This is a genomic window from Sediminicola luteus (assembly GCF_002514735.1).
GTDB lineage: Bacteria > Bacteroidota > Bacteroidia > Flavobacteriales > Flavobacteriaceae > HQA918.
This window is the reverse complement of record NZ_KZ300477.1, coordinates 117,222-232,564: the sequence shown is the minus strand read 5'-3', so window position 1 is coordinate 232,564 and position 115,343 is coordinate 117,222. Positions and strand designations below refer to the sequence as shown.

Genomic DNA, 115,343 nt, shown 5'->3' with positions numbered 1-115,343 from the left:
AGTTAATTGAGGTATATGTCAGTTTCTGAGTTAAGGAAAAGTGTAATTGATTATTTGGTTGATGCAGATGAGGCCTTTCTAAAGCTTGTAAAGGCTTTGGCAGAGGAATATGGCTCTGACACACATCAGTTTGAATTGACGGATGAGGTGAAGGTGTTGTTGGACAAACGATTGGCCAACCATCAATTAGACAAACAGGCTGGCGTGGAATGGGATACTTTTAAAAATACCTTGTTAAAAAAGTATGGCACATAAGGTCATAGTAAAACCTGAAGCCCAAGCTGATATTGAAAATGCCATTTCTTGGTATGAAAATGCTTTGTCTGGTTTGGGACTCGATTTTGTGGATGCCCTAGATGCATGTTTTAACTTTATCTCTGATAATCCCTATTTATTCCAAAAGCGATATCGCGACGTTATGATCGTTTTTACCAAACGTTTTCCGTATGGTGTTCATTATACCGTAGAAGGTCAGATTGTATATATACATGCTGTGCTGCATACCAAAAGACGACCTTTATCTTAATTATTGGTGCCTGTTTACTATGGAGTAAAAGTAAATACCCTACTTTTGCTATGCACGCATAATAAAAATAGCTGTATCATGTATGTAAAGGAGTTTGAAGTTCGATGGAGTGATCTTGATGCCAATAGACATTTGGCCAATTCGGCCTATACCAATTTTATGAGTCATGCCCGATTAAGTTTTCTATTGGAAATGGGTTTTTCTCAAAATGTAATGTCCGAATACAATATAGGCCCTGTTGCCTTTTACGAGCATACTTATTATTTTAAGGAAGTTTTTCCCGGAAAACCGATTCGGGTCTCCGTAGAGGTCAAAGGCCTTAGTGAAGACTGTATGTTCTTTGAATTCCACCACAATTTTTACGATTACAAAGGGCGTAACCTAGCCCATTGCGAGATGATGGGCGCCTGGATCGACCTTAAAGCCCGTGAACTTACAGGCTTACCAGAACCTTTGTTAAAATCTTTTATGGATTTGGAGAAAAGTGAAGACTTTCGCATACTGACCAAGGCCGATACACGTAAGCACTTTAAGAAGCCCCAAAACCTAGAAGGGTAAACTCGGTTTGCCCGCTCTTTTTAGCTGCTCTTTTTTGATCTTAAAATGGGTTACCGGTTAAACCAAAAGGAATGGTGTTCTTTAGGTAAAACCCGCCAATGATTTGCGAAGGGGTTAAATCCAACGGATGGTCAAATGCGATTTCTTCGGTATTCATTCTTAGGCTGGCTTCGCCAAATGTCAAGGTCATGCGGTTCGGGTATTGCTTGGCCGTTTGAATAACGCTGTTGTCGTTTCCGCCCGAATTTCCGACCACTACGATCTTACCGTTTCTAATCTGTAACGATTTTAGTTTTTGAAGGTCGATCAGTGCTTGTTTCGCATCACTATCTATGACATAATTTTCGGTGTCTATGCGCATATCCATGGTACCGCCCAACTGATTCAAAGCTTCTCCTCTATATATTGGATCTTCCCTATAAAAATCAATTTCACCCATGGTTTTAGGCAATCCCAATCCAAGAATACCCGCCCACATAGAGTGTTCGTCGGTTACCGGCATATAAACACAATGAAAAAATTCTTCCCCTTGGTACTCCACCAGTATCGATAGGGCATTTTCTTTGTATGGCGAAGCTCCGTAATCCAATTTGTAGAAATCGTTGAAAAAGGCAAAAACCACCATGCGGCTGGGCATGTTAAAGGCGTCGGGGATCAAACTTCGGTAAACGGCTTCATTTTCGGTCTCATAATACATAAATATGCCGTCGTTCTCAAGATAACGGTAGGGTACATAACTGTTTTCCGTAATGCTATCTATGGTAATTTCTATGGTTTTCGTATCGGTTTGTGTTCCGTTCGAAGCGACCAGGGTAATGGTATAGGCTCCGTTTTCTATATAAGTGGCGGTCGGATTCTCTTCGTTTAGGCCGTCTGAGGTGCCATTTGGGAAAGACCATGAATAGGAGGTAGCGTTGCGAGATAGATTTTTTAGGCTGACTATGGCTTGGTTCTCACCTAAAAGTATTTCTGTTTCAAAATCGGCCACTACCGATAGGGTTTCGGTAGTATCTTCATTACTGCACGAGGTCATAAAAATACTTATAAGTAGGAAGGTTAAGATAGATTTGTTCATGGTTAAAGTCTTTTGTAGAGGTATAGACTTTAAAGTCTAGGAATGGTTTAATCAAACCTTATAGGTGAGCGGCATAAACGGGAATTTTTGAGAATTGGCTTACTGTTTAGGAATGAAGGGATTGGTTTTGGCCTATCGTATTTGCTTACTGCTCAGATATACCCCAAGAAACACCAGGCAGGCGGCGACTATTTTTACCGTGGTCAGCGCATCTTTACCCGAGAACAGGGCGAAAAGGATGCCGATCAAAGGTTGTACATAGATAAAGGCGCTTACCGTAGAGGCTTTAAGCTGGGTGAGGGCATAGACATTGAACAAATAGGTTAAACAGGTGGTGCCTATGATCACATAGGCGATGACCCAGTAGACATGGGTGGGCATAGTGGCCCATTGGATTAACGAAAATTCGGGATAGGTGATGGGTAGGTTAATAATGACCGCTATGGTAAAGAGCCAACGCATTACGGTAAAGGGGTGGTATTTTTCCATCAGTTTTTTAACCAAGATCAAATAGGTGCCATACACCGTAGCGTTTAACACGAAGAGACTATTCCCCAACGGAATGTTTGGGGCATCGCTGCGTATTTCGGCCCCGAAAAGGATTAAGGCCAATGCCCCGATCAAGCCCAAGAAAATACCGATGGCTTTGATCCAGGTCACTTTTTCCTTGATCAAAAAGGCCGAAAGTACCAAAGTGATTATAGGGGTTATGGTTACCAAGACCGAACTGTTGATTGGGGTAGAGAGCTGTAATCCCTTAAAAAAAGCCAGCATATTTACCACCATGCCCAAAAGGGAGCAGATCAAAATACGTCCCCAGTCCTTTCTTTCAATCTTTTCCTTTGGTGAAAAAGGGAACAATAGCCAGAAAAGTAGAGCCGCCCCACATACCCTAAGCAATATAAAAGCGAACGGACCTACATAATCGGGCATTACCCCTTTGGCAATGGTGTGGTTAATGCCATAGATTACCGAAGCTCCGAAAGCTGCCCCTAGGGCCAAGGTTCGTTTGCTAAGCAACATAGGGGTTTCGGTTGAGGTTATTGGGCCAAGGCTTCGGCCACGGCAGCCACTTCTTTTTTGCCATTACCTATAAAAAGCTGGTTTCCCAAAATGGTAACGGGGCGCTTTAAGAAGGTATAATGTTCCAACAGCAAGGCTTTGGCCTGGTCTTCGTCTATGGTTTTGGCGGTAAGTCCTTTTTCCTTGAATAGTCGGGCCCTTCCATTGATCAATGCCTTATAGCTGCCACTCATTTCGAAAAGTTCTTCCAGTTGATCGGGGGTCAAGGGTTCTTTTTTTATGTCTTGGAGGATGTGGTCTTCCGAAAGGGGCCAAGAGTTTAAAATCCTTTTACAGGTATCGCAACTACTAAGGTGATAGGTTTTCTTCATTATCGGGAAATCAGTTGACGCTTTGGTCGTTGGTTTTCAGTTTTCTTATCAGATAGGTTTGGACTTCGTCCCAAGGAATGGTCAAGGAAATACTGCCATCGGCATAGGAGGCGATCTCGTAGGGGTTGTATAAAAGTAAGAGCCCTTTTTTGGTAAGGCCTATATTCTCCGGAAGGTGGAAGTGGTCGTCTTCGAACATAAAACCCGTGGTGTTAATGTTGCCGTTGGGCGGAATGTGCTCCTGTATCCTGAATTTTTTCTCAGCCAAACGTTCAAAGCCTTCCATATCGTCAAAAAACTCCCAATTCTCCAAGGGTTCCCCGGTAAGTTTATCAAAGTTCAAAAATTCTACCGTACCTAGACCATGGGCGCCTCCGGTGTACATATAGGTTTCTAGTCGAATAGATATTAGGTTTTTATTGGTAAAATTCACTTGGGCCTCCATTTCAGCCTCCCATTCGGCCGACAGGCTGGGATGATCGCCCCTAAAGTCATTGTACACTTTTTGAAATGATAGAATGGCATCGGCAATGGAATCGGTTTGGGTCTCTTCCTCAAAATCCAAGGTAGCGATAAGGGTTTCCCTGAGGGCGGTATTTATATTTTGGGCCAAAGGTTCCAATCCTTTTGCTATGGGGATTTTTACGGATACATTCGGGGCTTTTGAATTATGTTCCCAACTCTCGAACGTAAGGCTTGGGTCTTCTTTACAACCAATAAGGCACAACAAGAGTACCCAGGGTAAAATGTTTCGGACAGATAAGGTCATAACTTGGGAATTACCACCCAAAAATAAGGCTAATTGTTTTCTTGGGTAGAGTAGGGTATTTTTGTTTGCAACTATACGCCCGAACTTGGGTATGATTCTATAAAGATATGGACGATAAAAATTTGAAATTCAATAGTAAGGCCATTCATGGTGGTCAATCTCCCGATAAGGCCTACGGGGCCGTAATGCCGCCGATCTACCAAACCTCTACCTATGCGCAAAGCACGCCGGGCGGACACCAAGGGTTTGAGTATTCGCGATCGGGCAACCCAACACGGGCGGCTTTAGAGAGTGCCCTGGCCAGTATTGAAAATGGTAGTTACGGGCTAGGTTTCGCCAGTGGATTGGCCGCCATGGATGCGGTAATGAAGTTGTTGCAACCTGGCGATGAAGTGATTTCTACCAACGATTTATATGGAGGGAGCTATCGTTTATTCAAACAAGTATTTGAAAAATTCGGCATTACCTTTCACTTTACCGCCATGCAAGATACCCAAGCCATTGCCGATCTGGTAAACGAAAACACCAAACTCATTTGGGTAGAGACCCCTACCAATCCCATGATGAATATTATCGACATTAAAGCGGTGAGTGCGGTGGCCCAAAAACATAAGGTGCTATTGGCAGTAGACAATACCTTTGCCACGCCTTATTTACAAAGGCCTTTGGATCTGGGGGCCGATATCGTAATGCATTCGGCCACTAAATATTTGGGCGGACATAGCGATGTGGTCGCTGGGGCTTTGGTGGTAAAAGATAAAGCCTTGGCCGATAAATTGCTCTTTATACAGAATGCCTCAGGTGCCGTGTGCGGTCCCATGGATAGCTTTTTGTTGTTGCGGGGTATTAAGACCTTGCATGTGCGTATGGAGCGACACTGCCAAAACGGAGCTGGCATCGCCAATTATTTGAAAACACACCCTAAAATCGAAAGCGTGTATTGGCCCGGATTTGAAGATCACCCGAACCATAACGTGGCCAAAGCTCAAATGGATGGGTTTGGTGGTATGATTTCCTTTGTGCCTAAAGGGGCCAGTTTTGAAGATGCCATTAGCATTGTAGAAAACTTAAAACTATTCACTTTGGCCGAGTCTTTGGGCGGGGTAGAAAGTTTGGCCGGACACCCTGCGAGTATGACCCATGCCAGTATCCCTAAAACCGAAAGGGAAAAGAGCGGTGTAGTAGATGCTTTGATTCGTTTAAGTGTTGGAATTGAGGACGTAGAAGACCTCAAAGCCGATCTCGATGCTGCCCTTAGCGCAATTTAGAATGTAAAATTTTCAGAAAAAGGGCGTTTGGATTATATAAATACCATAATTTTGGCGTTAAATTTTCAATTTAGCAATATCACTATCTTATAAAAGATGCATATGGAAGCAAAAATCAACGCTTTTATGGAAGAGGTAAAGGCCCGTAATGGTCACGAGCCCGAGTTTCTTCAAGCCGTACAAGAAGTTGCCGAAACGGTAATTCCGTACATTGCCAAACATGAAATATATAACGGAAAGAACATCTTGCTCCGCATGGTAGAGCCAGAACGTTTGATCTCTTTCCGTGTTTCTTGGGTAGATGATCAGGGCGAGATCCATGTAAACCGTGGCTATAGGGTTCAGATGAACTCGGCTATTGGCCCGTATAAAGGTGGTCTACGTTTTCACCCTACCGTAAATGCCAGTATCCTTAAATTCCTAGCCTTTGAGCAGGTGTTTAAAAACAGTTTGACTACCCTGCCTATGGGTGGAGGTAAGGGAGGTTCCGATTTTGACCCTAAAGGAAAATCGGATGACGAAATCATGCGTTTCTGCCACGCTTTTATGGCCGAGTTATGCCGTCATATTGGCCCTAATACCGATGTGCCTGCTGGGGATATAGGTGTTGGTGCCCGTGAGATTGGATTCTTATTCGGTATGTACAAAAAGATCCGTAACGAGTTTACCGGGGTACTTACCGGAAAAGGCTTGTCTTGGGGTGGATCAAAAATCCGTCCAGAAGCGACCGGTTATGGTACCGTATATTTTGCCGATAGTATGCTGAAAAGCAAAGGCGATAGTTTTGAAGGGAAGACCGTGGTGGTATCTGGTTCGGGTAATGTGGCCCAATTCGCCGTAGAAAAAGCGACCCAGTTGGGGGGCAAGGTAGTTACCTTGTCCGATTCCGGTGGTTATATACACGATGCCGACGGTATCGATGCCGATAAGCTGGCCTTCGTGATGGATTTAAAGAATAACCGTCGCGGCCGTATTTCTGAATATGTAGCCAAATATCCTAACGCCACCTTCCATGCCGGTGAACGCCCTTGGTCGGTAGCCTGCGATGTGGCCCTGCCATGTGCCACCCAAAACGAATTGAACGGCGAAGAGGCCAAAATGCTTTTGGACAATGGCTGTATCTGTGTGGCCGAAGGCGCCAATATGCCTTCTACCCCAGAGGCCATGCACGCTTTCCAAGATGCCAAGATCTTGTTTGCGCCAGGTAAGGCGTCCAATGCTGGAGGTGTGGCTACCTCGGGTCTTGAGATGAGCCAAAACTCTTTGCGTATTAGCTGGACACGCCAAGAAGTAGACGAGCGTTTAAAGCAAATCATGAGCGATATACACGATTCTTGCTTGGAATACGGTAAGGAAGAAGATGGTTTCTGTAACTATGTTCGTGGTGCCAATATCGCTGGCTTCGTAAAAGTGGCCGATGCCATGTTGGCCCAAGGGGTTATCTAACCGCTTTAGATTAGGCTATTAGTCGCAAAAACCTGCCAAGGGGTAGGTTTAGCGAGTCAACTTGAATAATTCGAAAAGTCCGTAGGGAAACCAGCGGGCTTTTTTTGTATACGATTCCAGAGCTTTAGATCCACTATCTTTACCCGGTGCAACTCACTACCAAAGCCATAGTACTTACTTCGCTGAAGTATTCCGATACCAGTTTGATCGTTAGGGCTTATACGGCTTCCGACGGACTTAAATCCTATATGCTTAAAGGGGTATTGGCGTCTAAGAAAGGAAAAGTGCGGGCGGCGCATTTTCAGCCCCTGACCCAATTAGAGCTGGTGGCCGTACATCGCAATTCGGGAAATTTGGAGCGTATCAAAGAGGCGAAGGTGCTGTATCCGTACCAAAGTCTGCATACCGATTTTGTAAAGAGCAGTATGGCCCTGTTTTTAGCCGAGGTGCTGGCCAATTCGTTGTTAGAGGAAACGGCGGACTCGGCCATGTTCGATTTTTTGGAAACCGTCCTGCTTTGGCTCGACACCCATGATTCTATTTCCAATTTTCATCTGGGTTTTTTGTTGGAGCTGACCAAGTACCTGGGCTTTTATCCGGATGATTCCGAGGCTCATCTCGATTATTTTGATCTGCTTTCGGGTGGTTTCGTGGCCAAGCCAAGCCTAAACCCAATGTTAGATGGGGAGATTTTAGGGGTGTTCAAAGCGCTATTGGGCACGAATTTTGATGTAGTACACCAAGTCAAACTGCGAAAAGAGCAAAGGCAAGAACTACTTCGCCGCTTACTGCTGTATTTTGAATTACATTTGCACGGTTTTAGAAAACCCAAATCGCTTGAAGTGTTACAGGATGTCTTTGAACATTACATATAAATTTTTCCTTTTGGTGTTTTCCTTGTTTTTGGGAGTTACCCAAGCACAGGAAATTCAGGTGCTGGATCAAGAAAGCGGGCAACCCATTTTCAATGTGGCCGTCTTCAATGCCGATAAGTCAAAGGCCACGGTTACTGACTTTGATGGAAAATGCGACATTTCGGCCTTTGAAAGGCAAGAACGCATCACCTTTAAACATTTGGGTTATATCACCTATAAAGTCACCAAGAACCATTTGCGTAAAATTGGGAGTAAGGCCCTATTGGCTCCCAATGCCCAACAATTGGAAGAGGTGGTGATGTCGGTATCGCGCTGGGAACAGCAAAAAAAGGATGTGCCCCAAAAAATTACGACGGTCAGTGCGGCTGCGGTTTCCTTTACCAACCCCCAGACCTCGGCCGATCTGTTGCAATCTACCGGACAGGTTTTTGTACAAAAAAGCCAATTGGGCGGAGGCAGTCCCATGATTCGGGGTTTTGCCACCAATCGGTTATTGATAGCCGTTGATGGGGTACGTATGAACAATGCCATTTTTAGGGGAGGTAACCTACAGAACGTTATCTCCATAGACCCCTTTAGTATTAAAAATACCGAAGTGGTCTTTGGGCCGGGTTCGGTTATCTATGGTAGTGATGCCATAGGCGGGGTCATGAATTTCTATACCAAAGGACCGGAAGTTTCCAGCCTGGATAGTTTGAAGGTAAAAGGTGCCGCGGGCTATCGTTTTGCTTCGGCCAATATGGAACATACCGGCCATGGCGAGATTAGCTTGTCCAAAGGAAAATGGGGGGCTTTTAGCAGTGTCAGTTTTTCCGATTTCGACGATTTGACCATGGGCACCAGGGGGCCGGATTCCTATTTACGTGAACAATATGCCGCAAGGGTGAATGGGGAAGATGTTTTGCTGGTGAATGATACGCCCGAAAAACAGCTGCCTACGGGTTACGACCAATTGAACCTGATGCAAAAAATCGCTTTCCACCCTTCTAACCGTTGGCAATTTGATCTTGGGGCCTATTATTCCGAAACTTCCGACTATGCGCGTTACGATCGCTTGATCCGACCCAATACCACAGGCGATGGGCTACGTAATGCCGAATGGTATTATGGTCCGCAGCAATGGTTTATGGGAAACCTACAGGCTTATAACAAGGCCAGGGGGCGCTTTTACGATGCTTTTAAGCTAACGGCGGCCTACCAGAATTTTCAAGAAAGTAGGCATAGTCGCAGGTTCGGTAATGATGAACGGCATAACAACTTTGAAAATGTAGATGCTTTGTCCATCAATCTCGATTTTGAGAACAAACGGATGAAGAATTTCCGCTGGTATTATGGTGGGGAGTTTTTGTATAATAAGATCAGCTCAAATGGTTATGCCGAAAATATAGAAACCGGCGCTGCCCAAGGCATTGCCTCCCGTTACCCGGATGGATCACGTTGGGAATCGTCGGCCCTGTATTTTAATTCGGAGTATAAGGCACAGCCCAACCTAAGTCTGTTAGGTGGGGTGCGTTATAGCCATGTTTGGATCAATACCCGTTTCGATACCACCTACTATCCATTTCCGTTTACCGAAGAGAAACTGTCTACCGGGGCACTTACCGGTAGTTTGGGCTTGAGTTGGTTTCCCAAGGCAGATTTGCAGTTTACCCTCAACGGATCAACCGGATTTAGGGCACCCAATATAGATGATATGGGCAAGGTGTTCGATTCGGAACCCGGTGCCGTTGTGGTGCCCAACCCAGCACTGAAACCGGAATATGCCTACAATGTAGAATTTGGGGTACGTAAAAATTTTGGCGATGTGTTGACCCTGCGTGGGGCGGCCTATTACACCTATTTGGTAGATGCCTTGGTACGACGCGATTATACCTTTAATGGCGAAGACGAAATTTGGTACGATGGCGAACTGTCCCAGGTACAGGCCATACAGAATGCGGCCAATGCCTTTGTATATGGTTTTGAATTCGGTTTAGATGCCTACCTGAACGAAAACCTCACTTTAAAAGGCAATCTTACCTTGACCGAAGGAGAGGAAAAGGATAAAGATGGCACCCATGTTCCGGGGCGACATGTGGCCCCAACCTTTGGTGATTTTCATGTGATTTGGCGTAACCAAAGGGTCAAGGCCGATTTATTCGTGAATTATAATGGCGAGATACCCTTTGATGATCTGGCGCCTTCGGAGCGCAGTAAGGCGTATATCTATGCCCAAGATGCCAATGGCAACCCCTACTCACCTTCTTGGACCACCCTAAACCTACGGTCACAGTGGTTGTTCGCTAACCATCTTAAAGTGAGTGCTACCCTAGAAAATATTACCAACGAACGTTACCGAACCTATTCCTCAGGAATCGTGGCCCCTGGCGCCAACCTGATCTTGGGTGTGGACTATGTTTTTTAATGGATCAGTGAATTTATTCGGTATGGAAACTAATCGGATAATCTTTAATGGGAAATCCTTCTTCCGACTTGATGGCGATTCCGGTTAAAATAAAACCATAGGCCTTGTTGGGCTCCAAGGACCAAGTTAAGGTTAATGACTTTTTGTCCGCGGAAAGCGCATGGTCCTTAAAGTTTGGGAAGGCCTCATTGGGCTTTCCTTTGTTTATGGAGACTCCTTTTCTTACCGGTTTGTTAAAATTAATGGTCACTTTTTTTAGTTGGGAAGGCACATTTTGGTCATAATTGGCAAATTCGCTTATAGATAGGATTTTCGGTCGTTGGGCATCTATCTTTTTCGTGTACGCCCCGATTTTTTGGGTGTAGGTTTGAAAGGCCTCTATCAATCGTGGCATATATTCCTCTAATGTGGGGTATGTTGATCTTTGCAGGTCGTATGCTTCAAAGTCCAATAGAAGATCTTCGATCCATAAATAGCCCAAACTCAATTGCTCGTTTATTTCTTTTTGTACCACTTCTTCGGAATAGTGGTGGTCCTTCATATATTTAATGACCGATGCCCTTACCATAGACTCGTACAATAAGGTGGTCCAATGCCCGTAGTTTTGCTGCCGCATGATTTCTTTAACAGGTTGAAAGAGTTTTTCCCCGCTTTCTTGCAGGGCCTTTTTGTTTTTATCGATCAAGTGATTGACGAACGAATGACAAAATTCGTGGATAAGGGTATGTAAATAGATTTCCTTGGGAAAGATCACTATACCTGAATCGTCTGTTTTCCAAGATCCGACAATGGCATAAACCTCTCGCTGCTTGTTGGGTTCCTGAACAGCCGGTCCGTAGTTTTGCCTCCCATTGCCTAAACCTGGGACTATAATGAATTTTTCCTTTGAATCTGAGCCATAAAAAGCTTTGTACCAGTTTAAGTCGATTTGATCATATAGGGCAGAAAACCGAGCCTCTATCGCTGTATACAATGCTTTGTTTTCATTGAAAAAGGTCTCGCAGTCCGCATCAATATAAAAGGCTTTTAATAAGCTTACGAAGGTGTTGGCGTTTTCTTTATCCCAACGTTCATCGGGCAGTTTTTCTGAAAATTCAATCCTAGGATCTAGGTTTTTGTCCAATTGGACCGCCATGGACATTACGGCATCGAACCCTATATGGTTAGTCTTGCGAAGTTCTTTGGCGAAAGTTATAAGTCTATGCCCTTTATGGGGTTCGAAATGTGTTTTGATCTTTTGGGTGTACAGACTGAATTCCTCAGCGTTGTATTCACGTAGTTCGGCAAGGCGGAAAACGATACTTAATAATTCTACCCTATGGTCGACTTTTGGCGCTTGCAAGCTTTGTGCATCGGTGTACCAACTGAAAAGTTGGCATAGAGTTAGCAGTAGGACAGATTTTTTCATTTTTATTGGTTTTTGGTCTTTTTGGATCCAAAAAGGATGGTTTTGGTATTCGGTTTTCGGGTTTGCCATCGGTATACATAAAAAAGACGGTTTTTGTTATTGATTGTTGCAAGGTTTTTGGTCTATACTATTTGCGCTATACTTATAGTTTGAGTTAAGAAGTTGAGGTGAAATATGGGATTATGTATTTCATTTTTTGTTCAGCAATGGATAAAGACACAACCCTAAGTATCCTTTAGTGTTTGCCAACCGCGTTAGGGGGCGCAGCACCCGACCCCGTGCCTTGATCCAGGGAAAACTACTTGTTTTTGACTAAAAAAAGAATTAGATTAGTCTAGTATTTTGAGACAAAAATAAAAGTAATGTTAGACATTGTGTTGGGATATCAAAATCTACTTCATAATATAGATAGTTATATCGATGAAAGTAAATTCAAAAAAGAATACCTGATAGAAAAACTGCAGGTTTCTAGGGCTACGTTTTATAACAAGGCCAAAAACAAAAGCTTTACCGTTGCCGAGATGGTTACCCTGATCAAAATACTCTTCCCGGAGGAGGCCCGGGCTTTTGAAATCAAGCAGGCTTTACTTGAAAGTAGGGAAGACAGCCGGAATGGTAGGCTCAAAACACATGCGGAGGTAATGGCCAACGTACGTAAGAAATTGAACAAATGAAGGTCGTTTGGACCCAAAAGGCGGAAAGTTCGTTTGTTGGTATTGTTGAATATCTAGAGGTTATGTGGGATGTTAATATTGCCGTACGTTTTGTGGATAACGTAGACCAAACCATTGCCTCGATTCGTAAAAACCCGGAAATGTTTAAGATTTCGGACTATGATAGGGTCAGTAGAGCCGCCTTTATTACCAAACATACTACTATGTTCTACAGGGTTCTGGAAGATATAATCGAAATAGAGTTATTCTGGGGCAATTTTGATGATCCGGCCAAAATGGAAAGCTTTTTTAAGTCGTAAATAGGTCTTTTCTTTACTTGCTGGGTTTGTTTCGGCACGAGACGCGAGCCTCGCGTCAGCGGGGGGAGAGCATATTATGGTTCAGGATATTAAAGTGGTTTTATCAAAGAATTTACATTGCGTGCACGTATGGGAGAACGAAGCTTCAAGCTAATCGAGTCTACTATAGAAGATACTTTTTCTAATGCGTTTAAAGAGATTCTTAAAAAGTATGCTGGGTTGAGCATTGAAGAAGACTGGTTTAATGATAATAAAGGAACTACTTGGAAGCTTGCTGCTTTTACTGATTTTACCTCTATGCACAATCTCACAAAAGAATTTAGAGAAAAAGGATGGGGAGTGAAAGTCCCATTTGCAAACGATCCGGGAGGTTGGCACTACTGTTTGAGTTTTGATGAAGATACTTATGGTAAAGTGATTGTCAACCGTTGGACTGACCATGAAGAAAAAGACCAGTTCTTAGTTATAGCAGAAAGCTTTGAAGAATTTATTGATGGTCTGAAAAGAAGACCAGAAGAAAATACTTGATTTTAAAGCTTCCCCCGCTCCCGCACGATTACATCGTGTGGGCTTAGTCCTTTGCTGACGCAACCCCGAAATTTCTGGGCCGTTTCCGGGAATTGTTTTTTTTTTACCCACATGGTTTTATAAAACAATTATCTCGGTAACATGTAGGGGTTACCTACCGCGTTAGGGGGCGCAGCTGGCTACCGTGTAGCGCGTAGCACCCGACCCCGTGCCCTAGGCCGGGGGAACGCCCAAATACAAAACCATAACGGCTTTTATTGCCTCTGTTTCTCAGCGGTTTTTAAAGGAAAAATGATTAAATTCGCAAACTTTAATCGAAGCTTGGAAAGCGGTAGTATATGAAGTTCGCAGCACATAAAGGATTGGATCTGCCCCGAGTGGCCGAGGATGTTTTGGAGTTCTGGAAAAACGAGGGCATCTTCGAAAAGAGTATTTCTAGCAGAGCGGGGAAGGAAAGCTATGTGTTTTACGAAGGTCCGCCTTCTGCCAACGGTATGCCGGGTATACACCACGTAATGGCCCGTACCATCAAAGATATTTTTCCGCGCTATAAGACCATGAAGGGCTTTCAGGTAAAGCGAAAGGCCGGATGGGATACCCACGGACTGCCCATTGAACTTGGGGTAGAAAAAGAATTGGGGATTACCAAAGAAGATATCGGCACCAAAATTTCGGTGGAGGAATACAATGCGGCCTGTAAAAAGGCGGTAATGCGCTATACCGACGTGTGGAACCGCATGACCGAACGTGTAGGTTATTGGGTAGATATGGACGACCCTTATATTACCTACGAAGCCAAATACATGGAAACGGTTTGGTGGTTGCTAAAACAGATCTACGATAAAGATCTGATCTATAAAGGGTATACCATACAGCCCTATTCGCCCAAAGCAGGTACCGGATTAAGTTCGCACGAGCTGAACCAACCGGGCACCTACCAAGATGTGACCGATACCACGGTTGTGGCCCAATTTAAGGCGCTGGCGCCCGAAGGGGGCAAGTCGGTATGGGAGGCTTTTAAGCTGGAGGTGGGTACCGAGGAGGCCTATTTCTTGGCTTGGACGACCACCCCTTGGACCCTGCCCTCGAACACGGCACTTACCGTGGGACCGAAAATAGATTACGTACTGGTAAAGACCTTTAACCAATACACCTTTGAACCCATGTATGTGGTGTTGGCCAAAGGTTTGGTGGGGAAACAGTTTGCCGGTAAATACATACTTGCCGAATCTGACGATGATCTGGCCAGTTACGAAAGTGGGGCCAAGAAAATACCGTATCAGATCGTAGGTGAGGCCAAAGGGGCCGATTTGGTAGATATCCGTTACGAGCAATTGCTCGATTATGCCCTGCCGTACCAAAACCCTGAAAATGCATTCCGTGTTATCGCGGGCGATTTCGTAACTACCGAAGATGGTACCGGTATCGTACATACCGCACCCACTTTTGGGGCAGACGATGCCTTGGTGGCCAAACAGGCCCAGCCCGAAGTACCGCCCATGTTGGTGCTCGATGCGCATGGCAATCCCGTGCCTTTGGTAGATCTGCAAGGTAAATTCAGGCCCGAAATGGGTGAATTGGCCGGAAAGTATGTCAAGAATGAATATTATGACGATGGTACCGCACCCGATAAGTCGGTAGATGTAGAGATCGCCATCAAGCTCAAAATAGAAAACAAGGCCTTTAAGGTCGAAAAATACGTGCACAGTTACCCTAACTGTTGGCGTACCGATAAACCCATACTGTATTATCCGTTGGATTCTTGGTTCATTAAAGTGACCGAGATCAAAGACCGTATGTTCGAACTCAACCAGACCATTAACTGGAAACCTAAAGCCACTGGCGATGGGCGTTTCGGTAACTGGTTGGCCAATGCTAACGATTGGAACCTGTCGCGATCGCGTTATTGGGGTATTCCGTTACCGATCTGGCGTACCGAAGATGGTACCGAGGCCAAGATTATCGGGTCGGTGGCCGAATTAAAGGAAGAAATGGCCAAATCGGTGACCGCCGGTCATTTAAAAGCCGATATTTTCCCTGATTTTGAAGTGGGGAATATGAGCGATGCCAATTACGAAAAGATCGATTTGCACAAAAATTATGTGGATCAGATCGTATTGGTTTCCGATTCGGGCCAACCTATGAGACGCGAAAGCGACCTGATCGATGTATGGTTCGATAGTGGCTCTATGCCCTATGCCCAATGGCATTACCCGTTCGAGAATAAAGAAAAGATTGATGGCGGAGCAACCTTTCCGGCCGATTTTATTGCCGAAGGGGTAGATCAAACCCGAGGCTGGTTCTATACCCTACATGCCATTGCGACCATGGTGTTCGATACCGTGGCCTACAAAAACGTGGTTTCTAACGGATTGGTGTTGGATAAGGACGGCAAAAAAATGTCGAAGCGTTTGGGCAATGCGGTAGATCCGTTCGAGACCATGGATGCCCATGGCCCTGATGCCACCCGTTGGTATATGATCTCGAATGCCAACCCTTGGGACAACCTAAAATTCGATATCGATGGTATCGTAGAGGTAAAGCGTAAGTTCTTCGGAACCCTTTATAATACCTATTCCTTTTTCGGCTTGTATGCCAATATCGATGGCTTCGATTATAAGGAAGCCGATGTGACCTTGGCCGAAAGACCTGAGATCGATCAGTGGATCTTGTCCGAACTGAATACTTTGATCAAAGAAGTAGATGCGGCCTTTGCCGATTACGAACCTACCCGTGCCGCCAGGGCCATATCGCACTATGTTCAAGAGAATTTGAGCAACTGGTATGTACGTTTGTGTAGAAGACGTTTCTGGAAAGGTGATTATGGTACCGATAAAATTTCGGCCTACCAAACTTTGTATACTTGCTTAGAGACCGTGGCCCGACTTTCGGCGCCCATAGCGCCTTTTTATATGGATAGGTTGTATAAAGACCTAACAGTTGGTACGGTTAAAAATGCTGAAGAAAGTGTGCATTTGGTCCAATTCCCGGAGTACGATGCCGGTATGGTAAATACCGACCTTGAACGAAAGATGCAAAAGGCACAAGCGGTTTCTTCTTTGGTGTTGTCTATCCGTCAGAAGGAGAAATTAAAGGTACGCCAGCCCTTACAGCGTATTATGATCCCTATTTTGGATCAGACCGAAAAGAACGATATCGAAGCGGTTTCTGATTTGATCAAGTCGGAGGTAAACGTAAAGGAAATCCAATTGTTGGACGATGCTTCCGGTATTTTGGTAAAGCGTATCAAGCCTAATTTTAAGGTGTTGGGCCCTAAATATGGTAAGGATATGAAGTTGATTGCCCAGCAGGTGGCCGGGTTAAATCAAGATGATATCCAAAAAATTGAGAAAAACGGGGAAATAAGTATTACCTTCCAAGACAAATCCATCGCGTTATTGTTGGAGGAGGTAGAAATCTCTTCCCAGGATATCGAAGGATGGCAAGTGGCCAGTTCAGGAGGCCTCACCGTTGCTCTCGATATTGCGGTAAGTGATGATTTACGTAAAGAAGGTATAGCTAGGGAATTGGTGAACCGCATTCAAAACCTAAGAAAAGATTCAGGTTTGGAGGTTACCGATCGTATCGATATCCGAATTTTGAAAGATGGCTTGGTAGAAGAGGCTGTAAACAGTAATTTGGACTATATTAAAAACGAAACCCTAACCGCCGATTTACATTTTGAAGAAAATATGGAGAATGGCACAGCCATTGCTTTTGATGATATAAATACCAGATTGTTTATCCAAAAACATTAAGACTATGGAAAAGGATATTAAAGTTCGTTATTCCGACGAGGATTTGGAGGAATTCAGAGGCATCATTGATGAGAAGATGGAAAAGGCCCAAAAGCACCTAGAGTTGCTCAAAAGCGCCTATATGAACGATGGAAACAATGGTACCGACGATACCTCGCCTACTTTTAAAGCATTTGAAGAAGGATCGGAAACCATGAGTAAGGAAGCCAATACCCAGTTGGCGATCCGCCAAGAGAAATTTATTAGGGATCTTAAAAACGCTTTGTTGCGTATCGAGAACAAGACCTACGGTATCTGTAGGGTGACCGGTAAGCTGATCAATAAAGAGCGTTTAAAGTTGGTTCCGCATGCCACCTTGAGCATTGAGGCCAAGAACATGCAAAAATAATCGGGCTGCTTCGGCAGCCTTTTTTGTTCGCAAGAGTGCGCTGTTTTGCCTTTTAATTTGGGCAACGATTGGCTATGGACAAAAAGTGGTTCGAAAATCTATTTTAGATGCCGAAATCTCCGAAATCCAAATTGATGCCGAACAGTGTTTTCGGTTGGAGGTGGTTACCCACAAAGGGGATGAATTGGTGCTGACGGCGCAAATGGAGGGCGAATACCAAAACGATTTGGAGCTAACAATGAAGCGTGATGGAAACGTATTGCACTTGGCTACCCGTTTCGATCCTTTCTTTAGGCACCCTAATGACAAACTAAGTGCGCATAAGGTGGTTTCTATCGTATTAAGCGTACTATTGCCCGAACATAAATCGGTAAAAATTAAAGGAAAAGATACCCAGACACAGATTTCAGGTGCCTTCGAAGGGTTGTTTGTTAGATTGGCCGATGGGAATTGTAGTTTGGAAGGGCAGGTGACAACCGGAAAGATCCAAACGGTAACAGGGCATATAGAGCTGGTAGGTCCGCAACCCCTTTCGGCCGTTGAAACGAAATACGGCGAGACCATTGAAGGACCGGTGAAACTTTTGGAACAAGGTTTGGAGCTACGTTCCGTTAGTGGTAATATCGTTTTACAGGACTTCTGAATTCCTATGGACCATTAGCGAAGGCTAATTCAATAATATCATTATTTTTGTGACTCTAATACGACAAGATGGATATTAAAAAGTCCGTATGGCTTATACTTGGTATTTTATTGATTGACCAAGTCTCTAAAATTTACGTAAAGACCCATTTTCAATTGGGCGAATCCATCGAGGTGTTTTCTTGGTTTCAGATTTACTTTGTAGAAAACGAAGGCGCGGCCTGGGGTACCAAATTGAGCGATATTTTCCCGGTTTCTGACAAGAATGGCAAATTGTTCCTTACTATTTTTAGGTTGTTCGCTATAGTGGGAATTGGGTATTGGTTATGGGATACCGTACGCTCTGGTGCCTCAAAGGTGTTATCTATAGCTGTTAGCCTTATTTTTGCAGGTGCCTTGGGTAATATAATCGACTCTGTATTTTATGGGACTATTTTTGATGGTAGCCGTGGGCAATTAGCCACTTGGTTTGCCGAAGAACCCTATGGCAGCTTGTTTCATGGCAAGGTAGTAGATATGTTGTATTTTCCGTTGGTAGATACCATTTTACCGGAGTGGGTGCCGTTTTGGGGCGGGCAACATTTTAGTTTTTTCGACCCTGTATTCAATATTGCCGATTCTGCCATTAGCGTTGGTGTGGTCTTTTTAATAATCGATTTTATTTGGTTGAAGCCTAAAGCTGAAAAGACCGAGTTTAAAACCGATACACCTGTTCAGGAGTAACGCAGTAATCTAGAGGTATATCTTCCTTACGAACATCCCCTATTTTTTTCTCCGGACCAAAAAGCGAGAGTCCGACTTTTAAGGTGTCTGGTTTGCATTTCGCTAAAAGTCCGTCATAGAATCCTTTCCCATATCCCACCCGATTGCCTTGTTCGTCATAGGCCAATAAAGGAATAAAGACTACATCGATCAGCTTTTCCGGTACGCTTAGGCCATCCATGGGTTCCGGTACGCCCCAGCTACTTGTTTTTAGCTTGGTTTGGTCGGTTAATAGGTAATTCTCTAAAGTATTACCAACGACTTTGGGTATGACAACGTTTTTGTCCTTACCGAACAAAATAGTAAGAATGTGGGAGGTATCTATTTCGTTTTTAGAAGGGATGGGAAGGAAAATATGATAATACGAGCCTTGCCATAACGGAAGTTGCAATAAGCGATTGCTTATGGCGATACTTAAACTATCTATTTGGGTAGGACCTAAGGCAGAGCGCAAGGCGGTATAGTGCTTGCGAAGTTCATTTTTATCCATAGTACAAATTCCTGCTCGATCCGAAGTGGGCGAATCAGTCTTTGGCTACCATAGAGAAGTATATCCTGAAGAAAAGCATCAAGATAATATAGGTTCCTAAAACGATTATATATTTATCCATTGGTGTCTAACCTTATTGGGTTAAATGTAAGTAAAATTATTTAGTATATCCTGTAAACGGTAGCCTTTTATCGATGAAATACCACTTTTTTGTGAAAAACTTAAGGAATAGCTTCGTTTTTGTTTACGTTAGCTTAACATTTAAACCTCTAAACCCTTGTCTTTATTGTGGTTGGCTACAACTTACAAATTTATTTACGCAAAAACACAAGTGGTCGGATGTTGATAACTTCTTTTTTTGTGATATTTCTGAAAACTTTATGATTTCCGAATAGGGCTACCCTATGTTAGTTTTGGTAAAAGGTAGTAATTTAACTTCAAGGTTTAGCCAAGCGTAAACATGACGGATACTCCATTACAAGTACAGGTAGGTAGTTTGCCCCAAAATCCGGGGGTGTATCAATATTATGATGCCGATGGAAAGATATTGTATGTGGGTAAGGCCAAAAACCTAAAAAAGAGGGTGGCTTCCTATTTTACCAAAACCCACGATAGTGGCAAGACCCGGGTGTTGGTAAAAAAAATACAGAGCATCAAACATATTGTAGTGCCCACCGAATCCGATGCGCTTTTACTGGAAAACAACCTGATCAAAAAATACCAGCCACGGTATAATGTGCTGCTAAAAGACGATAAGTCGTACCCTTGGATCTGTATTAAAAAGGAAAGGTTTCCCAGGGTGTTTTCGACTCGAAGATTGATCAAGGATGGCTCGGAATATTTTGGGCCTTATACCAATGTAAAAACCGTAAGGACCCTATTAGAGCTTATCAATGGCCTATATCCCATGCGAACCTGTAATTATGATCTGTCGTATGATAAAGTGAACGAAGGTAAGTATAAGGTATGCCTAGAATACCATATTAAGAATTGTAAAGGCCCTTGTGAAGGCCTGCAGACCGAGGAGTCATATAGAAAACAGGTTGAGGCGATCCGGCAAATAATTAAAGGTGACTTTAAAAAAGCCTTAGGGGGTTTTAAGGAGCAGATGATGGAGTTGGCGGCCGCTTTACAGTTCGAGGAGGCCCAAGCCATGAAGGAGAAAATCGATACCCTTGAAAATTATCAGGCACGATCTACGATCGTAAATCCGAAAATAGACAATGTAGACGTTTTTAGTATCCTAAGCGATAGTACCCATGCCTATATTAATTTTCTGCAATTGTCGCATGGGGCCATTATTCGGTCGCATACCATGGAGATTAAAAAGAAACTGGACGAGTCGGATGCCGAGCTCCTACAAATGGCCGTAATAGAAATTCGCCAGCGGTTCGCGTCGCATTGTAAAGAAGTGTATGTGCCATTTGCCCTCGTTTTGCCAGCCGGTATCAAGGTAACCGTACCCAAATTGGGCGACAAGAAAAAAATATTGGAGCTCTCGCAGCGGAATGCCTCTTTTTTTAGGCTCGATAAATTCAAACAAATGAAAATCACCGATCCCGAAAGGCATACTACCCGTCTTATGGATCAAATGAAAAGCGACCTGCGGTTGTCGCAACAGCCCCGGCATATTGAATGTTTCGATAACTCCAATATACAAGGTACGCATCCGGTGGCTGCCTGTGTGGTTTTTAAAGATGGCAAACCCAAAAAGGCCGAATACCGACATTTTAATATCAAGACCGTTGAAGGTCCCGATGATTTCGCATCTATGGAAGAGGTAGTTCATAGACGCTATAGAAGATTAATGCAAGAAGGGGAACCTTTGCCACAGCTTATTGTAATCGACGGGGGCAAGGGGCAATTGTCTTCTGCCGTTAAAAGTTTGGATCTTTTGGGGTTACGGGGCAAGATCGCTATTATCGGAATTGCCAAACGTTTGGAGGAAATCTATTTTCCGGGTGATTCGGTTCCCTTATATTTGGATAAGCGTTCCGAGACCTTGAAAACCATTCAGCAGTTACGGAACGAAGCCCACAGGTTCGGTATTACCTTCCATAGGAATAAGCGAAGTAAGTCGGCCTTGGGATCCAGCTTGGAAAAGATAGAAGGGGTGGGGCCGAAAACGGTAAACCAATTGCTGCGAAAGTTTAAGTCGGTAAAACGCATAAAAGAAGCCACTAAAGAAGAATTGGCGGCTTGTATCGGGGCCCATAAAGCGGCACTGTTACACAAAGCCCTTCATGAATAAGTTATGGGAAAACAGACCCTATTTTTGCTGGTTTTGTGTGTATTGACCCTTCCGGTCGCGGCACAGGAGCAAGTTACTGAAAGGCCTAAGGTAGGCTTGGTCTTAAGTGGTGGCGGAGCCAAGGGTTTGGCCCATATCGGAGCGCTAAAGATTATTGAAGAAAGTGGGGTTCAAATAGACTATATCGGCGGTACCAGTATGGGGGCCATTGTAGGGGCCTTATATGCTTCGGGTTATAAAGCGGCCGAACTCGATTCTATTTTTAGAAGTATCGATTTTGAGAAACTGATCCAAGATGAAGTGCCCAGGGGCGTAAAGACCTTTTACGAAAAAGAAGATACCGAACGCTATGCCCTAACCTTGCCTTTCGATGGGTTTAAAGTGTCTTTTCCACAAGGTATTTCGGGCGGACAAAACATATACAACCTTTTGGCGCGGCTGTTGTACCATGTGAAAGATGTAGACGATTTTAACGCGCTTCCCATTCCTTTTTTGTGTATCGTAACCGATGTGGAAACCGGTGAGGGCCTGGTGGTTGATAAAGGCTATTTACCCGAAGCTATTTTAGCTAGTGGTACCTTTCCCTCACTTTTCGAACCTATAGAGATCGATGGCCGATTGTTGATCGATGGTGGGGTAATCAATAACTACCCCATAGATGAGATACGGGCCAAAGGGGCCGATGTGATCATTGGGGTAGATGTACAACACGGACTATCGACCCGCGAAGATTTGGGGTCTGCACCTGAAATTTTGTTGCAGATCAACAATTTTCGCACGGTTGAAGACATGAAACTGAAGTCGCAGCAAACCGACATTTATATAAAACCGGAAATCGATGATTATACCGTGGTCGATTTCGCCAAAGGGGCCGAGATCATACTTCGGGGAGATGAAGGCGGACAAAAACAAATACCCGCCCTTCAAGCCTTGGCCCAAGCCCAAGGTAACCCGGTATTGCCGCCAAGAGGGGTGCATAATAAAGATAGTCTTCGAATCGACTTTTTGGAGTTGGAGGGCAATGAGAATTACTCTAGGGGTTATGTAAAGGGAAAGCTTCGCTTTAAACTGGGCGATACCATATCGTTCGGCAAATTACATGAAGGGCTGAACCTATTAACCGCAACCGGAAAATTCAAGTCGGTAAAGCATTACATTAAAAGCGAAGGCGATTATGAGGTAATGCGTCTTAAGTTTGTAGAGGAACCCACCAAATTCTTTTTAAAGGTTGGGGTACACTACGACGATCTTTACAAAACCGCAGGTTTGATAAACCTGACCAAAAACAACCTCTTTTTTGCCGATGATGTGTTTTCCTTCGATTTTATCTTGGGCGATAATATTCGGTTTAACCTAGATTATTATGTAGATAAGGGTTCGTATTGGAGCTACGGCTTTAAATCGAAATACACCAGTTTTAGGTCGGATATAGATTATAACGTATTGGCCAAGGTGGCAGAGACCAGCGATAATCCCAATATCAGGACCATCTCTATAGATGCCGAGGATTGGACAAACCAATTCTATTTCCAAACCGCTTTGAAAGAAGAGTTTGCCTTGCGTTTGGGGGCCGAGCATAAGTATTTAAAATACAGCTCCAATACCTTACGGTCTGAGATAGAAAACGGTAATACCGATGGTGAAGACGAAAAAGCTGTGTTTGAGAACAGCCAGTATTTCAGTGCTTTTGGGTCCGTAACCCTCGATACCTACGATGATCGCTATTTTCCGACCCAAGGGTTTTATTTCCATGGCGATTTCCATGCCTATTTGTTCTCTTCCGATTACCGGGATAATTTTGAGAGTCATTCCATTGCCCAAGGGGTTTTTGGGGCTGCTTTTCCGCTGGCTGGCAATTTATATATGAACCTTTCTACCGGTACGGGGCTACGTTTGGGAGGCGGGGAGTTTAGTGCTTTCGATTTTTTGTTAGGGGGGTATGGCAACGATTTTATCAATAATATGCTGCCCTTTTATGGTTACGATTTTTTAAGCCTCACTGGTAATAGTTATATCGGCGCTAATGGCCGCCTCGATTTTGAATTTGCCCCAAAACACCACGCCCTTTTAGTGGGAAATATAGCCAATGTGGGAGACGATATGTTTAAAAGTGGGGAATGGTTCAGTTTTCCTGAGTATTCGGGTTATGGCTTGGGCTATGGCTTTGAATCTATAATTGGACCGATCCAGGTTTTTTATACCACATCGCCTGAAACCAAAGACAGTCAGGTGTTTTTTAGTATCGGTTACTGGTTTTAAAGGGTTTCGGTTAACCTTAGTATGCTAATATTCGGGGTTACATCCGATAGCAATTCTGAATGTATTCAAGCTCCTTTAACTTGTCGAAGGGTAGTCGATTCACGGTACTCAGAGGAACTGTTGCTGTAGTTCTTTTTATTGTTTTGTCAAGTTGTATTTATCTCCATTTGTCTTTGTTATTATCAACGAATTTCCATGTAAATTATAATGCCATTCGCCACCTAAAATTAGGGTCCAATCAAATTCAGCTGTCCATATACAAGCATTCTCAAAGTTGATAACATTTCCTGAGTTTGTAAACGTGCCATTGCATAAAGCGGGAAATTTTACAGTTTCACTTTCTCCAATCCAATTCCCGTTGTTAAAGGTCAACGTAACATTAGATTTATTTCCATCTCGTTCAAAAATTCCAACATATTGACCATTAATTTTAGTCTGAAGGTTGTCGTCATCGTTTTTACAGGAAGGAACTATAACTAAGAGACTAATTAGAACTTTTAGTTTCATAATTTGTTTTTCATTAGATGTTTCTGTTTTTAAAACGTTGCTTTCAAATGCCAAACCACATGGAATAAAGGCTACCCAAATTTTATGGTTATTTTTGTACTATGGAAGTACGTAGAACTGATATTTCGGCCCATGTGAGGGCTATGTGGTAAGAAGTTTCCTGTCTTTGGAAACTACCCGGGGGTTATGTAAAGCAACTGCGTACTGCTTCAACCTCCGATAGAATAATTCGTATCACATTAAAAATAATATCATGTCAAATACCGATTCCACATCACTTAATCTACCTATAGAAAATCCGGAAGCCCAAGACTTTTTGCCTTTGTTGGGTACCGACCACGTAGAACTCTATGTGGGTAATGCCAAGCAGGCCGCTTATTATTATATGTCCGCTTGGGGTTTTCAACCTTTGGCCTATAAAGGATTGGAGACCGGCAGTAAAGACACGGTGTCTTATGTAGTGCAACAAGATAAGATACGTTTGGTGCTTACATCCCCTTTGGGAGCTGGGGGCGAGATCAACAAACATATTAACGACCATGGCGACGGGGTAAAGACCATTGCCCTTTGGGTAGACGATGCCGCCAAAAGTTTTAAGGAGACCACCCAACGTGGGGCCGAACCCTTTATGGCCCCCGAGACCCAAGAAGATGAAAACGGAAAGGTGGTGCTTTCGGGTATTCATACCTATGGCGAAACCGTACATGTTTTTGTAGAAAGAAGTGCTTATAACGGGGTCTTTATGCCGGGTTATATGCCTTGGAACCCCCATTATAAAGCACCGGATACCGGATTGCGTTATATAGACCATATGGTGGGTAACGTAGGTTGGAACGAGATGAACAAATGGTGCGATTTCTACCGGAACGTTATGGGCTTTGCCCAGCTTATTTCCTTTGATGACAAAGATATTTCCACCGAATACACGGCTTTGATGAGTAAGGTGATGAGTAATGGTAACGGACGCATCAAATTCCCCATTAACGAACCGGCCGAAGGCAGGAAGAAATCGCAGATCGAAGAGTATATTCAATTTTATAATGGGGCCGGGGTACAACATATCGCCGTGGCTACCGATAATATCATTGAAACCGTTACCGCACTTCGCGATAGGGGGGTCGAGTTTTTGACCGTACCTGCAACCTATTACGAAGATGTATTGGACCGGGTAGGGGAAATCGATGAAGATCTGGCACCCCTTCGCGACTTGGGGATCTTGATCGATCGGGACGAAGAAGGCTATTTGCTTCAGATATTTACCAAGCCTATTCTCGACAGGCCTACCATGTTCATAGAGATCATTCAGCGTAAAGGCGCTAAATCTTTTGGTAAAGGCAATTTTAAAGCCTTGTTTGAGTCTATTGAACGGGAGCAAGCCAATAGGGGAACCCTATAATTCAATGCCGATTCTTAACGTTTATTTAAAATTGGCCCGTTTCAGATAAATTAGTGTTAACACCCAAGTTAAAATTTCTTAAAGCCTAGGATTAGGGTAATAACCTATCGTACTTTTGTAGCCGTAAGACTGGTTATCTTACAACTTTAAAAAATGGTTTTTCATAATTTTAAAGTTTGGTTGGTTATTTAGAAAAAGCTCGGCGCTCGCCGGGCTTTTTTTATGGGGTTAGGTCTCAGCTGTTATGGGCTTTGTTTATAGGCCCTACAATAGTTTGGAACAAAACTTGTTTAAATAATTGTAAAACCTACCGAGATACTATCGGTTTTACTAATTTTATAGTGATGATCAAGCTATTGAAAAAGGGATGGCCACTGCTGTTGTGGTGTGTTATGGTAACGGCTCAAAAACCACCAAAAGCCTTTAAGGCGGGCGAGTGGTTGAAGTTTAGGATACATTACGGTTTTTTGAACGCCAGTTATGCCACGCTTCAGGTAACCAACGATACCTTGGACGGGGTACCGGTCTATCATGTGGCCGGGCATGGCAAGACCACCGGCTTCGCCTCTATTTTCTTTAAGGTAGATGATCGGTACGAGTCGTATTTCGATCGCAAGGATTATAAACCCTACCGTTTTGTGCGTAAGATCAATGAAGGGGGGTATACCAAGGATGTAGAGATCAACTTCGATTATGAGGCCGAATCTGCCGAACTCAACGATAAAAAACATCAAAAAAAGATGGATTTCGACATCCATCGCGAGGTTCAGGATCTAGTCTCTGCATTTTATTACCTACGCAATAACTTTAGGGCCGAAGATTTGGTGATCGGTGAGAAAATAGACCTCGACATCCTCTTCGACGACGATGGCATCTTTAAGTTTCAATTAAAATATTTGGGTACCGAAGTACTCCGCACTAAATTTGGCAAAGTAGAGTGTTTAAAGTTTAGGCCGTTGGTGCAATCGGGACGGGTTTTCAAGGAAAAAGAGAGTCTTACCCTGTGGGTTTCCAATGATTTGAACAAAATTCCGTTGCGGATCAAGGCCGATTTGGCCGTAGGCTCCATCAAAGCCGATCTCGATGGCTATAACGCCCTGCGGAACCAGTTTAAAATCATAATGGATTAACCCCAAATATGGAACAACAGGAACGCATTAACGAGCAACTTGAAAAATTAGCGGAGAAATACAAAAATTCTGGCCAAGATCTAAGTTCCTATCTAGACGGCCTCCTGTACCAACGTTACCTTACCTATTGGGACTATATCCATCTCGATACCTTATTGAGCCTTCAGGTACCCCGTACCCATTTTCCCGATGAAGAGATCTTCATCATGTACCATCAAATTACCGAACTGTACTTTAAACTAATACTGCATGAGTTTAAACAGGTGGTAGACCACAATGCCAGGGACGTCGATTTTATGATCGAAAAGGTTAACCGTATCAATAGTTATTACAAGGCCCTGATCTCTTCCTTTACCATTATGATCAATGGTATGCAAAAAGAACAGTTCCTGCAATTCCGGATGGCCTTGTTACCTTCCAGCGGATTTCAATCGGCCCAATATCGTATGATCGAACTCTATGCCACCCCTATGGAACATTTGGTGCATATTTCGGATCGCGATAAACTTCCGGATGAGGCCAGTATAGAAGCTTTGTACGAACATATTTATTGGAAAAAGGGGGCTACCGATCGTAAGACCGGTGAAAAGACCCTGACCCTAAAACAGTTCGAATACCGTTACACCCCCCGTTTGATCCGTATTACCAAACAGGTTGAAGGGAAAACCTTGTTCCACAAATTCCAAAATCTGGCGGAAGCCGATAAAAAGAACCCGGTATTGCTCGATGCCCTGAAAAAATTGGATCAAAATGCCAACGTAAACTGGCCCTTGGTGCATATGGGATCGGCACATAGGTATTTGGGTAGAAAAGGCAAGGCCATTGAGGCCACCGGTGGTACCAATTGGAAAGAATACTTGCCACCCGGATTCCAAAAAGTAAGCTTCTTCCCCGATATTTATTCAGAGAAAGAGTTAAATGATTGGGGAAAGCAATGGGTAGATGATATATTTGGGGCCAAATAAGTAGGTATGAGGTACATTTGGGGCTTGTTTTTAGGGGTAGTTTTACTGGCCTCTTGTAAAACGGAATCAAAAAAACCGGGCAACGAAACCTTGTTAGCGGAACCCGAGGTGGTACGCCAAGAACTCTATGGTTTCGATATCGGACAGTTTAACGTGCATTACGATACCATTAGAAATGGGGACAGCTTTGGCGAGATTATGCTCTCAAACCATGTCGATTATCCGGTAATCCATAAAATTGCCGAGGAATTCAAGGATACCTTCGATGTGCGTAGGATCATTCCCGGGAAACCTTATACCATCCTAAAATCAAAGGATACTTTAGAAAAAGCACAGGTATTCATTTACGAAAACGACCGCATCAATTATACGGTACTCGACCTACGCGATTCGGTGGTGGCCTATAAAAAGAAAAAGGATATTACCTATAAAATACGGGAGGTTTCCGGGGTTATAGAATCCAGCTTATCGCAAACCTTGGACGAGGCCGGAATCGATTACAACCTCACCTTTGAATTGGAGAATATCTACGCCTGGACCGTCGATTTCTTCCACTTACAAAAAGGAGATCGGTTTAAGGCCATTTACAAAGAGCGTTATATAAACGATACGATCTATGCCGGAATGGAGCCCATAGAAGCGGCCTATTTTGAGCATAATGGCGAACCTTTTTACGCTTTTGCCTATAAGGTAGATAGTCTGAACAACCTTACCGATTATTACGACGATAAGGCCAAAAACCTACAACGGGCTTTTTTAAAGGCGCCGGTAAAAAAGAGTAGGATTTCGTCGCGATACAATCTAAGACGTCGGATAAAGTATTATGGGTATAAGGTACGCCCACATCGCGGTACCGATTTTGCCGCGCCAATCGGTACGCCCATTCTGGCCACGGCCAATGGTACGGTGGTAGAAAGTACCCGTAGGGGCGGTAATGGTAAATATGTGAAGATCAAGCATAATAGTATGTACAGTACCCAGTACTTGCATATGTCGGTACGTTTGGTCAAAAAAGGCGATTTCGTAAAACAGGGCGATGTTATCGGTAAGATCGGGATGACCGGTAATACCGGGGGCCCCCATGTGTGTTACCGCTTTTGGAAAAACGGGAAACAAGTAGATCCCCTTCGCGAAAAATTGCCAGAGGCCGAACCCATAGCCGATTCGTTACGTACCGATTATTTGGCCCATATCGTACCCTTTAAAGAACAATTAGACTGTATCCTTTTTCAGGAAGAAGCCGAAGAAATGGACGGACTTCTTACCGAAAATAACCCTTAAACCACCCAAAAAACATGTCGCTACCCCATATAAACCCAACGACAACCAAAGCTTGGCAAGCATTAGGTGCCCATTTTGCCGAAACCCAAGCCGATTCTATAAATGACTATTTTGCCCAAGACCCAAAACGTGCCGAAAAGTTTAGTTTGGCATGGGAAGATTTCTTTTTAGATTATTCCAAGAACAAAATCAACGAAACTACCCTTTCCCTTTTGATCGATCTGGCCAAAGAGGTGGGACTCGAAGAAGGTATGAAGGCTTATTTTAAGGGGGATGCCATCAACCAAACCGAAAACAGGGCGGTATTGCATACGGCCCTTCGTGCGCCAAAAACAGCTTCAATATTTGTTGATGGCGAAAATGTGGTACCTGAAGTACATGCGGTAAAGGCATCGGTACGGCAGTTTGTAGAAGCCGTTATATCAGGAACCCACAAAGGGTATACGGGTAAAACCATAACCGATGTCGTGAATATCGGGATCGGCGGATCAGATTTGGGTCCGGCCATGGTGGTTGAGGCCTTAAAGTATTATGAAAACCATCTTAAGGTACATTTTGTAAGCAATGTAGATGGCGACCATACCCAAGAGGTGTTAAAAGGCATTGACCCCGAAACCACTTTGTTCGTGGTGGTTTCCAAGACCTTTACCACTCAAGAGACTATTAGTAATGCTACCACCATAAAAGAGTGGTTTTTACAGTCGGCCCAGCCCGAAGATGTGGCCAAGCATTTTGCGGCGGTTTCGACCAATATACCGGCAGTGACCGAATTTGGGATCCACCCGGCCAATGTGTTTCCTATGTGGGATTGGGTAGGTGGTCGTTTCTCTTTGTGGAGTGCCGTAGGTATCAGTATAGCCTTGGCTATCGGATACGATGGATTTGAGGATTTATTGGCTGGGGCCCATGCCATGGATACCCATTTTAAAGAAGCCCCTATGGCCGAGAATATGCCGGTTTTAATGGGCTTGGTCAGTGTGTGGTACAATAATTTCCATGGGGCCGAGACCGAAGCCCTGATTCCGTACACCCAATACCTGGCGCGTTTTGCGGCCTATTTACAACAAGGGGTTATGGAAAGTAACGGCAAACATGTCGATCGAACGGGCAAGGGTTTAGACTACCAATCCGGAACTATTGTCTGGGGCGAACCGGGTACCAATTCGCAACATGCCTTTTTTCAATTGATACACCAAGGTACTAAACTGATACCAACCGATTTTATCGGGTTTAAAAAGGCTTTGCATGGTAAAACCGACCATCACGATAAACTGATGGCCAATTTCTTTGCCCAGACCGAGGCACTCCTTCAAGGTAAAACTGAAGAAACCGTAAAAAATGAGTTGGAGTGCAAAGGGATGTCGGCCGAAGAAGTGGCCCGATTACTACCCTTCAAAGTATTTCCGGGCGACAAGCCCACCAACACCCTTTTGATAGAAAAATTGAGTCCGAAAACCTTAGGAAGCTTAATCGCTTTATATGAGCATAAGATATTCGTACAGGGCCTTATCTGGAATATTTTCAGTTATGATCAATGGGGGGTAGAACTGGGCAAGCAATTGGCCGGGAATATTCTAAAAGAAATTCAAAATAACGCGATTGGCAATCATGATGCATCTACCGCAAATCTTTTAAAACTTTATAAACAATAATACTTTTTTGTTGTTTATTCACAGCATTTTATCCTTTTTGTTACATTTGCCTAATTTTGGTCTTTGAGGTTATGTTAATTTTAACATAACGATTTAACATTGCCTTAATGTTCAAGATTGATTTAAGCTGCACTTTTGCAGGACTATTTTAAACAAAACACTCAGAGAAATGAAAAAAATGCTGCTTGCATTGGTTGCGGTTTTAACCACTTCCATTGCTTTTTCACAGGGTGTCACCAATTCCTCTTTAGGAGGTAAAGTGACCGATGCCGCTGGGGAGCCTCTTCCCGGTGCTAGTGTTGTAGCCGTACACGTACCTTCTGGTACAAAATATGGAGCTGCTACCGATTTTGATGGTTATTACCGTATTTCAGGTATGCGTAGTGGTGGGCCATATACAGTGACCATCTCCTATGTTGGTTTTGATGAATTCGTTCAAAACAACGTAATGTTGGCCTTAGGGCAGACCCAAAGAATTAATACCGTGCTGGCCGAGAATGCCACTGCATTGGATGAAGTGGTTATAACCGCTACTGCTAATGGGGTATTCAATTCGAATAAAACGGGCTCCGAAACCAATATTTCCCAAAGGGATATAGCCAACGTACCGGCAGCATCAAGATCAATTGCCGATTTCGTTAGGATTACGCCCCAGGCGCAAGTTACCGAGGGTAACGATGGGTTCTCCATTTCCTTGGCAGGTCAGAACAACCGTTATAATGCCGTTTATATTGATGGTGCCGTTAACAATGATGTTTTCGGTTTGGCAGGATCGGGTACCAATGGGGGTCAGACCGGTGTAAATCCATTCTCTGTAGATGCGATTGAATCTTTCCAGGTAAACATTGCTCCTTTCGACGTAAAACAATCTGGTTTCTCCGGTGGATCCATTAACGCCATTACACGTTCTGGTTCCAACGAATTCGAGGGGTCGGTTTATGGTTTCGTACGTAACGAGAGCCTTGTAGGTAAAACACCTCCGGATTTGGTAGGCGATGGTGAGAGCCGTGAAAAGGTGGCGGACTTTAGTGCCAAGACCTATGGTATTAGGGTTGGAGGACCAATCATAAAAGATAAATTGTTCTTCTTCGTAAACTATGAAAGACAGGACGATGAAACACCACAACCGTTTAACTTCAGTAACTACGGTGGTCGTTCTACCCAAGCTGACTTGGATAATCTTTCTAGCTTCCTTCAGAATACCTACGGGTATAATCCTGGAATTTATGACAACAACACACGTACTCTTTTAAGTGATAAATTGACGGCCAAAATCGACTGGAACATCAATGATAATCACAAATTGTCTTTCCGTCATGGTTATGTTAAGGCAGATAATCTTGAAGCCCGTAACTCAGGTAACAGGAATATTGGATTTATCAATGGATCTGAAGCATTTGTTAGTAAGACGAATTCTTCCGCATTGGAATTAAGCTCAAGGTTTGGCAATAAATTCGCTAACAACTTAATTTTGGCCTATACTTCTGTTCGTGATGATAGAGATCCTTCAGGAGACCCATTTCCAACAATTCGTCTTCAAGATGGTGGTGGTACCATAGATTTTGGAGCCGAGCCATTCTCGACTGCCAACTTGTTGAACTCAGATGTATTTACCATTACGAACAACTTTGAGATCTTTTCTGGTAGGCATGCCATTACCTTGGGTACTAACTTGGAATTCGCCGATGTTAAAAACCTATTCTTTGCCTTTAACTATGGGTATTACACCTTTGAAGATCAATTCGACGATTCAGGTGCTTTAACCTCAAGTGGTATGAACCAGTTTATGACTGGTCAAAATGCAGATGTTTACCAGCATGGATATTCCCTTCTCGGAGATGGTACCGTTGGTGACGAATCTGCAGGTTCTGCAGATTTTAAAACCTTCCAAGCTGGTTTTTATGCCCAGGATGACGTTGATATGTCTGATAACTTGAAAGTTAGCTTTGGTGTTCGTGTAGATATTCCTTATTGGGATGATGGAAAAGTAAATGACGACTTCAATAATAGGACCATTCCTTTATTAGAGGCAAATGGTAAAGACCTTCAAGGTGCACGTGTTGGTCAAACTATTGACCCAAGTATTCATTTAGCCCCAAGACTTGGATTTAACTGGGATGTAAATGGTAACCGTTCTACCCAAGTTCGTGGTGGTTTAGGTGTATTCACCTCTAGATTACCATTAGTATGGCCAGGTGGAACTTATAACAACAACGGGGTAACCGGTGGATTCATGTTCAGGTTCAACCAACCTTTCGAATCTGATATCCAGAATCAGTTCACTGATCCTGCTCCAGGTAGTGGTGGTGTAGGTGGTAATATTGATCTGCTTGCCAAAGACTTTAAATTACCCCAAGTGGTCAAGTATAATATTGCCATAGATCAAAAATTACCTTGGTGGGGTCTTATTGCTACCGCAGATTTCATTTATACTGATGTTATTACCGATGTTTATTACCAAAACCTGAACCTTAAGGGCCCTGTAGGTAGATTGAACGGTACCGATAGTAGGCCTTATTACGACAGAAGGGATGAAATTGACGACACCTATGGTAGGATCATGTTGGCATCTAATACAGGTGGAGGTTATGCACACAACACTTCCTTTACCCTAAGAAAGCCATTCGATAATGGATTCTCTGGTTCGGTATCATATACTTTTGGGGATTCTTACAAGGTATTTGATGGTACCTCTTCCCAAAACAGTTCGCAGTGGAGAAATATTCAAAGTGTGAATGGTAAAAACTCTAATTTGCCTGTAACCCGATCCGATTTCTCTTTGGGTAATAGGGTGAATGCCAATGTTTCCTACGAGCTTAAATGGAATGATAATGTTAAAACAACCTTTGGTTTATTCTATGAAGGGGTTGAAGGTAGTCCATTTAGTTTTACCTATAGGGAAGGACGTGATTTGTTAAATGATGACTCAAGGGATAATGCCTTAATGTATATTCCACGAAATGCCAACGAAATCACCTTCTCAGGTGACGAAGCAAGTCAAGCTGAGCAATGGCAACGTTTGGATACCTTTATTGAAAGCAATGATTACCTAAGGGAAAACAGGGGTAAATATGCTGAAAGAAATGGTGACCGAGGTCGTTGGAGCCATATCGTCGATTTCAAGTTGCTTCAAGATTTCGCCGTGAACATGGGTAACAAAAAGCATACTTTCCAGTTGTCGGCAGATATTTTTAACTTCACCAACTTCTTGAATAAAGATTGGGGTAAAAAGTATTTTGTTAGGAGTAATGTAAGTCCATTGACCACGGTTTCAGGGGCACCGGATCCAGTATTCTCTATCAATGATGGCGTTGTAAACCAAGATGGTACGCCTAATTATGAAGAATTGGATGATTTCGGGATTCAGTCCTCAAGATGGCAAATGCAAATTGGTCTACGTTATATCTTTAACTAATGATATAAAGAATAGAAGAAACCCCTCTGCCCGGCAGAGGGGTTTTTTTATGCCCAAAATTCACTAATTTAGTTCACTAATTTTCCAAGCATGTACGAAGTAATCTTAAACCTCCACTCTTATTTGGCCTATATCGTATTGGCCTTGTTGTTTTTAACCGTAGCCAACGCCATCTTGGGCCTAGTAGGTAACAAACCCTTTACGCTCACCAAAGACTTCCGTATGGGGCTTTTTACCTTGATACTTTCCCATATGCAGTTGTTGATCGGTATCGTATTGTACTTTGTTTCCCCACGTTTTCAACTTTGGGGCGAAATGGGGGGCAAGGTCATGGGCGATAGTATGGCCCGGCTGTATTTGGTAGAACATCCGTTCATCAATATTTTGGCCTTGGTGTTCATTACCATAGGTTGGTCAAAACATAAAAAATTGATGGAAGCCAACCGTAAGTTTAAAACTTTTGCCATTTTCTATGGTATCGGCCTAGTATTGCTACTGAGCCGTATCCCATGGTCGCAATGGCTATAGATTAAAATCAAAACCAAACTAGACATATGACTTTAAAACAAACATGCGCTGTGTTGGCCATTTTAATGGGTTTCATGGCTTGGGGACAATCTTCCTTGTTCAATGGCAAAGACCTTGACGGTTGGACTATCTACGGTACCGAAAAATGGTACGTAGAGGAGGGACTTTTAATCTGTGAAAGCGGACCTGATGGCGAATATGGGTATTTGGCCACCGATAAACACTATAAAGATTTTGAGTTGGAGCTATCCTTTAAACAAGAGGCCGATGGGAATAGTGGCGTGTTTATACGGTCTACCATCGAAGGCACAAAGATTTCGGGTTGGCAAGTAGAAGTAGCCCCACCCAATAAACATACCGGGGGCGTATACGAGTCTTATGGTAGGGGCTGGTTGATCAAACCCGACCCCAAAAAGGACAAAGCCTTAAAATATGGCGATTGGAACCGAATGAAAATCCGGGTCAAAGGAGGTAAACTTACTTCTTGGCTTAATGGTAAGAAAATGGTAAGCCTAGAAGATGAAAAAATCGGTGCCGCCAAAGGTAGTGTCGCCCTGCAAATCCATAGTGGGGGTGGTGTAAAGTTGTATTGGAAAGATATAGTGCTTACCGAACTTTAGCCAATAGATAGAGGTAAATAGGAAAATGGTCGCTGTAGCCTCCTTGGTATTGGTTGCCAGCGTAGGTACGAAAAGGGTAACCCTTATACCGGCCGCTATCGTTTTTCAAGAATTGGGGCCTATACACTTGGGCCTTCCAAAAAAACAAACCTTCTTTAGATAATAGGTTTGTCGTAAAATAAAATTGATCGAATAGGCTCCAACGGTCTCTATAGGCTAAGGAGCCTATTCCTTTTTTATATAAACGTTCCATAGGGTTATACAATCCAAAGGAATCGATGGGTGTCGTACTACTTTGTGTTTTTAAAACCTTTTTGAAACTGTGGTCCAATGGGTCATCGTTAAAGTCGCCCATGGCTACGATTCGGGCTTCCCGATCTTCACGACGCAGCGAATCAATGATTCGCTTATTAAGTTTGGCCGCCGCTAAGCGATAAGGTTCCGATCGGCTTTGTCCGCCCCTTCGTGAGGGCCAATGGTTGACTAGAAAGTGTATGGGATGTGTATCCAGTATGCCGGATACAACCAACTGATCTCGGGTGTAGTCCCGAAACCCCTTTTCATTCTCGAGCAATAACCGATGGCTTTTAAAGGCTGTAGGTATAAATTTTTCCTTTTTGTAGAGCAAGGCTACGTCAATGCCCCGCTCATCCGGTGAATCGAAATGTACATAGCCGTAATCTAGTGCTGCCATGGTAGGTTTCGTTATTAAATCTTCAAGTACATCGGCGTTTTCTACTTCACAAACCCCAATAATCTCGGGGCCATCCAAATCGTATGGTGCTCCAATGCCTCGAATGACGGTGGCCAGCTTTAGCAACTTATCTTGATAACGTTCCTTTGTCCAGTGGTAGGATCCATGCGGAGTGCGTTCATCGTCCCGAACCAAACTGTCGTTGACCGTATCGAATAGATTTTCCAGATTGTAAAAGGCTACCGTATATATGTTGTACTCGGTCTTTTGTGCTTGGATAACGGTCGGAAATAACCAAAGCATTACCAGCAACTCAACTGTTTTTATACGGGGAATGTCTAAAAGCTTTATTGCGAACATACGACTTGTAGTCTTTTTCTGTAGTTTATTTTACGCTTTTTGAAGCATAAATTCAAAATAGACAGACATGAGGATGGTTTTAATCGTTTTCCTTGGGGCTGTTTATCAATGTTTTGCATACGACCAACAACCCACCCCCATTAGCGGTCAGTTATTAGATGTTGATTCGGGGGCTCCTTTGGTTGGTGTTACAATTTCTGTAGTTGGGTCGGGTTTGCAAACCAAGTCCGATGCCGAGGGTAAGTTTACCTTCAGGATTTCATTGGCTACGGATGCCGAAATCCTATTCGAAAAAACGGGCTATGCCCAATACCGCCATATTTGGCAACTGGAAAATAGTTCTGACCTAGGGGTGATTTATCTGCATCCTTCCCTTCGGAACGAATCCACTACTACTTTGTCACTTTCCCAGGAGGATCTTTTGGAAGGCGATGATCAAGATGTAGCAGTCGGTTTTCTCCAGGCTGAAAGAGAGGTGTTTTACCGTAGGGCGGCCTTCGATTTCGGCCAGGCGTTTTTTAGGGTCCGTGGCTATGATGCCGCTTGGGGTAATGTGCATATCAATGGCATCCGGATGAATTCGATGTTCAACGGACGACCGCAGTGGAGCCATTGGGGCGGACTTAACGATGTGGTTCGTAACCAAACCGGGGTGTTGACCTTGGATCGGGATCAACATGGGTTCGGGAATTTGTTGGGTTCAACTTATATAGATACCGCACCATCTGGGTTGCGCCCTGGCTTGCGTTTAACCACTTCGGTGGCAAACCGTAGCTATACCAATAGGCTCATGGCCACCTATACGCATCCGGTTTCTGCCAAAGGGTTTGCCTATACACTTTCGGCATCGCGTCGTTGGGCCAGTCAAGGCTATATGCCAGGCACTTTTTACGATGCCTATGGGGTTTATTTAGGAACGGAGTTTAGCTGGAACCCCAAGCATAAGCTATTGTTTACTGGCTTTTGGGCTTCGCAAAAGCGAGGTCGAAGTAGTGCCTTAACCCAAGAGGTTTATGACCTGTTGGGTAATCGTTATAATCCGTATTGGGGTAATTTAAATGGGGAAACAACCAATTCTAGACAGCGGGAAATACAAGAACCTTTTGCAATATTTCAGTATCGGTTTACAGGAGATGTGTTCAAAGTCTCTGCCAGTGCCATGTACCAAACGGGAATACAAAAGAATGCGAGGGTCGGTTATTTTAATGCGCCCAATCCTGATCCTACCTACTACCGTTACTTGCCTTCGTTTTATATCAATAGCCCGATCGGGGCCAACTTTGAGAATGCCGATTTGGCCCGGCAGGCCTTTCTAAGTGACCCACAATGGCAATGGGCAGCCTTGTTCGAAGCCCATCAAAACCAAACGGAGGCGCATTATGTTTGGTACGACGATGTGGTGGCGACCAATCGTTTCAGTGGGGCCTTGCAATTCAATTATACTCCTAAACCCCAATGGCAAATAGATGGTGGCATACAATTTAATGGGGCCAAAAGTGAAAACTATGCCCAGATCCGCGATTTATTGGGGGCGGAATACCATAACGATATAGACCCCTTTTCGGAAACGGCCAATGATATGGATGGCCCCTTGAAGAAATATAAAGGTGACCGTTTTTCCTATGATTTTGATACTAAATCGACACAATGGGAAGCCTTTTTACAGTCGCATTACCAATGGAAAAAATGGGAAGGGTTTATTAGTGGGAAAGTGTGGGGTAACACCTATAAAAAAATCGGGAATTTTAGAAACGGACGCTACCCCGATACATCTTTAGGTACTGGGGAAACCATTGGTTTTTCCGGATACGGATTAAAATCGGGGCTACGTTACCAGTTTAATGGAAGGCATCGATTAGGAGTTAACGTACTGCACGAAGAAAGGCCCCCATTTCAAAAAAACACCTACATAAATCCACGGGAAAACCAACAATTGATTCCAAATATCTCCCCGATGACCATACAGGCTTGGGAAGCCCAGTATTGGATGCGCTTGCCCCAATGGAATGGCCGCTTTACGGTATACAATACCCATTTCCAAAACCTGACCGAAGTGGGGTATTTCTTTACCGATGCCGGGGTTGGATCTGACTTTGTACAGCAAGTGACAACGGAAATGGATACCCGGCATTTGGGTGGGGAAATTGGTGTGACCTATAAGGCTTCTTCCGCTGTAGATCTTTCCATGGTGGCCTCGGTGGGTAAATTCACCTATGCGAATAACTCCGAACTCACCATTAACTTCGATACCGCTGGTAGTGACGAGGATTTTATCAATCCCGAGGGCGTTTTAAATTTAGGTACGGCCTCCCTTAAAGGATTACGGTTGCCACAAGGGCCCCAAACCGCCCTGTCCGTTGGTTGCCATTACCGTGACCCGAAATATTGGTGGCTAGGGGTAACGGCGAATTATCTAGGAAAGAGTTATATCGCTTTGTCGCGCTTGGCCCATACCCAGAGTTTCACCTTAGATCCAGAAACTGGGCAGCCGTTTACTGGGGTAACGCAAAACGATTATGAGAGGGCACTTCGACAATCGGCTCTACCTGAAATGTATTTTTTGAACCTTACCGGAGGTAAATCGTGGCGGCTAGGGGGTAATTATCTGAGTCTGTTCGTTAGTGTCAATAATCTTTTCGATGGCATTTTTAGAACCGGTGGCTATGAACAGAACCGTAACGGTAACTATGGCCAATGGTATCAAGATAACCTTTCGGGACAACCATCTTTTGGACCAAAATATTGGTTTGGTTATGGCCGAACTTATTTTGTGAACCTGGCCTACAGCCTTTCCCTGAAAAAGAACCCTAAAACGGAATAAGATGAAATATGGTCGCTGTATTTTGATGGTTTATCTTATGTTGGTCGCTTGTGATGGATCACAAGATTTGGCCCTTTCTGAAGTGGCCTGTGATCGATGGGAAGTGAACACCACAATGGCCGACATTAAAGCCCAATTTGTGGGTGAAACCCTTAAACTGACCGATAGTCTGGTGTTTGAAGGCTATGTGTCTTCTTCCGATAGGGCCGGGAATTTTTTTAGTGTGCTCCACCTTCAAGATACACCCCAAAATCCTACCCATGGCATTGCTTTAGAGGTCGATTTGCGTGAATCACATCTGTTTTATCCGGAAGGGACCAAGGTGTTGGTAAATGCGCGTGGCATGTATTTGGGTCAAAGCAAGGGGCTGTATAGTTTGGGAGGTACATTTCAGGCTTTTGGGAACCTGTTCGTAGGGCGATTGCCTTTTCATGCCATAGATGACCATATTCAAAAAGCCTGTGAACCTATAAATCAATTGACTCCAACAGTAGTAAAATTATCGCAATTGGAAGATGCTGTTTCCCATAGTTTGGTACGATTCGAAGGATTGGAAATCGTTGCCGAGGAGCGGGATAGCCTCTATGCATTTCCCAGGGAAGAGACTTTACGGCATTTGTTGGATTGTGAAGGCAAAGAATTGGTGCTGGTCAATAGTGGGTATGCCGAATTCCAAGCCGATTCACTTCCTAGGGGTAATGGTAGTATCACCGGTGTGTTTTTGATGGAAAAGAACCAACCCCAATTAATCATTCGCGATGTAGCAGATGTGGCTATGGATGGCCTTTTATGCAGTCCCAAGGAAATAAGTTCTGTGCAAGTCTTTATTTCCGAACTGGCCGACCCTAATAACGACACCGGGGCACGTTTTGTGGAATTGTACAATGCATCGGATATGCCGATTGCCTTAGATGGCTGGCAATTGCAGCGCTATACCAATGCCAATACCGAGGTCAGCTCCACACTTGATCTAACTGGGTATGTTATCGCTGCCCAGGCAACCTTGGTAATTTCGCCAAACCCTATGGTTTTTGAAGCTATTTATGGCTTTGCTCCCGATATGGCTGCAGGGAAAAACAGTCCGGCCGATTCCAATGGCGACGACAATCTATTTTTGATCGACCCTTTTGGTGTTGTTATCGATGCTTTCGGACGTATTGGTGAAGATGGTACGGGTACCGACCATGAGTTTGAAGATGGCCGAGCCTTTCGCAAGATTGACATAGTAGCTGGTAATGCGGAGTTTGACCCTAGTGAATGGATAATTCATAACGATTCAGGAGGTAATGGTACGGTAAATGAACCTAAAAATGCGCCTGCTGATTTTTCGCCTGGTAGTAGGGAATAGCGTTAGAAAACTGTCATTCCGAACGAGCTACGCGGAGGAATCCCATACCAATGGATTTAGCTTTGCCCAAACTTTCGGTCTCTCGTCTTACACTATTCAAGCTGTCGAAAAAACAAACCTCTGTTATATAAGAAGGTTATCATTTGAACTTAATACACCTTCCCGTTTTGGTCGTAAATCCAAATGGGTAGTTAGGTTTCCCTATCTTTGAACAAAGCCCTATCACATGCAGTTAAAAGTAGCCTTGATGCAAATTTCTTTGGTTTGGGAGTCGCCAGAAGATAATTATGCCAGAATAGAAAATGAACTGGCAAAACTTGAGGCTGTGGATCTAGTAGTATTGCCTGAAACCTTTACCACAGGGTTTTCGATGCATCCTGAACGTTTTCCAGACGATTTAGGAACCAACACCTTAAACTGGATGAAAAATTTGGCCCAACACTATGGGTTTGCCATAGCAGGTAGTACTATTTTTAAAGAAGGCGATCAATATTTCAACAGGTTTTTGTTCGTTCACCCCCATGGGGAATATGAAGTATATGATAAGCGCCATACGTTTACCTTGGCTGGAGAGGACAAGTCATATACCCGTGGAGAAAAGAATGTATTGATCCAATACAAAGGTTTCCGAATCCGACCTCTGGTCTGTTATGACCTTCGTTTTCCCGTTTGGGCCCGGAATATAGATGATTATGATCTTTTGTTGTTCGTGGCCAACTGGCCCAAGGCACGCGTAACGGCCTGGGATGCCTTATTAAAAGCACGCGCCATAGAGAATATGGCCTATGTGATTGGCGTGAACCGTATCGGGGAAGATGGCAATGGCTATGAATTTGTGGGGCATTCGGCCGTGTACGATGCCTTAGGGCAGCAAGTGGCTTTCACGGAAGAAGAATCGGTGTTGTATGCTCAATTAGAAAAAAGTACAGTATTGGAAACCCGCGAAAAGTTAAGGTTTTTGGATGATCGCGATAAGTTCGAGTTACGGCCTTAGGAACGGTTTTGACATGTTTCGAAAAAGCCTCTTAGTACAAGGTATAGGTTTCCTCTAGGTCCCAATTGGCCCTGATTTCAAGGGTTTTTGGGTAATAAAGTACGCTTTCGGGCTGTCTTTTTTCCAAAAAGCTTCCGGTATCCCATTTTTGGTTCCCATTGGCATCTTGTATCAAACGGATTTTATAGTTGCCCGGTTTAATTAGGTTGAACTCAAAGGTATACCCTTCCGAAGCGAACAATTCCCGTTGGGTTTCCCCTTTTTCATTGGTCAATTGCAAAATGAGCGGATAGTTTACATTGCCGGTCAAGTTTAAGCGAAGATTTCCAAAATCGGCTAAACTGGCTGTAGACAATCGATAGTCTATGGTATCGTTCGCCTGCCCAAAGAAATCGGTAAGGGTACCCGGTAGCAAGGTTAGCCCATAGGCCATATTGGGTTCTTTGCCCAAGGCCACATCTAATCTATTGTTTAAGGTGTCGAGCGAGACCTTAACATCCATTTGGGTAGAATCGTTTAGGTTCATCAATTGAATACTGTCCGTCTCTAAGGCAACTATAGGGGTGTTGGCTTGAATAAAAAAGGGGGCCATCATGTCTAACGAACTACTTTGGTTAGGCCGAAGGTTCAATGAATCGGAATCGAGTTTTCGGGTTTTTATAATAAAGGTATCCAATACTTGCTCTACCGTATTGTTCAGGGTAAATACCAAGGAGTCCGCTTCTAGTGCACTAAACCAAAAGTTCAAGGTGTCTTTTTCCACATCCTTGTTAACGGTGGTTTTTACAGAATCGGGTAAGGCGCTTAACAGGTTTAGCTCCAGTTCGGAAGCTTTGGCCCCGGTATATCCAAAAATTATCCGATTGCCAGAGGCCATAGAAGGTACGGCCGCTGAATAATCCGGGACTTCGCGGAACAAATTCAACCCATATACCGAATCCGTGGGTAACACTATAGTATCGGTAACAAAACCGATCTTATCTGTGTTTTGGTCGAACATATTGTTTTTTCCTTCGTCTTTAAGGGCCATAAGGGCATAACGCCCGGCCTTTAGATTGTTTAATTGGAAAAAGGTGGTGCTGTCCAAGGTATTCGTCATATAGCTCGGAGGCTGTAGGTATATAGTAGAATCGGTATAGGTGCTATCCATTTCGTACAGCATAACACTGATAAAGGTGTCTGCCTTTTCGTTAAAGGCATCGGTTACCACCCCCGATAGAGAAAGTGAATCGAGATAATCGCCCGTAGAGAACACATAGGTAAGGAAACGGTTTGGGTTCCCTTCATTGTTATCTTCTATACTTTGCCCGAAATTAAAGGTATAGGTGGTATTGGGGCGTAAGGTATCCTTGATTTTTACTTCTACAAATTTATTGGCGTTCCCCTGTGGGGTAATAATGGGTTGGTATTTTAATGGAGGGGAAACGATCAATTGGTTTTGAATGTCTTTTAGCTTTACGAATTCATCGAATTCCAATCGGAAACTTGTAGCTGTAAAGTTAATGGACCTATTCGGGGGGTCGGCATTTATCAAGACAGGTGGGGTAACATCTTTTGGTCCTCCCGAGGGTGAGCCCATACGGCCACATTGTACCAAGGCCAAAGCCATTAAAATAAAGAAAAGTACCCCTAATGCACGTATAACCATAATAGCCCTGCTTAATGCAACAAATTAACGACTAAAATAAGGAATGTAATAGCAAGAATCCTATTTTATGAAAGCATTGGGATTGCGTGTTTTTTGAATTAACCGAAACTGGGAACTACGGCAATCGTAGCTATCGAAACTTCTTTTGCGCCTCCGGCGAATAGGGTTTGGGCACAGGCTTCGAGTGTGGCCCCAGTGGTTATAACATCGTCGATCAATAATATTCGCTTGTCACGAACGCTATCCGACCCATTTAGTTGGTATAAATCTTGAACCCCCTTCCAGCGCCACCAACGATTTTTTCGTGTCTGTGTCCGCGTGTTCTGGGTTTTTACAAGGACTTTGTTTTCATACCTACAGTGGAAATTTTCGGAAAATGATTTTCCTACTAAATCTAACTGATTGTACCCTCTTTTTCGAATTTTGTTTTTATGCAATGGCACCGAAACGATAAGGTCAGGTTTTTCAAAACCAGGGTCTGCTTCTAAAATGGGTGTATAAAGTGCCGCCAGAAAGCTACCTATCTGTTCCTGTTTATTGTATTTCCAGTGATGGATTATGCGTTGGATCCTGCCATTTTCATGGTAAAAAAAGAGTGAACTTGCTTTTTTAACAGGAATTTTACCATAGAAAATCCGGTCGATTGGATTTTCATCGATAAAATTGTACTCGGTAAACGGTAGCTGATCCCGACAAACGGTGCATAAAGATCGTTCACCTTTACCCAAGTTTGCAGTACATCCAAAACACCCCCTAGGAAGTAGGATGCTATGTATATCATTGGCTATATTTGAAATCGCTGAAAGCAACACTTAACCTATTTAATCGAGCTTTAATTTCCTAACGGTTGTATGGAAGATAAACAAACCAAATTAAACCACCGGATAGTCTATGCCATATTGGCTGCTATTATCGTTATTATACTTATCGTGTTCTATTTCAACGCGGCGAGTTCAGCGAATGAAATCGATTATCTTACCCAGCAAGAAAAAATCTTCCAAAAAGATATTACCCTTCTCAATGCCGAAGTAGATCGTTTATCGGCTTTGAACGAGGTGAATGAAATTGAAATTCAAGACTCTAGGTACAAGGTTCAGCAATTGTACGATTCAGTAGGGAAATTGAACTTTACCATCTCCAAACTCAGACAATTCAAAAAGGAACTAAGAATACTACAGGTAAGGCACGATAGTTTAATGGCCAAAACCCGCTACCTGCAAAACAATAATAGTTTGTTGGCCAAGCAATATGGCGATACCAAACAACAAATAGAAGAATTGCGTGATAGAAGCTCCTCCTTATCCGAGACCGAGGCTCTATTGCGTGAGAAAAACAAAGAATTAAGTGAAGAGCTAAAGGTTAAGAATTATTTGAACCTTTCCTATTCCTTAGGTTCTGCCTACCGTTTGCGCACCAATGGTAAGCCTTTAAAAACCTCTAAGGCCAATATGGTCGAAAAAGTTAGGGGTTGTTTTACCATAAAGGCCAATCCGTCGGTAAAAAAAGTACAGCAAAAGGTGGTATATTTCCAGATATTGAGCCCCAATATGCAAATCATTGAAGACGAATACACTACGGTTAACGTAAATGGGAATACCTATAGTAAAAAGGTAGAAATCGTTTACGATGGCGGTGAGCTTGAGGTTTGTGATTTTATTACTGTAGAAAAAGGCAGCCTAACACCGGGTACCTACACCTTGAACGTTTTTGAGGATGAGCGTTTACTGTCTTCGCATGAGTTTGTCTTAAAATAAACCTTTTTCGAATTCCTACTTCCATTCCTATCTTTTTAAGGGTTTGGTAATTTGGTATATTATTTGGCCAATTACAGCCCAATTTTATTATCTAATTTCTCCCGTTTGGCTATTTTTGCCGCATGGCAAAACAAGAGGATATTTTCAAAAAAGTAGTGGCCCATGCCAAAGAGTATGGGTATGTATTCCAATCTTCGGAAATCTATGACGGACTAAGCGCTGTTTACGATTACGGACAGAACGGGGCCGAGTTAAAAAAGAACATTCGCGACTATTGGTGGAAAGCCATGGTACAGTTGCACGAAAATATCGTGGGTATAGACGCGGCCATTTTTATGCATCCCACCACTTGGAAGGCCTCGGGGCACGTAGATGCCTTTAACGATCCTTTGATCGACAACAAAGACTCTAAAAAACGTTACCGGGCCGATGTCTTGGTAGAAGATCACTGCGCCAAGATCGAAGGTAAAATCGAAAAGGAAGTGAAAAAAGCCGCCAAACGCTTTGGTGATGCTTTTGATAAAGATCAATTTTTGGCCACCAATCCTCGGGTAGTTAAATACCAAGAACAAATAGATGGTATTCTAAAACGTTTGGGGAAATCTTTGGAAAACGAAGATTTGGCCGATGTTAAGGCGTTGATAGAGGAATTGGGTATCGTTTGTCCTATATCCGGTTCTAAGAACTGGACCGATGTAAAGCAATTCAACCTTATGTTCGGTACCAAATTGGGTGCCTCGGCAGATTCGGCCATGGATCTTTACCTACGCCCGGAAACCGCCCAAGGTATTTTCGTGAACTTCTTGAACGTTCAGAAAACGGGTCGTATGAAAATACCGTTCGGGATTGCCCAAACGGGTAAGGCCTTTAGAAACGAGATCGTAGCCCGACAGTTTGTTTTCCGAATGCGTGAATTCGAACAAATGGAAATGCAATTCTTCGTGCGTCCCGGCAGTCAGAAAGAATGGTACGAAAAATGGAAAGAGACCCGTTTAAAGTGGCATTTGTCCCTTGGGTTCGGCGCCGACAACTACCGTTTCCATGATCACGAGAAATTGGCCCATTATGCCGATGCTGCAGCCGATATCGAGTTTAAGTTCCCATTCGGTTTCAAAGAATTGGAAGGCATCCATTCCCGTACCGACTTCGATTTAAGTAGCCATGAAAAATTTTCGGGTAAAAAACTACAGTATTTCGATCCCGAACTTAATGAGAGTTATGTGCCCTATGTGGTAGAGACCTCCATAGGTTTAGACCGTATGTTCTTGGCCATTTTCTCTAAGGCGCTACAGGAAGAGGAATTGGAGAACGGTAGTACACGTACCGTACTTAAACTACCTGCCGTTTTGGCCCCGACCAAGGCAGCGGTACTCCCCTTGGTGAAAAAAGACGGATTGCCCGATTTGGCACATAAGATCATAGAAGATCTTCGTTGGGACTTTAACGTAATCTACGATGAAAAAGACGCTGTAGGCCGTCGTTATCGTAGGCAAGACGCCAATGGTACCCCATTCTGTATTACCGTAGATCACCAAAGTTTGGAAGATAATACCGTTACCATCCGTCATCGCGATACCATGGCACAGGAACGTGTGGCCATAGATGCCGTTCGTGCTATGATCAAAGAAGCGGTCGATATCCGGAATTGGTTACAAAAGATCCAATAAGGACTAAAATCAAATAACTATAAAATGGCCCTATTTTAGGGTTGTTTTTTTTGTTTAAACTTATACCCCAATTGAAGGCCTATATAATAATTTCTGCCGTTGCCGGGATAATAGTAGCGGGGTGCCCTACCGCCAAAACCAACGGCATTGATCAGTACCGATTGGGCATACAAAGTGTCGAAGAGGTTGTTCAATCCGGCATTGAACCCCAGTTGCCAACCGGAACTCCAGGTGTTATGATACCCGGCCCTCAAGTGAAAGAGATGGAAAGCATCGCTGTACAAGGTATTGGCATCGGTAAGCGGAATGGCATCTACGAATTGATGGGTAAGCCCGAAATTGAAACCTGATTCATGCTTTAAATCGAGGGTATTAAAAATACGGTGTTTTGGTACTCCAGTTAACGGATTTCCAGAATAATCGTTGCCATCATCAATAAAACGAACAAAACTATGGTCGCTAAAAGAGTAAGAAGACCTGAAAATCATGTCGATGTCCGTATTTATGGCTTGTTGGTACGATAGATCCAATTCCAAACCCTGATGTTTGGTTTTACCGGCATTTTTTCCAATATACTGATCTTCGCCAACCCTTTGGGCCACCAAGAGATCCTTGATGTCCATTCGGTATAGGGCCCATTGCAGCCTTAGTTTTCGCTGCCACGCATGTTGAGTTCCGCCAAGCTCATAATTTACCCCTTTTTCTTGGGCGATATCCGGATTTATGAGTCCGTCCGGGGTTAGGGTCTCTTCCAAATTGGGGTTGGAAAACCCCCTACCGATATGGGCATACATACTCCCATTGGACATTTGATAAGAAAGGGTGGTGCTTGGTAATAGAATGGGGTCAAAATCGCGTTGGGCCGTAGCATTGTTTTCCTGCGAAAAATCGTCGCGATAATCGTAAAAAGTATGGTTAAGTCCGAGGCCAAGTTGTAGGTCCCATTTCGAGGAAATGGGTAGCGCATATTCCCCAAAAACATGGGACTGTCTTCTGAACTCCCGATTTTTACTTAGCTGCTCACCTTGTAAGCTTCCTTGCCCTTCATTTTCGCGATATAGGTTTTCGTAAGTGCGCCAATGGTATTCGTCTTTATAGATCTCCAAGCCTAAAAGGGCTTTGCCCTTTCCTAAGTTCCCTTTTAAGGTAGAACGTAGACCAAAGCCATTGGTAAACTCATCCAAAATATTGAACGGACGGGCTTCATAATGATCCAGATAATTGTAAAACACATGAGTAGCATGGGTAATCTTTTGACTTAATAGATAGGTGTAGCCAAGCCCGGCCATGGTATGGGCATTATCTTCATAACCTTGTGCGGCCAACCAGTTTGCGGCAGCTTGGGTAGGGTCATCCTCAAAATCGGTTAGGTTTAAACTACTCGGTATTTCCGCACGGTAATCGATATGGTTCAAGAGCACATCGAAATAGGCCGATTTCCCTGATTTTATCGAAGTTGTAAGTAAGAGTCCGTTACGGGTAAAAGAGCTATTCTTCCTATAGCCATCGGTCTTTAAATGGTTGTAATTCAGGTGCAGGTTCATTTTGTCGGTATCGTGGCTTACCGATAGATTGTCTTTTATCATGCTATAAGAACCAAAACTAAAGCGATTGTTTACCGTGGTCATGCCCGCTTGCGCGGGTTGGGTATTTAAGAGAAGCGTACCGCCAAGCGTGGCGCCGTACCCCGTGGCTTTCGGACCTTTAACCACTTCGAGGCTACCCAAATTCTCTAGATCAAAGGCTTCTAGTGTTGAAGTACCGGCCCCATTGGTGACGGGTATTCCATTGAAATACATTCGCAATTTGTCTGTGCCGAACGGGGTACGGGCCCCTACGCCTCGAATGGTAATTCGATTGGTGTTTAAGGCTCCCGAAAGCATATATACCCCCGATACTTGGTTTAAAGCATCGTTTATAGCCAATGGACCCGAAAGAGTAAGTTGATCTTGTTCTAATTGGGTAGAAGGGGTTTCCCCAAATACCCTTTTTTTCAATAGGTTTTCTGAGAGTATTATTTCGTCTAGGTTGGTTACCGAATCTTTTTGGGTTTGCCCATAGCTTATTACCGAAATCAATACCCATGGCAAGAGAAAATGTTTAAAGCCCATACGTTTTGGTTCTTCGGCAAATCTAGGGAAATCCATCAAGTATAATTTTTTCCGGTAGGTTTCGAAACACCTAAAAAATACCCAGTATTGGGTATTGACGGGCGGGTTAAGATTTGCTAGCTTGCTAACTCTAAAATAGCTATGAAAACCAACCCAAATATATCTTCCTTACTCTCCCGTCTTAGTTTTTTAAACGTGGCCATGGTATTACATTTGGCGGTTTGTTTTTGGTTTCTAATCTCGTTTTGGTTGCCCTTGGAGAACGCAAAAGGCTGGGGTTTTATAAAAATCCAACTTTTGATTGCCTTGGGGTTTTTGGGGCTGTGGTTAGATTGTAAACTTCGGGAATCAATTACAGATAGGGCCATTTGTAATGTTTCAGGCGCCCTGATTACCATATTAATCTTGGTTTGGTCTACTCTTTTGTTCCATCTATGATTGACCGGATTTGTCTATTTTTAGACAAAAATTCATCATGAACATCATTTCCTATAATGTTAACGGCATTCGAGCGGCCATCAACAAAGGGTTTATCGACTGGCTTACCGCTGCCAACCCAGATGTAATCTGTCTTCAAGAAATAAAGGCCCTAAAAGAACAGTTGGATCTTTCCGTATTCGAAGCCGCCGGATATGCCCATAACTATTGGTTTTCTGCCCAAAAAAAAGGGTATAGCGGGGTGGCCATCCTCTGTAAACAAAAACCCGATAATGTGGTATATGGGACGGGAATCGAGTATATGGATTTTGAAGGGCGTAACCTAAGGGTAGATTTTCCGGGTGTGTCCATAATGAGTATGTACCTGCCTTCGGGGACCAATATGGATCGGCTCGACTTTAAACTGAAATACATGGCCGATTTTCAGGAATATGCCAATGACCTACGCAAAGAGTGCCCGAATTTGGTGGTGCTTGGCGATTATAATATTTGTCACGAGGCCATTGATATCCATGACCCGGTGCGGAATAAGAATGTATCCGGATTCCTTCCGGTAGAAAGGGAGTGGATCGGGAATTTTATCGAAAGCGGGTTTATAGATAGTTTTAGGCATTTTAATAAAGAACCGCATAACTATTCGTGGTGGAGTTATAGGGCCAATGCCAGAAACAACAACAAGGGTTGGCGTCTCGATTATGCCATGGTGGCCGAACCTTTAGGTGCGAAGATGTCGCGTGCGGCTATTCTGTCGGAGGCCCGACATTCCGATCATTGCCCTATTTTATTGGAACTGGATCTTTAAATGAAGAAACCGGAAATAGTAGACTTAAGTCAAGAGATTTTCGATGGAATGCCCGTATACAAGGGCTTACCGCCTGTAAATATTAAATTGCATGCCACACACGAACAGTGGGATGGTATTGAAGACAGCGATCAGGTGTCGCCAAGTGTCTATGCGATGCAAATGGGAGAACATACCGGCACCCATGTAGATGCACTGAACCATATGTCCCGCGAAAATTTCGGCGAAACCATCGATAGTATGCCCTTGCATATGTTCTATACGCGTGGCCTCTGTTTAGATCTTTCGGAAAAAGGCCTAAAGCAGTTGATAGATGTAAGGGATCTTGAAAAGGCACTACAAAAAACGGGCTTAACCATTGAAAAGGGAGACACCGTGCTACTCTATACCGACCATTATCGCAAAACATTCGGCACTGACGATTGGTGGCATGGCCCCGGTTTAAGTGTGGCGGCCACGGAATGGTTGGGAGAAAAAGGTATAGCCGCTTTTGGTGTAGAGACCATGTCGCCCGGCATACCCAAACTAACGAACAAAGAAGTGCATCGGGTTTGTGGTCGCATGGGTTTTACGCATTACGAAAATATGGCGAACTTGCATAGGGTAATAGGCAGGGGCATTTTCCGCTTTATCGGATTGCCATTAAAAATAAAAGGAGGAACAGGCTCACCGGTACGCGCGGTAGCTGTTTTTGAATAAAAAGATAAATAACGACCATGGAGTACACTAACTTATCAAGAACCGATATTAAAGTCAGTAAAATTTGTTTGGGAACCATGACCTGGGGCCGGCAAAACTCGGAGGCCGAAGGGCACGGGCAAATGGATTATGCCGTAGAACAAGGAGTTAATTTCTTTGATACGGCCGAGCTGTATCCGGTACCCGCACAGGCAGAAACCTATGCTGATACCGAACGTATCATAGGCAATTGGTTCAAGGCCCGTGGCAACCGAGATCAGATCGTTTTGGCCACCAAAATAGCTGGGGTTGGGGAATACACCAAGCATATACGAACCACAGGTTTTAGCCGCGATGCCATAATAGAAGCTGTGGAAGGCAGTCTGCAACGCCTTCAAACCGATTATATAGATTTGTACCAGCTACACTGGCCAGAGCGTAAGACCAATTTTTTCGGACAACGCGTGTTTCCGACCCATAGCCCCGACCATTGGCAGGATAATATCCACGAGGTTTTAGAGACGTTGCAAGATTTGGTAAAACAAGGTAAAGTACGCCACGTAGGCCTTTCGAACGAAACCCCTTGGGGTATTATGCGGTATTTAGAAGAGGCCAAGGTACATGGGTTGCCCCGTATGGTCTCCGTTCAAAACCCCTATAGTTTGTTGAACCGTTCGTACGAGGTAGGTTCGGCCGAGGTTTCCATGCGTGAAGATATCGGTCTATTACCCTATAGCCCTTTGGCCTTTGGGGTGTTGAGCGGTAAATATTTGGGTGGTTTGAAACCTGCCAACGGACGGGTTACCCTTTTCCCGCAAATGGCACGCTATAGTGGTGAGAATTCGACCAAGGCAACGCAACGCTATTTTGATTTGGCCCAAAAACACGGACTTTCACTAACCCAAATGGCATTGGCCTTTGTAAATACGAGACCATTCGTGACCTCGAATATCATTGGGGCTACGACCATGGATCAGTTAAAGGAGAATATTGGTAGTATAGATGTGAATCTTTCTAAGGAATTGCTATTGGAAATTGAGGCCATTCATAACGATATTCCGGATCCGGCACCATAAATACAGATGCATCACGAGTTTGAAGCCATAGCCGCACATTACCATAGGCCCGGTTTGTTGGAGCAGATCCAATCACAACTGTTGGCCCAGGGGAAGGATATGGAGCAGCTAAAACGCAGCGATCTTTCAGCAGTAGATGAGTTTCATGTGCGTGGTGCAAAAGTATCGGAAGAATTGGCCCGTACAGTTGATCTTCAAATGGCCAAAGTGTTGGATGTGGGCTGCGGTTTGGGCGGTCCCGCTCGCTATTTGGCCGATGTTTTCCAATGCGATGTTACCGGAATCGATTTAAGTGCCGAATTCATACGTACCGCCCAAGGACTTTCGAAATGGGTAGGTTTGGATCATAACACCCATTTTCTTCAGGCCAATGCGACCCAATTGCCCTTCGATGCCCAAGTTTTTGATGCCGTTTGGACCCAACATGTACAAATGAACGTGGCGGATAAGGCCCAGTTTTATGGCGAGATTATTCGGGTGCTAAAACCTGGCGGGCATTTTTTGTATTACGATATTTTTGAATCGGACCGGGGACAAATCGAATACCCCATGCCTTGGGCTACCGATGCCAATCTGAGTCATTTGATTAAAAAGGAAGTTTTGCATAAACTTTTGGAATCCAAGGGGTGTATTAAAATACATCAAAATGATGAAACAGAGGCCGGAATCACGTTCTTTACCCAAATGCTGGCCCGTTTAGAAAAACATGGTCCACCCCAATTAGGGTTACACTTGGTTATGGGTGCCGATATTAAAATCAAGGTAACCCATTTATTACAAGCCTTGGAGAATGGGCAATTGGTTTTGGAAAGTGGGGTATACCAAAGTGTGAATGATTAGTTTATTTATCCTGCTGGAGGTTGCTTTTGTTTTACGTAAATCAGAGTGGTCAGAATAAGAAAGGGGAGAAAAACGCAGATAATTACGGAAGCCTGTGTATAGTTTAACCCAATAGAATTAAACCAATTCAAAAAGGCTACGGATTTCTCAAACAAATAGGTTGAAAAGCGTTCAAAATCTGGGATTAACAAGATAGTGGTCAACTGGGTAATACCTGTAATGTAAAGAACTTTTCTCTTTTTTAATACGTTACCAATGAGGGCGGAAAAAAGTAAAGGTATAAGAAAGAAATAGAGAATAATGTTTACCTCGTGATATATGAAGCCTGTAATCGAGGCTATCTATTTTAGTAATTTATAGACCGATTGAAAAATTGTTTCCAAGTTTTATGCTGTTTGAAACTAGGTTATAGTTTTTACCCAAACAAAAACTCGGCCAAATCTTCTACCTTGCCCAAGGTTACTACCTCAATTTGTGGGTTCTTTAAGGTAATCTTGTTGTTTTTGGAGACAAAAATGCGTTTAAAACCTAATTTTTCGGCCTCCGATATACGCTGGTCTATTTTTTGAACCGGTCTGATCTCCCCGGCCAAACCTACTTCGGCCGCAAAACAACAATCGGTTACAACGGCGATGTCGATATTGCTGGAAAGGATGGCCGCCACCACGGCTAAGTCTATGGCGGGATCGTCTACCGATATGCCACCGGTAATATTCAAAAACACATCTTTGGCACCCAATTTAAACCCGGCCCGTTTTTCAAGTACGGCCAAAATCATGTTCAGGCGTTTTAGGTTGTAGCCCGTGGCCGAACGTTGCGGGGTACCATACACGGCCGTACTTACCAAAGCCTGTATTTCAATTAGTAAGGGGCGCATACCCTCTAAGGTTGCTGAAATGGCCGTTCCGCTGAGGTCTTCGTCTTTTTGTGAGATCAATATTTCGGCTGGGTTGCTTACTTCCCGTAGGCCGGCACCCAACATTTCGTATATGCCCAATTCTGCCGTAGAGCCAAATCGGTTTTTTAAGGCCCGTAAGATACGATAGACATGGTTACGGTCACCCTCGAACTGCAATACAGTATCTACCATATGTTCCAAGATCTTGGGCCCGGCAATGGTGCCCTCCTTGGTAATATGACCAATAAGCAGCACTGGGGTATTGCTTTCTTTGGCGAATTTGATCAGTTCGGCTGTACACTCCCGAATTTGGGAAACACTTCCGGCCGCAGATTCTATGTAATCGGAATGTAGGGTTTGAATGGAATCGATAACCACTACATCGGGTTGTATCTCGCCAATTTGCCTAAAGATATTCTGGGTTTTGGTTTCGGTTAGGATAAAACAGTTTTTGTAAGCTTGGCTCAGTCGATCGGCCCGCATCTTGATCTGTTTCTGACTTTCTTCCCCAGAAACATATAAGGTGGTAAAGGGTAAGTGTAAGGCAATCTGAAGCAATAAGGTACTTTTACCAATGCCGGGTTCACCACCCAAAAGGGTTAGGGAACCTGGTACCAGTCCGCCACCCAGAACACGACTGAATTCTTTATCGGGTATGGGTAGACGGTATTCTTGTCCGGTCTCAATTTCGTTTATCCGTAGGGCTGTGGCCGTTCGTTTGGCCGAAGTGGGTTGCTCGGCTTTCCAGTCGGGTTTTTTGGCAGTTTCTACAACTTCTTCAACTATGGTGTTCCACTGTTTGCAAGAACTGCATTGCCCGGCCCATTTGGCGTGTTGTGCCCCGCAATGCTGACAAAAAAAAGTGGTTTTGGTCTTGGCCATGGGTTCGCTTTCTGCGAAGATAGGGGTTTTCAGTTTTGGGGTAAGCCGGATTTGACTGCATCAAAAGGCGGGCAGATAAATGTCCTAACCCACCTCTTAAATACCTTATTTGGGATGGTATACCTATCTCTTGTAGACCGTTTTTCCTTCCTTTAGGGTTTCCATTACTTGTAGGTTTCGAATGGCATCCAATTCTATGGCCAACGGATTTTTATCCAAAATCACCAAATCGGCCAGTTTGCCTACTTCCAAGGTGCCTTTTCGATCTTCTTCGTGGTATTGGTAGGCTACATTTTTGGTAATGGCCTCTAAGGCTTGGTACACGGTAATACGTTGATTTTCGCCAATAATGGTTCCGGATCTGGCCTCTCTAACACAGGCGGTCCAGATTCCGAAAAAGGGGTCTAGCGGGGTTACGGAATAATCGGAATGGTTCGTGGGGGTGAGCCCGGCTTCTATGGCAGCCTTAAATGGATCGATAAAATGGGTCATTTCGGGTCCAAAATTCTCCAAATGTGTATCGGCAAAGAAAAAAGTATGGTTGCTAAAAAAGGAAGGAATTATCTGATGTTTGGCAAAGCGGGGTAAATAGTCGGGATGCATAAACTGGGCATGTATGGCCACCCATCGTAAATCTTTTTGACTATTGTACCCAATGCTGTCCATGCCGTCGAGCATCATTTTAATGGCACAATCGGCATTGACATGCGTATTCAGCTGAATCCCGTTATCGTAACAAACCTTCATAATTTCGGCATATTCCTCGGCCGTAATCGTAGATTCGCCGCGCCAATCGGCTTCCCCGTTAGGTCCCCCGGTTAAATAGGGCGTACATTTTAAGGCGGTTTTGGCCTGGGGAGAACCATCTAATAATACTTTAATGCCACCTATTTTCAGGCGTTTGTCATAAGCGCCAAAGGTTTCCTTACCTACCACCTTGTCCATTTCGGTAAACAGGGGATAGGCGATAACATCCAAGAACAAAAGGTCTTGTTCGTTGGCTTTTTTGATGATTTGTAGGTCTTTATAGGGGGTAGCCCCTTCGTGAACCGTGGTAAAGCCCCATTTGGCATATTCGATCTGTGCGGGTTTAAAGTTGGCCAAATGTTCGGCCTCAGGGGGTTTTGGCATCCCTTTGAACACTGGTATAAATGCCGTTTCCATAATGAGTCCGGCCGGTTCGTTACCACCGGGTTCCCTTAAAATAATTCCGGAGGGTGGTGTTTCTGTCTCAGCGGTAATATCTACATCGATAAAGGCGGCGGAATTTAAAACGGCCCCATGGTTAGAGACATGAATAAGCATGATCGGGTTATCCGGAAAATGGGGGTCGAGGTCTTTTTTGGTCAATTCACGCCCTTCTTTCAGCATATTGCCATCGTAACCGTAACCGATGATCCATTCGCCTTTGGCCGGCTTTTTATCGGTAACATGGGCCTTAATGGCATTTACGATATCGTCAATAGTTTTGATGTTACCGACCGGAGGGGCCGATACGTTTACCCAGTTTACAATCTGTGGGGCATTGTTAAAATGACTATGCGGGTCTAAAAACCCAGGGAGTAGGGTTTTGCCTTCTAAATTGACCAATTTGGTACTATCGCCCTGCATTTTTAGGGCTTCGGATTTACTGCCGGTAAAAACGATTTTGCCATCAGTGACTACGAGTGCCTCAGGTGCCGGTTGTTCTGGGGAAACCATGGTTATGATGTCGCCACCATAAAAAATGGTGTGGGCTTCATTTTTTTCGGTTTTTTGACAACTGAATAGACTTAGGCACAGTAGTATGCCAATAAAGGTGAAGGTTTTCATGTTGGTTGTGGATTACATCATCATAAAGATAACCTAATCGCATAAGAATGCCAATACGGAAAACCCTTACGTTTCCGACACTTAGGATGTCAGTGTGTGCTAGGTTGGTCTTAAATTAATATCCGAAATCGGCTTTAATGGCGTCGATTTTATCCAAGGCCATGTCTTTGGTCAAAAAGTCGATTTCATCTAGGGCGAAGGCTTTTTCAAAGGTACGCATGGCCTTTTTGGGTTCGCCCATCAGTTCTAAGTATTCCCCTTCAAAATAATAGCCCATCATGGTCTCCGGGAACTGCTTTTTACAGAGGTCCGATAATGGTTTTAACGACTCTACATCCTCCTTCTTTTTACAAGCGGCATATACGGCCATGATGTCGTTGAGGTCTACGGGCTTTCTAAATCCGAACAGATCTTCGATCATTTGGTATTTGTTCTCCAAATATTGGTATACGGGCTCTTCGGAAGTAAGCATTTTTTCCTTGTATTCCTTTGGGGTAATAGGTTTGAAAATTTGGAAAATATTGTCAAAGGCCTTGCCGATTCCATATGAGGGTACGGCTATTTTATCTGTATTGGGGAATTCATCGAAAGTGTAATGGATGTTTTCCTTATCGATTTCTTTAATGTTCTTGTCCATTTCCAAAATGCGGTTCCTGTTTTTACTTTTTTCACCCTCCACCATTAAATGGTAGAAAATGGTTTTGTCAAAAGCGGCCAATCGTGAGGCTACGCGGGTTTCCATCTCCGGGGCCAATTCTGGAGAAATACTGATATAAGCATCGAATAAAGAGCGTTCTTTGAAAAGGTAGAAATTGCCGAAATTGGCAGTGATGCCGTAACCCACCATAATCTTAAAAGGAGCAATGCTGTATTTTGTGCCCAAAAAGGGCATTAATTCCATACCTACGAATTCGAAGAACTTTTTCCCTTTTTCCGAAGGGAGACCGTTGTCTTCTTCAAAGGCACAGTCTTCGTAGCGCAAATCGTCTTTTTCTTGATGGATTCCCACAATAATGGCCTCAGGCGCACCGTGAAAACGGCTATAGTACTTTGAAGTTGCCAAAACCTGATCGAACAAGCGGTCGGCATCTAAAACCATAATCAGGGGGTAGCGTTTGTCTTCGTCGTAACCTTCAGGGAAGTAGTAACTGACGTCGCGACGTTCTTGAAGTTTGAACGATTCAAAGATTTCTTGCTGTACCTGGGCCTGTGTTAGGGCACCTATAAAAAGGCAAAATAGGAATAGATGTTTTCGCATACCTGTAGTGTTATGGTTGTGCCGTGCATCTATGTAACGGATTCCCTTGGGCTTTATTTGATGATCGCACTTAATTTTTCCCAAAGATCATCGTGGAAATCGGTAGGCACTAAGGTGTCGTCTGGGGCCATGCCCATGCGTACCACCACAAGGCCTTTACTAGGCACTACATCTATAAACTGGCCATTTTTTCCCATGGCCGCATAGAGATCGGACGGGGCATTCGGACTTAATGGGCCAGGAAATGCAATAGAAAAACCTGGGATTCTAATGGTGTTTTGGCCATTAAGCCAGGTAAGGTATCCGTATGATGGGTTTAGGGATTGGGAGGGTTGGCTTAAGGCCTCCATGTAATCTGTGTCGGAAAGCACGGTTTTGTCGTCCCATTGGCCTTCGGCCTGCAACAAAAGGCCAAACCTTGCTGCTTCGCGTGCGGTACTCCAATATACATCGTGGTCGCCGGAAGACCTCCAATTACCATAAATACCAATAGTATTTCCAACGGTATTTTGAGTGTATTCGTTTAGACTGCCTTCGCTCACTTCTGCCAAAACATGGCCTAGTAAAGTGTAGGGTGCATTGTGATAGTACCATTGTGTGTCTGGGGCAGCTTTAAATTGTAAACAAGAAGGTTCAATACAATCTGGGTTCGCCACCTCGTAATCCAATCCGGTGGTCATGGTCAGTTGGTGCTTTATGGTTATTTTGACTTCATCGGCCTGTGGTAGGCTTGTCCAACCTGTTCCTAGGTAATCCGAAGTGGGGTTGTCTATGTTTAGTAGATTATCTTCCTGTGCGGTACCCACCATAAAGGCTATTAAAGTTTTGCCGGCCGAAGCCCAATACCACTGGCTTTCTCGGGAAAAGGGTTCAGAACCTATGATTTGGTTGCCCCAATAGTTTTCAAATACTATTCTTCCGTCTTTTAGAACGATAAAGGCCCGGGTGCCATTCGTTTCCAAAAACGAATACAAGGCATCGAGTTGTGTGGTGTCCCAATCTAAATTTTCGGGAGATTCGGTTTCCCACGAATTACCCGTTATGGGCGGAAAATACAGGGAGGTCTCATTTTCAGGGCCTGAAGTTTCTGGGTTATCGTCAGATTTGTTGCAGGCTATGAGGCAGGTAAAGCTTAGGCATAGGTAAATTAGTTGGCGCATGTTGTACAATTTGGGTTGCTGAACCTTAGATGGTTAGCAAGACAAAAGGTTTAATGTAGTTTACCCTTTAGTGTCTTTGTTGTATAACGGTAACAGGAAGAACGATATTGCCCCAAAAAGCACCACCATAAGGGTTTGCGAGATCCACATGATCCAGCCGAAGGCATCGCCCGAGACTTTTGAAATACCAAAGGCAACCAAAATAGCGCTTACCGCTACCGGAAAAATACCCAACCCTCCATTCGAAGCCGTCATGGCAAATGCCCCGGCCACAAAAGCAACGAGTATGGGTCCAAAACCAAGGGAAACGGTCTCGGGTACCGTGAATTTAATCACCCAGAACATGCCTACATAACAGGCCCAGATAAAAAAGGTATGGAAAAGGAACCAGCCTTTTTGTTTCATTTTAAAAACACTGAGTACCCCTTCGAGAAGACCAGTAATGAAGTTTTTGATTTTTAGGGCAAGGGCATGGTTTGAACGTTTTATGACCAAAACAAAAAATAAAAGCCCTGCAAGTCCGGCCAGCGCAAGTAAACCAATTTTCCAAGGGTCTATTTTTTTTTGCATCAAAATATCCATGATGCTCTCGGTCTGCAAGATCAAAGCCAAGCCGATAACTGACAAAAGCATGATAGGGTCAATGATCCGCTCGGTAACTATGGTACCAAAACCTTTTTCAAAAGGTACTTTTTCATAAGTATCCAAGCCGGTAGCCCTAAGGATCTCGCCAGCCCTAGGAATACCCAAATTGGCAAAGTAGGCCACAAATACTAGTAAGGTCCTATTTAGCAAAGATGGCCTATATCCTAAAGGCTCCAAGAGAAAATTCCATCGTATGGCACGCGACAAATGGCTTAAGAAGCCCAATAAAACTGAAATGCCAACCCAGAAAAGATCGGCATTGGTGATATAGGTAACGATTTGTTCCCGTTCTTCGGGGGTGGTTACGGCATAGGAATAGGCAATCAGTCCTAGGCCAAAACCAATAGGTAGAACGGTCTTAAGTATTTTCTTAAGTGATTTTGACACTTATTTGAGCAGATTGTTTTCTTCGTTCGGGAAAACCAATGCGGGCGAAAAGGTCTTAGCTTCCTCAAATTCCATACGGGCATAGGTAATCAAGATCAAAACATCGCCTACGGCTACTTTACGCGCGGCGGCTCCGTTCAGGGTAATTTCGCCACTGTTACGCGGACCCGGAATGGCATAGGTTTCCAGTCGTTCACCATTATTGTTGTTCACGATCTGTACCTTTTCGCCTTGAATAATGTTGGCGGCATCCATCAAGTCTTCATCAATGGTGATACTGCCTATATAATTTAGATCGGCCCCGGTAACTTTTACCCGGTGGATCTTAGATTTTACTACTTCGACTAACATGCTGCAAAATTAATCAATTCAATGCTATATTGTCTATCAAGCGTACGCCTTCAACATATACGGCTATAAAAATCCGATACTTTCTTTCGGGCTTGATATCCTCTACTTCAAGCAAGTTCTCTGTATCAACAATGGTGACATATTCCAAATCGAAACCTGCTTTTGGATCGAACTGGGACTTAACCCATTCCGTAATTGATAAGACATTTTTCGTGCCAAACTCCTTTTTGGCAGTTTGAAGGGTGTTGTAGATATGGGAGGCTTCTTGCCGCATTTCTTTAGAAAGCCTACTGTTTCTAGAGCTCATGGCCAACCCATTGGCTTCCCTGACAATTGGGCAGCCGATAATTTCAATGGGTAGTTCTTGCTGGCTTACCAGCTTTTTTATGATCTGTAATTGTTGAAAATCCTTCTCCCCGAAATAGGCTTTGTCCGGCATTACCAAACGAAGTAAATGCTCGACTATGGTACCCACCCCATCGAAATGCCCGTCGCGATGTGCCCCTTCCATAACTTGATCCAAACCGTCGAAATCATAGACTTTGGCTTCGGTCTTATCGGGGTACATCTCCGTAACGCTTGGCGCGAATATGACAATGTCTTCAGATACACCTCGTAATAGATTCTTGTCCGCTTCGAGTGTATTGGGGTATTTTTTAAGATCTTCTAGGTTATCGAATTGGGTAGGATTCACAAAAATGCTGACCACTACTTGGTCGTTTTCGGTCAAGGCTTTCTTTACAAGGGCCAAATGACCTTGGTGCAGTGCGCCCATGGTAGGTACCAAACCTATACTTTTAGAATCTCGAAGGGGATCCAAGAATATTTTTAGATCCTTTTGGGTTTCGATGGTATGCATTTTGTATCGATAAACGTGCAAACTTACTATAATTAAAGCTAATGTCTTTTATTTTTGTAATTTTGCAAGCTAGTTGGCGCTTTAAACAAAACTCACACTTTATGAACGGGAAAAAGATATTGTTCGTATCTTCTGAACTTGTACCCTATTTACCAGAAAACCCAGTATCCTTAATGTCTTACGAAACTCCGCGTATGGTTAACAGCAATGGTGGCCAAATACGGATTTTCATGCCCCGCTTCGGGAACATTAACGAAAGAAGGCACCAACTACACGAAGTAATTCGTTTATCTGGAATGAATTTGGTGATCAATGATATGGATATGCCCTTGATAATTAAGGTAGCATCTATTCCTAGGGAGCGCATTCAGGTATACTTTATAGATAATGAGGAGTACTTTAAGCGTAAAGCAACTTTTACCGATGAGGAAGGGACGCTTTTCCCGGATAATGACGAAAGGGCGATTTTCTTTGCCAAAGGTGTTGTAGAGACCGTGAAGAAACTGAATTGGTCTCCTGATATTATCCATGTACACGGATGGATGGCTTCTTTGCTACCCTTGTATCTTAGAAAGTATTATGCCGATGAGCCTATCTTTCAAGACAGTAAGATTGTTACCTCGGTTTACGGTCAAGGTTTCGATGGCACCCTAGATACAGGAATGATGGATAAGGTGTTGTTCGATGGTGTTGATAAAGAAGCAGTTGCTCCGCTTTCAGAGCCCAGCTATAATAATTTGTTAAAAGTAGCCGTAGATTTTTCCGATGCGGTTATTTTAGCCTCCGAGAACCTCCCCGAGGAATTGAGCAGCCATATTGCTGGTCTTGAAAAACCTGTTTTAGACTACGTTCCTGTACAGGGTTTTGAAGAAGCATATGGTAAGTTCTACACCGAGGAAGTGTTAAACTGATAGATAGTTAATGGAGTTTATTAAGATCAATGGGCTAAAGTTAGCCTGTGCCCTGGCTGTGGTTACCCTATTTGTTTCCTGTGATGATGAAATCATAACCCCGGGCGATGGTGTAATCGGCGAAAATCCTTTTGTTACCGGGCAGGCAGAGTACGATGTTTTTGCCTTTAACCGCAATATGAAAGCTGTACATGCCAATCAGTTACCTTTGTACCAATTAGGGCAGTTTAAAGATGGTATTTTCGGTAATACTAAGGGTGAGGTAAACTCCCAGCTACGTTTGTCAGTGGCAAATCCGACTTTTGGCGATTATTCTCAGTCGGTAGAAGATAGTGCCGATTCTGACGATAATAATAGTACCATACCGGAGAACGAAACCGTAAAAGAGGTTTATTTTTATATACCTTATGTTATTGCGCCCGTTACCCAAAGGGATTTGGATAATGATGGGGTAGATAACGAATTCGATGCAGACCCCAATGATCCTAACAGTGATTCGGATGCTGGAGCTAATGGTTCTTCCGATGGGTTAACCGATTTAGAGGAAAGAAGTAGGGGTACCGATCCCTTGAACCAAGATACCGACGGGGATGGAATTCTAGATGGAGAAGACACCGATACTCCCAGTGGTTCTTTTGCGAAACAGGTGCAGATAGATAGTATTTATGGTGATAGGTCAAAACCGTTTAACTTAAGAATACGTAGGAGCACTTATTTTTTAAGGGATTTAGATCCTAGTACCGATTTTTTGGAAGCCCAGGAGTATTTTTCCAATCAACAGTTCGATCCTAATTTCGTTGGTGAAACCCTTTTCAATGGCGAAGTGCTTATTGATGATAAGGAAATACTTTTCTTCAAAGAAGACGACCCTGAGACGGAGGATGTTGATGAATCTACCGAAGTCGATACCCGACTAAATCCGGGTATACGGGTTAAACTCGACAGCCAATTCTTCCAAGACAATATTTTAGACAAAGAAGGGGAGTCTGTATTATTGAGTCAATCGAATTTCACCGAATTTATCAGGGGATTACATTTCGAAGTTACCCAAGCCGATGAAAATCTTATGATGTTATTGGATTTTAGTGCGGCCAATATTACCATGACCTATGAATACGACGATTGGGTGGCCAATACAGATACGGAAGACACGGGTGATGGCAGTATTGAAAAGAAAGAGCGTGAGTTTAGTTTTCGCTTAATAACAACGGGCCAAAATGGAGCCTTTTCCGGTAATGCGGTAAACACCTTTATTCAAGGCGATTATCCAGGAGAAATCCAAAGTAGCTTGGACAATAACATGAATGCCGAAAAGATTTATTTAAAAGGTGGATCGGGCATTTTTTCTGAGATTAGCCTTTTCGATGAAATGGGGGGTACGGAGCAAATTAGTCAAATACAAGAAAGGAACTGGATAATCAACGAAGCTAAACTTGAGCTTTATGTTGATCGGGCAGCCTTAGATGCCGATATGGATCACGTTGAGCCACCACGTTTGTTTTTATACAATTTGGAAACGGGTAATGCCTTGTTTAATGGGGCCAATGAGATAAGTGATAGTAATACGCCATTGGGGGCTTTTAAGAATTTCGGGGGGCTGCTCGAAGAAGAAAATGATAAAGGGGTAAAATATACCTTTAAAATAACCGACCACATCAATAATCTGGTGGTTCGTGATTCTGCCAATGCCAAGTTGGCGCTAATGGTTACCGCAGATATGCGGGTGGCACTGCGTTCAAAAGTGGTTTTAACCGATTCGGAGGGTGCCATGGAACAAAAAGACTTGCACCGTATGAATAATGTTACCCCGCTTGGTACGGTACTTTTTGGCAGCAATGTGGCCCAAGAAAATCTAGATAAAAAACTAAAATTGGTAATAACCTATACTGAAGTAGATTGATTTAACGTTAAGGTGCTGCCGTTTATCATAAATAATTCGTTGTTTAGGGTGTAAAACGGTATGTTTACCGAAAATTAACGTCAATAATCATTCTATGTGTGGAATCGTAGGGTATTTAGGTCATAGGGAGGCCTATCCCATTATCATTAAAGGATTGCAACGTTTAGAGTACCGCGGTTATGACAGTGCTGGAGTGGCCTTGTATCACGATGGACAAATTCAGCTGAGTAAGACCAAAGGGAAAGTAGACGACCTTCAAAAAAAATCAAAAGCAGAAATTTCGACCCAGGGTACATTGGGTATTGGGCATACACGATGGGCTACCCATGGGGTACCCAATGATGTGAATTCGCACCCGCATTATTCAAATTCAGGAAATCTTGTCATTATCCATAATGGAATCATAGAGAATTATGAGGCCATTAAACAAGAGCTTAAAAACCGAGGCTATGTTTTCCATTCCGATACCGATACCGAAGTGTTGGTCAATTTGATTGAAGAGGTCAAAAAACAGGAAGATGTAAAATTGGGTAAGGCTGTTCAGATTGCCTTAAATCAAGTCGTAGGTGCCTATGCCATAGCTGTATTCGATAAAGAAAAGCCAGATGAGGTGGTTGTCGCCAAACTGGGTAGCCCGTTGGCCATTGGGATAGGGGAGGATGAGTATTTTATCGCTTCCGATGCTTCCCCCTTTATAGAGTTCACTAAAAATGCCGTGTATCTCGAAGACGAGGAAATGGCTATCATCCGTAGGGGTAAAGAGATTAAATTACGCAAAATCAAAGGGGATCATATTGCTTATCCGAATATCCAAGAGTTGCAGTTAAACCTCGAGGAAATCGAAAAGGGGGGCTATGATCATTTCATGCTCAAAGAGATCTATGAGCAACCCAAAGCGATACAAGATACGTATAGAGGTAGGTTATTGGCCGATGAGGGTCTGATAAAAATGGCGGGAATCGATCAAAACCTCGAACGTTTCCTTAATGCCGATCGAATCATTATTGTGGCCTGTGGTACCTCTTGGCATGCTGGTTTGGTTGCCGAGTACATTTTCGAAGATCTTACCCGTATACCGGTAGAGGTAGAGTATGCCTCAGAATTCCGTTACAGGAACCCGGTAATCACCGAGAAAGATGTGCTCATAGCTATTTCACAATCCGGGGAAACTGCCGATACTTTGGCCGCGATAAAACTGGCCAAAGAAAAAGGGGCCTTCGTGTTTGGGGTGTGTAATGTAGTAGGTTCGTCTATTGCAAGAGAGACCCATGCTGGTGCCTATACCCATGCCGGACCCGAAATCGGAGTGGCTTCAACCAAAGCCTTTACCACTCAAATTACGGTACTGACCTTAATGGCGCTTAAGTTGGCCCAAGAAAAAGGGACGATTAATAAAACCCAACTCCACGAATTTTTAGTTGAGATGGAAGCTATACCTAAGAAGGTTGAGAAATCCTTAGAGTATAATGCCTTGGTTGAGCAAATATCCGACGTGTATAAAGATTCATCTAATTGTCTTTATTTAGGTAGGGGGTATAATTTTCCTGTTGCATTAGAGGGGGCGCTGAAACTTAAAGAGATTAGTTATATCCATGCAGAAGGGTATCCGGCTGCCGAGATGAAACATGGTCCCATTGCCCTTATCGATGAACAAATGCCTGTTATCGTAATCGCAACCAGAAAGGGCCATTATGAAAAGGTGGTGAGTAACATTCAAGAGATTAAATCGCGTAAAGCAAGAATTATCGCCATAGTGACCGAAGGGGACGAGGTGGTGAAGAACTTGGCTGATCATGTGATCGAGGTGCCTGAGGTTATGGAGGCGCTTACACCATTGTTAACGACTATACCATTACAGTTACTATCGTACCATATTGCCGTAATGCGTGGTTGTAATGTAGATCAACCTCGAAATCTGGCTAAATCGGTTACCGTGGAGTAACATAAAAAGCATTCGAATTTTCAAAAACCGCGCTATTACTGGCGCGGTTTTTTGTTTCTCTGTGGAAACATCATTTTTAAAACCTTTTTTTAACGAAAACTTATTATGCGTGCATTGTTTTTTTCATATTAGTAGAAAAGGTGTATCTTGTCTGGTGAAACTAATTTAACTACTAACGATAATGAGAGCATTGTTATGCATGGCATTACTGTTGTTTGGCACGTTTGCATATGCCCAAACAACGGTAAAAGGAACGGTCGTTGACCAGAATAATGAGCCTATCCCCGGGGCTAATGTGGTAATCGTGGGAAAATCGGTTGGTGCTGTAACCGATTTCGATGGTAACTTTACTTTAAGTACCAGTGAAACCCCGCCTTTTACCTTAAGGGGTTCTAGTATTGGTTATTCCGAGGCAACGGTAGAGGTGACTTCGAACAACCAGAACCTAACCATTAGCTTGAATGAAGAACAGACACTTTTAGATGAAATCGTTATCTCGGCCTCTAGGACCCCGGAACGTATTTTCGAATCTCCGGTTTCTGTTGAGCGTTTTGGACTAAAAGAGATAGAAAATACTACTTCGGCCTCTTTCTATGACGGGCTACAGAACCTTAAAGGTGTAGATATAAATACGAATAGTTTAACTTTTCAATCGATTAATACCAGGGGGTTTGCAACTTTCTCCAATAACAGGTTTGTACAGTTGGTAGACGGTATGGACAATACTTCGCCTGCACTTAACTTTGTGCTGGGTAACTTAGTCGGTATGAGTGAGTTGGATGTTCAAAGCGTTGAGATTTTACCGGGTGCCTCTTCGGCATTGTATGGAGCGAATGCCTTTAATGGTATCTTGTTCATGACCAGTAAAAACCCTTTCGATTTCCAAGGAATTAGTGCTTACGTTAAAACAGGACTTACTTCGCAAGAAGCCGCTGGTGATAATGCTTTTTATGATGTTGGCATACGTGCGGCCAAAGCCTTTAACGACTACGTAGCGGTAAAAGCTAGTTTCTCATATTTAGATGGTACCGATTGGTGGGCCGTACGTGAAGATGATTTAAACAACCCGGGGTGGACCCGCGAAAATCCGGCCTATAACGGGCTTAATGTTTATGGTGATGAAGTTGCGGCTACCATTAATTTTGACGACGCTGCCGGATTCCCTTCAGGTACTTTGGGTACCCATACTGTTTCGCGTACCGGGTATCGCGAGCGTGAACTTTCCGATTATAAAGCCCAAAGTGTAAAGTTTGATGGAGCCTTACATGTTAGGCCTTTTGCCGATGATTTTGAGGTGATCTTAAATTCTAGGATTGGTCGTGGTTCAACTATTTACCAAGGGACCAACCGTTACTACCTTCAAGATTTTACCTTGCAACAGCATAAATTAGAGATCAAGAACAATAATTTCTTTGTTAGGGGTTATGTAACGCTTGAGAATTCTGGAAAATCACACGATTTAGTATTTACGGGTATTAACATTAACCGTAAGTGGAAGGCTGATCAGCAATGGTTTGCCGATTATATCGCCGGATTTGCCGGGGCTAAATTGGGTGTAGGTACCGGTATACCGGCCTCAGATGACGATGCTCATGCCGCAGGTAGGGCGAATGCCGATAACGGACGTTTAGTGCCTGGCACAGCGGAATTTGATGCTGCCAAAGCTGCCGTTACCTCCGATGGTAACCTTTCTACGGGTTCTAAATTTATAGACGAGACCAAAATGCGCCATGTAGATGCGAACTATAACTTTAGCCATTTGACCGGTGATTTTGCCGATATTCAAGTAGGTGGGTCTTTCCGTGAGTATGTATTGAATTCCAACGGTACCATCTTTACCGATGAAGACGGACCTATTCCTTATTCCGAATTTGGTTTGTATACCCAGATTCAAAAGAAATTGATGGACGACCGTTTAAAATTAACGGGTTCGGTACGCTACGATAAAAATAAATTGTTCGATGGCTTTTTCTCGCCAAGGGCTTCAATTACCTATACTGCTGGTGAGCGTAGAAACCACAATTTCCGTGGGTCTTTCCAAACCGGTTTCCGTAACCCCACTACCCAAGATCTTTATATTGGTCTAGATGCCGGTCGTGCCCTTTTGGTGGGTTCTGCACCCGATAACCTAGACCGTTTTTCGCAAGAAGTGGCTTGGAACTCCGATCCTTCTATGTCTACGGTCGTAACGGGTCGTGATGCCTATGAAAACTCCTTTAGCTTGGCTTCCGTTCAGGCCGGGGCTCCAGAGGCTTCTAATGTTCAATTGGTTAAACCAGAACAGATTACTGCCTTTGAATTGGGGTATAGGGGTCAGTTAGGAAAATTCATAGTAGATGTTAGTGGTTACTATAACGACTATACCGATTTTATGTCGGGTAGAAATGTTGTGGCCCCACTTTATGGTGAAGTAGGAGATAACTCTTTGTCACTTTTGGCTTTGCAGCGTGGCGATATCCAAGTATTCCAAGCGTATACCAATTCTGAGGCCGATATTTCTTCTTATGGTGCCAACATTGGAGTAGATACCAAGGTTTTCGGAAACTTTGATTTCGGAATCAACTATACCTTCTCTGAATTTGATTTTGATCGTAGTACCGATCCCGATTTCATGCCTAGTTTCAATACCCCAAGACATAAGGTTAAAGTATCTTTCGGAAATACCGAGTTATTCGAAAACTTCGGATTCGGTCTTAATTACCGTTGGTCAGATACCTATTACTGGGAGGCTACCTTTGGTAGTGACTGGGTGCCTTCCTTCAACGTAGTAGATATGCAGATCAACTACAAGGTGCCTAGTATCAAGTCTACCTTTAAAGTGGGTGGTTCCAATATTTTGGCCGATGAATATTACAGTGCCATTGGTACGGGTAACGTAGGTGCCCAATACTATGTTTCTTGGATAATCAACAACTAATTCGAGTTATACAATCCATTCTAAAAAGGCGCCATTCCGGCGCCTTTTTTCGTGGGTAAAAAAACAAGGGGTACAAGTTTCTATTTAAGAAGGAATAACATATCTTTGCAGCCGGAAAAAGAAAGGCTCTGTTACAGGGCTTTATGAAGAACAAGTACAAGAGTATTCAATAAAAATTCAAGTAATGTCTAAGGTTACAGGTAAAATTTCCCAGATTATCGGCCCGGTTATCGATGTGGAGTTCCAATCCGGATCAACCCTTCCAAAAATTTATGATTCTTTGGAAGTTGTACGTCCCGATGGTTCCAAAGTTATTTTGGAGGTACAATCACATATCGGTGAAAATACCGTAAGATCTATCTCTATGGACTCTACCGATGGTCTAAGTAGGGGTGTTGATGTAGTTGCCACTGGTGCCGCTATCCAAATGCCTATCGGAGACGATGTATATGGCCGTCTTTTCAATGTTATTGGAGATGCCATCGACGGAATGGGTGATTTGCCTAAAGAAGGAGACAATGGTTTGCCTATCCACAGAGAGGCACCAAAATTTGAAGATCTTTCAACTTCGACCGAGGTACTTTTTACAGGTATCAAGGTAATCGACCTTATCGAGCCTTATGCCAAAGGTGGTAAGATCGGTCTTTTCGGTGGTGCCGGTGTAGGTAAAACCGTATTGATCCAGGAGTTGATCAACAATATCGCCAAAGGACACGGTGGACTTTCAGTTTTTGCCGGTGTAGGAGAGCGTACCCGTGAAGGAAACGATTTGCTTCGCGAAATGTTGGAATCTGGTATTATCAAATACGGTGACGACTTTATCCACTCTATGGAAGAAGGCGGATGGGACCTTACCAAAGTTGATAAGGAAGCCATGAAAGAGTCTAAAGCTACTTTCGTATTCGGACAGATGAACGAACCTCCTGGGGCCCGTGCCCGTGTGGCCCTTTCTGGGTTGACTATCGCTGAGTATTTCCGTGATGGTGCCGGAGACGGACAAGGAAAAGACGTACTTTTCTTCGTAGATAACATTTTCCGTTTTACCCAAGCAGGTTCAGAGGTGTCGGCACTTTTAGGTCGTATGCCTTCTGCGGTAGGTTACCAGCCCACCTTGGCCACTGAAATGGGTGCTATGCAAGAGCGTATTACCTCTACCAAAAAAGGTTCTATTACCTCGGTACAGGCGGTATACGTACCTGCGGATGACCTTACCGATCCCGCTCCTGCAACTACCTTTGCCCACTTAGATGCTACAACCGTACTTTCTCGTAAGATTGCCGAGCTTGGTATTTACCCAGCGGTAGATCCTTTAGATTCTACCTCAAGGATCCTTACCGCCGATATCTTGGGTAACGATCATTACGATTGTGCCCAGCGTGTAAAAGAGTTGTTGCAACGTTATAAAGAACTTCAAGACATTATCGCCATCTTGGGTATGGAAGAATTGTCCGAGGAAGATAAATTGGCCGTAGGTAGGGCGCGTCGTGTACAGCGTTTCCTTTCGCAGCCTTTCCACGTAGCTGAGCAGTTTACCGGTATCCCAGGGGTATTGGTAGATATCAAGGAAACTATTAAAGGGTTTAACATGATTATGGACGGTGAATTGGATCACTTGCCGGAATCAGCCTTCAACCTTAAAGGTACCATTGAGGAAGCTATCGAAGCCGGTGAGAAAATGTTGGCCGAGGCCTAATTAAGTTAGGAGTTAAGAATGTAGGGTTCAGAGTTCTTCTCTTCACTCATAACTCATCACTCATAACTAAAAAATATGTATTTAGAAATCGTATCTCCAGAGGCTACTTTGTTCAGCGGCAACGTTGAGGCGGTAACCGTACCAGGTGTAAACGGAGAGTTTCAAATGTTGGAAAATCACGCCCCCGTGGTTTCCATTTTGCAGCAGGGAACCGTTAAGATCAAAGGTAACCTTACTATAGATGAGGCCTATGCCGAGCGTTTTACCAAAGCCGGTAATGGCGATACTCTTTTGGCCATCAATAGCGGTACCTTAGAGATGAACGATAATAAAATAATCGTTTTAGCAGATTAAATGTCTGGTATTTCGAAATAATAGAAGCCAATCCGAAAGGGTTGGCTTTTTTTGTGCAATTATTTGGCTTTAAAATGAAGAAAAGAGTGTGGGTGAAAAGAACCCGTAAATGGCACCGCTATCTGGGTTTTGTATTGGGGATCCAATTTTTATTGTGGACTATTGGGGGGCTGTATTTTAGTTGGACGAATATCGAAACTATCCGGGGTTCCGATCTGCGTAATCCGGAGGCTGTGGTCGCCATAAAAGACAGTATGTTATCACCATCGATTGTGGCTGAAAGTATAGGGGTCGATAGTGTTCGTTCTATAGAATTGCGTTCCGTACTTGGAGAACCGTTTTACGAGCTTTCTTTTAGTGAAAAGGGTATTGAGTCCGTAGCATTGGTTCATGCGCTTACAGGCCAAAAGAGGAAGCCCTTGAGTAAATCTGAGGCAGAGCAAATGGCCATGCGTAGCCTGAATGTAAAAGCGCCTATTTTAAAAACCGAATTGATCCAGGAATCGGGCAAACATCATGAATACCGCAATAAACCTTTGCCCGCCTTTGCCGTATCCTTTGGGGCTCCTGCACAGACTACAATTTATATCTCACAGAACGATGCTCGGGTGCGCAACTTCCGGAACGATCAATGGCGTGCTTTCGATTTTCTTTGGATGCTGCATACCATGGACTATGCCGGTCGCGACGATTTTAACAATTTCGTCTTACGCCTGTTTTCCATTTTTGGGCTAATTACCTTGGGTAGTGGGTTTTTGTTATATGGCCTAACCTCTAAACAGTTGCAAAAGAAGCCCAGGGGTAAGAAGAAATAGTTTTCTAATTACTCATTTATAGGTTCGTGTTTTTTTAGTTGTTGATTACCACTCAAAATCACTTTGGATTGGATCAATAAAAACAAGGCCATCATCAGGAGAAAAAAATTGGGAATCACTTGCTCTGGTAGGTTTTTAAGGGCAAGATCACTCCCTACATTCACTGCATAAAGAATGCTGGCTGAAAAATTTAGAAGTGCGAAAACAACAATCGCTTTCCCGGTTGATTTGAATCGAAGACCGTTCTTGAGATTAAAGAACGATTTTTCATCAAATTTGTTCACGGTTCTACTGAATAGAAAAAAATGGTAGATTAAATAAATGGCTAGGCCTATTTTAAACAAATGAAAGGCTATTTCAGTAATATCAAATACCGCGATCCCGGAAAATGTATCGAGTAAAACCTTAATGGTTTTGTAAATCTTGATAAGGCCACTGACAATATAAAGCCAGATGATAATGTAGAGTATGGTGGTTAGGTTTTTCATAGTGTTGGTATTTGTTCCCAACAATATAAAACTAAATAATGGGATAAAAGTTCTAGACCGAATCCGTTCAATTGTCTTTAACTTCTACTCAAAGGCATCCGAAATTTGATGGCTTCAGACAAAAGTGTTAAGTACAAATAAAAAAGACTGCTGAAAATAAGTCGTTTACATTTTCGTCGTAACCCAACTTAACCGATTCCGAAAAATTTATCTTTAAAGGCTTATTCAGATGTTTTACAAAAAACGAAATCATAAATAACTGCGAATCAAAAGTCTATTTTCTATATTCTAGAAGTGAAGCGGTCTTTTATCTAGCTTTTTAACTTCTACTGAAAATATTAAGGCCTAGGCAATAGAATTAACCATGACCTACGTATTTTTGTGATGCTTCAAAATCTTAAGAATATGGGTAAATTTTCAACTGTAATGCTTGCCTTGTTGGCCGTTTTGGTAATGGCTTGTAAAGGGGAAGAAAAAAAAGAAGAGGTATTGGCCAAAGGTCAGGCCGAAATGGAATTGGTAATGGCCATTCACGACGAGGTGATGCCCAAAATGTCTACCATAGGTAAATTGGTAGAAAGCCTAAAGCCATTGGCCGCCGATACCACAGCTACGGGGCAACCCTATCAAAAGGCTATGGTAGATCTTCAAGATGCCCATACGGCCATGATGGATTGGATGAAAAATTTTGGTGCCCGTTTCGATTCCGATGAGATTTTGAACGGTAAGGCCCTCAGTGAGGAAAAAATGGGCTGGATCGCCGAAGAGGAAACCAAGGTAAAGGCCCTTAAGGAACAAATCAATTCAAGTATAGCCAATGCGGAAGCATTGATAAAGTAACCATATGGCATCTATTTTTGATCTAACTATAAAATCGCGCCAGTTCCTTTTGACCTTGGTCGAAGGAGTAGCGCACGAAGACTTGTTTAAAATCCCGTCGGGGTTTAACAATAATATTTGGTGGAATTTAGCCCATTTGGTAGCTACCGAACAGCTGCTGTGTTACAAACTGGGGGGTGAGGCCATGCTATTGGAAGATGATTTTATCAATGCTTTCCGAAAAGATACCAAACCCGATGGTACCCAAGTGAGCCCGGAAGAGGTGGCCCAGGTAAAAAAATGGCTGATCGAGACCATTGCCCAGACCGAGACCGATCACAAAGCTGGAAAGTTTAAGAACTACAACGCCTATACCACTAGTGCCGGGGTAACCCTTTCGAATATAGATGAGGCCTTGGCCTATAGTTTTTACCACGATGGTATACATACCGGAAGTATTTTGGCGCTGAAAAGGGCCTTGGGCTTGGTGGGTTAGCCTTTAGGTTTTGGATTTGCCGATAACCTTCGCCTAATGGAAATCAGGTTGTTTGATTAGGCTTTTTAGAGGTGTGTTGCTTTGTTTTGTTTTTCTATGTCGTTTAAAATGAGTATTTTATATAGAAATTTTAAATGGCTGGCAAATGGAGACAATTAAACATCTGAACAAATGGGCCAATGCCCATACCTATTATTCCCTCGACCTTTTCCGTATAGGTCTAGGTGCTTTTCTCTTTTATAAAGGATTCGATTTCGTGACCCATAGCGAGGTTTTGGTCGAATTGATGCGTCCCTTCCAAGGTTGGGTGGGCGATATGTTCATTATGCATTATGTGGCCCCTGCGCATTTTATAGGAGGGATACTCATTGCCTTTGGACTCTTGACCCGTTGGGCCATTTTGGCGCAATTACCCATATTGATAGGCGCCATCGGCATCAATTTTATGGGGGAGATGAATAGTACCAATCTCATACTGGCCACCATGACCTTATTGATCTGTTTGTTCTTTTTGGTCTATGGCTCAGGTAAACATTCTGCGGATTACTACCTAAAAATGGAAAGCTGATCAAGGCAGTAGTTTCGAAACTTCAATGACTTGACCGGGTTGCATATCCGCTAGGTTTAGTATACCTATACTATGGCGTACCAACCGTAGTGTGGGGTGACCGACGGCAGCCGTCATTTTACGTATTTGCCTGAACTTTCCTTCGGTCAGTGTTATGTTGATCCAGCTACTTGGTCCGTGTCGGTCTGAGCGTACTGGTTTTGATCTTGGGGGTAGTATCGGAGGGGTGTCCAGTTTTTCAACCCTACATTTTTGTGTGGTATAGTATTGCCCATGAATATTGATTTCTATGCCATTTCGAAGTTTCTCGATAGCCGCCGTTTGTATGTTCCCATCTACTTGTACCCAATATTGTTTTGGGAAGCTGCCCTGTCGAATACGTTCGCTTTCCATACCATCGGTGCTGAGCAATAAAAGCCCTTCCGAGGCTTCGTCCAAGCGACCAATGGCCATGGTACCCTCGGCAAAGTCAAATAATTCGCCTAGTAGCTTTTTACGCCGCTTTTGCGGGCCCCGCTTAAACTGACTTAAGTAGCCGAAAGGTTTGTATAGTAAATAGTGGGGCATACGTTCAGTTTATTGATGAGGAAAAAAGACTCATGAAATTTAAAGAAAACTTGATAGAATTTCTCAGTGTAGCTCTGCGTTTTCTCTGCGGGCCTCTGTGTTACTTTAGCATTTTGTATTGTTTCACAAAGATTCACGGAGTAGCACTGAGTTTCACAGAGGATTCACCATGTGTAAAAAGCCAAAGTGGTATTCGCCTGAAGTACCAGAACCCGATGGGAATTTATTGTGGTGTGTTCCAACGCAAAGTCTCCATAATATGTCGGATATCGCGCTGTAGATAATGTGCGGCCGGCAAAATGGAGTCGTAATTCGGTTTTACCTTAAAATAGGCCGAGCCGGTCACAAAATGGTTGATGCTATCGGTGACATAGAACTGGGTCTGCGAAGCGGCATTTCCGGTCACGGTAAAGAACACTCCGTACACCTTGTCTTCCGGGTTTTCGAATACTTGGGGTACAATATTATCGGCCTTGGCCGCATGTTCGTACGACAGCTTGTCGGCATCGATCATTAATTGTTTCAGATTGTCTTCCACGGGCTTGTAGGTCAGGAAAATACTGCCCTTCATGCTAGGGTATTCCAAGGTCAGGTTACAGCCTTTGTCTTTTTTTACTTGGGCCAGGCCATTGTATTCGAAGGTGTACGGACAGGCGTCTTCGTAAGAGGCTACTTTAGGATTTGGATATTCCAATCGCAATACCCCTTTGGGCTTGGGTAAGGTGGCTTCCTCTTTGCAGGAGATGACAAGGGCGGTTAGCAAAATGAATACGAAGAAGCTTCTATGCATTGGGTAAGGTAATTTTGATTTGTTTTAAGCGTTTTCTGTCCAGACTCTCGACTACGAACTGATAATTTTGAAAAAGCACTTTTTCCCCGCGTTTAGGAAAGTTTCCTGCAATTTCGAGTACAAAACCTGCAATGGTTTCCGATTCGCCTTTGTTATCTTCGAAAATAGTGTCGTCTTCGAGGGCAATGACCCGGTAGAAATCCTTTAGATTGGTTTTTCCGTCAAAGACATAATTGTGTTCGTCTATTTTGGAATAAATCAGGTCTTCGTCGTCGAACTCATCCGAAATATCGCCTACGATTTCCTCAATAATATCTTCCAAGGTCACAATACCCGAAGTACCACCATACTCATCGACCACTACGGACAAATGGATTTTTTTCTCTTGGAATTCCGCCAAAAGGTCGTCGAGTTTTTTATTCTCGGGCACAAAATAAGGTTCCCGTATCAAAGAGAGCCAGTCGTAATTTTTCTTGTCCAAAAAGGGGAGTAGATCTTTTACATAAAGCACTCCTGTTATGGTATCTATATTTTCAGAGAACACCGGAATACGGGAGTATCCGTGTTTTTTGATCTCGTTGATAACCTCTGGGAATTGGGCCTCACTATTCAGGGCAAAAATGTCGATTCGTGGCCGCATTACCTGCTTGGTGTCGGTCTGGCCAAAGGAAACGATGCCTTCGAGAATCTTTTGCTCCTCTACCGTGGTGTCGCCTTCGGAGGTGAGCTCCAAGGCTTGGGAAAGGGTACCTACGTTCAAACTGGATCGTTGCTTGCCCAAGCGGTTGTAAAAATAGCCCGAAAACTTGGCCATAGGGGTGTTCAATGGGTAAAATATAGTCTGAAGCACGCGCAGCGGCAGCGCCATAAAACGGGAAAAACTGATCCGATTACGGTTGGCGTATATTTTTGGTAAAATTTCCCCGAACAATAGGATCAGAAAAGTGGCCAGTACGATTTCCAGTAAAAAACGGACCGATACAAAGCCGAACCAAATTTGATCGACTTTAGGGAAAAGACTGTCCCCCAGACTAGATAACAGAAGCACTACCCCAATATTCAGGGCATTATTGGCAATCAGGATCGTGGCTAATAATTTTCTAGGTTTTTCCAAAAGTTTCAAGACCCACTTATCGCGTACAGTCCCGTTTTCCTCCATTTCTTTTTGGTCCGTGCTCGAAATACCAAAAAAAGCCACTTCGGCACCAGATACCATGGCCGAGCATAACAAGAGTAGGGCCAAGACGATAATCTTAGTGGTAAAAAAACCGTCTAAGGCAAATGCTAAGGCCGATAAGGGATAAGGGTCGGGGTCCAAAATTCAACAGGGGTTCAAAACTAGAAGGGTAGGTCGTCTTCTTCCGATTGGGCCGGGGCAGCGGGGGCGCTCGGTGCGGGCTGACTCGGCTGAACATTCGGTTGCGAGGTTTGTTGGGTCGGTTGTGCCATTTGTCCGTCTTTTTTATCGGACAAAAAGGTAAACTCCAGCACGTGCACCTCGGTGGTATAGCGGGTGTTGCCATCCTCGCCTTGCCATTGGCGGTTTTTTAGACGGCCTTCCACATATATTTTATCACCTTTCGAGAGATATTTTTCACAAATCTCGGCGGCTTTATTCCGAACTACGATATTGTGCCATTCGGTATTGGTAACCCGTTCGCCGGTCTGCCGACTGGTATAGGTCTCATTGGTTGCCAAAGGAAAACGGCCAATGCAGCCACCTCCTTCGAAATAGTGCATTTTTACCTCGTCACCCAAGTGACCGATCAACATAACCTTGTTCAGTGTACCGCTCATTTCCTTTTGCTTTTTAATAAGGTAATATCAAAAATACTAAATTTTGAACGCTTTTATAAAATCGGTCAATAGTACGGGCATCGGATATTTATCCAAGTCCTGCCAAGCGATGGGGTCGGTAATTGGCTTTTCAATTTCCAAGATCCAAAAAGTGGCGTATAAATGCTGATGGGATAATTTGTGGATCTTCGGTTTGTCGTTGAACCTGGATAGGTTTACAAATTTATCCGTGACATGTGTATTCAGATAGGTCTCCACTTCATGCGTGTCAATTGCGGCATCACTTTCCCATAAGGGGAATTCATAGAGGTTCTGCCAGATACCTGGGCCTTCACGCTTTTGGATCTGGGTATTATTATCGGGGTCTAGCTTAACCAAATAATTAAAAAATCGCATTCGGGCTGGTTTGGCTTTATGTTTTACCGGAAGCTGGTCTGTTTTGCCGTGTTTTATGGCCAGACAAGAAGTGTTCAACGGACAATTGTTGCAATCGGGCGATTTTGGGGTGCATTGCAAGGCGCCAAATTCCATTATGGCTTGATTGTGTTTGCCCGGCTGGTCTTTGTCGAGTAGATCAAGCGCCAATTGCTTAAAATACTTTTGACCGGGGGTACTGTTTATGGCCAGGTCAATATTGAAATAGCGTGCCAATACCCTAAACACGTTCCCGTCCAACACGGCCTGGGGTTCTTGGGCGCAAAACGAGGAAACGGCAGAGGCGGTATAATCGCCAACGCCTTTTAATTTTTTCAGGTTCTGGTAATCGGTTGGGAAAACCCCATCGAATTCGGACAGAACCATTTTTGCCGCCGCGTGCAGGTTTCTGGCCCGTGAATAATAGCCCAAGCCCTGCCAAAGCACCAAAACCTCTTGTTCTTGTGCATTGGCCAAATCGGATACTGTGGGGAAGCTGTCTATAAATTTTTGGTAATAGGGTAGGCCCTGAACCACCCGGGTCTGTTGCAATATGATTTCCGATAGCCAGATTTTATAGGGGTCGTTGGTATTTCGCCAAGGTAGGTCGCGCTTATTTTTATCGTACCAAGATTGTATTTGGGTAGAAAATGGTGTGGGTCGCATATCCCAAAAATAGGGGTAGTGGTTAAATATTTGGCATAAAACGTCGTTTCTTAAAAAATGGTAACTAATCAGTGACCCCTATTTTCGCTTCAAAACCGATGACATTGATTAGTTACAAAAAAATGCTTTTGGTCGAAACGGAGTACTTTTCACTTGATTCTTCCCTTTTTTCAATCAAAAACGGAAGGTTTTAATTCGAAAATGGTGAAAATGAAAAATTGTAATGGCAATTCCGTCAATCATCAAACCCAACTTGGTTTATATCCTTAAAAATGAACCGTTTTAAATCAAAAGATTCAATTTAATTTTTATATTTGCAACCCGAAAAATTCTAAGTAAAATATAAGTACCAAAATGACGAAAGCTGATATTGTATCGAGAATCTCAGATAAACTGGGAATGGAAAAAGGAGATGTACAAGCCACTGTTGAATCTTTTATGGACGAGGTTAAGGCTTCATTGGAGAGCGGAGACAATGTGTATTTAAGAGGATTTGGTAGTTTTATCATTAAAAAACGTGCCGAAAAAACAGGTAGGAACATTTCTAAGAACACTACCATTAAAATTCCGGCACATAACATACCTGCCTTTAAACCTGCCAAGGTTTTTGTAGAAGGCGTAAAGAGCAACGTAGAAGTAAAGTAATAACCTTAAAATAACGCATATGCCAAGCGGTAAAAAAAGAAAAAGACATAAGGTGGCGACCCACAAGCGTAAAAAGCGCAGAAGGGCGAACCGACACAAGAAAAAGTAGTGGTTTTCACTACTTTTTCTTGTTCTATACGTTCATTGAAATATTGGTTCCAATAGAGAATTTCGACGGGTAGTTATACCTGCACCCTAATTTTATTGTTTAATCTATCTTTTCTTCACAGGAGAGATATAAACCTCAATAAAGGTGAATAGAGAATTAATCGTAAGATCTAGTTCCAAAGCCGTCGATTTTGCCTTACTCAAGGAAGGAAAACTGATCGAACTACACAAGGAAGAGGACAATAACAGTTTTACTGTTGGTGATATCCTTTTGGCCAAAGTGCGTAAACCCGTAACCGGGCTAAACGCCGCCTTTGTAAACGTGGGTTATGAAAAAGATGCATTTCTGCATTACCACGATTTAGGGCCACAGCTGTCTTCCATGCTAAAGTTCATCAAAAAGGTTAGTACGGGAAAAGTCCGTGATTATACCTTAAAAGATTTTCCTTTCGAAAAAGATATTGATAAGAATGGTAGCATTATGGATGTGCTAAAAGCCAACCAATCCATTCTTGTACAAATCGTTAAAGAACCTATCTCTACCAAAGGTCCAAGGATCAGTTCCGAGCTTTCGATAGCTGGGCGCTACTTGGTCATGGTACCCTTTTCAGACCGGGTATCGGTATCCCAAAAAATAGGGAGCCGCGAAGAGAAAGAGCGCTTAAAACGATTGGTAAAAAGTATCAAACCCAAAGGCTTCGGGGTTATCATAAGAACCGTGGCCGAAGGCAAAAAAGTCGCTGAACTGGATAAAGATTTGGAGAACCTGATGGATAAATGGGTCTCCATGTGTAAAAAACTCTATAAAGCACCCACCCCCTCCAAAGTATTGGTAGAGCTCAACAGGGCCTCTTCTATTTTGAGGGATGTTTTTAACGATTCCTTTACCGGTATCGTAGTTGATGATGAAACGCTTTATAGTCAAGTAAAAGATTATGTGCAAGAAATTGCACCCAAGAAAGAATCCATTGTAAGATTGTATAAGTCTTCCGTTCCGATTTTCGAAAAATTCGGTATCGAACGGCAGATCAAGACTTCCTTCGGTAAAACGGCATCCATGAGTAGGGGTGCTTATCTGGTCATAGAACATACAGAAGCCCTACACGTAATCGATGTAAACAGCGGAAACCGCTCCAATAAGGCCAAAAATCAAGAAGATACGGCCTTGGAAGTGAATTTATTGGCCGCTTCAGAAATAGCCAGACAGTTGCGCCTAAGGGATATGGGCGGCATTATCGTGGTAGATTTTATCGATATGGGTAAATCGGAGAACCGGAGAAAACTTTTCGACCATTTAAGGGAAGAAATGAAAGATGATCGTGCCAAGCACAAGATTTTGCCTCCGAGTAAGTTCGGCCTTATACAGATTACAAGACAGCGGGTTAGGCCCGAAATGAAAATCAAAACCTCCGAAGAAGATCCCAATGGAGGTAAGCGCGAAGTTGAAGCCCCGATCGTACTGATCGATAAGATCCAAGCTGATCTTCAAAAGTTGCTCAACGGAAAGAAAAAAGATAGTAAGGTGGTATTGCATATACACCCTTTTATCGCGGCTTACCTTACCAAAGGATTTCCTTCTATTCGGTTTAAATGGTTTCTTGAGTACAAAAAATGGATCAAGATCCAAGAACGCGATGCGTTTACGTATCTGCACTATCGTTTTAAGGATAAAGACGGTAAAAACATATATTAGCCCAAAGCGCTACCTAACGGTGGCGCTTTTTTTTTGCCCGCAATTCAAAAAAACTTCCAATTTTGGTTACTTTGGCCCTTCATTAACCGACCACTATGAACTGTAAAAATTGCCAAGAACCTCTAGCCGAAACCCATTTGTTCTGTGCCCATTGTGGGGCCAAGGTGATACGAAATAGACTCACCTTAAAACAGATACTAAAGGATTTCGGCGAGAATGTGTTGGGTTGGGACAACAAATACTTCCGCACCATTAGGGGGATGATCAAAGAGCCCGATGTTCTTTTAAAGGCATACTTTGGTGGTACTCGAAGGCGGTATATGCACCCTTTGACCTTTATGACCATTGGTATGGCCCTTTCGATTTTCGTGTATTCGATTTACGATGAGCAGTACTTGGAACTAACTGCGGGTTTGAGTGATAGCTATGCCGAAGCAAACCCTGATCAAAATCAGGAGGTTTTCAACCAAAAGGAATTCAATAGGACCATACAGGCCTTTATGTTGAAATACATGAACCTGATGACCTATTTAATGCTTCCGTTGTTTTCTTTTATGACATGGGTGATTTTTCGGAAACCCTATAATTTTTCGGAACATTTGGTCGCCAATGCCTATACCCAAGGGATTACTTTTTTAACGACTACGCTATTCTTTTTGCTAACCGTATGGGTTGATCCTAGGTTTTATTGGGTGGCCTCATTACTTACCATTATTGCCTACACCTATGTTTTTGCCAGGCTATATCGTTTGGGGTTTTGGAAAATGATTTTAAAATTACTGCTGTTCGCTATTGTGCTTGGGGTCATATTTATAATTGCCATGGTAATTGGGGTGGCCTATATGATCATCTCAGGTGCCATACCCATACCGGAACAGTAACTTTTAAGCTTAACTTTTTCTAAGCATCCGGAAACAGACTAAGGCTAAAAGTAACCCCAGAACCACATCGGCCCCCCAAATAAAATGGCCTAATGAGGTGTCACCAACCAGTTTAAAACGGGCTACTATTTTAGCCACACCGAAAAATAGCACGACCAAGGGCAGGGTTAAGCAATAATGTTTGTTGACGAGTAATCGGTTGTAACCGGCTATCCGTTTTTTAAAACGCCCGTAGTCCAATAACTTCGGGAATTGCTCTTGTACCAAGAGCATAAGTTCGTCCAGGTTCTCTTTTTCCTCGCGCATAGCCCCTAAGGTTTTCGATAAAAACCACATCAAAATCACCGAAATGATCAGGATAATACTGGGAAAGTTGTTGAAATCAACGGCAAAATCGGGGTTTTCCAAGCGGGTGCCTATGACTTTGTTGCCTATAAAAATCAGCTTGTTATGGTTCATAAAGTCGAAGAGGAAAACCAATAATACCACGGCCAAAACCACCAGTCCTTTTTGGAAACGTTCCATATCCTCGGTCATTTCCTGAAGCTTTACTTTGAGGAGGTCGTATAGTACAAAGCCTTTTAATTGGGGATCCATGGTAAGGGGTATAGGTGAACCACTAAAATACAAACTCTAGCTAAATGCTTAGGGCTTTCTTATTTTTGCATTATGGCATACCCTAACCAGAAGCAGCAAAAACACCATACGGTACAAGAGGCCCTAAAAAAGGCCATGGCCTATTGTGCCTACCAAGACCGGTGCCATAAAGAAGTGTTGCAAAAACTCCGCAATTTAGGACAAAAACAAACGGCCCAAGATCATATATTAGGTCAATTGATCGCAGATGGTTTTTTAAACGAAGAGCGTTTTGCCCGCAGTTTTACCCGGGGTAAGTTCAATAACAAACAATGGGGGCGCTTACGTATCGTACGTGAACTAAAGGCCCGTGATCTGTCGGCCTACAATATAAAATTCGCCCTAGCGGAGATCGAGGCGGAATATTTGACCCATTTCGAGAAGATCTGTACCAAAAAATGGGAAGAAACCGCCCATTTGCCCCTTTTAAAGCGAAAGAAAAAAGTCTTTGATTATCTTAACTATAGAGGCTGGGAACCGCATTTGATCTATGAAGGTCTCAACTCCCTAGAAGCTTAAATTGGATGGTAAACACGGTTCGCCCAGGCTTGGAGCTGAAACTTAGTGTTCCCTTATGCCCTTGAACAATATTCTTGCTCAGGCTTAACCCAATACCCGAACCATTCTCCCTAGTAGTAAAAAAGGGCACGAATATTTCACGTTTTATATCTTCGGGTATCCCATGCCCATTATCGGTTACTTCAAGTATGGCCATATCGTTCAGCACATGGCCCGTTAGGTGTATCCCGGCATTTTGTACACCTTCTAAGGCATAGACACTATTGGTAATCAAGTTAATGATGACCTGTTCCATTTGTTTTTTGTCCAAGGGTAGCTGAAGTCCTTTTGGGGTAACCGATACCGTAACCGCAATGTTCTTGGTCTCCAAAAGGGTGTCCAGAATGCCTAAACTATCGGAGAATAACTCTAGAATGGATACTTTTTCAGGCTTTGGGGTGGGTAATTCGGCCAAAATGCGATAGGTTTCTACAAAATCGATAAGGTGATGGGTCCGTTTTTTTATGGTATTTACACTTTGATAAATATCGTCGTAATCTTCGCCCAACACTTCCTTTTTATCGGCTACCAAATAGGTGAGGTTGTGGGTAAGCGAATTGATAGGGGCAATGGTGTTCAGAATCTCATGGCTCATAACCTTCATCAGGTTGAACCAAGCTTCTTTTTCCTTTCGGTCTATAATGTTCTGTAGGGTATCTAGATTTACGATCAAATAGCGTTCGCCGTAAATATAGGTCACATAGGTGCGCAACGAAAAAACGGTTTCTTTCCCATTTATCTTTAGGGTGATCACATCTTTGATATGGCCCCAATTGTCCATTGAAAAATAGGGGTCAAAGGCTTTTAGGTGGTCTTTTACCAAATGCCATTTGGTGTAACGCGGCAGTTCCAAGATGTTGAAAAAGGCCTTGTTAGAATAAAAGATGGGTTCTTCGGCCTGTCTGAGGATCAAAATACCCATATCCATGGTATCTATTATATCTTCATAGATGATCTTAACTGATTCGTTTTCCTTTCGCCAGGCCATTTGCTGTTTTAAAATCTCTTGTAGGGGTTTAGATATTTCCTGGGGTAAATGTTTACCCGAGATTTTTACCGAAAGGTCGTTTTTGGCCAAGGCCATTAAGGCTTGGGAAGTACGCAGAAACACGGCATCTATAGCTTCATAGATCAAGTAAAAGACGAACAAAAGTGTAAGCCCGAGCAGCAGGGACAAAAACAGATAGCCTGAATTAAAAAGGGTAATGGCCCCGGCGAATAGACCGAACGATAACAGTAGTAAACCGAATATGCGTAGGTTGTGTTTTTGCATATTAGAGCCCGTGTTTTTCCATTCTTCTGTACAAGGCGGCCCGGGTTAGGCCCAATTCTTTGGCAGCGTTGGAAATATTGTCCAAATGTTTTCGCAAGGCTTTGGCCACCAATTGTTTTTCCATCTGTTCGAGGTTGAGGTTCTCGGCATTGTCTACCTGGGCGACTACCTTGGAAAAGCGCATATCGGATTCTTGGATTTCGCTACCATCACAAAGTATTACGGCCCGTTCTACCAAGTGCTCCAATTCCCTGATATTACCTGGCCAGGCATAGTTTTCCATAGCTTTAAGGGCATCGTTGGCAAATTGCAATCGGCCTTTTCGATATTTTTTTCGGTTGCGTTCCAAATAATATTCCGCCAGTAAGGGAATATCGGTTTTGCGGTGTCGCAGCGCCGGTAATTCAATTTCTACCGTATTGATCCTATAAAGTAGATCTTGCCTAAAGTTTCCAGCACCTACCTCCTTATGTAAATCTAGGTTGGTGGCACAGATGATACGTACATCTACCTTTCGTTCCCTGCCTTCTCCCAAACGTACTACCGATTGAGTCTGTAACACAGATAGAAGCTTGGTTTGCAATTGTAGGGGAAGGTTGCCGATCTCATCCAAGAAGATAGTACCCCCATCGGCAAGTTCGAAACGGCCTAGGCTGTCTTCTTTGGCATCGGTAAAGGCCCCTTTGGCATAACCGAAAAGCTCGCTTTCGAAAAGGTTCTCGTTTAAAGAACCCAAATCGACATGGATAAAGGGTTTTTGCTTACGCGACGAGTTATCGTGCAGCATTTTCGCGATTACATATTTACCGGTACCATTTTCGCCCAAAAGCAATACATGGGCATGGGTGTCGGCTACTTTAGACACCAACTGCAGGGTTTGGGTAAAGGTTTCCGATTGCCCAATGACATCGGTACCGGCTTGAAAATCGCTGCTACTGATCTTCTCTAATTTGTGTCCGGCTTTTTTAGAACGGGCATGGGCCACTGCCGCAGAAAGGGTGGTTTGCAGCTTATCGTTGTCCCAAGGTTTCAGTACATAATCGAAAGCCCCTTGCTTAATACCCTCTACGGCAACGCTGACATCTGAATAGGCCGTCATGAGAATGATGACGGTTTCCGGGGAGACCTCGGCAATGCGTTTTTGCCAATACAGACCCTCGGCCCCGGTCTGTACCCCCCGTTTAAAATTCATGTCCATTAATACCACATCGACTACCGATGCCGATAGGGTCTCTAAAATCTTCTTGGGATCGTTCAGGGTTATGACCTGGGAATAGAACCGTTTTAGAAAGACTTTTAGGGTAAACAGTATATCGGGATCGTCATCGACCAATAAAAGGGTGGCTTCCGTTTTTCTCATAATCAATTCAATACTAGCCAATTGTTCATTATCGAACAAATATGTGTCCGTTTTCGAACACTATGAAATCATCCTTAAAAATTAAAACACAGGCATACAGATAGTTACGGTCTTGTAGTTTTTTGGCACACTTATCGTTTTTATACCGTTGAAATCAAAAAACGAACATGGACAAAATAGTAGAACGCAAAAAATCCCCCTATAAAAAGCCCTTGCTCTTTGGGGGGATCGGAGCGGTGGTCTTGGCGCTTATCGTAATGGCGGCCGGACAAAAAAACAGCCTCAACATTAAAAAGGATCGGGTGACCATAAAATCGGTGAGTTACGATACTTTCGAAGACATGGCCCTTTTCAATGCCTTGGTAGAACCTTTGAATACCATTCAGATCAATACCTTGGAAAGCGGTACAGTGAAGCGCATTCATACCGAAAATGGCAAAAGGGTTGAAAAAGGAGAGGTGTTGTTGGAACTCTATAACCCCAATACCGAATTGAATTACCTCACCCAAGAAACGGCCATAATCGAGCAAATCAATAATTTGCGCAATACGCGGATTGCCATTAAGAACCAACAAATGGTCTTGGATCGCGATCTGATCAAAATGTCGTACGAATACAACAATGCCGAGCGTCAGTTTCGTATGGATACCACCTTGTATCGTAAAGGGGTAATCTCAAAAAACGACTATTTGAAGTCAAAGGAGACCTTCGATTTCCAAACCAAGCAACAAAGCAATACCAAGGCGCATGTAAAAAAGGAACAGCAAGATCGCGACACCCAATTGCGTTTGATCAATACCTCTATTGCCCGTATGGAACAAAGTTTGGAGCAGTTACGGGCCAACAAAGAGAACTTTATCATAAAAGCCCCCGAGGCGGGTTTGTTATCGTCGTATAGTCCGGTACTGGGCGAGAGTTATGGCAAGGGGCAATTGATCGGAAAGATCGATATGCTCAATGGTTATAAACTAGTGGCCCAGGCCGACGAATTTTATTTCAATGCCTTGGCAGAAGGCCAGGAAGCCCTATTGGAACACGAAGGGGCCTTGCACAAACTAAAGGTGAATCGGGTAATCGCCGAGGTCATCAACGGAAAGTTCGAGGTAGAATTGGTATTCGATGGCGAAATCCCCAAAAGTATACGACGGGGTATGAACCTACCCATCAAGATTTATCAATCGAGCAATAACAAAAAAGCCTTGCTGTTACCACAGGGCGGTTTTTATCAGTCTTCGGGCGGGCAGTATGTTTTTGTGCTGACCGACGAGGGCACGGCAGAAAAACGGGCCATCTCCCTAGGTAAAAAGAACCCCTATTATTACGAGGTCTTAGAGGGGCTGCAAGAGGGAGATCGGGTAATAACCTCTACCTATGCCGATTTTAAGGAAAAAGAAACCATCAATTTAAACGAATAGTCATGATAGCAGTTGTAAAAATCATTCTAACCCTAATACTAAACCACTGGATATGATCAGCATAGAGAAACTTTCGAAAATATACCGTACCGAAGATGTAGAAACCACGGCCTTGAACCAAGTAGAACTTCAGGTAAACCAAGGCGAGTTCATTTCGATAATGGGCCCTTCGGGATGCGGAAAATCGACCTTATTGAACATTATCGGCATGCTCGACTCTTTTGATGAAGGGTCTTACCGTTTTGGCGAGCAGCAAATGGCCGGATTAAAAGAAAAAGAACGGGCTTTTGTGCGTAAGGAGAACATCGGTTTCGTGTTCCAGAACTTTAATTTGATAGATGAGCTAACCGTGGCCGAGAATATCGAATTGCCCTTGATCTATAACGATGTACCCCGATCCGAAAGGAAAACCCGTGTAAAGGAGGTAATGGAACGTTTGGATATTGCCCATAGACACAAACACTTTCCGCAGCAGCTTTCGGGCGGACAGCAACAACGTGTGGCCGTCGCTAGGGCCTTGGTAACCAAACCCAAACTGATATTGGCCGATGAGCCTACTGGGAATCTAGACAGTAAAAATGGGAATGAGGTTATGGAACTGCTCACCGAACTACACCAAGAAGGGGCCACGATAATTATGGTTACCCACTCTTCGTACGACGCCGGATTCTCTTCTAAGATCATTACCCTGAAAGATGGGAGTATCGTATCGGAAAAGGAAAACCAACGCGAAATAGCCATTGTGTGATATTTAGGCCCTTATAACATGAAAATGGCCATCACCCCTAACCCCGCTCACTCCGCGATAGCTATCGGGAAGGAGCGGGGGGCTAAAACATAATAACACCCATAAAACTAGCAATCAAAAAATGATACGATCCTGGACCCTCATATTTTTAAGGAACCTGAAAAAAAGGCCCCTTTACCCCATTATAAATACCTTGGGCCTGGCTTTGGGTATTACCTGTTTTGTATTGGTAATGCTCTATGTTAGCCGCGAACTGAGTTATGAAAAATGGAACCCGAAACATACCGAGATCTTTAAGGCGACCTACCTCTACGACAATGGAGAGGTTTGGACCACTTCGCCCCGTGTTCTAGCCGTTGAGAGTAAAGAAGGCTTGCCCGAAGTTGAAGATGTCATGGTTTTTCAAAACTATGGTCCTACCGGAATGTTGTTCCATGGCGAAAAATCGATTCTGAAGACCATTCAAAAGGCAGATCCCAATTTTTTTGAGTTTTTCCCCTACGAATTCAAATTTGGTACGGTCGAAGGTGCATTGGACAAAGACAACGACATCGTAATCTCCGACGAGTTCGCCTTAGAAATGTTCGGCGATATCAATCCGGTAGGCGAATTGTTGAAAATGGACAACAAAGATCCCTATAGGGTAACCGGGGTCTATGTGACCAAGGATATTAGCTCTAGCCAACAGCCCGATGTTCTTGGCCGTATCCATGAATTCAACGAAAACGATAAACATTGGGGCAACTTCAACTATCAGATCTATTACAAATTAATCCCAGGTACCGATGGTGTTGCCTTTAGTGAAAAGTTCGATAGTTTCTTCGATGAAAAGAAGGCCAAAGCCTGGAACACCCCTTTAGAAGATTTCCTGAAAGAAAAAGAGGCCCGTATTATTCTCGAAAACCTGGGCGATTTACATTTGTTCTCCAAAGAACATCAGGGTACCGGGGCGAATACCGTCTTTATTTTGAGCCTTTTGGCTTTTCTTATCCTTATAATTTCTGGGATCAATTTTATTAACCTCAGTATTTCGGGAGCCGCACAGCGTGCCAAGGAAGTAGCCATTCGCAAGACCTTGGGTACCCCTAAGACCAAAGTGGTAAAGCAGTTTGTTTACGAAGTATTTTTACAATGTATCGTGGCCATTTTGATCGCCATTGCCCTGGTTGAGGTACTCTTGCCCCAGTTCAATACCCTAATGGGCACCGAGCTCAGTCTTTTTAGCCCCTATAACAAGTGGTTTTTGGCATTGAGCGTAGTCGCTATTTTGGTGTTGATCGCGGGTATTTTTCCCGGATTATACCTATCCAATTTTAATCCGGTTAAGGTCTTGAAAGGTGACTTTGGGCGAAGTAAGAGTGGCAAGCACCTGAAGAAAACCATGCTGATCGTTCAGTTCGGTATTTCGGCCATCTTTTTGATCGCCACCTTCGTTATCAAAAGTCAGCTGGATTATATGAACAATCGCGACCTAGGTTTTGACAAGGAGCAGACCCTAATGTTCGGGATCTACAAAACCCAGGAGACCTGGAAAAAATTCGATACCTACAAACAAGAGATAGCAGCCATGGAAGGTGTGGTTTCGGTTTCTACCACCAATAGGCCCCCGGGGACCTATTCCGGAAACGGTAGCAATTCGAATTGCGATTATATGGACCAAAGTTTCCAGACCGATATACATTTTGTAGACAAGGACTATTTAGCCAATATGGGGGTGAAGTTGTTGGAAGGTAAATTCCATAGTCGCGATAAATTTTCCAAGGGCGATCATAGCCGTGTAGTCAATGCCGATGGCGATACCTTGTTCGCCAACCAAATTGTGGTGAACAAAAAATTTGTGGAATCTTTTGGAATGGAAGAACCTATTGGTAAAAAAATACAGTTTTGGGAGTTCCAGTCCGAGATAATCGGGGTTGTCGATAATTACTTGGCCAAGGGTTTCGATCAGGCACATATCCCTAACCTGTTCACCGTATACAACGATAGTGAAGACGGTTGGATCAAACCCCAAAGGGTGTTGGTTAAGGTAGACGGTAACGATATAGAGAAGACTATTGCGCAGATCGAAACCTTTTGGACCCAAAAAATTGAGCCTGGCTACCCCTTTGAATACGAATTTCTAGATGCCAACTATGCTAGGTTATATGCCAAACAAGACCGGCTCGAAAAACTGGTGACCACACTTTCTATGATCATGGTCTTTATTTCGTTGTTGGGGCTTTTTGCCATTGCCTCGCATACCGTAAAACAACGCTATAAAGAAGTGGCGATTCGAAAAACCTTAGGAGCTACCGAAAAACAATTGATACAAAGTTTGGTGAAGGATTTCGTGGTCGTGGCCGCTTTGGCCTTATTGATTGCCATTCCGGTGGCCTTTTACCTGTCGTACCAATGGTTACAGGGCTTTGTGTTTAAGATAGATATGCCGATAATACCCTATATCATTACACCCATTATCGTGGTCGGCCTAACCTTGGCCATCGTGTATATACAAGCCAATAAAGCCCTAAAACTCGATTTGGTGGCCAATTTGAAGTATGAGTAAGTATATGGAATAGACCTGTCAGGTTTCCAAAACCTGACAGGTCTCCTATAATTTATTGGTGCGTAGCACCGCCTGCTCGTTTTTCCAATCGATCCATTTTTGGCCTTTGATCCGTCGCATCAAATTGTCGTAATGGCGCATAACGAATACGTTGTAAACCGCCTTGCCCAAACGGGCCGGATGCCTGGCAATGGCGCGTAAACTCATTGAAAAACCAGGGGTAACATATTTCATATAATGCCAATACCCTTCCGGCATATAGAGCACTTCGCCATGGCCCAAATGGGTCTTAAAGCCCTGCGCTTGTTTTAAAGCGGGCCATTTTTCATAATCGGGGTTCGAGAAATCGATGTCTTCCCGGGTTATCAACGAATGCGGAATCTTATATAGGTATTTGGTCTGGTCTTGGTGGAAAAGGATGACTTCCTTCTTCCCTTCGAAATGAAAATGGAAAATATTGGCCAGATCGATGTCATAATGCATAAAGGTGTATGAATCGGTACCTCCGAAAAACAACATAGGCAATCCCTTCATCAGACGTAGTCCGAAATCGGGGAAGGAGAAATCTTTTTGCAGCTGGGGTACTTCTTTTAGTATATTCCAAAGGAAGATGCGGTATTTGGTAGGTTCCTTTTTTAAAAGGTCTACATAGTCGGCCAGTTTCATTTTGGCATGGGGCTCGTTAAACCCTTCTTCATAGGTAACCGGACGGTTATCGTACAAAGGCACTTCCTTATCCCCGGCAATCGATTTCATATAGTCGAGGCTCCATTTTTCATAGGCGGGCCAATCTTCTATAAACTTTTCAATCACCACGGGTTTTTGTGGCTTAAAGTATTCGGCCATAAAGGCCTTTTTCGTAATGGTCTTTACCCTTGGAATTTCTTGTAAGTTCAATGCAAAGGAATTTGACTATCAAAGATACAAAAGAATGATTATAGATAAGATTCCCCAAGGATAGCGATTGCGCATAATCCGTTAGGGAATCTGTTTTTAACTAGGCTATTATGTTGTTGGTTTGCGAACCGCTTTTGCCTTTTGTTTGGCCTTTTCGTTGCGTTCAATGGTATGTCCGGGTCGGGTCCATTTGGGTTTTTCACCCAGATCCATAAAGCGTGAATCGATGGCCTCCGTGGTTTTGGGTTGTTCTTTTTTAGAAAATGGCTCTTGGGTGTTCATACCCAAAAGGGCGAACAGTTCCTTGTCTTCGTTAATATCAGGGTTTGGCGTGGTCAAAAGTTTATCGCCCGCGAAAATAGAGTTGGCCCCGGCAAAGAAGCACAGTGCTTGCCCTTCTTGGCTCATTTGGGTACGCCCAGCCGATAAACGTACCTGGGTCTGGGGCATTACGATGCGTGTAGTAGCCACCATACGTACCATTTCCCAAATAGATATGGGTTCCTCATCTTCCATAGGGGTGCCTTCTACGGCCACCAAAGCGTTTATGGGTACCGATTCGGGCTGGGGGTTCAGGGTGGTTAAGGCCACCAACATTCCGGCCCGGTCTTCCAAACTTTCCCCCATACCGATAATACCTCCGCTACAAACGGTAACATTCGTTTTACGCACATGGTTTATGGTGTTCAATCGGTCGTCGAAGGCGCGGGTAGAAATCACATCTTCGTAATAGTCTTCCGAAGTGTCCAGATTGTGGTTATAGGCATACAAACCGGCTTCGGCCAAGCGTTGGGCCTGGTTTTCGGTGACCATACCCAGGGTACAGCAGACCTCCATGTCCAATTTGTTTATGGTACGTACCATTTCCAGAACTTGGTCAAACTCGGGCCCATCTTTAACATTGCGCCAAGCCGCCCCCATGCATACCCTTGAGCTTCCGGTGGCTTTCGCCCGAAGGGCCTGGGCCTTTACCTGTTGTATGCTCATTAGGTCGTTTTCTTCTATATCGGTATGGTAACGGGCTGCTTGCGGACAATAGCCACAGTCTTCCGAACAACCTCCGGTTTTAATGGAAAGCAAAGTCGAAACTTGTATTTCATTGGGGTCGTTATGCCGGCGATGTACGCTGGCGGCATCATACAACAACTCCATAATGGGTTTGTTGTAAATGGCCAAAACCTCATCTTTCGTCCAATTATGTCTTGGGCTGTTCATGTAGGACCTATTGTTTATGAATGGGTTATTTAAAATGGTATCGGAACCCGAACAGAACATTACTTGGGGGCATGGGCACAAAACCAGACTCAATATAATCGGCATCGAATATATTGTTGGCCGTTAGGCTCAATTCGGCCTGCCCCAAGCTAAGGGCTATTGAGGCATCCCAAACGTTATAGGTCTGTCCGGTACTACGCTCGGCATATTTATAGATAATGCTTTGCCGGAGATTCTTAAAAAACTGCGTGCTTACACGTGTGGTAAAATGGTGTTTTAAGGTGTTTAAACTATAGCGCGACAATTCGGGGTCTTGTTGAATATCATCTTCTAAATAGGCATAGCCCACACTTAAACTTTGGTCGAATTCCTTAAACTTGAAATAGTAGGAAGCATCGGCCTCTAGACCTTTGGTGTTTACCTCAGTAATGTTGGTGGCCGTGAAAAGGTCTTCGGAAACATCGTTACGTATATAGTCGATCAAATTTTTGGCATCCCTATTGAATACGGCAAAACTGGCAAAGAAACGATTAGCTGTATATTTAAAACCTAATTCTTGGGCAAAAGCCTCTTCGGGTTCCAAATCTTCATTGCCGCTGGTCACGGGGTCACTGTAGTACAAATCGGTATAGGTGGGTATACGATAGGTATATCCGATATTACCATACACTTTAAAGCGGTTCGAAAAGGCATAACCCACATCTAAACCGGGGAATGCGTGGAATTTGAAATCGGAAAAATAGGTCAAGGCCACCCCGGGGGTAATGTCCAGTTTCTTGTCCAATAGACTAAATCGATGTTCCAAGAATACATTGGTCATAAAGCGGTTATGGTCGCCCAAGTTGTTGCTGCGGATGGATACGCGCGACATATCGATACCAAATCCGGTGATACCCAATTCAGAGGTGTAAGAGGCGTTGGCTTCGGCCCCAATTTTGTCGGAAATGTGTAGGTTTCTATAGAAAGAGGGCTCATCGCGTCGTAACAGGAACATATCTTGGTTACGTTTCCAATATAGCCTAGGTTGTATTTTTAGATTGTTCTTTCTAAAAGTGGTGGCCAGTGCTACCAAACTGTTTTGGGTTTCCTCGTATTCGTGAAAGGTGGGGTTGGTGGTATAGAAGTTTTCCGCCCCAAAATTCCGCTCCAAAAAGGAAACGGTCATTTCTATGGGTTGGGCCTTCTTGTTGAACGTACTTTTTAAGTAGTAGTTGGCATTGTCGTAATCGGAATTCTCCCGATACCCGTCGGAAGTAACCCGACCTATATGAATGATATGGGAGGCGTTCTCTTGCTCGATCCCGGCCGTAACATTGGCGTTCAATTGCCCGAACGAACCGGCTTCCAAGTTTACCGAAACCACATTGTCCAAACGCTTTTTGGTGACAATATTAATGGCCCCTGTAAAGGCGTTTTGGCCATATACCCTTGCGGCCGGACCTTTAATAATCTCTATACGTTCAATAACCTCCAGCGGTAAGGCGGCATTCATGGTATGGTGACCGGTTTGGGCATCGTCCATTTTAATACCGTCGATCAGTAACAAGGTTTGGTCAAAACCACCCCCACGTATGTATAGATCGGCCTGACTGCCACCGGTACCTCGACGCCTGATGTCTACACCTGCCACTTGTTGCAAAAGGTCGGCCACATTTACCGCGGCGCTTTGTTTGATATCTTCGGAGGTAATGATGTTTATGGTCCTAGAGTCTTCCTGAAAAGGTAGATCGATCCGGTTCGAGGAAACGATGACCTCATTTAAAGCTTCCACCTCTATTTCTGGTTGCTCTTGCTGCGCACTCAAAGGGAGTACACCGGTCAGTAAAATCGAAAAAAGTAGATGTTTGTTTTTCATTTGTTTTTGTAGCTATAAGTAACCCATGCCAGTCTGAGCGCCCTACCGGCTTATAGGAAGGTAGTCGAGATGCTTTTTTAATTGTCTTCGACTGCCTGCCTGTCGGCAGACTAGGCGCTCAGACTGACATTGAAATATTTACCCGGCAAAATTCGTAACTTTCCGGACCATTAAACTAGTCCGGTTTTAAATGAATGGATAGTCCGGTTTATGACATACTAAAACAGCTGGTCACTTTTGATAAAAATGAGGTGCAACCGCTTTATATACAAGTGGCACAACAACTTATAAATGCCATTCAGCGCGGTTATCTAGAAAAAGGAAGTAAGATGCCCGGCACCCGGGCCTTAAGCCAGCTGTTTGGCATCCATAGGAATACGGCCGTGGCCATTTATGACGAATTGGCCTCGCAAGGCTGGGTAGATATTATTCCGAATAAAGGGACTTTTGTTCTGGTACCCGAAGATGCCCAGATCAAGATCAAAGCGAAAGGCCAGCAATTGCATCAGGCGTATACCTATCCGAATACGGCCGGTTTTGCGTTTCAAGAAGCTTTTCATTTGGCACCTACGGCCCAAGCTTCCATGGCCCAATATGCATTAAACGACGGGACCCCCGATTTACGCTTGCATCCGGTGCACCAATTCTCCCGATGGTATAGTGCGGCCATGAAACGTAAGCCCTTACGATATGCCAGGCATCCAAATAGTGCGGCAACGCCTTCGATTTTTAGTACCCAGCTCTCCAACTATTTGAATGCCACACGGGGCTTTCACATCCGCCCGAACAATGTGGTGAATACCCGTAGTACGGAAATGAGTTTGTATATCGTTTCCCAATTGGTGTTAAAACCAGGGGATGTGGTGCTGGTAGGGGAGCGGAGTTACTATAAGGCCAATATGATCTTTCAGCAGGTTGGGGCCAATATTAAGACCATAGCGGTGGATGATGAGGGGCTTCAGGTATCTGCCATCAAAAAGTATTTTGTAAAAGGAAGCATACGCGCGGTATATGTTTGCGCGAACCGCGATTATCCGACCACGGTTACCCTAAGTGCCCAACGCCGCTTGGAGCTAGTACAATTGGCAAAAACCTATGGCTTTGCAATTATTGAAGACGATTACGATTACGATTTTCAGTTCGATGGTTCGGCCATGCTGCCCATGGCCAGTGCCGATGTTAACGGGAATGTGATTTATTTGGGCAAAATTGGGCAGTCTTTGTTTCCAAGTTTCCATTCCGGCTTCGTCGTGGCCCCGGATAATTTGATTACCGAAGCCAAAAACTATTTACAGTTACTCGATAGGCAGGGTGATCTTATCCAAGAACAAATGCTGTCGGAACTGATTTCTGAAGGTGAAATGTTCCGGTTGACCAAAAAAAACAGGGTCACCTACAAACAGCGGCGCGATGTCTTATGCCAATCTTTGACCGACCATTTTGAGGGTATTTTGAGTTGGGAAATCCCTAGTGGCGGACTGGCCATTTGGTTGCAATTCAAAGCAACCATTTCTTTGGTGAAACTGGCAGAAGAAGCCTCTAAATTCGATGTTTTCTTACCCAAAACCATACTGTATCAAGATAAGAAAACCTGCGCCATCCGTTTCGGATTTGGGCATTTGCAGGAAACCGAAATAGAAATCGTGGTCAAAAAGCTGAAAAGTGCGTATGATAGGGTGGTTTCATCTACGATTTTATAATTTGCGACCTAGAAAAAGGAACACCTAAATTGAAACCTATGGAAGAAAGACGACAAAAAAGTTGGTTTGCACGCAATTGGCCGTGGGTGGTACCTGCAGGAGGTTGTTTGGTGGTAATCTGTGTGTTCTTTTTCTTCGTGGGGAGTATGTTCTTTGGGCTGACCTCTATGCTAAAAGAGTCGGGCCCATACCAAACAGCGGTGGAATTGGCCTCTGAAAATGATGAGGTGATACAGCTATTGGGTGAGCCCTTGGAAATGGGAACCATGATGAAGGGCAACATCAATTATACCAATGGCGATGGAAACGTGCATTTCAGTATTCCCATTAGCGGACCCAAAGGTTCTGGCGATGTGTTGGTTATCGGTACCAAGACCGGCGATGCCGATTGGGTTTATGAGACCTTGGAGTTTAGCTCTGACGATAGCATGGAAACCATTAACCTATTGGAAACTACGAACGATGATCTATAAGTTCACCCTGATTTTTGTACCCTTGGTTTTGTTTGGTCTACCAACAAAGGCTCAGACCCCAAAGCACATCAAAAAAGACTATGCCTTATTTTGGAAAGACCAGTTTAAGGGGAAATCCTTGGATGCCTCTAAATGGGATATACGGGGCGAAGGCACAAAAAGGCATCATGCCACCGTAAGTGCCGATGCTGTTTTTTTAGATGGAAAAGGGCATTTGGTCTTGGCGACCCTAAAAAAGGGTGATCAGTATTTTATTGGTCATGTTGGCACCCAAAAAACCCTGCTGACCACCTATGGGTATTTCGAATGCCGGGCCAAAATGAATACCCAACGCGGACCACATACGGCCTTTTGGCTGCAGTCGCCCGAAGTGGGTAAAACCGATGGTGACACCGCCAATAATGGGACCGAAATCGATATTTTCGAATACCATACCAATAAAGGCACCGATATCGTTTATCACAATTTACATTGGAACGGGTACGGCCCCGAACACAAAAGTGAAGGTATCGAGGTAAAGCAAGAGGGCATAGAAGACGGCTATCATACTTTCGGACTCGAATGGACACCCACCGCCTATATTTTTTATGTAGATGGTAAGGAAACCTGGCGTACCGAAACAGCGGTCTCCCAAAGGCCCCAATACATGATCTTAAGTACCGAGCTTACCGGTTGGGGTGGCGACTTTTCCCAATCCGATTTCCCGGATTATATCTATTTCGATTATGTAAAGGTGTATAAGAAGAAACCCAACTAGGCGGTAATTCGCATATATTGATCGGAATACATCATATTTTGGACGGCCGGTTTCCCTACAATCTTATTTTTGTAAAGGAATATACCCGCCACCCAAACCCACCATTTTATGAAGTATTCCTTTCGTCTTTTCCCTCTTGCGGTTCTTTTTCAAACCTTACTTTGGGCGCAATCCCAATCGCCGGTAGATGATGTAGATCCTTTTATCGGCACCGATTTTTTCGGCCATACCTTTCCGGGGGCTTCCTTGCCCAATGCTATGGTGCATCTGAGCCCAGATACGGGTACCCAGGGTTGGACCTACAGTGCGGGTTATACCTATGCCGACAGTTCCATTATCGGTTTTAGCCATACGCATTGGAGTGGGGTAGGTATGGTAAACGGCGGCGAAATATTGTTGATGCCCACTACGAACCAGCGTTTACAGATCGTAGCGGGTACGGCCCAAGATCCGGATGCCGGGTATCGATCCCGCTTCGATCACGCGCAAGAACAGGCCAGCCCCGGTAGTTACGAGGTGTATCTGAAAGACCATAAGGTTCAGGTGGCTTTGACCACGACCCCAAGGGCCGGGTTCCATAAATACACTTTCCCAAAAACGAAAAATGCCCGTATTATTCTAGATTTGGGCCATCAAATAGGGGAGGGGCCTGGGGAGGCACAGTCCGAACTACGCATTGTGGGTAACAACCAAATAGAAGGCAGTAAAGACGCTGGCTTGGGCAAGGTGTATTTTGTAGCCCAGTTCAGTAAACCGTTTTTGTACTACGGTACCTTCGATGCCGCTTACCGTACGCCTGAATCAGACGGTGGGGCTTTTCCGTACAAATCGGGAGAAAAGGGTAGCGATATTGGGGCATTTGTGCAGTACCATACCCAGGCCGATGAATCGGTCTTGGTTAAAGTGGGTATCTCGTATACCAGTATCGAAGGGGCGCGGAAAAATCTGGAAGCCGAGATTCCCCATTGGGATTTTGATGGTATTAAGACCCAAGCCCGGGATATTTGGCATAAGGCTTTATCGAAAATACGCTTGGAAAAAGCCACCCAAACACAACGGGTTTTGTTTTATACGGCCCTTTATCGTAGTCTTTTGGCCCAGTACATTGCCCAAGACGTAGATGGGAAATATTTTGGGTCCGATGGGCAGGTACATACTGCTAAGGACTATGATTTCTATGGCTCGTTCTCTTGTTGGGATACCTACAGATCCCAGCATCCGCTAATGACTTTGGTGGCGCCGGAACATGTAAACGATTATATAAGATCCATTGATGCGAAGGTGCGTAATTATGGGTGGTTGCCTGCCCAGCATTTTTTAAATGTCTATGGCGAGGCCATGGTAGGGGATCATTTGGTACCGGTAATCGTAGACGCCTATTTAAAAGGTTATCGCGATTACGATATCGGGTTTTTGTACGAGGCCATGCGAAAAAAGGCCTTGGAATTGCCCAAACCCCCCGTTCCTGAACATGCGGCCCGTGCTGGTTTAAAAGATTACCTAGAACTGGGCTTTGTACCTATAGACAGACATACCGAGGCGGTACCGAATACCTTGGAAATGGCCTACGACGATTGGTGTATCGCACAATTGGCAAAGGCTTTGGGTAAACCCGATGACTATACGTTGTTTATGGAACGGGCCCAGAACTATTGCAATTTATGGGATGCCCAAACCCAGTTTATGCGCCCCAAAAAACAAAATGGCCAGTGGTTGGAGGCCTTGGGCGAAAATACCCAGGAAATTGTCTCGAACGGAGACCATAGTTATTATAAATATTTTGATCCGCTTTTGGTGGGCCGCAGGCCCAATAGGCATTATACCGAATCCAATGCATGGCAGTACCAATGGTCTGTACCCCACGATGTGACTGGTTTAATCGAGCTTTTTGGGGGCAATAAAGCCTTTACCGACCGATTGGATACCTTTTTTGAAATGAGTCCGCTGATAAGCCCCCCGAAATATGTCGGGGTGGTGGGTACCATAGGGCAGTATGTACATGGTAACCAACCTTCGCACCATGTGGCCTATTTGTACAATTATGCCGGTGAACCCTGGAAAACCCAGGCTAGGGTACGTCAAGTATGTGACCAATTTTACCGTAAAGGCCCTGGTGGACTCTCCGGTAATGAAGATATGGGATCGCTATCTTCTTGGTATGCCCTATCGGCCATGGGTTTTTATCCGGTGAGTCCCGGTAGTAATGTCTATGCCATTGGTAGTCCGCAATTGGAGCGAGTTAGTATAGATTTGCCCAAAGGAAAAACCTTTACCATTGCCACCCAGAATGGTGGAAAGGGAAATCCGTACATACAATCGGCTACCTTAAATGGGAAAACGTTTGATCGTACCTGGATCTCACATGAAGAAATCGTTGCCGGGGGCACACTGAGCTTCCTTATGGGGCCTGAACCCAATACCCAGTGGGGTGTTTCCGGTATTCCGCCTGCTGTTAGTCCGTCATTGGAGTAGTGGACTAGAATCATTAATTGGCAATGCCCACTAAGATTTGCGCTGGTCTAATTGGTGCAAGGCTTTTTGTACGGCCTCCTTTAGAAAATAGCCATCCGCAATTTTTTTACGGGTTTCATCTACCTTGGCAACCATGGTCGCATACGCAGTGGCATCTATTTTTGCCAGTTTTTCAGGAAGTTCGTGTAAAGAGGAAATGGTAAATCCTATCCCCTCTTTTTCTACCAAGGGGGCTACGGCCGCCTTATCCCAAATTATAATAGGGAGTCCGGCCAATAAATACAGTGAGGTTTTATGGGGGTTGTTGTACTGAATGTATTTTCCGAAAGCCCCATCGCATTCTTTAATATCATTACCGTTCCAAACCAATCCGAAATTTCCTTTTAAATAATCCAATACCTCATCAGGCGCAAATACACCTTGATATTCCAAAATGGAATTTTCGGAAACTTTTTCCTTTTGAAAGCCATTACCATAGAGTTTAAGCCGGTAATCGGATTTTTCCAAATCATCGAGTTGGTACAAGAAAGCACTTTTTTCTATCCCTAGACCTCCGGCAAAAATGATTTCGTTTTCCAATTTTTTCGGTACATCGGAAAACGATTGGTTGGGGCTTAAAAGATAATCGAAAAGGTATAGCGGTACCATGGGGGTGGTACAACCATTTGCCTTAAACCATTCGATCATGGCATGGTTATGCAGTACAAGAACATCGGCCTTATTGAATCGTTTCATCTCTTGGGCCGGGTCGATGTTTTTTCCCATCAACGATTTTACATCGTGAACGATCAAAACAATCTTACATCGCTTTAGTTTGGCTATCGAAATTTTGTAGTTAAAGTACTTGCTTAAAGGATATTGCATGCACAAGGTAGACGAAAACGGGAGGGCCAAAAGTCCTTTGGTGATACTAAAAAAGCTCAGTAGGGCTCCCCAGGCTGAATTGGGGTGGTTACTTTGTTTAAATCCTAAATTTGTAAATCCGTTTTGGGCTAAAACCTGCTCGCAATCCATCTTGGGTTTAGAGGCGGCATTTTTTGAAAATTTATAATTTCTCGAAATAAAATAAAGATGACCTCGATTCATCCGCTGCGAACTACTAGATTTGTTTACGCGCAAATATACCGTTATTAAATACTAATCTATTCTAGAATCACCTAATTTAATTTTAAGGGAAAGTTACTATGCAGAACCAAAAACCGTTTGATTATCTTATTGTTGGCAGTGGGTTATATGGTGCCGTTTTCGCCCATGAGGCACAGAAACATCAAAAGAAATGTTTGGTAATCGATAAGCGTGATCATTTAGGAGGCAATGTTTATTGTGAAGCTGTAGAAGGTATTAATGTACACAAATATGGGGCGCATATTTTCCATACCAATGATAAGGCCATTTGGGACTATGTAAACCGTTTCGTGACCTTTAATAGGTACACCAATTCGCCCTTGGCAAATTATAAAGGGGATTTGTACAACTTGCCCTTTAATATGAATACGTTCTATAAGTTATGGGGCGTAACTAGCCCGCAAGAAGCGCAGGAAATTATAGCCTCGCAAACGAAAAAATACCAGGTAAAAACCCCTAAAAACCTTGAAGAACAGGCACTATCGCTAGTGGGAGAGGATATTTATTACAAATTGATTAAAGGGTATACCGAAAAACAGTGGGGAAGAAAGGCTGTCGATTTACCGGCCTTTATCATTAAAAGGCTTCCGTTACGTTTTACTTTCGATAATAACTACTTTAACGATACCTATCAGGGAATACCCATAGGGGGGTATAACAAGCTAATTGAAGGTTTGTTAAAAGATGTAGTGTGCAAGACCGGGGTAGATTATTTTCTAGATAAGACACATTGGGATCAAATGGCCGATACCATTGTATTTACGGGGAAAATCGATGAGTTTTATGGGTATTGCCATGGTAAGCTCGAGTATAGGAGCCTTCGTTTTGAGCATGAAACCTTAGACCAACCCAATTATCAGGGCAATGCTGTGGTTAACTATACCGATGCCGAAACCCCATACACTAGGGTGTTGGAGCATAAACATTTTGAGTTCGGCAAGCAAAACAAAACGGTCATTACTCGGGAGTACCCGTTAGAGGCGGCCGCGGGTAATGAACCCTATTATCCGATAAACAATGCCAAGAATTCGGACCTGTATAAAAAATACAAAGCTATGGCGGCCAACGATGAAGTAATTTTCGGCGGCCGATTGGCCGAATACAAGTATTATGATATGCATCAGGTTATAGCCGCTGCTTTATCGAAAACCAAAAGCCTGTTCGGAAGCTGAAATCTGTTTAGAAAAACGCATTATGCCTAACGGAACCAAGACGGTTTCTAATAGGGTTGTATTTTTCTTCTTCTAATCTGTAGGTAATCATGTGGTTATAAGTTTTGGTGTTTTATAAGAAAGGGTTGGTTTTTCCAATGTTTATGGGGGTTGGGCATTTTTCTTATCTTGCGAAAACCGGAAATATTACCCACCATTCTTGATGCCGTCTTTACCGTTCCCCCAATTGTTTCAAAAAGATTTTTCTTTAAAAGCCGCTTTGGTATTTGTTCTCTTTCTTTTTGTTACGGTCTTTATCAGGCTCCCTTTTTTCTTTCGGGATTATGTAGATCAAGATGAGAGCACCTTTATTCTAGTGGCCCAATCTTGGGTAGACGGTCACTTACCCTATACCGAATTGTGGGACTTAAAGCCCCCAGTGGTGTTCCTGTTTTTTACCTTAGTGATCAAAGTTTTCGGTAAGAGTTTTGTTGCCATTCGATTTTTTGGTTGCGTATTGGTGGCATTGACCGCCTTTTTTACCTTTAAACTGGGCGAAAGCCTGCATTCTAAACTTTTGGGATTTTGGTCTGGTGTGGCTACCCTTTGTTTTTTAAGCCTGTTTGGCAGTGTACAAGGGGTGATGTCGGAACATATTGCTACCGTATTTTTTATGGGGGCCTTGTGGCTCTTGGCCAGTAAGGACTCGTTAGGGTTGGTTTTCTTGGCAGGTATCGCTATGGGTATGGCCTTTATGGCTAAATTGAATTTGGGTTATGCCATGTTGGTATTTGGGCCTTTACTTTTGTATTGGTATAAAAACCCCTTAACGAAGGGGGTGTTACTTAGTTTTATTTACGGTATGGGTGCTTTGGTTCCTTTGCTGTTTTTTGGCTTACATTATTATAATCAAGATGCCTTTTCGGCCTTTTACGATGTGGTCTTTGGCGCTCCCTTACGCTATGCGGCCTCTAAAGAAGGTTCGGTGTTAGATGTGCTTCCTTTTGGGTTGGTGTTAGGTGTTTTGGCGGGATGGGCCTGGCGGATAAAATTGTTCGAAAAATCCAACTTGTTGCATAGTTTAATTTGGGTTTCCATAGGGGCAATAACCTTTTCCTTTTTTCGGGTGGGTAAGATCAATGGGCATTACCTGATTCAGATCTACCCCTTGTTGATACTGGTCGTGGCGATGTTAATGACGCGATTGCCACAACCCAAAAAGAAATGGGTCCCATATTTGGCCTACCTACTTTTTTTAGTGCCCATGGAAAGTTATTTGGAGTATGTGGCTGTGGCCAAAAATTACGCCGAAAAAGGAAGGTTGCTCAATGGCGAAGGGGTCGATGTGCCTTTTTTGATACAAGAAAAGGGATATGAGAACAAGAACGTATATTTTATGGATTACCATATTGGCTATTGGATGCTTGGTACCCAACCCCCTTCAAAAATCGTTACCCACCCCACCAATATTTTTAGGCAAGAATTAATCGTGGGTTCGGGTAGTCCGCGTACGAGCTCCCAAGCCGAACTGCAGTATATCTTTGAAGAAAAACAACCAGAATTGGTCATCCGCCGCCACCGTTCTGGCAGACCCAAAAACGTACGTTTAATGCCCAAGAATAATTATGTGCAGACCCATTACAAAAACGAAATCGATTATCTCGAAAGTACCATGAGAACCAAGTATCGAATTATAGATTCGGTGGGTAAGGCCCGAATTTACCAGCGCATACAACCTTAGGATTTACTACACAAAACACTTAGTTCGATGTGGCCCTGGTGATGAATTGGCAATGGGTACAACGGTATTTTTTAGGCTCAAAAAACGGAAATAGTCGGTAGATCCATTTCTCTTTTTGGTAGTAGGCCTCTAATCGGGGGCGCTTACAATTGGGGCAAGGCAAGGGTTGTCCGCTATCGTCAACGGCATAGGTGCGCAATTCGTCAAAAATTTCTTGGGCACGATCTTTGTCCTTGGTATATACTTGGATCTGTACCCCGCCAATGGCATGACTGATCAATGGGTCGGAGTTCAGGGTGTTTTCGTTCAACAAGAAAACCGGAATACCTTCCGACTCCAATTTGGCCTTGATTACCTGTACTTCGGCGGCATACTCAAAAGAACCGAGAATATGGAATTCTTGCTGTTTCATTGGCATATCGATTTATGGGCGAAGAATCGTTTTTTGATACCCTTGCCATTTTACCTCAGGGGTATCTACCTGACAAAGCCATCAGTTTACAAAGATAGCCAAGCACTGCCGTTTTCTTAGCAAGCCTTGTACATAAGCTATCCTATTACGAGGTCATTTGGGTATTAATCTTATCTTGCCTTTATCTTAAAACGAACGCATGAAACGATTTTTTACACTTTCCCTGATTGTTTTTTTTGGTGTATTGGGTATGGCCCAAACCAATAGTTATCGAATTTCCTTTGAAAACGCCCAACATCACGAAGGACAGGTAGAAATCAGTTTTCCCGAGGTTAAGGCCCCCATTTTTTCGGTGCGTATGCCCAATAGTTCGCCGGGCCGTTATGCCTTTCATTCCTTTGCCAAAAACGTATATGGTTTTAAGGCCACCGATGGTAAGGGTAATCCGGTGACCGTGTTCAGGCCAAATCCGTATCAATGGGATATCAGTGGTCACGACGGTACCGTTAATATTAGTTATACCCTCTTCGCCAATAGGGCCGATGGCACCTATTCCCAGATCGATGAGACCCATGCCCATTTGAATATGCCGGCCAGTTTTATGTATGCCCCAGATCATAAAGAAAGGCCTATAGAAATCGAGTTCGATTTGCGCGAAGACCTGGGCTGGAAGGTTGCCACCCAATTGAAGCGCCAAAAAGGAAACACCTATTGGGCCCCGAATTTCTACTATTTTATGGATAGCCCAACCGAGATCAGTAACCATAGTGTACGTAGTTTTACCCTACCATCCAATGGTAAGGACCACGAAATACGTTTCGCCCTCCACCATGAGGGTACCGAGACTGAATTCGACCAGTTTTTCGAAAATGTAAAAAAGATCGTGATCGAACAAGAAAAAGTGTTCGGCGAATTGCCCGATTTCGATTTTGGCAGCTATACCTTTTTGGGTTGTTATATGCCCCATGTGAACGGGGATGGTATGGAGCATAGAAACTCGACTATTGTGACCAGCAAACGCAGTTTGGCCGATGGAGGCATTACCCGAAACCTAGGTACGGTGAGCCATGAGTTTTTCCATGCCTGGAATGTAGAGCGCCTAAGACCTTTGTCTTTGGAACCCTTTGATTTTGACCATGTAGACATGAGTGGCGAGCTTTGGTTTGCCGAAGGGTTCACCTCGTATTATACCAATTTGATCATATGCCGGGCCGGAATTATGGAGCCCGAGGAATTCGTGGGTACTTTCGATGGCACTTTCAATTATGTGTGGAATAGCAACGGCCGTAAATTCTCGAACCCAATCGAAATGAGTTATCAGGCGCCTTTCGTAGATGCGGCTACTTCATTGGATCCCCAAAACCGTGGCAATACTTTTATTTCCTACTATTCCTATGGTGCGGCCTTGGGGCTGGCCTTGGATCTTTCGCTACGGGAAAAGAATTTAAACCTCGACGATTTCTTTAAAAAACTCTGGGGCCAATACGGAAAAAAGGAAATACCCTATACCATAGAAAACCTGCACCATGCCCTAAATGCCTATGCCGGAAACGAGTTTGGCACTGCTTTCTTTGAAAAATATATCTACAGAAGCGGTATGCCCGACTACAAACGCCTGTTCGCTTCGGTAGGTATTGCTTTGGAACAGAATTCGGAACGGGCCTATTTCGGGGGCTATATAGAAGGCAACGCCATTACCGATAATACCCTGATCGATCGGCCGGCCTACAATGCAGGCCTGGCCAAAGGCGATCGTATTTTAGCGGTAGACGGACAGCCAATGGACGATGAAAACACCTTTGAAAAGCTGCTGGGATCCAAAAAGCCGGGCGATGTATTGCAACTCAAATTCGAGCGTCATGGCAAAACACGCGAAACCCAGTTGGAATTGGGTAAGAATCCTACCTATTCCATCAGTATGGATCCTGACGCCACAGCAGCACAAATAACACATAGAAAGGCCTGGCTAGGGGTGGAATAATTTGATAATGGGTTAATTTGAAGATTTGAAAATGGCCATAGCTAGGTTTGTTTAATCGGTTAAAGAAAGCCTCTGTGAAACTCTGTGTCTACTCTGTGAAACTCTGCATAACAAGCTCACTATTCATGTGAATATGTGTCAGGCCTATGCAATGTAACGATGTATCAATGAACCAGTGTACCAATGGGTCAATTGGAAAATGTGCTAATTTGAAAATGGTTGTAACAGGGTTGATTTAATCGTGAAATGGGTTAATGAAAGCCTCTGTGAAACTCGGTGTCTACTCCGTGAAACCCTGTGGAATAGCTTTATTGTTCGTGTGATTTCGTGAAATTCGTGTCAGATTGAGGGTTTGAAGAGTTAATGGTTCATGGTTTAAAGGGTTTATGAATATTCTTGAATTTATACTTCGTACCTCCCACTTCGTACTTTGTACTTGGAAAGGTTCATGGTCTGCAATTACACCCCAAAATTGTGAAATTCCTCCTCGTACCTCGTTCGGAATGACAGTTTTTTGACAAGCATGAAGAAATACCTCATGACTTTTGAGTCAATATCTAACAGGTTTAACTTCTCCCTTCAGGGGGATTGAGGGGGCGTCATTCAAATCGAATCGAATTTTCGAAGGGTTTATAAATATTCTTGAATTTATACTTCGTACCTCCCATTTCGTACTTTGTACTTGGAAATGTTCATGGTCTGCAATTACACCCCAAAATTGTGGAATTCCTCCTCGTACCTCGTTCGGAATGACAGTTTTTTGACAAGCATGAAGAAATACCTCATGACTTTTGAGTCAATATCTAACAGGTTTAACTTCTCCCTTCAGGGGGATTGAGGGGGTGTCTTTCAAATCCCATAGAATTTTCGAAGAGTTTATTAAATTTACGAGTTTTCGCCTCGTACCTCCCACTTCGTACTTCGTATTTAGAAAAGTTGATAGCTCATGGTTTGAAGGGTTTATAGTTTACAATGAAGTCGAAAGCCGAACAAACTTAGTACTAATTACTTAATACTTTGTACTTGGAAAGGTTAATGAATATTCACAAATTTTTACTTTGTACCTTCCACTTCGTACCTCGTACTTGGAAAAGTTTATAGTTCATGGTTTGGAAGCTTATCCCTCTTTTCGGGTTGATTATTTAGCCCTATGGCCACCTAGAAAAGCCAATGGTTCGTACTGGGACATCGATTGGCTAATATTTGGTGCCTGCCTTGAAAAGGATACGTATCTTAGGGTTTTTCGAGCCTGTAGAGGCTAACCAAACCAAAACACATGCATACCCCAAACCAAAGACTCTTGGTGGTCGATGCCCTACGCGGGTTCGCCCTAGTTACCATAATGTTATTGCACAACTTAGAGCATTTCGATGTCTACCACCTACCCGAAGGCCTGCCCGAATGGTTGGTCTCGCTCGATAAAATGATTTGGGAGTTTTTATTTTTCTTATTCGCGGGAAAATCTTATGCCATGTTCGCCCTACTTTTCGGGCTTACCTTTTTTATCCAAATGCGCAATCAAGAGGCTAGAGGTTCCGACTTTAGGCCCCGCTTTGCCTGGCGTTTACTGTTGTTATTGCTTTTTGGTATGCTGAACTCGGCCTTTTATCAGGGCGATATCCTTACCATTTATGCCGTATTCGGGTTGGTGTTGATTCCCGTGGCCAAACTCAGCGACCGTACCGTACTGATTTTAGCTACAATCCTATTCCTACAACCCTGGGCCTTTTATCAACTGATAGATGCCATAAGACATCCGGTCGAAAATCTGGGCGATCCTACCTCATGGGGTTATTTCGGAAAGATGTGGACCTATATTACCGAACCCTCGTTTTGGGATACCGTGGTAGGTAATTTGACCAATGGAAAAAAGGCCGTGCTGTGGTGGAGTTACGAGAGTGGGCGCTTTTTCCATATCCCGGCCTTGTTTATGTTGGGCCTTTGGGCCGGTAGAAAAGGTCTATTCGAAAATTCGGCCAAAAACACCGCTTTTTGGAAACGGACCCTCTTGATAACCACGTTAATCTTTTTGCCCCTATGGTACCTTCAAAAGCATATGGCCGATTTTATTACCGACGAAGGTGTAAAACGCTATGCCACGGTCATTGAAACCTCGTGGACCAATGTGGCCTTTATGTGTATTTGGGTGGCAACCTTTTATTTGGCTTTCCAGAACCAAAAGATTCAAAAATGGCTAAAACCTTTTATCCCGATCGGTAGTATGAGCCTTTCCAATTATGTGTTACAATCCATCTTAGGGGCTACTTTGTATTACGGCTTTGGTTTTGGCCTATACAAGATCACAGGGGCCACCCATAGTTTTCTGATTGCCATCGTACTTAGTATAGTAATGTACTTCATTTGTGTGTGGTGGTTAAAACGCCATAAACGAGGCCCTTTGGAAAGTATTTGGCACCAGTTGACGTGGATGGGTAGTAAAAAGGGTTAGCGGGTTTTCCATTTTATCAATAACCTATAGAATAAAAACAAAAGAGGCTTAGAAGAATACTGAAATTGGAGCGAAAAATAGCCCGTTTCGACCAATATTCTGGTCAATTACAACGTTAACATTAATTTCGAAGGAAAGTGACTACATATTGAAACATTTTTACCTTGTTTTTTTGTTCGTTATTGTTTGTTCTGTTTAGCAGGAACAGAGCTTTGACTTGAATAAAATCCCCTCGCTGGCGCGAGGCTCCCGTCTCGTGCCATTCTAATCGTATTAACGACAGCAAGAACTCGTGAGTCCTGTTACTAGCCATTATTTCCGTAACTTATAGAAATGAGTAGAAAGTACAAATTCAATAATCCTTCGGGCTTGTATTTCGTTTCTTTTGCCACGGTATCTTGGGTAGATGTATTTACCCGACAAGTCTATTTTGAAATATTGGCAGAGAGCGTTTCATATTGTAGGGCAAATAAAGGTATGGAGCTATATGCGTATTGTTTTATGACCAATCATGTTCATTTGATGTTTCGTTCGGCCAGTAATGATCCCTCGGGCTTGATCAGGGATTTTAAGAGTTTTACTTCTAGAAATATTGTGGAGGCCATCAAAGAAAACGTACAAGAAAGTAGGAAAGGGTTTTTATTGGAGATATTCAAGACCAAAACCGGTCATCAGTTTTGGCAGCACCATAATAAACCCATCGAATTATGGAGTACGGCCGTAATCAAACAAAAGTTGGATTATATCCATAACAATCCGGTAAAACAGGGTTTTGTAACGGATCCAACACATTGGAAATATAGTAGTGCCCGAAACTATGCAGACGACCATACCATAATGGCCATAGACGATATTGGTTTCAGTTTTGGTCGAATGTCGTAAATTGATACGACGAATGCAACCCAAGTTCAGGAGTATACCCTGGTTTGATATTTGCCTTGCTGGGTTTGTTTCGGCACGAGACGGGAGCCTCGCGCCAGCGGGGGAATACGGCATTTTAAGTGCTTTTGAGTTTGAAGATGGTTTTGCAGTAGCAAGTAGACAATCTAGATCTTTTCATTACATACAGCCGAAGCAGTCAGTAGGTGTGGATCTTGGTTTTTATTTTAAGAAATCAGGGGGTTTAAAAGGAGAATTCTTATTCAAAAGACTTGGTGATGAAGTTACCTTATTTTCATTGTCTATGAAAGAAGAAGTAAGAACCTATAATGTGCCAAAAGATTTTGTAGTTGATGCGAATCTTGAAGATGCAATTTTTAGTAAGGGACACGTTATGTATGCCCCCCTTTCCAATGGCCAACTCCTAGCCTTCGATATCTCCATTGGTACATTAAAATGGAAGCAAGATCGTGTAGGCAAGACAGCTATTTTTGAAGACAAGATTTACTGCATAGCGGATTACACTATCAAGGAGCTAGATGCCAATACCGGAGAGATACTGAGAGAGGAAAGCATGCAGGATTTAATAGATACTTACGGCTTTAGACCAACTGGAGCGCACAAAGTTTATGACGAGTACATTTTTGCAATGGCTTCTGGCAAACCTGGAATGGTCGCTATCTACGACAGACAAGACTTGAATTTCCTAGAAATGCTCAAACTTGATGAGATGATCCCGATGGGTACAGACCACCTACATTGGCATAATGGTAAGTTGTTTGTGTTGGATTTTGGAAAGACATTGCATGTTTACGAACTATAAATATGCCGTTGGCAAGAGGCACCCGTCTCATGCCTTGCTAGATTCCACCAAAATAATTTTGATTCCCTTGTCATAACGCCAACCTTCGACTAAGGCCAACCTCATGGCCATGTCATCCGATCAATTTCCCATCTATTCCCATCAACAAGTTTGAAATATCCAAGCTTGGCCTGCCGTATCTTTAGGCGTTACCTTAAATAAAGATCGTATGGGACGTTTGCATTGGGGGCTTTGCCTACTGGGCCTGCTTTTGGGCTGTAAAACAGAAAAAAAATTGGGTCCGACCGGGTCAGCATCTTTGGCCGATTTGGTGCGTATGCCCTATAATCATCCTGGGCTTACCGTAGATTTGGGAGTGGGGCTTTGGGCCAATCCATTACCGGTAGACTACGACCAAGATGGCGATTATGATCTGCTGGTATCTTGTAAAGACGTACCTTTTAACGGTATCTATTTTTTTGAGAACAAAAACGGCACGGCTTTTCCGGTCTTTGAACCACCGGTTCGAGTGGCCGATCCCATTCGGCATCTTCAAGTATCACAGATCAACGGAAAAGCGCGTTTTCTGCGGCCGGGGGAAGAATTGACAAACTTTACCCAAAAGTTTACCGAAAACCCCAAAACCCTTTTCCCGGGCGATACCTTTGCCGGACTGCACAACAAGATCCGCTTTAACCAATGGAAATACGTAGACTACGAAAACGATGGGGACCTCGATATCTTGGTGGGTATACAAGATGGGGAAGACTATGGTTGGGACAATGCCTTTAACGCCGCTGGCGAGTGGACCAACGGGCCCCTACATGGGTATGTGTATCTTATTGAGAATACCCCCAATGGCTATGCGTTAAAAGGTCAAATACAAGCCGGCGATGCCCCCATAGATGTCTATGGTGCCCCCTCGCCCAATATGGCCGATTTTGACCAAGATGGGGATCTAGATCTGATCTGTGGCGAGTTTCTCGATAGGTTCAGTTGGTTTGAAAATATAGGTACCCGTGAAAATCCTAAATTCGCCCCCCAACGGTTTTTGGAAAATGAGTCGGGTATTTTGAAAATGGATCTGGAAATGATCTTACCCACGGCCATAGACTGGGACCGCGATGGCGATATAGATCTGGTAGTAGGCGATGAAGATGGTCGGGTGGCATGGGTAGAGAATACCGGAAAGGTGACCGACCATATGCCCGTATTCAAGGCGCCCCGTTATTTTAAGCAACGGGCACAAGATGTGAAATTCGGCGCTTTGGCCACCCCTGTCGCTGTTGACTGGGACCAAGATGGCGACCAAGACCTGATCTGTGGCAATTCGGCCGGTTATATCGGGTTTATCGAAAAGCTCGAAGATGGCGCTACTCCTAAATGGGCCGCCCCAGTGTATTTGGAGGCCGCCGGGGAGACCATTCGGCTACAGGCGGGTTACAACGGTTCTATACAAGGGCCCTGTGAGGCCAAATGGGGCTATACCACCCTTTCGGTAGCCGATTGGGATGGTGATGGCCTACACGACATCATCGTCAATTCGATTTGGGGTCGCGTGCTTTGGTATAAAAATATAGGCAGTGCCGGCTCCCCCAAACTGGCCGCAGCGGCCCCGCTTACGGTAGCTTGGCCCAGCAGCCCACCCAAACCGCATTGGAACTGGTGGGATCCGCAACCCCAAAGTCTGGCTACCCAATGGCGCACTACCCCTATGGCCTTTGACTGGAACCGCGACGGACATATGGACCTGATCATGTTGGATCACGAAGGGTATTTGGCCTATTACGAACGTTTTGAAAAAGAGGATGGGCTGTGGCTAAAACCCCCAAAACGTATTTTTTATGGCCAAGACGCCAGTGTTTTTGACCGCAAGAACAAGGTTGTAGATAGTACTACCGGGCCCTTACGCCTCAATAATGGGGAGTTCGGTAAAAGTGGCCGAAGAAAACTGGCCTTGGCCGATTGGGATGCGGACGGCGATATCGATATTATCGTAAACGGTACCAATGCCGTATGGTTCGAAAATGTAAAAACCCAAGGCGAGCGTAGCTATTTTACCTTTAAAGGGGCCCTGGCCACCAACAAACTGGCCGGACATACCACCAGCCCCACCATACTAACCACCGATCAAGGTCAATTGCAATTGTTGTTAGGCGCAGAGGATGGATATTTTTATAAGCCAAGGTAATTTTGGAAGTACGAAGTTGGAGGTACGAGGTTAATTTTAGAATGATATAATCGTTTCTTGTCGAATGGAAATTTGAAAGATTAAAGTGGAACGAAATTATGAACAGCTCCCTCTCCTGCGCCTGTCCCGCGGAATGGCGGGAGGAGCGGGTTGGGGTGAGGGCCGTAAAGTTGGAACTACGAATCAATGTACAATATACCAGTGTACCAATGTACAATTGGCCAATTTGAAAATGTGTTAATTTGAAAATATCTTAACTGGGTTAACTGAATCGTTGAATCGGTTAATGAAAACCTCTTTGAAACTCTGTGTCTACTCTGCGAAACTCTGTGGAACAACTGGACTATTCGTGCCAATTCGTGAAATTCGTGTCAAGCTGAGGTAATGTAACGATGAATTAATATACCAGTGTACCAATGGGTCAATTTGAAAATGTGTTGATTTGAAAATATCATAATTGGGTTAACTGAATCGTGTAATCGGTTAATGAAAGTCTCTGTGTCTACTCTGAGAAACACTGTGGAACAACATAATTCTTCGTGTGAATTCGTGAAATTCGTGTCAGATTGAGGGTTTGAAGAGTTAATGGTTCATGGTTTAAAGGGTTTATGAATATTCTTGAATTTATACTTCGTACCTCCCACTTCGTACTTTGTACTTGGAAAGGTTCATGGTCTGCAATTACACCCCAAAATTTTGGGATTCCTCCTCGTTCCTCGTTCGGAATGACGATTTTTTGGCAAGCAAAAATGATTACCACAAGACTTTTGAGTAAAAAACTAACAGGTTTAACTTCCCCCTTTGAGGGGGATTGAGGGGGTGTCCTTCAAATCCAATCGGATTTTTGTAGACAACAAATTGGGTTGTACGCTGTAAGTTTCCGGTGTAAAAAAAACTACAATCTAATAATACAACTCGTCGGTACGCAGGTTTAAAAAACGTTGAGCAGCGAAAAAAGTACTGATCATGGCTATACCTAAGCCCAAAACGAACACGCCCAAGAACAAGGCGGTCAATTGAATGGGGTCGGCAAAAACACCCAATTCCGGGAAGGCCTCGTTTACGTAATACAACAATACCCCTAAGACCACCAAGGCGACCAAGGCACCAATGAGTCCGAGTTTCAGGTTCGTCAGTATAAATGGGCGGCGGATAAAACTTTTGGTAGCCCCCACCATTTGCATGGTTTTGATAATAAAACGTTTGGAGTAGATAGACAAACGGATCGAACTATTAATCAATAAGACCGCGATTAGGGTAAATACGGCCGAGGCCAATAAGATCCACCAGCTTATTTTTTGGATGTTGCGGTTTAAAAGGGAGATCAAGGGTTCGTCGTAGCTCACCTCGGCCACATAATCCTTGCTTCCGATATTTTGTGCAATCTCTTGGATTTGTTGGGTAGAGACAAAATCGGCCTTTAGGGTAACGTCAATGGAATTTTTTAGGGGGTTGTACCCCAAGAACTCCATAAAATCTTCCCCGATCTCGGCCCGGTGACGCTCAGCGGCTTCTTCCTTAGAAACATATACGGCCGCTTTGGTGTATTCGGCCATGGCCAAACTCTTTTGTAGTTGTTCAACTTCCAAAGGCTTGGCATTATCCTTTAAGAAAATGGTCACGGCGATTTGCTCTTTAAAATGGTCGGCCAGTTTTTTGGTGTTCAAGACCAATAAGCCCAAGGCCCCCAATAAAAAAAGTACCAAGGCAATACTGAGTACCACCGAAAAGTAGGACGAAATCAGTTTGCGTTTTTGGTAACGTTGTTCAAAATTTTGGGCCATTGGTTTTGATTTGTACGTAAATGTAAGCAGACCGTAGGCAATAGCCAAATAGATGGTTCCGCCAGCCATTAAGGAAGATGGGAAGTGCGCGGTTTTTTAGTGTTGAAACCAAACTTGAAAAGGCTAAAAATGTAGACAAATAATGAACGACTCCCTCTCCTGCGGGAGAGGGCTGGGGTGAGGGCTATAAGTTGGAAGTTGTTGAATCAATGTACCAATTTGAAAATGTATTAATTTGAAAATATCATAACTGGGTTAACTTAATCGTGGAATCGGTTAATGAAAGTCTTTGTGAAACTCTGTGTCTACTCTGTGAAACTCTGCGGAACAACATAACTATTCGTGTGAATTTGTGAAATTCGTGTCAGGCCTGCGGCAATGTAACCATGTATCAATGTACCAGTGTACAATGCGTCAATTTGAAAATGTTCTAATTTGAAAATTGCCTAAAGGAGTTTGTTGAATCTTTAAAGAAAACCTCTGTGAAACTCTGTGCCTACTCTGTGAAACTCTGCGGAATAACCTCACTGTTCGTGTGAATTAGTGTCAGGCTGAAGGGGTTGTGGCTTACCACCCCCTTGGTCCCCCTCCGAAGGGGGAAATTTTTGACAGTAACCTGATATGATTAATTAGAAATGGATTATCTGATGTGAGTTGTTTTACTAGCTGAAATGAATACTACAAGACTTTTGAGTCAATAACTAACGGGTTTAGCCTCCCCCTTGAGGGGGATTGAGGGGGTGTCTTTCAAACCCTATCTAATTTTCTAAGGGGTTTATGGTTCACGATGGAGTCGAAAGTCGGATATAAATTTGGTACTACTTACTTCGTACTTTGTACTTGGTAGGGTCTGAAGGGTTTAAAAATAGTCGCAAACTTTCACTTCGTACCTCCCACTTCGAACTTCGTACTTCGAGAGATCTTCCCCTTAATACCCTATTTCCCAAGAAAAGTTTACTTTTGGGGTATGAGCAAGAAAAAACAACAAGAAGGCCCAAAAAAGGAGTTTATCTTCCAGAAAAAGAACTATTTGTTCATGTCGATCGGGCTGGCCTGCATCGTACTTGGTTTTATTCTTATGAGTGGCGGGGGTACCGATGACCCTAATGTCTTTAATCCAGAGATCTATAATTTTAGACGTATCCGCTTGGCCCCTACCTTGGTGTTGATCGGGTTGGGTATAGAGGTATATGCCATTTTGTTGAACCCTTCCAAAAAATAACCCTTTGGATTTATTAGATGCGATAATCCTGGGAATTATCCAAGGATTGACCGAATTCCTTCCGGTTTCCTCCAGCGGACATTTAGAATTGGGCAAAGCCCTTTTGGGCGATGGTTCCCTACCCGAAGAAAGCCTATTGTTTACCGTGGTTCTCCATTTTGCCACGGCCTTGAGTACCTTGGTGGTTTTCCGTAAAGATGTATGGGATATTATCAAAGGGCTTTTGCAATTCAAGAACAATGAAGAAACCGCCTTTTCCCTGAAAATAATCGTCAGTATGGTACCGGCCGTGTTGGTCGGACTCTTTTTTGAAGAACAACTCGAGGCGTTTTTCGGGGGTAATATTCTTTTTGTAGGTGGTATGCTGATCGTTACGGCGGCGCTACTCTACTTTGCCGATAAAGCCAAAGACACCCTAAAAAGTGTTTCCTATGGTAACGCTTTTATTATCGGAATTTCACAGGCTATTGCCATGTTACCGGGCATT

General features: G+C 43.6%; 96 protein-coding genes (1 of these 96 only partly in view). 63 read left to right on the top strand and 33 right to left on the bottom strand.

Annotation, left to right across the window (positions count from 1 at the left end; genetic code table 11):
* Window positions 1–15: 15 nt before the first annotated feature.
* The 3 genes from B7P33_RS05535 to B7P33_RS05525 all read left to right on the top strand — a co-directional run bounded on the left by B7P33_RS05535 (window position 16) and on the right by B7P33_RS05525 (window position 1,084).
* Window positions 16–255, top strand: coding sequence for a hypothetical protein (locus B7P33_RS05535; RefSeq protein ID WP_097440973.1), 240 nt, complete (start codon window positions 16–18; stop codon window positions 253–255).
* Entirely contained in the window at window positions 245–526 is a 282-nt protein-coding gene (locus B7P33_RS05530; protein ID WP_097440972.1) for a type II toxin-antitoxin system RelE/ParE family toxin, read from the top strand. The genes B7P33_RS05535 and B7P33_RS05530 overlap by 11 nt, the downstream gene beginning before the upstream one ends.
* A 78-nt stretch (window positions 527–604) precedes the next feature.
* The gene (locus B7P33_RS05525; RefSeq protein WP_097440971.1) at window positions 605–1,084 is read left to right on the top strand and encodes an acyl-CoA thioesterase; all 480 of its coding nucleotides are present in this window, start codon (window positions 605–607) and stop codon (window positions 1,082–1,084) included.
* A 40-nt stretch (window positions 1,085–1,124) separates the two neighbouring features.
* Here B7P33_RS05525 and B7P33_RS05520 read toward each other — a convergent pair whose 3' ends face one another.
* The 4 genes from B7P33_RS05520 to B7P33_RS05505 all read right to left on the bottom strand — a co-directional run bounded on the left by B7P33_RS05520 (window position 1,125) and on the right by B7P33_RS05505 (window position 4,322).
* Window positions 1,125–2,159 carry an acetoacetate decarboxylase family protein gene (locus tag B7P33_RS05520; protein ID WP_097440970.1) on the bottom strand — a complete coding sequence of 345 codons (1,035 nt, stop codon included), beginning with the start codon at window positions 2,157–2,159 and terminating at the stop codon, window positions 1,125–1,127.
* 132 nt (window positions 2,160–2,291) lie between these two features.
* Complete coding sequence (locus B7P33_RS05515) at window positions 2,292–3,182, bottom strand: DMT family transporter (RefSeq protein WP_097440969.1); 891 nt, start codon at window positions 3,180–3,182, stop codon at window positions 2,292–2,294.
* 17 nt (window positions 3,183–3,199) lie between these two features.
* Window positions 3,200–3,553, bottom strand: a complete 354-nt coding sequence (locus B7P33_RS05510; protein ID WP_097440968.1) for an arsenate reductase family protein — start codon at window positions 3,551–3,553, stop codon at window positions 3,200–3,202.
* A gap of 10 nt (window positions 3,554–3,563) precedes the next feature.
* The gene (locus tag B7P33_RS05505) at window positions 3,564–4,322 is read right to left on the bottom strand and encodes a DUF3298 and DUF4163 domain-containing protein (RefSeq protein WP_097440967.1); all 759 of its coding nucleotides are present in this window, start codon (window positions 4,320–4,322) and stop codon (window positions 3,564–3,566) included.
* 107 nt (window positions 4,323–4,429) lie between these two features.
* Between B7P33_RS05505 and B7P33_RS05500 the strand changes: the two genes are divergently transcribed.
* From B7P33_RS05500 to B7P33_RS05485, 4 genes are all read left to right on the top strand, one after another.
* Complete coding sequence (locus B7P33_RS05500; RefSeq protein ID WP_097440966.1) at window positions 4,430–5,590, top strand: cystathionine gamma-synthase; 1,161 nt, start codon at window positions 4,430–4,432, stop codon at window positions 5,588–5,590.
* A gap of 102 nt (window positions 5,591–5,692) precedes the next feature.
* A complete protein-coding gene (gene gdhA / locus B7P33_RS05495; protein ID WP_097441243.1) occupies window positions 5,693–7,036 on the top strand; it encodes an NADP-specific glutamate dehydrogenase in 1,344 nt (447 codons plus the stop codon).
* Window positions 7,037–7,182: 146 nt separating this feature from the next.
* Complete coding sequence (recO, locus tag B7P33_RS05490) at window positions 7,183–7,911, top strand: DNA repair protein RecO (protein WP_097440965.1); 729 nt, start codon at window positions 7,183–7,185, stop codon at window positions 7,909–7,911.
* Complete coding sequence (locus tag B7P33_RS05485; protein ID WP_097440964.1) at window positions 7,889–10,315, top strand: TonB-dependent receptor; 2,427 nt, start codon at window positions 7,889–7,891, stop codon at window positions 10,313–10,315. The genes recO and B7P33_RS05485 overlap by 23 nt, the downstream gene beginning before the upstream one ends.
* 13 nt (window positions 10,316–10,328) lie before the next feature.
* On the opposite strand, the gene B7P33_RS05480 is transcribed toward B7P33_RS05485, so the two are convergent.
* Complete coding sequence (locus tag B7P33_RS05480; protein WP_172435862.1) at window positions 10,329–11,723, bottom strand: DUF4932 domain-containing protein; 1,395 nt, start codon at window positions 11,721–11,723, stop codon at window positions 10,329–10,331.
* Between the two features lie 362 nt (window positions 11,724–12,085).
* Between B7P33_RS05480 and B7P33_RS05475 the strand changes: the two genes are divergently transcribed.
* The 7 genes from B7P33_RS05475 (at window position 12,086) to B7P33_RS05445 (ending at window position 18,735) form a co-directional block, all read left to right on the top strand.
* On the top strand, window positions 12,086–12,397 hold the full coding sequence (locus B7P33_RS05475; RefSeq protein ID WP_097440962.1) for a hypothetical protein: 312 nt from the start codon (window positions 12,086–12,088) through the stop codon (window positions 12,395–12,397).
* Window positions 12,394–12,696 (top strand): type II toxin-antitoxin system RelE/ParE family toxin, encoded by a 303-nt coding sequence (locus B7P33_RS05470; protein WP_097440961.1) that lies wholly within the window; start codon window positions 12,394–12,396, stop codon window positions 12,694–12,696. The genes B7P33_RS05475 and B7P33_RS05470 overlap by 4 nt, the downstream gene beginning before the upstream one ends.
* A 129-nt stretch (window positions 12,697–12,825) precedes the next feature.
* Entirely contained in the window at window positions 12,826–13,224 is a 399-nt protein-coding gene (locus tag B7P33_RS05465; RefSeq protein ID WP_097440960.1) for an SMI1/KNR4 family protein, read from the top strand.
* 338 nt (window positions 13,225–13,562) lie between these two features.
* Window positions 13,563–16,982: an isoleucine--tRNA ligase gene (gene ileS / locus B7P33_RS05460; RefSeq protein ID WP_097440959.1), complete on the top strand. Its 3,420-nt coding sequence runs from the start codon at window positions 13,563–13,565 to the stop codon at window positions 16,980–16,982.
* A 4-nt stretch (window positions 16,983–16,986) separates the two neighbouring features.
* Complete coding sequence (locus tag B7P33_RS05455) at window positions 16,987–17,370, top strand: TraR/DksA family transcriptional regulator (RefSeq protein ID WP_097440958.1); 384 nt, start codon at window positions 16,987–16,989, stop codon at window positions 17,368–17,370.
* An 85-nt stretch (window positions 17,371–17,455) separates the two neighbouring features.
* Window positions 17,456–18,013, top strand: a complete 558-nt coding sequence (locus B7P33_RS05450) for a hypothetical protein (RefSeq protein WP_097440957.1) — start codon at window positions 17,456–17,458, stop codon at window positions 18,011–18,013.
* Window positions 18,014–18,081: 68 nt separating this feature from the next.
* Window positions 18,082–18,735 carry a lipoprotein signal peptidase gene (locus tag B7P33_RS05445; RefSeq protein ID WP_097440956.1) on the top strand — a complete coding sequence of 218 codons (654 nt, stop codon included), beginning with the start codon at window positions 18,082–18,084 and terminating at the stop codon, window positions 18,733–18,735.
* Here the strand turns inward: B7P33_RS05445 and B7P33_RS05440 are convergent.
* Window positions 18,707–19,264: a 5-formyltetrahydrofolate cyclo-ligase gene (locus tag B7P33_RS05440; protein ID WP_097440955.1), complete on the bottom strand. Its 558-nt coding sequence runs from the start codon at window positions 19,262–19,264 to the stop codon at window positions 18,707–18,709. The two genes, B7P33_RS05445 and B7P33_RS05440, sit on opposite strands and share 29 nt — an antisense overlap.
* Before the next feature lie 460 nt (window positions 19,265–19,724).
* On the opposite strand from B7P33_RS05440, the gene uvrC reads away from it, so the two are divergent.
* A complete protein-coding gene (gene uvrC / locus B7P33_RS05435; RefSeq protein ID WP_097440954.1) occupies window positions 19,725–21,515 on the top strand; it encodes an excinuclease ABC subunit UvrC in 1,791 nt (596 codons plus the stop codon).
* A gap of 3 nt (window positions 21,516–21,518) precedes the next feature.
* Complete coding sequence (locus B7P33_RS05430; protein ID WP_097440953.1) at window positions 21,519–23,774, top strand: patatin-like phospholipase family protein; 2,256 nt, start codon at window positions 21,519–21,521, stop codon at window positions 23,772–23,774.
* Between the two features lie 135 nt (window positions 23,775–23,909).
* Here B7P33_RS05430 and B7P33_RS05425 read toward each other — a convergent pair whose 3' ends face one another.
* Entirely contained in the window at window positions 23,910–24,335 is a 426-nt protein-coding gene (locus B7P33_RS05425; protein ID WP_097440952.1) for a hypothetical protein, read from the bottom strand.
* 199 nt (window positions 24,336–24,534) lie between these two features.
* Between B7P33_RS05425 and hppD the strand changes: the two genes are divergently transcribed.
* The 8 genes from hppD to B7P33_RS05385 all read left to right on the top strand — a co-directional run bounded on the left by hppD (window position 24,535) and on the right by B7P33_RS05385 (window position 35,268).
* On the top strand, window positions 24,535–25,677 hold the full coding sequence (gene hppD / locus B7P33_RS05420; protein WP_097440951.1) for a 4-hydroxyphenylpyruvate dioxygenase: 1,143 nt from the start codon (window positions 24,535–24,537) through the stop codon (window positions 25,675–25,677).
* Between the two features lie 344 nt (window positions 25,678–26,021).
* Window positions 26,022–26,807, top strand: coding sequence for a DUF3108 domain-containing protein (locus B7P33_RS05415; protein ID WP_097441242.1), 786 nt, complete (start codon window positions 26,022–26,024; stop codon window positions 26,805–26,807).
* 8 nt (window positions 26,808–26,815) lie between these two features.
* Window positions 26,816–27,772, top strand: a complete 957-nt coding sequence (locus B7P33_RS05410) for a tryptophan 2,3-dioxygenase family protein (protein ID WP_097440950.1) — start codon at window positions 26,816–26,818, stop codon at window positions 27,770–27,772.
* Between the two features lie 6 nt (window positions 27,773–27,778).
* The gene (locus B7P33_RS05405; RefSeq protein WP_097440949.1) at window positions 27,779–29,053 is read left to right on the top strand and encodes a peptidoglycan DD-metalloendopeptidase family protein; all 1,275 of its coding nucleotides are present in this window, start codon (window positions 27,779–27,781) and stop codon (window positions 29,051–29,053) included.
* Between the two features lie 14 nt (window positions 29,054–29,067).
* Window positions 29,068–30,705, top strand: coding sequence for a glucose-6-phosphate isomerase (pgi, locus tag B7P33_RS05400; protein WP_097440948.1), 1,638 nt, complete (start codon window positions 29,068–29,070; stop codon window positions 30,703–30,705).
* A gap of 169 nt (window positions 30,706–30,874) precedes the next feature.
* Complete coding sequence (locus B7P33_RS05395) at window positions 30,875–34,120, top strand: TonB-dependent receptor (RefSeq protein WP_097440947.1); 3,246 nt, start codon at window positions 30,875–30,877, stop codon at window positions 34,118–34,120.
* A gap of 90 nt (window positions 34,121–34,210) precedes the next feature.
* On the top strand, window positions 34,211–34,648 hold the full coding sequence (locus B7P33_RS05390; protein WP_097440946.1) for a hypothetical protein: 438 nt from the start codon (window positions 34,211–34,213) through the stop codon (window positions 34,646–34,648).
* A gap of 26 nt (window positions 34,649–34,674) precedes the next feature.
* Window positions 34,675–35,268, top strand: coding sequence for a 3-keto-disaccharide hydrolase (locus B7P33_RS05385; RefSeq protein ID WP_097440945.1), 594 nt, complete (start codon window positions 34,675–34,677; stop codon window positions 35,266–35,268).
* Here the strand turns inward: B7P33_RS05385 and B7P33_RS05380 are convergent.
* Window positions 35,255–36,322 carry an endonuclease/exonuclease/phosphatase family protein gene (locus B7P33_RS05380; RefSeq protein ID WP_245871668.1) on the bottom strand — a complete coding sequence of 356 codons (1,068 nt, stop codon included), beginning with the start codon at window positions 36,320–36,322 and terminating at the stop codon, window positions 35,255–35,257. The genes B7P33_RS05385 and B7P33_RS05380 overlap by 14 nt on opposite strands.
* A 67-nt stretch (window positions 36,323–36,389) precedes the next feature.
* On the opposite strand from B7P33_RS05380, the gene B7P33_RS05375 reads away from it, so the two are divergent.
* The 3 genes from B7P33_RS05375 to B7P33_RS05365 all read left to right on the top strand — a co-directional run bounded on the left by B7P33_RS05375 (window position 36,390) and on the right by B7P33_RS05365 (window position 41,485).
* Complete coding sequence (locus B7P33_RS05375; protein ID WP_097440944.1) at window positions 36,390–39,143, top strand: carboxypeptidase-like regulatory domain-containing protein; 2,754 nt, start codon at window positions 36,390–36,392, stop codon at window positions 39,141–39,143.
* 1 nt (window position 39,144) lies between these two features.
* A complete protein-coding gene (locus B7P33_RS05370) occupies window positions 39,145–40,491 on the top strand; it encodes a DUF5689 domain-containing protein (RefSeq protein WP_097440943.1) in 1,347 nt (448 codons plus the stop codon).
* 226 nt (window positions 40,492–40,717) lie between these two features.
* On the top strand, window positions 40,718–41,485 hold the full coding sequence (locus B7P33_RS05365; protein ID WP_097440942.1) for an amidohydrolase: 768 nt from the start codon (window positions 40,718–40,720) through the stop codon (window positions 41,483–41,485).
* A 31-nt stretch (window positions 41,486–41,516) separates the two neighbouring features.
* Here the strand turns inward: B7P33_RS05365 and B7P33_RS05360 are convergent, their stop codons facing one another.
* Window positions 41,517–43,133 carry an Ig-like domain-containing protein gene (locus B7P33_RS05360; protein WP_097440941.1) on the bottom strand — a complete coding sequence of 539 codons (1,617 nt, stop codon included), beginning with the start codon at window positions 43,131–43,133 and terminating at the stop codon, window positions 41,517–41,519.
* A 98-nt stretch (window positions 43,134–43,231) separates the two neighbouring features.
* Window positions 43,232–43,861, bottom strand: coding sequence for a ComF family protein (locus B7P33_RS05355; protein ID WP_245871665.1), 630 nt, complete (start codon window positions 43,859–43,861; stop codon window positions 43,232–43,234).
* A gap of 123 nt (window positions 43,862–43,984) precedes the next feature.
* Here B7P33_RS05355 and B7P33_RS05350 point away from each other — a divergent pair, with 123 nt between their 5' ends.
* Both B7P33_RS05350 and B7P33_RS05345 read left to right on the top strand, forming a co-directional pair.
* The gene (locus tag B7P33_RS05350) at window positions 43,985–44,887 is read left to right on the top strand and encodes a hypothetical protein (protein WP_097440939.1); all 903 of its coding nucleotides are present in this window, start codon (window positions 43,985–43,987) and stop codon (window positions 44,885–44,887) included.
* A 122-nt stretch (window positions 44,888–45,009) separates the two neighbouring features.
* Window positions 45,010–46,554, top strand: a complete 1,545-nt coding sequence (locus tag B7P33_RS05345) for a glycine--tRNA ligase (RefSeq protein ID WP_097440938.1) — start codon at window positions 45,010–45,012, stop codon at window positions 46,552–46,554.
* A 35-nt stretch (window positions 46,555–46,589) separates the two neighbouring features.
* Here B7P33_RS05345 and B7P33_RS05340 read toward each other — a convergent pair whose 3' ends face one another.
* A complete protein-coding gene (locus B7P33_RS05340; RefSeq protein WP_245871663.1) occupies window positions 46,590–48,701 on the bottom strand; it encodes a TonB-dependent receptor family protein in 2,112 nt (703 codons plus the stop codon).
* Window positions 48,702–49,140: 439 nt separating this feature from the next.
* Between B7P33_RS05340 and B7P33_RS05330 the strand changes: the two genes are divergently transcribed.
* From B7P33_RS05330 to B7P33_RS05315, 4 genes are read left to right on the top strand one after another with little or no spacing between them, the layout of a single operon-like run.
* A complete protein-coding gene (locus B7P33_RS05330) occupies window positions 49,141–49,905 on the top strand; it encodes an exodeoxyribonuclease III (RefSeq protein ID WP_097440936.1) in 765 nt (254 codons plus the stop codon).
* Window positions 49,906–50,604: a cyclase family protein gene (locus B7P33_RS05325; protein ID WP_097440935.1), complete on the top strand. Its 699-nt coding sequence runs from the start codon at window positions 49,906–49,908 to the stop codon at window positions 50,602–50,604.
* Window positions 50,605–50,621: 17 nt separating this feature from the next.
* Entirely contained in the window at window positions 50,622–51,659 is a 1,038-nt protein-coding gene (locus tag B7P33_RS05320; RefSeq protein ID WP_097440934.1) for an NADP(H)-dependent aldo-keto reductase, read from the top strand.
* Window positions 51,660–51,665: 6 nt separating this feature from the next.
* Window positions 51,666–52,499 (top strand): class I SAM-dependent methyltransferase, encoded by an 834-nt coding sequence (locus B7P33_RS05315; RefSeq protein WP_097440933.1) that lies wholly within the window; start codon window positions 51,666–51,668, stop codon window positions 52,497–52,499.
* A 415-nt stretch (window positions 52,500–52,914) separates the two neighbouring features.
* Here the strand turns inward: B7P33_RS05315 and radA are convergent, their stop codons facing one another.
* The 7 genes from radA to panC form a co-directional block, all read right to left on the bottom strand.
* The gene (radA, locus tag B7P33_RS05310; RefSeq protein WP_097440932.1) at window positions 52,915–54,279 is read right to left on the bottom strand and encodes a DNA repair protein RadA; all 1,365 of its coding nucleotides are present in this window, start codon (window positions 54,277–54,279) and stop codon (window positions 52,915–52,917) included.
* Between the two features lie 123 nt (window positions 54,280–54,402).
* The gene (locus B7P33_RS05305) at window positions 54,403–56,091 is read right to left on the bottom strand and encodes an amidohydrolase (RefSeq protein ID WP_097440931.1); all 1,689 of its coding nucleotides are present in this window, start codon (window positions 56,089–56,091) and stop codon (window positions 54,403–54,405) included.
* Window positions 56,092–56,206: 115 nt separating this feature from the next.
* Complete coding sequence (locus tag B7P33_RS05300) at window positions 56,207–57,349, bottom strand: alpha/beta hydrolase (protein WP_097440930.1); 1,143 nt, start codon at window positions 57,347–57,349, stop codon at window positions 56,207–56,209.
* A 53-nt stretch (window positions 57,350–57,402) separates the two neighbouring features.
* Window positions 57,403–58,509, bottom strand: a complete 1,107-nt coding sequence (locus tag B7P33_RS05295) for a serine hydrolase domain-containing protein (protein WP_097441239.1) — start codon at window positions 58,507–58,509, stop codon at window positions 57,403–57,405.
* Window positions 58,510–58,569: 60 nt separating this feature from the next.
* Window positions 58,570–59,541 carry a lysylphosphatidylglycerol synthase transmembrane domain-containing protein gene (locus tag B7P33_RS05290; RefSeq protein WP_097440929.1) on the bottom strand — a complete coding sequence of 324 codons (972 nt, stop codon included), beginning with the start codon at window positions 59,539–59,541 and terminating at the stop codon, window positions 58,570–58,572.
* Complete coding sequence (gene panD, locus B7P33_RS05285) at window positions 59,542–59,892, bottom strand: aspartate 1-decarboxylase (protein WP_097440928.1); 351 nt, start codon at window positions 59,890–59,892, stop codon at window positions 59,542–59,544.
* 13 nt (window positions 59,893–59,905) lie between these two features.
* The gene (panC, locus tag B7P33_RS05280; RefSeq protein ID WP_097440927.1) at window positions 59,906–60,751 is read right to left on the bottom strand and encodes a pantoate--beta-alanine ligase; all 846 of its coding nucleotides are present in this window, start codon (window positions 60,749–60,751) and stop codon (window positions 59,906–59,908) included.
* Between the two features lie 101 nt (window positions 60,752–60,852).
* Here panC and B7P33_RS05275 point away from each other — a divergent pair, with 101 nt between their 5' ends.
* From B7P33_RS05275 to B7P33_RS05245, 7 genes are all read left to right on the top strand, one after another.
* Window positions 60,853–61,662 carry a glycogen/starch synthase gene (locus B7P33_RS05275; protein ID WP_097440926.1) on the top strand — a complete coding sequence of 270 codons (810 nt, stop codon included), beginning with the start codon at window positions 60,853–60,855 and terminating at the stop codon, window positions 61,660–61,662.
* A 10-nt stretch (window positions 61,663–61,672) separates the two neighbouring features.
* The gene (locus tag B7P33_RS05270) at window positions 61,673–63,562 is read left to right on the top strand and encodes a DUF4270 domain-containing protein (protein WP_097440925.1); all 1,890 of its coding nucleotides are present in this window, start codon (window positions 61,673–61,675) and stop codon (window positions 63,560–63,562) included.
* 94 nt (window positions 63,563–63,656) lie between these two features.
* On the top strand, window positions 63,657–65,504 hold the full coding sequence (gene glmS / locus B7P33_RS05265) for a glutamine--fructose-6-phosphate transaminase (isomerizing) (RefSeq protein ID WP_097440924.1): 1,848 nt from the start codon (window positions 63,657–63,659) through the stop codon (window positions 65,502–65,504).
* 181 nt (window positions 65,505–65,685) lie between these two features.
* Window positions 65,686–68,421, top strand: a complete 2,736-nt coding sequence (locus tag B7P33_RS05260; protein WP_097440923.1) for a TonB-dependent receptor — start codon at window positions 65,686–65,688, stop codon at window positions 68,419–68,421.
* Window positions 68,422–68,605: 184 nt separating this feature from the next.
* A complete protein-coding gene (atpD, locus tag B7P33_RS05255; RefSeq protein ID WP_097440922.1) occupies window positions 68,606–70,114 on the top strand; it encodes a F0F1 ATP synthase subunit beta in 1,509 nt (502 codons plus the stop codon).
* A gap of 75 nt (window positions 70,115–70,189) precedes the next feature.
* A complete protein-coding gene (locus tag B7P33_RS05250) occupies window positions 70,190–70,468 on the top strand; it encodes a F0F1 ATP synthase subunit epsilon (protein WP_097440921.1) in 279 nt (92 codons plus the stop codon).
* A 74-nt stretch (window positions 70,469–70,542) separates the two neighbouring features.
* Window positions 70,543–71,283, top strand: a complete 741-nt coding sequence (locus B7P33_RS05245; protein ID WP_097440920.1) for a PepSY domain-containing protein — start codon at window positions 70,543–70,545, stop codon at window positions 71,281–71,283.
* 8 nt (window positions 71,284–71,291) lie between these two features.
* On the opposite strand, the gene B7P33_RS05240 is transcribed toward B7P33_RS05245, so the two are convergent.
* Window positions 71,292–71,771, bottom strand: a complete 480-nt coding sequence (locus tag B7P33_RS05240) for a hypothetical protein (RefSeq protein WP_097440919.1) — start codon at window positions 71,769–71,771, stop codon at window positions 71,292–71,294.
* 405 nt (window positions 71,772–72,176) lie between these two features.
* On the opposite strand from B7P33_RS05240, the gene B7P33_RS05235 reads away from it, so the two are divergent.
* The 3 genes from B7P33_RS05235 to B7P33_RS05225 all read left to right on the top strand — a co-directional run bounded on the left by B7P33_RS05235 (window position 72,177) and on the right by B7P33_RS05225 (window position 73,654).
* Window positions 72,177–72,611, top strand: a complete 435-nt coding sequence (locus B7P33_RS05235) for a hypothetical protein (protein WP_097441238.1) — start codon at window positions 72,177–72,179, stop codon at window positions 72,609–72,611.
* Between the two features lie 4 nt (window positions 72,612–72,615).
* Window positions 72,616–73,086: a DinB family protein gene (locus tag B7P33_RS05230; RefSeq protein ID WP_097440918.1), complete on the top strand. Its 471-nt coding sequence runs from the start codon at window positions 72,616–72,618 to the stop codon at window positions 73,084–73,086.
* A gap of 145 nt (window positions 73,087–73,231) precedes the next feature.
* Entirely contained in the window at window positions 73,232–73,654 is a 423-nt protein-coding gene (locus B7P33_RS05225; protein ID WP_097440917.1) for a DoxX family protein, read from the top strand.
* Here the strand turns inward: B7P33_RS05225 and B7P33_RS05220 are convergent, their stop codons facing one another.
* From B7P33_RS05220 to mutY, 5 genes are all read right to left on the bottom strand, one after another.
* Complete coding sequence (locus B7P33_RS05220) at window positions 73,655–74,221, bottom strand: pseudouridine synthase (RefSeq protein WP_097440916.1); 567 nt, start codon at window positions 74,219–74,221, stop codon at window positions 73,655–73,657. It lies immediately after the preceding gene.
* A gap of 223 nt (window positions 74,222–74,444) precedes the next feature.
* The gene (gene gldD / locus B7P33_RS05215; protein ID WP_097440915.1) at window positions 74,445–75,011 is read right to left on the bottom strand and encodes a gliding motility lipoprotein GldD; all 567 of its coding nucleotides are present in this window, start codon (window positions 75,009–75,011) and stop codon (window positions 74,445–74,447) included.
* Window positions 75,004–76,329, bottom strand: coding sequence for a gliding motility-associated protein GldE (gene gldE / locus B7P33_RS05210; RefSeq protein WP_097440914.1), 1,326 nt, complete (start codon window positions 76,327–76,329; stop codon window positions 75,004–75,006). The genes gldD and gldE overlap by 8 nt, the downstream gene beginning before the upstream one ends.
* A 20-nt stretch (window positions 76,330–76,349) precedes the next feature.
* Window positions 76,350–76,808, bottom strand: a complete 459-nt coding sequence (locus B7P33_RS05205; RefSeq protein WP_097440913.1) for a single-stranded DNA-binding protein — start codon at window positions 76,806–76,808, stop codon at window positions 76,350–76,352.
* A 36-nt stretch (window positions 76,809–76,844) separates the two neighbouring features.
* Window positions 76,845–77,888: an A/G-specific adenine glycosylase gene (mutY, locus tag B7P33_RS05200; protein ID WP_097440912.1), complete on the bottom strand. Its 1,044-nt coding sequence runs from the start codon at window positions 77,886–77,888 to the stop codon at window positions 76,845–76,847.
* A gap of 354 nt (window positions 77,889–78,242) precedes the next feature.
* On the opposite strand from mutY, the gene B7P33_RS05195 reads away from it, so the two are divergent.
* The 3 genes from B7P33_RS05195 to B7P33_RS05185 all read left to right on the top strand — a co-directional run bounded on the left by B7P33_RS05195 (window position 78,243) and on the right by B7P33_RS05185 (window position 81,215).
* A complete protein-coding gene (locus B7P33_RS05195; protein WP_097440911.1) occupies window positions 78,243–78,533 on the top strand; it encodes an HU family DNA-binding protein in 291 nt (96 codons plus the stop codon).
* A 253-nt stretch (window positions 78,534–78,786) separates the two neighbouring features.
* The gene (locus B7P33_RS05190; RefSeq protein ID WP_097440910.1) at window positions 78,787–80,334 is read left to right on the top strand and encodes an Rne/Rng family ribonuclease; all 1,548 of its coding nucleotides are present in this window, start codon (window positions 78,787–78,789) and stop codon (window positions 80,332–80,334) included.
* Window positions 80,335–80,429: 95 nt separating this feature from the next.
* Window positions 80,430–81,215, top strand: coding sequence for a DUF3667 domain-containing protein (locus tag B7P33_RS05185; protein ID WP_097440909.1), 786 nt, complete (start codon window positions 80,430–80,432; stop codon window positions 81,213–81,215).
* A gap of 9 nt (window positions 81,216–81,224) precedes the next feature.
* Here the strand turns inward: B7P33_RS05185 and B7P33_RS05180 are convergent, their stop codons facing one another.
* The gene (locus tag B7P33_RS05180; RefSeq protein WP_097440908.1) at window positions 81,225–81,812 is read right to left on the bottom strand and encodes a hypothetical protein; all 588 of its coding nucleotides are present in this window, start codon (window positions 81,810–81,812) and stop codon (window positions 81,225–81,227) included.
* 72 nt (window positions 81,813–81,884) lie between these two features.
* On the opposite strand from B7P33_RS05180, the gene B7P33_RS05175 reads away from it, so the two are divergent.
* Window positions 81,885–82,370 carry a regulatory protein RecX gene (locus tag B7P33_RS05175; protein WP_097440907.1) on the top strand — a complete coding sequence of 162 codons (486 nt, stop codon included), beginning with the start codon at window positions 81,885–81,887 and terminating at the stop codon, window positions 82,368–82,370.
* Here the strand turns inward: B7P33_RS05175 and B7P33_RS05170 are convergent.
* On the bottom strand, window positions 82,351–83,682 hold the full coding sequence (locus B7P33_RS05170; RefSeq protein WP_097440906.1) for a sensor histidine kinase: 1,332 nt from the start codon (window positions 83,680–83,682) through the stop codon (window positions 82,351–82,353). The two genes, B7P33_RS05175 and B7P33_RS05170, sit on opposite strands and share 20 nt — an antisense overlap.
* A gap of 1 nt (window position 83,683) precedes the next feature.
* Complete coding sequence (locus B7P33_RS05165) at window positions 83,684–85,042, bottom strand: sigma-54-dependent transcriptional regulator (protein WP_097441237.1); 1,359 nt, start codon at window positions 85,040–85,042, stop codon at window positions 83,684–83,686.
* 167 nt (window positions 85,043–85,209) lie between these two features.
* On the opposite strand from B7P33_RS05165, the gene B7P33_RS05160 reads away from it, so the two are divergent.
* From B7P33_RS05160 to B7P33_RS05150, 3 genes are all read left to right on the top strand, one after another.
* Entirely contained in the window at window positions 85,210–86,457 is a 1,248-nt protein-coding gene (locus tag B7P33_RS05160; RefSeq protein WP_097440905.1) for an efflux RND transporter periplasmic adaptor subunit, read from the top strand.
* Between the two features lie 52 nt (window positions 86,458–86,509).
* Entirely contained in the window at window positions 86,510–87,205 is a 696-nt protein-coding gene (locus tag B7P33_RS05155) for an ABC transporter ATP-binding protein (RefSeq protein ID WP_097440904.1), read from the top strand.
* 121 nt (window positions 87,206–87,326) lie between these two features.
* Entirely contained in the window at window positions 87,327–89,750 is a 2,424-nt protein-coding gene (locus tag B7P33_RS05150; RefSeq protein WP_097440903.1) for an ABC transporter permease, read from the top strand.
* Window positions 89,751–89,795: 45 nt separating this feature from the next.
* Here the strand turns inward: B7P33_RS05150 and B7P33_RS05145 are convergent, their stop codons facing one another.
* The 3 genes from B7P33_RS05145 to B7P33_RS05135 all read right to left on the bottom strand — a co-directional run bounded on the left by B7P33_RS05145 (window position 89,796) and on the right by B7P33_RS05135 (window position 93,717).
* Window positions 89,796–90,596, bottom strand: a complete 801-nt coding sequence (locus B7P33_RS05145; protein WP_097441236.1) for a cupin-like domain-containing protein — start codon at window positions 90,594–90,596, stop codon at window positions 89,796–89,798.
* 159 nt (window positions 90,597–90,755) lie between these two features.
* Complete coding sequence (gene bioB, locus B7P33_RS05140) at window positions 90,756–91,862, bottom strand: biotin synthase BioB (RefSeq protein WP_097441235.1); 1,107 nt, start codon at window positions 91,860–91,862, stop codon at window positions 90,756–90,758.
* 25 nt (window positions 91,863–91,887) lie between these two features.
* Window positions 91,888–93,717, bottom strand: coding sequence for a TonB-dependent receptor plug domain-containing protein (locus tag B7P33_RS05135; protein WP_097440902.1), 1,830 nt, complete (start codon window positions 93,715–93,717; stop codon window positions 91,888–91,890).
* Between the two features lie 194 nt (window positions 93,718–93,911).
* On the opposite strand from B7P33_RS05135, the gene B7P33_RS05130 reads away from it, so the two are divergent.
* The 4 genes from B7P33_RS05130 to B7P33_RS05115 all read left to right on the top strand — a co-directional run bounded on the left by B7P33_RS05130 (window position 93,912) and on the right by B7P33_RS05115 (window position 99,119).
* Window positions 93,912–95,417: an aminotransferase-like domain-containing protein gene (locus tag B7P33_RS05130; RefSeq protein WP_097440901.1), complete on the top strand. Its 1,506-nt coding sequence runs from the start codon at window positions 93,912–93,914 to the stop codon at window positions 95,415–95,417.
* A 38-nt stretch (window positions 95,418–95,455) separates the two neighbouring features.
* Complete coding sequence (locus B7P33_RS05125) at window positions 95,456–95,890, top strand: cytochrome c oxidase assembly factor Coa1 family protein (RefSeq protein WP_097440900.1); 435 nt, start codon at window positions 95,456–95,458, stop codon at window positions 95,888–95,890.
* Window positions 95,880–96,647: a glycoside hydrolase family 16 protein gene (locus B7P33_RS05120; protein WP_172435861.1), complete on the top strand. Its 768-nt coding sequence runs from the start codon at window positions 95,880–95,882 to the stop codon at window positions 96,645–96,647. The genes B7P33_RS05125 and B7P33_RS05120 overlap by 11 nt, the downstream gene beginning before the upstream one ends.
* Before the next feature lie 108 nt (window positions 96,648–96,755).
* The gene (locus tag B7P33_RS05115) at window positions 96,756–99,119 is read left to right on the top strand and encodes a GH92 family glycosyl hydrolase (protein ID WP_097440898.1); all 2,364 of its coding nucleotides are present in this window, start codon (window positions 96,756–96,758) and stop codon (window positions 99,117–99,119) included.
* 30 nt (window positions 99,120–99,149) lie between these two features.
* Here B7P33_RS05115 and B7P33_RS05110 read toward each other — a convergent pair whose 3' ends face one another.
* The gene (locus B7P33_RS05110; protein ID WP_245871661.1) at window positions 99,150–99,884 is read right to left on the bottom strand and encodes a hypothetical protein; all 735 of its coding nucleotides are present in this window, start codon (window positions 99,882–99,884) and stop codon (window positions 99,150–99,152) included.
* Window positions 99,885–100,303: 419 nt separating this feature from the next.
* On the opposite strand from B7P33_RS05110, the gene glf reads away from it, so the two are divergent.
* Both glf and B7P33_RS05100 read left to right on the top strand, forming a co-directional pair.
* Window positions 100,304–101,416: a UDP-galactopyranose mutase gene (gene glf, locus B7P33_RS05105; protein WP_097440896.1), complete on the top strand. Its 1,113-nt coding sequence runs from the start codon at window positions 100,304–100,306 to the stop codon at window positions 101,414–101,416.
* Between the two features lie 202 nt (window positions 101,417–101,618).
* Window positions 101,619–103,136 carry an ArnT family glycosyltransferase gene (locus B7P33_RS05100; protein WP_097440895.1) on the top strand — a complete coding sequence of 506 codons (1,518 nt, stop codon included), beginning with the start codon at window positions 101,619–101,621 and terminating at the stop codon, window positions 103,134–103,136.
* A gap of 19 nt (window positions 103,137–103,155) precedes the next feature.
* On the opposite strand, the gene B7P33_RS05095 is transcribed toward B7P33_RS05100, so the two are convergent.
* A complete protein-coding gene (locus tag B7P33_RS05095) occupies window positions 103,156–103,548 on the bottom strand; it encodes a putative signal transducing protein (RefSeq protein ID WP_097440894.1) in 393 nt (130 codons plus the stop codon).
* Window positions 103,549–103,747: 199 nt separating this feature from the next.
* Here B7P33_RS05095 and B7P33_RS05090 point away from each other — a divergent pair, with 199 nt between their 5' ends.
* The 5 genes from B7P33_RS05090 (at window position 103,748) to B7P33_RS05065 (ending at window position 111,850) form a co-directional block, all read left to right on the top strand.
* Window positions 103,748–105,529, top strand: a complete 1,782-nt coding sequence (locus B7P33_RS05090) for a M61 family metallopeptidase (RefSeq protein ID WP_097440893.1) — start codon at window positions 103,748–103,750, stop codon at window positions 105,527–105,529.
* A gap of 1,276 nt (window positions 105,530–106,805) precedes the next feature.
* Window positions 106,806–107,978, top strand: a complete 1,173-nt coding sequence (locus B7P33_RS05085) for a DUF418 domain-containing protein (RefSeq protein ID WP_097440892.1) — start codon at window positions 106,806–106,808, stop codon at window positions 107,976–107,978.
* Window positions 107,979–108,311: 333 nt separating this feature from the next.
* Window positions 108,312–108,860 (top strand): REP-associated tyrosine transposase, encoded by a 549-nt coding sequence (locus B7P33_RS05075; RefSeq protein ID WP_097440890.1) that lies wholly within the window; start codon window positions 108,312–108,314, stop codon window positions 108,858–108,860.
* Window positions 108,861–108,873: 13 nt separating this feature from the next.
* Complete coding sequence (locus B7P33_RS05070; RefSeq protein ID WP_097440889.1) at window positions 108,874–109,680, top strand: PQQ-binding-like beta-propeller repeat protein; 807 nt, start codon at window positions 108,874–108,876, stop codon at window positions 109,678–109,680.
* 208 nt (window positions 109,681–109,888) lie between these two features.
* The gene (locus B7P33_RS05065) at window positions 109,889–111,850 is read left to right on the top strand and encodes an FG-GAP repeat domain-containing protein (RefSeq protein WP_097440888.1); all 1,962 of its coding nucleotides are present in this window, start codon (window positions 109,889–109,891) and stop codon (window positions 111,848–111,850) included.
* 902 nt (window positions 111,851–112,752) lie between these two features.
* Here B7P33_RS05065 and B7P33_RS05060 read toward each other — a convergent pair.
* Complete coding sequence (locus tag B7P33_RS05060) at window positions 112,753–113,634, bottom strand: cell division protein FtsX (protein WP_097441234.1); 882 nt, start codon at window positions 113,632–113,634, stop codon at window positions 112,753–112,755.
* Window positions 113,635–114,601: 967 nt separating this feature from the next.
* Between B7P33_RS05060 and B7P33_RS05055 the strand changes: the two genes are divergently transcribed.
* Together B7P33_RS05055 and B7P33_RS05050 are read left to right on the top strand one after the other, a co-directional pair.
* Entirely contained in the window at window positions 114,602–114,856 is a 255-nt protein-coding gene (locus B7P33_RS05055) for a DUF3098 domain-containing protein (protein WP_097440887.1), read from the top strand.
* A gap of 4 nt (window positions 114,857–114,860) precedes the next feature.
* Window positions 114,861–115,343: the 5' portion of an undecaprenyl-diphosphate phosphatase gene (locus B7P33_RS05050; protein WP_097440886.1), read on the top strand. Its footprint extends 312 nt past the window's final position; 483 of the gene's 795 nt are visible here — the first part of the coding sequence; it begins with the start codon at window positions 114,861–114,863; its stop codon lies off the right edge, out of view.

Coding starts and splice junctions, on each gene's coding strand:
- B7P33_RS05535 (WP_097440973.1), top strand. CDS start 16: ATGTCAGTTTCTGAGTTAAGGAAAAGTGTAATTGATTATTTGGTTGAT.
- B7P33_RS05530 (WP_097440972.1), top strand. CDS start 245: ATGGCACATAAGGTCATAGTAAAACCTGAAGCCCAAGCTGATATTGAA.
- B7P33_RS05525 (WP_097440971.1), top strand. CDS start 605: ATGTATGTAAAGGAGTTTGAAGTTCGATGGAGTGATCTTGATGCCAAT.
- B7P33_RS05520 (WP_097440970.1), bottom strand. CDS start 2,159: ATGAACAAATCTATCTTAACCTTCCTACTTATAAGTATTTTTATGACC.
- B7P33_RS05515 (WP_097440969.1), bottom strand. CDS start 3,182: ATGTTGCTTAGCAAACGAACCTTGGCCCTAGGGGCAGCTTTCGGAGCT.
- B7P33_RS05510 (WP_097440968.1), bottom strand. CDS start 3,553: ATGAAGAAAACCTATCACCTTAGTAGTTGCGATACCTGTAAAAGGATT.
- B7P33_RS05505 (WP_097440967.1), bottom strand. CDS start 4,322: ATGACCTTATCTGTCCGAAACATTTTACCCTGGGTACTCTTGTTGTGC.
- B7P33_RS05500 (WP_097440966.1), top strand. CDS start 4,430: ATGGACGATAAAAATTTGAAATTCAATAGTAAGGCCATTCATGGTGGT.
- gdhA (WP_097441243.1), top strand. CDS start 5,693: ATGGAAGCAAAAATCAACGCTTTTATGGAAGAGGTAAAGGCCCGTAAT.
- B7P33_RS05485 (WP_097440964.1), top strand. CDS start 7,889: ATGTCTTTGAACATTACATATAAATTTTTCCTTTTGGTGTTTTCCTTG.
- B7P33_RS05480 (WP_172435862.1), bottom strand. CDS start 11,723: ATGAAAAAATCTGTCCTACTGCTAACTCTATGCCAACTTTTCAGTTGG.
- B7P33_RS05475 (WP_097440962.1), top strand. CDS start 12,086: ATGTTAGACATTGTGTTGGGATATCAAAATCTACTTCATAATATAGAT.
- B7P33_RS05470 (WP_097440961.1), top strand. CDS start 12,394: ATGAAGGTCGTTTGGACCCAAAAGGCGGAAAGTTCGTTTGTTGGTATT.
- B7P33_RS05465 (WP_097440960.1), top strand. CDS start 12,826: ATGGGAGAACGAAGCTTCAAGCTAATCGAGTCTACTATAGAAGATACT.
- ileS (WP_097440959.1), top strand. CDS start 13,563: ATGAAGTTCGCAGCACATAAAGGATTGGATCTGCCCCGAGTGGCCGAG.
- B7P33_RS05455 (WP_097440958.1), top strand. CDS start 16,987: ATGGAAAAGGATATTAAAGTTCGTTATTCCGACGAGGATTTGGAGGAA.
- B7P33_RS05445 (WP_097440956.1), top strand. CDS start 18,082: ATGGATATTAAAAAGTCCGTATGGCTTATACTTGGTATTTTATTGATT.
- B7P33_RS05440 (WP_097440955.1), bottom strand. CDS start 19,264: ATGGATAAAAATGAACTTCGCAAGCACTATACCGCCTTGCGCTCTGCC.
- uvrC (WP_097440954.1), top strand. CDS start 19,725: ATGACGGATACTCCATTACAAGTACAGGTAGGTAGTTTGCCCCAAAAT.
- B7P33_RS05430 (WP_097440953.1), top strand. CDS start 21,519: ATGGGAAAACAGACCCTATTTTTGCTGGTTTTGTGTGTATTGACCCTT.
- hppD (WP_097440951.1), top strand. CDS start 24,535: ATGTCAAATACCGATTCCACATCACTTAATCTACCTATAGAAAATCCG.
- B7P33_RS05415 (WP_097441242.1), top strand. CDS start 26,022: ATGATCAAGCTATTGAAAAAGGGATGGCCACTGCTGTTGTGGTGTGTT.
- B7P33_RS05410 (WP_097440950.1), top strand. CDS start 26,816: ATGGAACAACAGGAACGCATTAACGAGCAACTTGAAAAATTAGCGGAG.
- B7P33_RS05405 (WP_097440949.1), top strand. CDS start 27,779: ATGAGGTACATTTGGGGCTTGTTTTTAGGGGTAGTTTTACTGGCCTCT.
- pgi (WP_097440948.1), top strand. CDS start 29,068: ATGTCGCTACCCCATATAAACCCAACGACAACCAAAGCTTGGCAAGCA.
- B7P33_RS05395 (WP_097440947.1), top strand. CDS start 30,875: ATGAAAAAAATGCTGCTTGCATTGGTTGCGGTTTTAACCACTTCCATT.
- B7P33_RS05390 (WP_097440946.1), top strand. CDS start 34,211: ATGTACGAAGTAATCTTAAACCTCCACTCTTATTTGGCCTATATCGTA.
- B7P33_RS05385 (WP_097440945.1), top strand. CDS start 34,675: ATGACTTTAAAACAAACATGCGCTGTGTTGGCCATTTTAATGGGTTTC.
- B7P33_RS05380 (WP_245871668.1), bottom strand. CDS start 36,322: ATGTTCGCAATAAAGCTTTTAGACATTCCCCGTATAAAAACAGTTGAG.
- B7P33_RS05375 (WP_097440944.1), top strand. CDS start 36,390: ATGAGGATGGTTTTAATCGTTTTCCTTGGGGCTGTTTATCAATGTTTT.
- B7P33_RS05370 (WP_097440943.1), top strand. CDS start 39,145: ATGAAATATGGTCGCTGTATTTTGATGGTTTATCTTATGTTGGTCGCT.
- B7P33_RS05365 (WP_097440942.1), top strand. CDS start 40,718: ATGCAGTTAAAAGTAGCCTTGATGCAAATTTCTTTGGTTTGGGAGTCG.
- B7P33_RS05360 (WP_097440941.1), bottom strand. CDS start 43,133: ATGGTTATACGTGCATTAGGGGTACTTTTCTTTATTTTAATGGCTTTG.
- B7P33_RS05350 (WP_097440939.1), top strand. CDS start 43,985: ATGGAAGATAAACAAACCAAATTAAACCACCGGATAGTCTATGCCATA.
- B7P33_RS05345 (WP_097440938.1), top strand. CDS start 45,010: ATGGCAAAACAAGAGGATATTTTCAAAAAAGTAGTGGCCCATGCCAAA.
- B7P33_RS05340 (WP_245871663.1), bottom strand. CDS start 48,701: ATGGATTTCCCTAGATTTGCCGAAGAACCAAAACGTATGGGCTTTAAA.
- B7P33_RS05330 (WP_097440936.1), top strand. CDS start 49,141: ATGAACATCATTTCCTATAATGTTAACGGCATTCGAGCGGCCATCAAC.
- B7P33_RS05325 (WP_097440935.1), top strand. CDS start 49,906: ATGAAGAAACCGGAAATAGTAGACTTAAGTCAAGAGATTTTCGATGGA.
- B7P33_RS05320 (WP_097440934.1), top strand. CDS start 50,622: ATGGAGTACACTAACTTATCAAGAACCGATATTAAAGTCAGTAAAATT.
- B7P33_RS05315 (WP_097440933.1), top strand. CDS start 51,666: ATGCATCACGAGTTTGAAGCCATAGCCGCACATTACCATAGGCCCGGT.
- radA (WP_097440932.1), bottom strand. CDS start 54,279: ATGGCCAAGACCAAAACCACTTTTTTTTGTCAGCATTGCGGGGCACAA.
- B7P33_RS05305 (WP_097440931.1), bottom strand. CDS start 56,091: ATGAAAACCTTCACCTTTATTGGCATACTACTGTGCCTAAGTCTATTC.
- B7P33_RS05300 (WP_097440930.1), bottom strand. CDS start 57,349: ATGCGAAAACATCTATTCCTATTTTGCCTTTTTATAGGTGCCCTAACA.
- B7P33_RS05295 (WP_097441239.1), bottom strand. CDS start 58,509: ATGCGCCAACTAATTTACCTATGCCTAAGCTTTACCTGCCTCATAGCC.
- panD (WP_097440928.1), bottom strand. CDS start 59,892: ATGTTAGTCGAAGTAGTAAAATCTAAGATCCACCGGGTAAAAGTTACC.
- panC (WP_097440927.1), bottom strand. CDS start 60,751: ATGCATACCATCGAAACCCAAAAGGATCTAAAAATATTCTTGGATCCC.
- B7P33_RS05275 (WP_097440926.1), top strand. CDS start 60,853: ATGAACGGGAAAAAGATATTGTTCGTATCTTCTGAACTTGTACCCTAT.
- B7P33_RS05270 (WP_097440925.1), top strand. CDS start 61,673: ATGGAGTTTATTAAGATCAATGGGCTAAAGTTAGCCTGTGCCCTGGCT.
- glmS (WP_097440924.1), top strand. CDS start 63,657: ATGTGTGGAATCGTAGGGTATTTAGGTCATAGGGAGGCCTATCCCATT.
- B7P33_RS05260 (WP_097440923.1), top strand. CDS start 65,686: ATGAGAGCATTGTTATGCATGGCATTACTGTTGTTTGGCACGTTTGCA.
- atpD (WP_097440922.1), top strand. CDS start 68,606: ATGTCTAAGGTTACAGGTAAAATTTCCCAGATTATCGGCCCGGTTATC.
- B7P33_RS05250 (WP_097440921.1), top strand. CDS start 70,190: ATGTATTTAGAAATCGTATCTCCAGAGGCTACTTTGTTCAGCGGCAAC.
- B7P33_RS05245 (WP_097440920.1), top strand. CDS start 70,543: ATGAAGAAAAGAGTGTGGGTGAAAAGAACCCGTAAATGGCACCGCTAT.
- B7P33_RS05240 (WP_097440919.1), bottom strand. CDS start 71,771: ATGAAAAACCTAACCACCATACTCTACATTATCATCTGGCTTTATATT.
- B7P33_RS05235 (WP_097441238.1), top strand. CDS start 72,177: ATGGGTAAATTTTCAACTGTAATGCTTGCCTTGTTGGCCGTTTTGGTA.
- B7P33_RS05230 (WP_097440918.1), top strand. CDS start 72,616: ATGGCATCTATTTTTGATCTAACTATAAAATCGCGCCAGTTCCTTTTG.
- B7P33_RS05225 (WP_097440917.1), top strand. CDS start 73,232: ATGGAGACAATTAAACATCTGAACAAATGGGCCAATGCCCATACCTAT.
- B7P33_RS05220 (WP_097440916.1), bottom strand. CDS start 74,221: ATGCCCCACTATTTACTATACAAACCTTTCGGCTACTTAAGTCAGTTT.
- gldD (WP_097440915.1), bottom strand. CDS start 75,011: ATGCATAGAAGCTTCTTCGTATTCATTTTGCTAACCGCCCTTGTCATC.
- B7P33_RS05205 (WP_097440913.1), bottom strand. CDS start 76,808: ATGAGCGGTACACTGAACAAGGTTATGTTGATCGGTCACTTGGGTGAC.
- mutY (WP_097440912.1), bottom strand. CDS start 77,888: ATGCGACCCACACCATTTTCTACCCAAATACAATCTTGGTACGATAAA.
- B7P33_RS05195 (WP_097440911.1), top strand. CDS start 78,243: ATGACGAAAGCTGATATTGTATCGAGAATCTCAGATAAACTGGGAATG.
- B7P33_RS05185 (WP_097440909.1), top strand. CDS start 80,430: ATGAACTGTAAAAATTGCCAAGAACCTCTAGCCGAAACCCATTTGTTC.
- B7P33_RS05180 (WP_097440908.1), bottom strand. CDS start 81,812: ATGGATCCCCAATTAAAAGGCTTTGTACTATACGACCTCCTCAAAGTA.
- B7P33_RS05175 (WP_097440907.1), top strand. CDS start 81,885: ATGGCATACCCTAACCAGAAGCAGCAAAAACACCATACGGTACAAGAG.
- B7P33_RS05170 (WP_097440906.1), bottom strand. CDS start 83,682: ATGCAAAAACACAACCTACGCATATTCGGTTTACTACTGTTATCGTTC.
- B7P33_RS05165 (WP_097441237.1), bottom strand. CDS start 85,042: ATGAGAAAAACGGAAGCCACCCTTTTATTGGTCGATGACGATCCCGAT.
- B7P33_RS05160 (WP_097440905.1), top strand. CDS start 85,210: ATGGACAAAATAGTAGAACGCAAAAAATCCCCCTATAAAAAGCCCTTG.
- B7P33_RS05155 (WP_097440904.1), top strand. CDS start 86,510: ATGATCAGCATAGAGAAACTTTCGAAAATATACCGTACCGAAGATGTA.
- B7P33_RS05150 (WP_097440903.1), top strand. CDS start 87,327: ATGATACGATCCTGGACCCTCATATTTTTAAGGAACCTGAAAAAAAGG.
- B7P33_RS05145 (WP_097441236.1), bottom strand. CDS start 90,596: ATGGCCGAATACTTTAAGCCACAAAAACCCGTGGTGATTGAAAAGTTT.
- bioB (WP_097441235.1), bottom strand. CDS start 91,862: ATGAACAGCCCAAGACATAATTGGACGAAAGATGAGGTTTTGGCCATT.
- B7P33_RS05135 (WP_097440902.1), bottom strand. CDS start 93,717: ATGAAAAACAAACATCTACTTTTTTCGATTTTACTGACCGGTGTACTC.
- B7P33_RS05130 (WP_097440901.1), top strand. CDS start 93,912: ATGGATAGTCCGGTTTATGACATACTAAAACAGCTGGTCACTTTTGAT.
- B7P33_RS05125 (WP_097440900.1), top strand. CDS start 95,456: ATGGAAGAAAGACGACAAAAAAGTTGGTTTGCACGCAATTGGCCGTGG.
- B7P33_RS05120 (WP_172435861.1), top strand. CDS start 95,880: ATGATCTATAAGTTCACCCTGATTTTTGTACCCTTGGTTTTGTTTGGT.
- B7P33_RS05115 (WP_097440898.1), top strand. CDS start 96,756: ATGAAGTATTCCTTTCGTCTTTTCCCTCTTGCGGTTCTTTTTCAAACC.
- B7P33_RS05110 (WP_245871661.1), bottom strand. CDS start 99,884: ATGGGAAAAAACATCGACCCGGCCCAAGAGATGAAACGATTCAATAAG.
- glf (WP_097440896.1), top strand. CDS start 100,304: ATGCAGAACCAAAAACCGTTTGATTATCTTATTGTTGGCAGTGGGTTA.
- B7P33_RS05100 (WP_097440895.1), top strand. CDS start 101,619: ATGCCGTCTTTACCGTTCCCCCAATTGTTTCAAAAAGATTTTTCTTTA.
- B7P33_RS05095 (WP_097440894.1), bottom strand. CDS start 103,548: ATGAAACAGCAAGAATTCCATATTCTCGGTTCTTTTGAGTATGCCGCC.
- B7P33_RS05090 (WP_097440893.1), top strand. CDS start 103,748: ATGAAACGATTTTTTACACTTTCCCTGATTGTTTTTTTTGGTGTATTG.
- B7P33_RS05085 (WP_097440892.1), top strand. CDS start 106,806: ATGCATACCCCAAACCAAAGACTCTTGGTGGTCGATGCCCTACGCGGG.
- B7P33_RS05075 (WP_097440890.1), top strand. CDS start 108,312: ATGAGTAGAAAGTACAAATTCAATAATCCTTCGGGCTTGTATTTCGTT.
- B7P33_RS05070 (WP_097440889.1), top strand. CDS start 108,874: ATGCAACCCAAGTTCAGGAGTATACCCTGGTTTGATATTTGCCTTGCT.
- B7P33_RS05065 (WP_097440888.1), top strand. CDS start 109,889: ATGGGACGTTTGCATTGGGGGCTTTGCCTACTGGGCCTGCTTTTGGGC.
- B7P33_RS05060 (WP_097441234.1), bottom strand. CDS start 113,634: ATGGCCCAAAATTTTGAACAACGTTACCAAAAACGCAAACTGATTTCG.
- B7P33_RS05055 (WP_097440887.1), top strand. CDS start 114,602: ATGAGCAAGAAAAAACAACAAGAAGGCCCAAAAAAGGAGTTTATCTTC.